The organism is Cytobacillus sp. EB106-05-05-XG126 (assembly GCF_058791715.1).
Genome location: NZ_JBYTDU010000003.1, coordinates 153,051 through 268,393, shown reverse-complemented (window position 1 = coordinate 268,393; position 115,343 = coordinate 153,051). Strand labels below are relative to the sequence as shown.

The window sequence follows — 115,343 nt, the reverse complement described above, 5'->3', positions numbered from 1 at the left end:
CATTTTTCTTTTTATCGGTCGGTTTCCCAATATATCGGTCAGTACGCGTCCTAAAAGCTTTCCAGCAGCAGGCCGATAGTAAAAACAAAAAAAACGAAGAGCATCACTCTCCGCTTTTCCATTTTTCACTTCTTTTTCATAAAAGCCAAAACATCCAAATCAATCTTTCCCGCTTCCTGCTCGCGGGCTTCGAAGTTTTCAGTATGAATAAAAGCAGTTAATGCTTTCAATAGCTGTTCATCATCCTGACCAGCCTTTAAATAATCGAGCCGAGTTAATTCCCGAACAAGCTCCTCTTTTACCTCACCTTCAATGGCCGCAACCCTTTCGTTCTTTGACGGTGCAAAATAGAGCTGCTGCAGATGATAAATCCGAATCAGCTCGGTAATCGGCTCCGGATGGTCATCAACCCGCAAGTCGATGTAGCGGTCGTTAAATCCTCCGTATCCGCCAGCTTCTTTCACTACAAGAAGGGCTGCGGATTGCTGGCCCCGGCTGTCACCGCCAGCTGCCTGGCCTGCATTCAAGGCGGCAAGCAGGCGCTCAGCCAGAGTGCCGTCTGTTGAGATAAACGTTTGGCCCATTACCTCAACCGTTTTTTCATCCACAAGGATATTCCCCTGCGCGGCAAAGTGATGTCCGGTCATCCCTCCAGCCCAATCATAGCAGCCTTCCCCTGTGAACGTTGCCGGGTTTCCCATGCTATCCAGCAGTCCGACCTGGCGGAGCTCTTTTTCGGGATCATCTTTAGTAATGATTTCAAGGGCTTCCTCGGCCGTTTTCCCCTCTTCCATCAATTGCAATGCACGCGGTCCATATGAAGTATTGGCGTATGACTGAGTCGCAACAGCTCCAATACCCACTTTTGCAAAGGGCACTACTGCACCAACCCCGAGAAATTTCGATTGAACCGCGATTCCCCATTCTTTTTCTTTCGGATCATATCCAATTATGGAAAATGTCATATAAACCCTCCTCTATCCTAAAACAAGTCCTCCGTATACAAGCGCTCCAGCGATAACATAAGCCGGATGGACTTTAAGCCTTTCCATTAAAAAGAAGCTAACCAGCCCGATGAAAAGGGTCTGCCAGATGCCGGCACCTTCGTATGCTGAGAAAAAGAAGTCATACGTCATAATGCCAAGCAGGACCGCGATAACCGGCCGGATATAAGTAGTCATGCGCTTGACGCGCGGCGATTCCTTATACTTCATAAGAAGTCCGAGCAAGGCAATCATCAGAATCAGCGATGGAGCTACAGTGGCGAAGACTCCCACGATGGCTCCAAGGATTCCTCCCTGTTCATAACCAATATAGCCGGCCATTTTCGTTGCAATCGGTCCCGGCAGAGCATTGCCCATTGCCAGCATTTCACTGAATTCATTTGTTGTGAGCCAGCCATAATGGTCAACCACTTCATTCTCAACCAGCGGAATGGATGCCGGTCCCCCGCCGTATCCAAGAATCCCCGGAATGAAGAATGCCAAGAAGATCTGAACGTAAATCATGCGAGATTCCTCTCCTTTTTTGCCTCATTTTTATCCGCTTTATCTTTTTTCAGGAGAGCCCCTGTCAGTAAAACAAAAATGATAATCGCAGGATGAATATTAACGAATTCAAGAAGAACTAAGCTTACGGCCACAAAAAGGAGCGTCCAGCCCCAGCCCAGAGATGATTTCGAGGACTTTTTAACAAAGTCCCAAGTGAGTGTTGCCAGCATCACAGCCACAACTGGAACGACTGCCTTTGTCATGCCAGCTACCCATGGCTGGTCTTTGAATGTATTTAATGCGGTAAGAAGAATAATCATAAGGACAATTGTTGGTACCATAGTTGCTGTAAGTGCAGTGACCATGCCCAGAATGCCGCCAACACGATAGCCGATATAACCGGCCATTTTTGTGGCAATCGGACCGGGAAGTGCGTTGCCCAGCGCCAGCACATCGCCGAATTCATCCGTATCCATCCATTTATATTTATCAACAACTTCTTTATGGACAAGCGGAATCGACGACGGGCCGCCGCCATATCCCAGAATGCCAACGCGGAAAAAAGCCATAAAGATGTCAGCCTGCTTCATGATGCCATCACCTCTTTTCAATTTGAACGTACTCCACTTTGGAAAAAGCAGATGAAGGAGCGGCCATTTTTTCCGCTCCCCAGTATCTTTTATATGGTTATTTTCCTCTTATATGCGTGCTGCTTCCTCACTTTTTATTACCAGGCGGCGATTGATCCGTCTGTTCGCGCTTCGGTTCCGCCCATAAGCACACCTGTTTTCGGGTCACGCCAGATAATCTGGCCGCGCCCGAATCCGCCGGTATCAACGGTTACCTCGATTTGGTGGCCTTTGCGCACTAAAGCCTGGGCAATATGATTAGGGAAGTGCGGCTCCACCTGGACCTTTTTCCCTTCAATCCACTGCCATCTTGGCGCATCAAGGGCAGCCTGCGGGTTCAAGTGGAAATCCACTGTATTCATGACCACCTGCATATGCCCCTGCGGTTGCATATAGCCTCCCATCACACCGAACGGCCCAACCGCTTCGCCGTCTTTTGTCAGGAATCCAGGGATAATCGTGTGGTACGTTTTCTTCCCTGGCTTCAGTGCATTATGGTGCTCCGGATCAAGTGAGAAGTCATGCCCACGATTCTGAAGGGCAATTCCCGTTCCCGGAACGACAAGCCCTGAGCCAAAGCCCATATAGTTGCTTTGGATGAAGGAAACCATATTGCCTTCGCTGTCTGCAGTCGCCAGATACACAGTACCTCCGCGCGGCGGCTGATATGGCTCAGGTGTTATGGCTTCCTCGCTAACCTCACTGCGGCGGGATTCACCGTACTCCTCTGAAAGCAATTCTTCAACTGTCACTTTCATTTCAGCCGGATCTGTAATAAATGCCTTGCCATCTGTGAAAGCTAACTTCATCGCTTCGATTTGTTTGTGATAGGTATCCGCTGTTTCTTTATCACCGAATTCAAAGCCTTTAGCAATGTTTAAACCAAGAAGAGCCACAAGCCCCTGGCCGTTCGGCGGGATTTCCCAAACATCATAGCCACGATAGTTTACTTTGATGGGGTCCACCCATTCCGCCTTGTAATCTGCAAGGTCTTCTTTTGATAAGAAAGCATTGTATTTTTGTGAAAAAGCATCAATTTTTTCAGCGATCTCCCCACGGTAAAAGCTTTCGCCGTCTGTTTCGCCAATGGCTCTTAAAGTGGCAGCATGTCCCTCAGAACGCCAGACCTCGCCAATTTCAGGAGCCCGTCCATCCGGAGCAAAGGTTTCAAACCAATGCTGGAATTCGTCGTCCGTTAAAATCTGTTTGAACTTTTTATACGCATACTGCCAGTACTTGCCGAGGATCGGTGTTAGAGGATAGCCTTTTTCCGCATAATCAATGGCAGGCTGAAGGACTTCTTTTAACGGAAGCCTGCCGAATCGCTTGGAAAGCTCAGCCCACGCGGATGGAGCACCAGGCACCGTAACCGGCATCCAGCCGTGTGTTGGCATTTTTTCAAAGCCTCTTTCCTTTAGAGCTTCTATGCTAATGGACTTTGGAGCAGGGCCGCTTGCATTCAAGCCATGCAGTTCCCCTTTCGTCCAGACGAGGGCAAATGCGTCGCCGCCGATTCCGTTGGATGTCGGTTCAACCACTGTAAGAGCAGCCGCTGTAGCGATCGCTGCATCTATGGCATTTCCGCCTTTTTTCATGATATCTAGTCCAGCCTGTGCCGCCAGCGGCTGAGACGTTGCGACCATGCCGTTGTTTGCCATGACGGTTGTTCGCTGGGATGGGTATGGGTGGTGTTGGAAATCAAAATTCATGGAGTTCACCTCTGTATTAAAGTGTTAAAATAGTTAATTCTGATTATAACAAATTATTTAAAAATTATGTTGGTATTTATTTCGGAAAACTAAACTATTTTGAAATATTGACAAAATAGTAAATATCCAATATGATGTACCTATAAATTGAATAGTTTCTCCTAAAGGGGAGTAGCTTTTACAGCAGAGTCGTCATTACGGAGCAGTTGCTCTCGGCTTTGTTGGCAATTTCAACAATTGTTAGCAAGACCTTTACCAATATGGTAGAGGTCTTTATTTATGGGCCTTTACCACCGCGGTAAAGGCCCTTTTTATATACGAGCCCGCACCGCAGAACGTTTGACTTTATAAAATGGAGGAATAGGTAGAAGGAAAATTACCTGAAACTTTATCATGATCAGCACGTAAAGTAGGAAACAGCAAAACTGTGGTGTGAGCGAGCAGCTCCCCCCTATATAAAATTAGAGGAGAGATCTTTGTTGATTTTACGAAAATATATGTCAATGCTTGGAATTGGTTCTGCGAAAATTGATCTGCAGCTGCCAAAGCTTCAATATTCACCTGGGGAAAATGTGAGCGGAATCTTCCTGATTGAAGGAGGAACCATTGAACAGCAGATTAAGCGGATTGAGTGTGATCTGGTCATGACATCGCCTGAGGATGAGAAGGAGGAAGTGATCGGGACAGCGACCATTCTGTCCACCAAAGTCATTGAATCAGAAGAAACCAACAAAATGGACTTTAACTTTAAGCTGCCTGAAGATATTCCCTGCTCTGCGCCTGACCGGATTTTTCAATTTAAAACAAGATTAATTTTTAACGAAGGCGTCAAAAGCGCCGATCTGGATAAAATCACGATTATTCGATAACCAATCCTAAGGAGGAAAAAACGAGTGTAACATATCCCCTCTTACCCTATATAAATTATAAAAAGAGGAGATTCATACCTAATTGAACACTTTGCAAAAGTGGCTAATTCTATTTACATTTTGAAGCATACTTGAAACAAGCTATCTATCAGCTGCCACACTTGAGGTGAAAAACCCGCCGCGCATTCAGGTGGCAGCTCCCATTCAGCGAATGAACTAGAAAAAGGTGAACGAAATGAAGTTTCTCAAACGCATCAAATTTGTATTTAAATTTTGGAAGTTTCTGCCCTTCCTGAAAGAATATTTTTTATCACCGGAAGTATCGGCTGGCAAAAAGCTGTTCCCAGTAGCGGCCGGACTTCTGTATATCCTTCTGCCGCTCGACCTTGTTCCAGACTTCCTGTCGATCTTCGGCTTTACGGATGATATTGTCATTACATCGTTTGTTCTTCAGCAGATGGTGAAGATGGCACCGGAGTCGTTGAAGGAGAAATATAAGGTGCTGGAGGAATGATGCTTTTGAAGCCTGTGTTATGCAGGCTTTTTTATTTTGCTATTTTTTAAGGAAGGTCTGACTTCAGACTTAAAACCTCCTCCTTTCTGCCGATATTATGTAAGGCGAAATATTACAACATGGAGGTCTACCTTGAAAAAACTACTACCCTTCCTGCTGGTGTTCAGCTTATTTTTGGCAGCCTGCTCTGCCTCTGAACAAAGCACAAACCAACATAAAGAATATAAAATTGGCATTCTCTTATCAGACACTGGACTTGGAGATGAGTCTTTTAACGACTCTGCATTTCGGGGCCTGGAGAAAGCCCGAGATGAGCTGGGCATTCTGTTTGATTACAAAGAAGCCCCGGACGGAAATTTTGAAAAGCCGCTTGAAGAGCTGGTCAAAGAAGATCATGACCTGATCATCGGTCTGGGTTTCACAGCACAGGAAGCACTTGAAAAAACGGCGGAGAAATATCCGGATAAGCAATTTTTGCTCATTGATGCTGTTTCCGAGCTTGATAATGTCGTCTCACTTACGTTTAAGGAGCATGAAGGCAGCTTCCTTGTCGGAATGCTCGCTGCCATGACAAGCAAAACAGGCAAGCTGGGATTTATCGGCGGTGTTGACGTGCCTGTCATCCACCATTTTGAAAATGGATTTGTACAAGGAGCAAAGCACTTCAATCCGAAAATTGAAGTGCTGACGGAATACGCCGGAAGTTTTGGAGATGCCGCTCTCGGCGGGAAAATTGCCGATAAGCAAATTGCTGCTGGTGCCGACTTTATTTACCCTGCTGCCGGATTCACCGGTTTTGGCACATTGAAAAAAGCCGAAGAAAAAGGCGTGCTTGCCGGCGGTGTCGATTCCGATCAGTATTTTGTTGCAGAAAAAGCCGTTGCCACCTCGATGGTCAAAAACATCGACATTGCTGTTTTTAACCTGGCGAAGGAATTGACGGAAAACGGAAAAATCGAAGCTTCATCTTATGTATGGGGACTGGCAGAAAACGGTGTCGGCCTTTCTGAGATCCGTGTAATTTCCTTAACAGAAGAACAGAATGCTGCATTGAAAAAAGCAACAGAAGACATAATCAATGGAAAAATCACAGTAAAAGCTGAATAAAGGAGTTCCAACATGACATTACGAAAACGCCTCATTATTGTCACGCTGATCCCGCTCGCACTCTCGGTCAGTATGATTGGCTTTATCATATACCAAACACTGAACATCCAAAGCTCCGCTAAAGATGATGTGCACCTTCTGCTGAAAGTGAAGGACCTGGAGCAAAGCCTGGTGGTGACAAGCCAATCACTTGCCAATTATACGTACAATTCAAGTGATGCCAACAAGGACCAGGCCCTAACCATGATGACAGAAGTTCAGGAAAACCTGGCTTCCCTCTCTTCGGTTGCCACAGTTCCAGAGCACAAAAAAATCATCGGCAGCATTGAAGGAAAGTATACAGAGCTATCGAACGTTTCCACTGAAGCCTTCAACAAGGGTAACAAAGCGGAAATCAAGCGTCAGAGCATACGTATTTCCGGCATTTTAAATGATATGCACCTTTTAAAGAAACGCACAAATGAATGGTATGAAGGCATCCTTCAGGAAACCAGCCAGAAAATCGCCTTTATCACGAATTCTTCCCTTATAGGAAGCGCACTGCTTATTCTTTTATCGGCTGTATTCTCATGGATGGCTGCCCGAGGAATTACAAAGCCAATCAATGCGATTGTGGAAAAAGCAGAGAAAATTTCAGAGGGTGATTTAACAGCAGACTTATCTCAGCTCATCTTTAAAGAGAACAGCCGCTATGAAGTGGATAAACTAACGGAAGCTTTTTCAAAAATGGTTGTGAACCTGAAAGGAACCGTGCAATCCATTGAAGAGGTCAGCCAGAATGTAAAAGGATTTGCTGAGGATGTGGCTTCCTATATGCACAGCTTAAATGAAAGCAGCAGCCAGGTGGCCGTTTCAACGGATGAATTGGCGAGAGGAAGCCAGGCCATTTCGGAAGATGTTCAGGCAACTGCCGAGTTAATGAGCGTGATGGGTGAGCAATTTTCAGCTGTCCACCAGTCGAGTGCCGAGAGTGCTGTGCAAAGTACACAGGCATTGGAATCAGTTCACCAAGGACGGGTGTCCTTAGAAAAACAAATGAAACTTGCGGACGAGATCTCCAGTTCGTCTAACCATATTAGAAGTTCAGTCAGTGAATTTGCCCAGTTCACCAAGGAAATTGAAGGGGCAGCTAACACAGTGAAAGATATTGCGGATCAAACCAATCTGCTGGCATTAAATGCGGCTATCGAAGCAGCCCGTGCCGGTGAAGCCGGTAAAGGATTTGCGGTTGTGGCAGAAGAAGTCCGAAAACTTGCTGATTCTTCTTCTAAAGCAACCGACCTGATTGCGTCAATGGTCAGCAATATTCAAAATGGGATCAGCCATATTTATAATGCCACCGAGCAGGGACATGCCCTTTCAAGAGAACAATCCCAATCGATGAGCGAGACGGAACTCGTCTTTGAAACCATCTCTGAACATGTATCCGGCATTCATAGCCATCTGGAAAAACTAGTTGATGATATGAAGAGCTCCAGTGATATGAGCCAGCAGGTCATTAGCGCTGTGGAAAACATTTCAGCGGTAACCGAAGAAACAGCTGCCGGGACTGAGGAAATCTCCGCTTCTACGGAGGAACAGCTTCGCGCATTTGAGCAGGTTATGGTGAAAGTGGAGCAGCTGAAGGAAATGACTGGTGTGATGGAGAGGGAATTGGAGAAGTTTACGGTTTAGGTGCGGGTTTTGGCAGTTTCGTTTTAGGCGAAGATGTGGACGTTGCAAATAGATCGGGAAAACCTGCAAATAGAAAAGCAATTTTCGCAAATAGAGCCTGATTTCTGCAAATAAAACGGCGGATTTGCAAATAGCCGGCCAATTCCTGCAAATAGCCCAATAGTGAACCCGCACCAAACGAAAACCCCGCCTCAGCAGCGGGGTTTTCACGTTTTATTATTGCGCTTCAATCAGACCATAGCGGCCGTCTTTACGCTTGTACACAACATTCGTTAAATTAGACTCTGCATTTGTGAACACATAGAAGCTGTGGCCCAGCATGTTCATTTGCAGGATCGCCTCTTCACTGTCCATCGGCTTCAAGTCGAAGCTCTTTTGGCGGACAACTTCAAGATCGTTATCCTCCTCATCCAGTTCAGGTGGCTCTGCCTCATTTTCCAGCGCTGCAAACACAGCAGTCAGATTGCCCTTTTCGCGGAACTTGCGGTTTACTTTTGTTTTATGTTTGCGGATTTGACGCTCCAATTTATCGGTAATCAGATCAATCGCTGCATACATATCATCATGATCTTCCTCTGCACGAAGAACCAGGTTCGGCATCGGAATCGTTACTTCCACTTTAGAACGGTTATTGTTATACGTTTTTAAGTTTACATGTACATTTGCATCAGGAGTTTCAGTAAAATACCTTTCTAACTTCGCAATTTTCTTCTCTACGTACTCTCTAATTGCTGGAGTTACCTCAATGTTTTCACCACGAATGTTGTAATTCATACGTGAACTCCTCCTTCTCATTATACAATGGCGACTTCCTCAGAACGCTTACAAAAACATTAGCGTCTGTAAAAGAATGCCTAGTCTTAAAAGTATATTAAGACTATGTATTTATATTTCTATTTTACCCCTAAAAACTCCTGCTAAAACTGGTAAAAAGATTGAGAATATTTGTCGAATTGGTGACTTATATAAAAAATGAGCAGCTGACTTCACTGCTCATCCTTTTATATCAATATGTCCGCCCAAATGGGGCTGGGCTGCGCGCTGGATGGCCTGTACCTGAGACCCGCTCATCATCTTATTAATGAATTCTGCATTTCCTGCTGCCTGGTCTATAGCTTTTTTCATGACTGAGATGGATGCCTGCTGCTGGACCTGGCCTTGGGATAAGACCATAGACATTAAGGGGATATCCATGTGAACACCTCCGGGACTGTGCACCATATTCAGGATTGGATATATGGATTTAACTCCTGCTGAATGTTATTATGCCACTGCGTAAATGCAGGATAGAGCTTTTTCGAGATGATCTCCTGTCTAATAGGAAGATCATCGAAGTTCTGAATAAGCAGTTCAGCCTGATCGGCGACTGCACTGATATCAGCGATAGCTTTAAGCATGGGCTGATTGTCTTGAACAAGCTGGCTAAGCTGCTCATGGGCTGAAGCAACTTGAGGAAATGCCTGAAAAATATCACCGAGAAGCCGCTCTCCCTCTGTTTTACTGAAATCGCTAAAGCTCTTGACGATATAATCAAATGCTTCATCTATGGTATATAAAAGATCGCTGTATTCCTTCATGAAAAGGTATTGCTCTTCGGTCAGAGTCAACAATGTTAGTCACCTATTTTCTTTTATCATAAAACATGCCGTCCGTCGCTATGGATTGATAGGGATTAGCATATTTGCCGGTTGATTCCTTTTTAACGCTCAAGTCTTTGATGTCTTTTTGGATAAACAGCTTTTCCCTTGTCATGAGCTGGTTGACTTTTGCATTAAGGCTGATGAGCCTGACTCCCAATTCCTTTTCGGCGTCTGAATATGGGGGTGCCATGCCAGCCATTGCCTGCTGGCGGTTTTCAAGCAAATATTCAACCTGACTAATTTTCGAATCACGGTTAAGCCCGGTATCTTCAAGTAATGCTATCAGCTTTTGTGTTGCATCATAGAAGGTTTGAATCGAACCCACTACACTGTACCGCCCTGCGAGAACTGCTTCTGGCGGTTCACCTGGATGACTTCCTTCCACGTATCCCGGAACTCGGTTACCAGGCCTTCTACCTCATCCAGTATGGAAGCATCATTTTTAATGTTAGCTTCCATTAATCTGCGATTCATGAAGTCGTATAAAGACATCATATTTTTAGAAACTTCGATGTCCATATTTAATGTAACCATCAGCTCCTGAATAATAGATTGAGCCTTTTGGATATTGGTATTTTTCATTTCAATATTCTTTTCTTCAATGGCTTTCTTCGCCTGATGAATAAACTTAAGGCACCCATTATACAGCATCAGTGTCAGCTCTCCAGGAGATGCAGTATTCACTGAGTTTTGCTGATAGGATTGGTATGGATTGCTTATTGCCATTTGTAACACTCCTTTTTCTTACATGCCGCCGCTAAATTGGTTCATAAGGAACATGGATTGCTCATTGGAACGCTGGATCGCTTTTTCCATGGCGGTGAATTGGCGCCAGTAGCGGTCTTCCACCTGCTTTAATTTATCTTCAAAGCTATCAATCCGCTTGCCTACATCATTCAGCTCCCTGCCGATGGTAAACTGCTGATTGGTCGAGAAGCTGTTTCCCGCTTTTGTCTTCAATTTATCCATCGCAGCGTTCACGGTATCATATAGCCTGTGGGCAATCCCTCTCTGCCCGTCTGTCTGTCCTTCCCCTCTAAAAAGATTCTCAACAGACACAGGATCATCTTCGATTGCCTTTTTCAGGGCGGCTTCATCAATTTCTAGCTTACCGCCTTCTAAATAATTGCTGGTCGTTTTAATGCCGATACTGGCCAGCTGATTATAAAGCGGAGAAACAAGATCATTCGATACAGGCTGGTAAAAGTTCATCCGCATCCCCGATAAAACAGACTGAAGCGTAGAATCCTTGCGCAAGAGACCGCTTTTAGCCCGCTCTTCCCACTGCTCCTGCTGCTTGTCCGAAAGCTGTTCACGCTGTTCATCCGTTAATGGAGTGTAGCTTCGATAGCGCTCTTCACCGGTCTTTTTCTGGATTTTATCGATCATTTCATTGTATTTATCTACAAATGCCTTAATATTATCAAACACTTTTGTAGAATCATTGCTGACATTGATGCTGACCGGCTGATCTTCAAACGTCTGCTTAAGAGTAAAGGTAACACCGTTCACTTCAAATGTGTTTGAGCTCCGATTCGTAGCCAATCCATTGATCACAAATTCAGCGTTTCTTCCTTCTTCTTTGACCGCAGCCCCTTTAAAGCGCAGAACATCATTCAGAAAGCTGCCGCTTGTCGTGATCTCAGCCCCGCCTTTATTAAAATCACCCGTCTCTGTGCGGGTCATCGTCATTTGGCCAGTAGCACTGTCAAAGAACATATTGACACCAGCACTTGAAGCATTAACTTTACTGATGACATTATTCAGAGACTCACTGCCTGAAATAAGGAAGGAATCATGACGCTCTCCTTTAGAGGTGGACGTATCGACTGAAAAAGCAGTGTATTTGTGGGCATATGCAATCTCCAGACTCATAGTTGTGTCAGATCCATCTGCCGGTTTTTGCATATCAGAATTAAATGTGATTTTCCCTGTTTCGTAGTTAAGGGTGCCTACCACTTTATTGGCATCATCGAGTATTTCTCTTTCTCCATTCACGATATTGCCCATTGAAAAAGTTTTCTCAGTGGACGTTCCAGACGCTGTTTCCTTTATCTTAATGCTTTTCACTTCGTTCAAGGCACCTTGTGCCAATTGAATGGAGGAAGTGCTGCTTGAAATAGCGTGTGAACCCGTCCGTTCAGTGGCCACATAATCAATCTTAATGACACTTCCCTTTGCAGGTTCCTTGCCGAATTGCATTGTTCCATCTTCTTTTACCAGCACTTCATTCTCTTTTAGAGGACGGTTCGCCGCAGTCAATTCTGCCTCACTCAGCGCATTAAACCCTACTCCATTAACCTTTACACTCCAGGAGCTAAGTTCACCTAAATCCACTTTGGACATATCTCCGAAGCTAATAGCAGCTGGATCGGTCACGTTTATACTTTTATTTAAAACGGCACCATTTTTCCAAGCACTACCGACAGTGTTTCCACCTGAATCTGTATGATTGCCTTTATACATAAAACTGCTTTCCTGTGCATAAAGGCTTTTGCTTGGGTCTATGGACTTCCCATCCTCAGAAATGCTGCCGCCGTTCACTCGAGTCTCAGCACTTGCCAGCTGTGTTACTTTTGAAATCGAGTAAGAAGACTGGCTGGCTGCACCGCTTGCTGTTGCAGTTACCATTGCTTCATTTGACGAAGTTGTCAGACGTGAGCGATAACGTGTAGTCAGCTTCATCTGCGTCAACTCACTTCTAAAGTCTAATAGCAATGAATTCATTGCACGGTAATCATCGCGCTGCCACTCTAATACTTGTTTCTTCTGCTTTAATTTATCAAGAGGCATTCGTTCTGCCTTCATTAGATCTGATACAAGCTGGTCAATATCCATCCCGCTCGCCAGACCTCCGATTCTAACCAATTAGAATTCCTCCTTTAAATCTTCTTATCTACCATTAACCCAACAAATTCCGTCATTGCTGCGTACATATCTAGCATTTTCTTTGATGGGATTTCCTTTACTACTTCCTGGGTAACATCATCGACTAATGTCACGTAATATTCATTTAGTTCATCATGGAGAACGAACTTTAATGAGGTGTGAGAAGCTTGTAGGAACTCGTTCATGCTGTCGACTACTTCTGTTAACTTTTCTTCCTTTATTTGACCGCTTAGTTTTGACTGAACAGACATTTCTTTAATTAATTCTTTAGTGTGGAATTCCCTTAAATTTTCATTTATATGTACTGACCTGGTTGTAAGAGAAATATTTTGTGATGATATGCGATCTATCATTATAGTCCCCTACCTATATTGAATAACTGCCTTAGTTTTTATATCGGTATGATCTTAGAATTATTAAGAAGATGTTTATTAGGCAAAGAAGTTTCTGTATTAGCTAGACATATAAAAAAGACCCTAGCAAAGCTAGAGTCCCTTTCAATTATTCTGCTATTAACGTAAAAGTTGTAAAACTCCTTGTGGTTGCTGATTCGCTTGAGCCAACATTGCTTGTGCTGCTTGAGAAAGAATAGAATTCTTAGTTTGAGTCATCATTTCTTTCGCCATATCAACATCACGAATACGAGACTCAGCAGCTGTTAAGTTTTCAGAAGAAGTATTTAAGTTATTGATTGTGTGCTCTAAACGGTTTTGGTATGCTCCAAGTTTTGAACGTTCAGAAGAAACACTTTCAATTGCTTGATCGATAACTTTTATTGCTGCTGATGCTTTGGTAGCAGATGTAACATCAAGAGCGTATTCAGTTGAACCTGAATTATCTGTTAATGCATCGGTATCAGCAATAGCGGCAAAAGATGCACCTGTTACTGCATCACTCGCATTAACTCCAGCTGCACCTGCCCCAGCAGTACCAGCTACACCCAAAGCAGTAGATCTCATGTCACGGATTTCAACACTAAAGTTCTGGCCTTGGTTGGCACCGATTTGTAAACTAGCTGAGTACCCAGATCCAGCGGCACTTTGATCAAACGTAATATTTTTTGCCCCTGCAGTTGTAAAATTGAAAGTACCTAAATCAGCTGTTACTGACTTTCCATCTGCTGTTGTAAATGTTTGAGAACCAGCACCCGATGCTACGGATCCACTAGTTACTGCTGAACCATCAATAGTAGCAGAATATCCCGCTGCTACAGGTGCGTTAATAGTTCCCGAATATGTGAATTGATCACCATCAGCAGTATTACTAATATCACTTAAGCTGATAGTTAAGCCATTCCATGTTAAATCGTTTGTTGAAGGTGTTACTGAATCACCATTAACTGTCCAAGTACTCCCGCTTCTCGCTACAGTTATAGTAGAAAGATCTCCTGAACCACTGTATGTTCCACTAATATTTGCAGTTGCAGTACCAGATCCATTTGAATGGGTCATACTCGTACTACTAATATTCGTGCCAGCTGAACCTGCATTGTAAGTTACAGCAATTGTATGGTTAGCACCAGTAAGTCCGCTTGAAGCAGTTACTGCAGCACTAGTGAAAGCAGCATCAGCATTAACATTTGATAGTGGAGAACCACTACCACCGTTTAATAATTTTTGCGTATTAAATTCTGTTGTATTACCAATACGATTGATTTCAGAAGTTAACTGATTCATTTCCTTCTGAATCTCTTTACGATCTGCAGTAGTATTTGTATCATTTCCGGCTTGAGTAGCTAATTCACGCATACGTTGTAAAATATCGTGAGTTTCATTTAAAGCACCTTCAGCAGTTTGAATTAAAGAAATACCGTCTTGAGAGTTCTTTGAAGCCTGGTCCAAACCACGTACTTGTGAACGCATTTTTTCAGAGATTGCTAAACCAGCAGCATCATCTCCTGCACGATTAATACGAAGACCTGAAGATAATTTTTCCATTGATTTAGATTGTGCAGTTGATGCAGTGTTCAACTGACGATACGTATTCAACGCAGCAATATTATGATTAATTCTCATTGTTTTATATCCTCCTTGAGTATATATCCCACATCCATGTGGTTTGTTTACCAACCAGCAGAAAAGTCGGCCGCCTTTTTGCTGTTCAGCTTTACAATGGTTATATCGACTTATTTTGACAGGTGTTTAATGGTTTGGAAAAAATTTTTTATTGCTTTTTAAAAAAGTTGCTTAAACTTTCAATTTCACCAGCATCTGTTTGAGTTGCGCTGCTGTTTTCCTGCTGAATAGATAGATATATTTCCTTCCTATGAATATCAACATTTTTCGGCGCACTGATGCCCAGCTTTATCTGGTCGCCTTCGATAGAGAGGATCGAGATTTCAATATCGTCACCAATCATGATCGATTCTTTCAGTCTCCTTGTGAGTACAAGCATTATCTCTCCCCCTGTTCTTGAGGTGTCATGATTTTATGCTTGGTTTGGTAAGGTGTTTGATTAAGTATAATTTGTTTGCCTATTCTTTTTGTTTGGTTAATAACCAAAGGGGCCTGCAGGTTAGCGGTTGTTTCCTCAAATGGATCCTTTACTGTCAAAATCGTAAAGGTAGCCACATCTTTATCTGATTGGATTTCTAACTTTTCTAATGCCTCTTCTGGCAGATCAAACTCGTACTGAGGAAATAGAACAAACGGATCTGTAATTATAAAAGCCACCTCAGTTGTTTTAACTGACTGCAGCACAAATAAGTCTGTCCCTTCTAGAGGGAAAATATAAAACCCCTTCTCATCTAAAAACCCCGGTATCCCAGATGGAAACGTAATAATATTTTCTCTGTTTATCTCTTGCTCACCATGAAATTTCGTTAAAATATTCATTTTTTCACCACTTTACTAAATTGTTAGATTAATAAAATCAACGTTTAGGCTATTTTTTTCAATAATCTCTGTGCTGACTTTACCTGGCGTATAGTTATGTACCGGCTTTCTGATTTCAACATCAATCTTTGGCTTTTGCGGCTGAGCTTCAATGTTGACCTTGCCTGGTTCATATTGGATTTTCACACTATTATGAGATGGCACCCAGCCAATATTAAACTGCTTCGTAGGACCTTCACTGTTTTCCTTGGCCTGATAGGCAATGGGATTGCCGCCGTTTTCAATTTTCATGAGTTCTGTTCCCTGTGCAGCTCTTCTCTCCAGCCCTTTCAGCCAATCCTGGTACCCGTTTTGGGCAAACTCTTCTATTCGTCTGCTGACACTTTTAAGGTCGACGTCCTCGCGTGCTTTTGTCTGGTCGATTGTCAGCTTACCGGGGATTGTTTCGATTTCCAGGATGGCTTTTGGCTGCTGGATGGATTGGACAGCAGGGGGCTGTTCAATTTCCTGCACCGGTTTTTCTATTTTTAATCCCATTTTGATAAAGCTGGATTCCAGCCTAATCTGCGGCACGTTCATGTTAGCACCTCTTTTATGAAAAAAAGCTATCTCCTAAGGATAGCTTTTCATTGATTATCTTAAAAAGTCGGTTAAGCTCGGCTGAATTATTCTTGCCCCAACGCTTAGTGCTGCACGATGGATGCTTTCCTGGGTTGTAAGCTCGATGATGGCCTTTTCCATATCGATGTCTTCATTATCGGAAAGGATTCTTGTTGAGAATACTTCCTGCTGGGAAAGGCGGTCCTCCATCAGCTCCACACGATTCTGTTTGGCGCCAATCAATGCGCGGGCAGACAAGAAGTTATCTATATTTTTATCAACAGTATCAAGCATATCTCCAACCGCTGGGTCATTCGTTTCTAGTGCAGCAATTAGCTTTTGGATATCTCCTTCATCGCTGAGCATGTCTCCAAACAACGCTTTTCCTTCCGTGTTGACAGGGATTTTGATGCCTGAGAAAACCTCTAGCTCGATGGTTCCGCTTTGAAAACCTGATTCAGATGGCCGTACATTTGTCTGATTGCCATTGAAAATAAACTTTCCACCCACTTGTGTATCTCCGAGATTCTGCAAATGCTCTTTAAGCTGCTTGACTTCTTCCGCAACCGCTTTACGCTGATCTTCTTCCAGCGTGCCGTTGCTTGCCTGGAGTGTCAACTCCCGGATTCTCTGCAAGGCAAGCACACCTTTATCTAAAGCATCGTCGGTACTATCCACCCAGCTTCTCACTTCCCCAATATTTCGGGTAAACTGCTGAATCCGGTTTAAGTCCGTACGATAATTCATCCCCATCATCGCAGCAACCGGATCGTCCGAAGGCTTGGTAAATTTCTTTTGTGTAGAAATTTGGTCCTGCAGCTTGTCCATCCTGCTGTAGCTATTACTTAAATTTCGAAGCATGTTATTTGATAGCATCGATTGTGTTACGCGCACTTTATTTCACCCTTTATCTGCCTACAACGCCCATGCCGTTGATGATTTTATCGAGCATTTCATCGACCACAGTGATATTGCGGGCCGAGGCATTGTACGCATGTTGGAATTTAATCATATTGGTCATTTCTTCATCTAATGAGACTGCACTGACGGATTGCCTGTTCCGGTCTACTGAATCTGCCAGGACGGCGGAGTTTTTTAAATCCTTTTTAGCACTCTGAGAGTCTACCCCTAACCGTCCGATAATTCCTGAATAATAGGAATCTAGGCTCCCGTTCAGCTTTGATTTTTCATCATCTGTCAATGATGTATAATCACTAAAGCTTTTCTTTCTTAAATCAGCCAGCAGCTGAGCATTTTTGTTATCACCTGATGCTCCGCCTTTTTCGGCTGCTGCAGCAATTTTAGATGAGTCATCAAGCAATGCTTGATTCACTTTCATGCTTTGTGCCGGGTTCTCTTCATCAAACTCAAAAAAGTCCAACCCGGAGATTGTATCTGCTCCAAGGGCATATCCATTCTTATGAATCTCATTGAATTCCTTGGCAAAAGCAGACGCCATTCTATTCAGCTTGTCCAGCATTTCAGGGTAGGCACCCTTTGCAGAACCACCTGCTTCATAACCATAGCTGTTAATTAAACCGGTCAATTCACCGGATAAAGTCTCAAATTGCGTAAAGGAAGTGGATCCAATCTTTAATCCTGTTACAAGTCCGCTGTCTTCGCTTTTTTCAAGCTCCAACTTGTTTGTGCCAACAATCCCACTCTCTTTTGTTACGGAAATAAGGTTAATTGGCGGATTATAGGATTTTCCATCCTTTTGGACAATCTCGATATTATAAAGGCCCGCTGCCATCGGTTTGGCATCTCCATATGTATTAGGGACGACACCGCTCACTTTCACGTTAACCAATTGCGAAAGACTATCTACCAATAAGTCCCGCTCATCATACAGATCATTTGGCATGTATCCGTGCGGCTCAACAGAGGCAATCTGTTTATTCAGATGATCAATTTGCGCGACGATCGCGTTGATTTCATCCACTTTCACGCCAATCTGATTGCCAATATCCTCTTGAACCCGCGACAGGGAGTTATGATAATAATTCAGCGTATCCGCAACCATCTGCCCGGTGGCTGCCACTACATCCCTGGCTCCCGTATTTTCAGTATGGCTTGATAGATCCTGAAGAGCATTCCAGAACTTTTCCAGCGTACTGTGCAATCCATTCTCAGATGGTTCATTTATGATTTCTTCCATCTTGGTGAGGGACTCGCTCATGGCACCATAATAGCCCATTTTGGTGTTTTCGGTTCTATATTGCAGATCCAGGAATGATTCTCTTATTCTCTGAACTGTTCCCGCCTCAACACCTGTACCCATTTGGCCGGGTATCTGCGGGCGGTTCATGCCAACGCCCGGATAAGGCTCAGTTTGCGCGAAATTAATGCGCTGCCTGGTGTATCCCGGCGTATTCGCATTTGAAATATTATGACCTGTTGTATATAAAGCACTTTGCTGGGTGAACATGCCGCGGCGGGCTGTTTCAAGTCCCATGAAAGTTGAACGCATGTTGGTTCCTCCGTTCTGCTACACCTTCGAGTTGAAAATTCCTGGATTCATCTTTTCAGATTTCTTTCTTGCTGGCGGACCGTAATTCATATTTTCAGGCTGAGGCCTTAATAGATTCATAGATACATTCACAAACTGAAGCGACTGATGAACAAGCTGCTGGTTTAGGAAGTTCTGCTCTTTCAGTTCGTACACCAGCTCAGCAAGTTCCTCCGTGATGGCCTCCAGCCTGAGACGATCAGGCTGTGTGAGGATATTTAAACAATCTGATACTGTTGGGCTTTCCAGCGTAGGTGCGATGTAATTTGCCGCTTTCTCCCGTTCTTTATCCAACCGGCTGATAGCTGCGATATGAGCCTGCTCATCCTTCAGCATCTGATTCAGGGCGTCCATGTCGCCGGTTTTAATAATATCTGTCTTTTTAACTGCGAGTTCATAAAGGCTTTTATGAAGCTTAAGCAGTTTCTCCATTGCTGCAGTAAGTGCTTCGGCTGACATGCCATCCCCTCCTCATTATTTTTTCGTATAAAAATTAGCGATGCTTTTTGCGACTTCTTTTGGATTGATTTTATAGGTGCCGTTCTCTACCTGAATTTTAAGCTCTTCCACCTTTGCTTTGCGGTTTTCGCTCAGCTGTGAAACCTGCTGCATTTCTTTTGCAGTGGTGCTGATTTCGATTTTATCGGATGCCATTCTGGCTGGTTTTCCTGCATTTTCAAGCTTGTTCAGTTGGCGTTTGTATGGGTTCACGCCTGAAGGACCAAAATTATTGATTTTCATGTGTACCCCTCACTTTCTTTTCCGGTCAATTTTACCCTAAGTTTATTATCGGCTAACGGGGCGGTTTGTTTAAATGTTATTTTAAGTTTGGAAAAAAATACATCGATAAGCCTATAGAAAAAGCTATGTGAATGGGACACATAGCTTAAAAACGCCTATTAATTTTTTCATTTACGGCAAAATAAGTGCCGTGTTTTTCCCGCTGGGCTGCTTCTTTTCTTCGTTCTTCATCAGCTGTAAACTGCTGAAGATCCTTCCTCAGCTCCACTGCACAGCTGCCGCACAGCTTGCCTTCCCGGATGCTTGTCCCGCATTTCTCGCAGGGATAACCCAGGTTAGGGAATTGTGCCAGCTTCAATCGGCCGGTTTTAATGAATTTTATGATGAGTTCTTCCTCAACTCCGGTTGCATCTACAACCTCCAGCAATTTTGCCGTCCGGTTCTCCCGCTTCCGGATAAACTGGTAAACCGTCTCATAGGCCCTCTCTTCTTCTTTCCAGCATTCCTGGCAAACGTCGCGGAATTGATTTTTCACATAAATCGCATCACATTTCGGGCAGTTGGATAACTCAGCCATATGATTTCTTCCTCTCTCAGTTTGTGATGAAATTATTATAGCTCGAAGAATAGGATAATTATAGAAAAATATTATTCGAAGTACTGCTGGCTGCTGGCTGTTTCTATGAATCGAGATTCGGGAACGGGGAGGTCTTGCTCGAGCTGACTTTGCAAAATATCAAGCATCACCGCCAATTCCGCTCTTGGTCCCTCTTCGATAATAAATTGAAATCCATAAATAGTCAGAGCATCTGATATTTCAGCTTTTCGGACAATCGTTCCGGTATAGGAAAGATCCTCCCCTGAAAGCTTGGTCTCAATTAATAGAATGATATCTTTCCTCACAGGGAGTTTCATCTTTGAAACAAATTTTACTCCGCCTGCACTCATATCTTCAATCAGGATCTTCGTGCTGCCCATTTTGACAGGCTTGCTGTTAAGCTCTAAGATGGTCATGTCCGCCTCCAGCGGATAGGGAAACTCGACCCGGACATACTTGCGCAAACCTTTAAACACATTGTCTTCTTTAATATTCCGCGGCTTCAGAGTGCCAATTAACAGATTCTGCTCAAAGGTGGAAGGCGGAATTGGCTTACTGAAAAGATAGCCCTGTATTTGGTCACACTCATTTTTTCTTAAGGAATAGAACTGTTCAAAGGTCTCAACGCCTTCTGCTACCACCTTCATATTCAGTCCATGGGCGAGCTGAATCAGATTGGCCGTAATGATGGCATCTTCTGCGTTTTTATCCATTGCCTGGATAAACGTTTTATCAATCTTTAAAACATCGAATTTATATTTCTTTAATTGAGTGATGGAAGAATAGCCGGTTCCAAAGTCGTCCAGCGCAATTTTCACTCCCATCTCACCCAATTCCTTAAGCACTGCTATCACGTTCTCTGAGTAATTGATCAGGGAAGACTCGGTCAATTCAATCTCAAGCAATGATGCGTCCAGACAATTCTCATCCAATGCTGCCTTTATCGTGGAAACAAAACAGCTTTTCAAAAAGCTCAGCGGAGAGATGTTCACGGATATCGGAACAATCGCCAGCCCGCTTTCCTTCCAGGAATGAATCTGCCTGCATACCTTTCTTATCACGTATTCGCCTATATCTACGATTAAACCGGTTTCTTCTGCAACGGGGATAAACTCCAGCGGTGAAACTCTGCCCCATTCCGGATGATTCCATCTTAATAAAGCTTCCGCACTTAGTATTCTCCGTGTTTTCGTATCAACTCTTGGCTGGTATTCAAGAAAAAATTCGTCATTCTGAAGTGCTTTCCGCATATCCTGTTCCAAAGTAAAAAGCTTATAGGATTCAATATCCATGGAGGGATGGTAAGCCTGGAATCTATTATTCCCTTTCTGCTTGGCATGGTATAGGGAAGATTCCGTATTTCTGACCAATTCATCAGCTGTGATTCCATTATCCGGATATAAACTAATGCCTATAGACGGGGTAATACTAAGCTCAAAGCTGTTGATATGGAATGGTTCAGAGAAGATTTGATTAATGGACTCCGCTATTTGCGCAGGATCCTCCTTCTCCTGGATAGGTTCCTTAATAACTGCGAATTGATCACCGGAAATTCTTGCTGAAAAACAGACTGAATTTAGCTTCTCCTTCATTCTTTGTGAAACAAGCCTTAGAAGTTCATCTCCTGATGAGTGTCCAAATGTATCATTAATCTGTTTTAAGCGCTGCAAGTCAAAAAACAAGATGGCAAATCCCTGGTGTTCATCGTCTTCAATAAGGGTTTGGAGTTTCTGATCAAAGTATCGGCGATTCGGCAGATCTGTCAAATGATCATAAAAAGCCATACGCCTCATTCTTTTTTCAAGCCATTTTTGTTCCGTTATATCTGTTACAAATCCATCAACCCGAATCAGCTCGCCTCTATCATTCAGGTGCGGGATGCTATGATGATTAACCCACCTTAACTCACCGGCCTTATGAATAATCCTATATTGATAGCGGATGCTATTCCCATTCAGAAGTTTCGCCCGCTCTTCCTCTACCACCTGCACATCATCCGGATGGATCACATTGTTCCACAGTTCGAAGTCAGCAATAAACTCCTCGGCAGTGTAGCCGAAAATCCCTTCCACCCCTCTCGAAAAATGAAGAACCTTTCTTTCCAGTAAATCTGCAGAATAAATGCCCACATCAAGATTTTCATATATCTGTCCAATTTTCCGCTCGTTTTCGTAAAGCTGTTCTTCCATGCGCCGCTTTTCAGTAATATCCTGAATCGTTGCGATGATTTTAGGCGACTCATTTTTATCTGCGAAATAATCTGCCCGATGGTGAATATACCGTTCTTCACCATCCTGCCTGATCATCCGGCATACCAGGTCAACACTGTCCTTTTCTTTGAGAAGCTTTTTAAACTGCTTTTCAAAGGCCGGGCGGTCATCCTGATGAAGATAGCTCAAATACATTTGATAGTCCGGGAAAAAATCTTTTTGAGGCTTTAGACCAAAAATCCGAAACAGCTGATCTGTCCAAAATCCTTTATCGGTTTCAACATCGTACTCCAGACTTCCAATGTTGGCGATCTTTTGGGCCTGGTTGAGGTTGTTTTTTATTTTAGTCAATTCCATTTGATGGATGTAATATTCAGTCATATCCTTTGGATTGATATCATCTTCCTGCGAGTTTAATTTGTTCACTTCCAAACATCCTTTCCAAACAAAATGGCAACTGAATTATGTCGCCATGGCAGATCCAATGCTTTAGATCAGCAGCTGGTGTCTTTCCCATCCGTAAAATTCGCCCTTGATTAGAATATTTTAACATAGGAGTATTTTCCCAATAAATGATCAATCCAAAATATTACTTTGTAATATATTCCATTATTTATCCTCTTGCCAATGTAAATGAACATACTGATGCAGCTCCTCGTTCCTTCAAAACCTTCGCTGCATGGTATAAAGTAGATCCAGTTGTATAAATATCGTCGATGAGGAGGATATTCTTGTCTTTAACCGCTGTCTCGGGAAATAACTCGAAGACCTGTGTTTGATGCATGCGCTCTTTTCGCGATTTTTTTGATTGTTTTTCCGAGTGGCTGCGCTGAAGAAGCTCTACAGGTGTAAAGCCTGCTTCCCGAATAAGGGCGGATGATTGATTGAATCCTCTTTCGTAAAGACGCTCAGGACTTAGCGGGATGGGAACGAGGAAGTCGAAATGAAGAGACTGAAGTCTTTCAATAATAAAAGGGGAGAATGCTTTAGCGAGGATATAATCACCGCGGAACTTATAGCGGGCAATTGTCTCTTTCAAAAAGTCATCATAACCGAAAATAGAGTGGTTTTTATCAAGCTGTCCTGACCAGACTGTGTCCTGGTTCCACCTTACGCAATCTTTGCATAGATTCCCTTTTCGAAATTGAGGATCTAGCGTGCTGAAGGGGCGGCTGCATTTATCACAAGTATCGCCTTTGATAACTGGGAGTTTGTCCGTGCAGGTCTGGCATAAATGATTCTCTTTTGGCCGCGACCAAAGAGTGGTCCAGCTGACAACAGACAGGATTTCTTCATGGCATATTAAACAGTTAATAGTCGATCAGTCCTTTCTTCTTGGCTTCGGTGTTCATTTTGAGGATTTGCTTTCGTGCTTTGACCATGCTTTCGGTTTTACCGTAATGGAAAAAAGCAATATCTCCGGTTGGAAATTGAGCACTTCTTCCAACCCGGCCGGCGATCTGGACTAGAGCGCTTTCTGTGAAAATGCGGTCTTCTGCGCCAAAAACGGCTACGTCAATATTAGGAAACGTTACGCCTCTTTCAAGGATGGTTGTTGTTAGGAGCATCGGGATTTCGTTATTGCGCATCATTTGGACTCTAGCTTTTCGCTCGGGGTCTTCAGCGTGCACAGTTTGAATTTTAGGATAGGATTTACGGAATATGGTGAGGACCTTCTCCATTTTGTCGATTTTGGGGAGGAAGAGCAGACACTGCTTCTGATTGTCACTTCTCTTTTTGATCCATTGGGTGACTGCAGGCGGGAGTTTGTCTTTTTGAAGCGACTTTTCCCAGTTACCGCACCATTTGAATGATGGTACTGGCAAGGGGTGGCGGTGATATCTGGCTGGGATGGTGACATAATCTCTTTTCCCTCTCCGGCATTCATTCTGCCATTTTTGGCTGGGAGTAGCTGTGAGATAAATCATCGAGGAATGTTCTTTGCGGGACTGGCGGACAGCATACTGAAGACTTTCGTCTGCCGTATAAGGAAAGGCATCTACTTCATCCAGAATGACTGTATCAAAAGCCTTGTAAAAGCGAAGAAGCTGGTGCGTGGTGGCAATGGTCAAGGGTGCTTGAAGATGGCGGTCTTCACTGCCGCCGTAGAGGACAGCCACCTGGATGCGTGGAAAGACTGCTTTGAGCCGTGGACCAAGCTCGAGCACAACATCTGTTCTCGGAGTGGCAATGCAGACTCTTTTTCCGAAAGCTAAGGCAGCATTGATGCCTTCAAATAGGACCTCCGTCTTTCCTGCACCGCATACAGCCCAGACGAGTAGTTCTCTATTTTCTATCACTGCCTGCTCCACTTGATCGGAGGCAAACTGCTGTCCGGGTGAAAGAGTGCCATCCCATTCTAAGGGGGGCTCGGTTAATTCACGGTCTGGCTCAGGTCCGCACCAGCCAATCAGAGGGGTGCATTCACTGACTCTGCCCATCATGATGCATTTCCTGCAGTACGTGCAGGCTTTCTCTCCGCAACGGGCACATGGAAAACCTGCGAACAGTGAACGATCTTGATTGCCGCATCTCGCACAAACTGTCTTGCTTTTGGTCTTAATTATCCCTTTTCGGTAAGTAATATAGCCATTTTCATAGTGCTGATGGATTTCTTTGAATGAATGCTGAAGGTTTTCTAGTAGAAGCTGTTTTCCGTAGAGGACTTGCTGGAGTTCTTTGTTAAATGGGTAGTTTTCGATGAGTGGCGGCTCCTGAATTGCTTCAATAGAGGATATCGGGAGACTTACTGGAGGAAAATCATTTATATAGGGGGTCATTTTAGGGGTAAATCTCAATTAGTTCACCTCTGACTACATAGTTTATCTGTCTATTTGCAAGTTTTGCGGTTCTATTTGCAAGTTTTCGGATCTATTTGCAGATTTAGGCTCGTTATTTGCAAATACATGCTATCTATTTGCAGGAGTCCTCAATCTAATTGCAAGTCCACATCACCCCTCTCAAAAAATCTGCGCCACTCCCCAGAATGGCGCAACTAAGACAAACATCACTTCTTCACCCAGCCAAATCCCATAGCGCCTTCACCCAGATGGGTTCCGATGACCGGACCAAAATAGCTGATCCTAAACTCAACATTCGGATACTGCGCCGCAAGCTCCGCTTTCCACTCACGCGCTTCTGCTTCACGATTGGCATGGATAATAACCGCCTGATAAGGCTCACCGCTTTTTACATCTTCCCAAAAAAGGTCAACCATCCGCTTCATCGCTTTCTTACGAGTGCGAATCTTTTCAAACGGAACAATTTTCTTATCTTCAAAATGAAGCAGCGGCTTAACCTGGAGCAGGCTGCCAATCAAGGCCTGTGCACTGGACAAACGTCCTCCACGCTGAAGATGCGAAAGGTTGTCTACCATGAAATAAGCACGTATGCTCTTTTTCATTTCCTCAAGCCGTTCCACGATTTCCTGTGGACTCTTACCGGCAGCAGCCAGTTCAGCGGCTTCCACCACATAAAACCCCTGCACCATACAGCTGATTTCGGAATCAAAGGGGAATACCTGAATATCGTCCACCATGCTCCCGGCAGTGACTGCCCCCTGAAACGTGCCGCTGATGCCGCTCGACAGATGAATTGAAATTACTGCATCATACTCTTTCGATAATGTCTCAAACAGCTCGGCAAACTCGCCCACCGGTGGCTGTGAAGTAGTCGGAAGCTCTTTATGCTTCACTTCTTCATAAAAATCCGCAGCCGTAATTTCCACTTCTTCCTGGTACGTCTCACCGCCAAAAATAACACTCAGCGGAATCATATGTATATTTAACTTTTCTCTTAAATTCTTAGGAATGTATGCTGTACTATCCGTTACAACAGCCGTTTTCATAAATAGAGGTACCATCCTTATCTTTTTTCTCTACTGTATGTTCCATTTTATATGATAGCGGGGGAAATTGCATTAAGTTATAGAATTGAGAAGCAAATAATCCTTTGCCCCTTTATACCTACTTTTAAGAACTGGTAATTTTTTACCTTAAAATCCATCCCTTGTGTATGATAAAATGCCTTTTGTGTCTTTAATTTGTAAAGGAGCTGTAACACATTGAGTAAAAGCACTTCTTCCACAAATACCACCACATCAAATAAATATAGCTTAGATACTCTTCATCAAATGCTTAATAATGAATTAAGTAAATATAAACATATTAAAGTTCCAAATATTGACCATTCTATAAGCGGACCCGAACTTGCTTCCTGGCTGATAGACAGTTTGCCTCCAAAAGAAATTGAGCAGCTTGTTTTTATAGTGAACCAAGCCAAAAAGAGATCTTCCAATACAAAAGCTATTTTTCAAACAGCTGCAGCAGCTCTTATAAAATAAACACGCATATGTGAGTGATACGTGTGTATTTTTGGTTAATATTTCAAAAAAAGTGTATAAATACCTTTAACTCACCTAGTCTTTCCGTTATCATTAGTATAAAGAGGTAATTACTTTTAAGAGATTAGAGGTAACCATATGGCGCAAGCAATCACAATTATTCTTTCTTCGTTTATAATTTTTTTATTAATTGAGGAGATTTCCCATCTTGCCTTTAGAAGGTATTTAAATGGTCCTTTTGTTTTCTTAGGAAATTTAATGAGATTATTGAGTAAAGTTAAAAATAAAAAAGAAAAAGCCCCTTCCAAAAAGGACTTTTTCTCTCAATAATATTATCGCACCTCTACCCAGCCGTTCTTAATCGCTACAACAACTGCCTGAGTACGGTCATTTACATTCATTTTTTGCAGGATATTGCTCACATGGTTCTTTACCGTTTTTTCGCTTATGTATAAAGCTTCCCCAATTCCACGGTTGCTTTTGCCGTCTGCAAGAAGCTGAAGCACTTCACATTCGCGGCGTGTCAGCAAGTGAAGAGGACGGCGGATTTCCACCTGTGAGTAAGATGTTGTTCCTGTGCCTTCTGCTGCAAGTCTGCGGTATTCATTTACCAGGTTGTGTGTCACCTTCGGATGTAAGTAAGACCCTCCATCAGCGACAACCTTTACAGCTTCGACTAATGCATCTGCATCCATTTCTTTTAAAAGGTATCCGCTAGCTCCTGTCTTAAGGGCGTGCGTTACATAATTCTCATCATCGTGGATGGAAAGAATGATTACCTTAGATTCTGGATATTTATTAATCAGCTGGCGGGTCGCCTCCACACCATTTGTATTTGGCATATTGATGTCCATGATGATCACATCTGGATCATACTCTTCGACAAGAGCCATGGCTTCACTGCCATCATCGCCTTCTGCCACTACACTAAAGCTCTTTTCGAAATCTAAAATGCGTTTTACCCCTTCTCTGAATAATTGATGGTCATCAATTATGACGATCTTTGTATTCAAATGCTTCGCCTCCCAAATCTCCAGTTCGTTTTTATCTATCTCTATTCTTAAGGTGTTTCCTATTTCAATGGCACCTGGATTATGACAATGGTTCCTTTGCCCGGTTTGGAATCTATGGACATCTGGCCTTCCAAAAGTTCCAGCCTTTCACCCATCCCCATAATTCCAAAAGAGCCCGGACGCTTCTCGCGTATATTGAAGCCTTTCCCATCGTCTTTGACGACTACTGCTACCCTAGTGCTGTTTATCTCTATTTTCACTTGAATTTCTTTAGCATCCGCATGCTTGAGAGCATTTGTCACAGACTCCTGAATCAAACGGAACAATGCGACTTCATATTGTGGCGGTAATCGCCTTTCTTCGCCAACATTTGCGAAATATATCTTTGTACTCCTGTGATACTCTTCGATCGTTGTTAAGTATTTTTTGAGGGTAGGTATTAAGCCCAGATCATCAAGTGCCATTGGACGCAAATCATAAATGATTCTTCGAACTTCATATAAAGCATTGCGGACCATTTTTTTCAGGTCTTTTATTTCAGTAATGGCTTCATCGGCGCCGCGCTCTTTGTATACCCGTTCAATTAAATCGGATCTCATCATGACATTCGCCATCATCTGGGCAGGTCCGTCATGGATCTCACGGGATACTCTTTTCCGCTCTTCTTCCTGTGCTTCGATGATCTTCAGTCCAAAATCCTGTTTGAGCTTCGCGTCTTCAATGATTTCTCCCATTTGTTTCAAATCACTTGTCAGATAGTTCATCACAACCGTAATTTGTGAAATAAGAACTTCCGATCTATCGATGGTGTCATTAACACCTACAAGCCGTCTTTCAATATCATCACGACGATCCCTCAGCTGTTTTTCAAGCTGACGGTTCATGGATAAATCCATTTGAAGCTGATGGGCTTTCTCATAGGCTTCACGGACTTCAGACTCAGAATAATCCTTAAAATGCATACTTACTTCAGAAAGGCGCTTTCTCGCAAAACGGGTTTGCACCTCCAGCCGATCCCCTTCTTCAATAACCTTAAGGACCATTTGTTTTACTTCCATCAATTCATCCGTCAGGGTCTCGTAATCTTTACGGCATTGCTCTCCTATACGGAATATTTCATCTTTACTTGTGCCTACTGTTTGAACCATTTTTTCAAGAATAAGATCCAGAGTCTTGGAATCGAATTTCTTAATACTCATTTACACTCCTCCAAGGGCGTAACCCTTCCGCTATGTACCTTTATTTTAGCGCTAAATGAGCTAAGATACTATCTTTCAAGTCTGAAAATTATACCAAGTTACCTAAAATTCGGTAAAAAGGCTTAGACTTGTGATTTCACCCTATGTCTTATATCCTATATAAAAGCAGGGTAAACATGACTACCAGGTAAAAAAATATGTATATTTATACCACTTAAAGATTAAAATCGGCACATTTTTTATTATAGCAGCATAAACATCAGAATTGCTTACATTATAACATGGGAAAAAATGTTCTATATTAAAGTTTCATTACATTCTGTTAAAAAATTGATGTTGGGAAACTTGTCGAATTATAATGAATTTAGCTGAATTTTTTTGTACAAAGAGTTAAGAAAGGAGCGGTTCTGTGCTGCCCTCTTATTATACAGTTAAGGGATACGGAGAAAATGAAATCGAAATAGAAAGATCCAGGTTTATTGCTCATGTCGCCAGAGCAGAAACAGCAGATGAGGCCCTGGAATTTATTCAGAAGATTAAGAAGATACATTCCAGCGCCACCCATAATTGTTCTGCCTACTTAATTGGAGAAAACGATCAGATCCAAAAGGCAAATGATGATGGAGAACCTAGCGGCACCGCTGGTGTGCCTATTCTGGAAGTGTTGAAGAAAAAAAAGCTGAAAGATACAGTTGTTGTCATAACCAGGTATTTCGGCGGAATAAAATTAGGAGCAGGCGGGTTGATCAGGGCTTATGGAAGGGCAACCTCAGAAGGATTGCAGGCGACCGGTATTGTTGAAAGAAAGCTCATGACAGTTATGAAGACAAAGCTTGATTATACCTTGCTTGGCAAAGTCGAAAATGAGCTGAGATCATCCATTTACGCGATAAAGGAAATTCATTATCTTGATACAGTCACAGTTGAAACATTTGTTGAAGAAGATCAAACGGGGGCTTTTACTGACTGGATGACCGAATTAACAAATGGGGCGGGTAAAATTACTTTAGGTGACAGCCTATACCTGGAAGAAGAGGTAATACAATAGCCTACCCAAAGTTTTGTTTTACTAAACTCCCTAAAAATTATAAAATAACATATGGCACTCTTTACTTTTAAATAAAGGAGCATACAGATGTCTCATGATAGACGTTCAATAGTTATCGAAAAAAGAAAATCCAAAAGGAAGAGAAGAATCTTTTTATTTATTTTCCTTCCTATTATCTTACTGACACTCAGCGCAACGGCTTATGGAACATTTTTATATAATAAAGCACAATCAGTTATGGAAGATTCATATAATCCTATAGATCGCACAACAAAAAGAGCATCGGCAGCCCAGCCGGATATTGATAATATCTCTGTGCTATTCATCGGTGTGGATGACAGCAGCAAAAGGTCTTTCAGCACATCTTCAAGATCTGATGCGCTTATGCTTGCTACTTTTAATAAGGATTCAAAATCAGTTAAATTGCTTAGTATTCCAAGAGACTCTTATGTTTACATTCCCGAATTGGGATATCAGGATAAAATTACTCACGCTCATGCAATCTCTGGCCCTGCCACTACAATTGAAACAGTGGAGGAACTGCTAGATATTCCAGTCGACTTTTATGTGAAAGTGAACTTCAATGCGTTCATCGATATAGTGGAAGCTTTGGATGGTATTAACGTAGATGTTCCTTACGCTTTTTCAGAACAGGACTCAAATGATACACCTAATGCCATAAGTTTAGAGCCAGGATACCAACTATTAAATGGGGAAGAAGCCCTGGCATTGGCCCGAACCAGAAAAAAGGATAGCGATATCCAGCGCGGCGAAAGACAGCAGGAAATCCTGAAAGCCATTGTAAACAGAGCTATTTCAGTTGGCTCTATTTCAAAGTATGCCAATGTTATAGAAGCAGTCGGAAAGAATATGGAGACTGATTTAACCTTTGATCAGATGAAGGCATTCCTGAACTATGCCACTGAAGGATCATCTATTAATATAGAATCATTGAATATCGCCGGACAGGATATGTACCTGCCGAACAGCAGCGGAAATCGCGTTTATTATTATGAATTAGATCAGACCAGCCTGGCAGAAATCCAGACCGAATTAAAAGGCCATTTAGATCTGAGCGATACAGAATTCGGACAAAATACAACGGATGAGGCTGAAAATCAAGTACCAAGTGATAGTCAGACAGACTACCAGGCAGAAGTCGAAAGTGAATATTAAAAAATGCAAAAACCTCTCAACTCCAATAAGAGTTGAGAGGTTTCTTTGTGATTTATCCTGGGGACAAAAAAATACAGCCTATAAATGCTGTATCAGTTTTAATTGATGATATTTTGATTTTTTAAAAAGACTGGAATTATAAGGTGATGTAGAGGCCGAGCATAGGATCGTGTTATAAGTCAAAAACCAAAACTGATGCCAACTAATCTTCATTTTCTTGACCATGTTATCACTCCTTAAGTTCCTTTATATAAAAAATAACATGGATTTGTTAAGCGAATATTATGTAAATGTTAAGAAAATTTTCGGATTTTTTTACATAAGTCCATTTGCACAAGCATAAAAATAAGCAACCTAATAAGGTTGCTTATTTTTATTTATCTATTTTTGGCAGAGGAAGCAACTCTGCTTTTCAGCCTTTTTAACAGCGGCTGATAATCCTTCCCCACTAATCCAATCACTTCCGCAAATAACTCAATTAAAAGCGCGATGACCGTGATGAATAATAGGGCCCCCCACACTTTTGCCTGAGAAAAGATGATCGCTGCAAGGCCGAAGAAAACCGAAATCGCATAAATCATCAATACCGTTTGCCTGTGTGTAAATCCTAAGTTCAATAAACAGTGATGCAGGTGGGATTTATCTGGTGCTGATAAAGGCTTTTTATTCACAATTCGTCTGATGATCGCAAAAAATGTATCTGATAGCGGCACACCCAAAATCAGAATCGGGATGATAAACGAAATCACTGTGACATTCTTGAAGCCCAATAGGGACAGCACACCAATGATATACCCTAAAAAAAGAGCTCCGGTATCACCCATGAATATCTTTGCCGGGTGAAAGTTGTAGAAGAGAAAGCCCAGTGTACTAACCAATACAAGGGTTGAAACAGCGATAACATAGGTATTCCCCATGATGATCGCCATACTTGAAATGGTGATCAGTGCAATCGATGATACCCCCGCCGCCAAACCATCTAAACCATCAATCAGGTTGATTGCGTTCGTCACACCGACAATCCACAAGACTGTAATCGGAATGGCAAAATAACCAAATTCAATTTCCCCGCCAAAAGGAGTATTGATGGAATTAACATCCACTCCTCCCCACAAAACAACAATTAAGGCAGCTGCAATCTGTACAAGCAGCTTAATTCTCGCAGAAAGCTCATACTTATCATCCAATGCACCGAGAATAACAATCAGCAAACTGCCCGCCAGAATGGGAATATGGTACTCCTTGTCAGGCTGAAAAATGAGCATTCCAAGCAAAAAACTGATATATATCGCAAGCCCGCCTAATCGGGGCATTACTTTTTGATGAACTTTTCTATGGTTAGGCCGATCTGTAGCTCCTATTTTCAACGCCAATTTTTTTACAAAAGGGGTCATAATAACAGAGCATAAAAAACATAATACTAAGGTCAAGTAAAACATGAAGACCCTCCTTATGAGTATAATGCCCCCATTTCACTTTCGGAATCAGGCATATTTTTCCTAACAAATGTATGTATATACCGAGCCTAATTATATCATACATCTGTATCAAATAGCTTTTTTATTTTGACCTGGCTTCCAGGCATATTACAATTTTTTTTGTAAATTCCCTTCATCCTGATTCCTTATTTCGATATGAACTATGCATTCCTTTAATAAGACGTTCAAGGCGCCATAATAGTTACATGCTTTTAGCGTTTTTTCAGTGACCCCTCACCAATTTTATTCCCCCTCACCTCCTTTTCGAAATATTGAATAGCTTTTTGAGCCGTACTGCCAGCTTCCCGCTGAAGGTGCCCGATTGTTTCCTCAAGATGAGCAGATTCCGCACCTTTGTTTTGCAAAGCGGCTCTTATCGCTTGTGAAAGAGATGATCCATTCCAGCTTTCGTCCATCACATGTCCTGCTACAGGCTGGCCGGCAATCTCGGCAAATGCTTCAATTTTCGGATCATAAGATATAGCAATGAAAGGAGTATAGGTGATCGAAGAAAAGATCAGGGCATGCAGCCTCATTCCAACCAGCACCTCTGACTTTCCGATGATGGCTATTTTTTCTTCAATGGAGGCATCATAAGGAGCAATATAGCTTTTCTCCTTCATTTTTTCAGCCGTTTCTTTAGAAGCCTTTTCATCGTGCTTACCGTGCATAGGAACAAAAACAATCTGCTTTCCTTCCTGTGCTAATGTATCTAAAGCCTCTGCCATCTTGTGTTTATAGTCTGCCGAAGACGGCCAATCTCTGACGGATACCGTAACAACAGAACCTGTAAAGGCCTGCTTCTCCCACCAGGTGCTGAACTGCTCTGCAAGCTTAAGCCCTAATACAGGATCGGGCACAATTTCAATTGGATTTTGGACTCCTATTCTTTCGAGCAGTTTTTTGGATGCCTGGTCGCGTACTGTTATCTCCGTTTTTCTTAATACGTTCTTTACAACAGCCCTGCTGAAAGGATGGTGGAGCGGACCAATTCCTTGTGCATAGATAAATACCGGTTTTCTGATAAGGTTAGCAAATTGAATCACACCTGAGTAATAAGGAATTGACCTAAGTTTCGTCTCATCCTGCAGCAGACTGCCCCCTCCGCTTATCAAGCCGTCAGAAGCAATTAAGGCTTTGCATATTGCTAACATGCTCCAGCGGTCCACTGCCTTGACATTGTATGTTTTCTCTGTAAATGGCGGGTTATTCGATAGTACAGTTATTTCAATTCCCGGTTCATTATCCCGTAAAGCCTGGATGATCGAATAAAGAATCGCCTCATCCCCTACATTATCGAAACCATAATAACCTGAAAGAACTACCTTCATTGATTAACACCTCAGTTTCCATTTCTTCTCGTAAATGGACCGGCCCTGTTTATATAAAAAGATAAATATCAGGCCGATCACTAACCCTAATGCAAGGCTGTAAAAAGTCCTCAGAAGTGAAATATAGAGAGGTATATGCAAATGGGTAAAGGTGTTAACAATAGATAAATACCCGATTACACCTGGAATAAGCAAATACAAGCCAATCTTTTGATTTAGCGGATAGATGTACAGCGCAAGTACAAAGAACGGGAAGCCAATCAGGAATTCCTTCGTTCTCGGCCTTACATACAACACCTCTTCCAGCCATTGGCGAAAAGCCAGCTCAATGGAGGATACGCTCCCCGCATTTCCTGTCCGGCTTATATAGTACAAGCCGATAATGCCTATTAAACCTATAACAGCTAAATGCCAATATTGAACCTTCATGTTCAGAATGCCCTTGAGGTCCCGTAAAAGCGCATAAATCATGACAAATAGGATTGGAACGATGTAGGTCAGCTTAACCCCGCGGAACGCTTCAATCTTTACCAAATACTCATTGCCATTTAAAAGCGAAGTAATAATGATAATGCCCGTAAAGCTGATTAGAGCCGCCCGGCCATATGGCAGGAATATCCCTTTTCTATTTCTAATAGGGATGACAGCAAAAATCGGCGTAATAACGGCAACCAGTAAAGCAAGCCCCTGCAGCAGGATCTGGGCCTTCAGCAAAAAGGCTGCTGCTGCAATCAAAATAGTGCCTGCAAGCGATGCATAGAATAAAGCCCGCCTGGAAAAAATCGCTTGTACAGCAAGGGAGATGAAAAGGACAGCAGCGATTAAAGCAGACAATTGACTCCAGAAAGGTACAGATATTTGATCAAACATTTGGGCTTTACCAGGTTTATAATGGACTGGCATTTGGCTATTTATCGCCTGAATAAACTCTTCAGTGTTCAAAAGTGCTTCCCCAGGGTCTGCCCCCCCCTCCATTCTAATGAACAGGGAGCGGATATTCCTTTCCTTTACGGCCCGAACAGCCCTATCAACGCCTTCCTCCATGCTTGGGACTTTATTCAAGTCAATGCTGTGCAGCCGGATTATATCAAAATCTATCGCTCTTGCCATCGTACCGATTCCAAGCTGATCGGCAAATTCAATGGCATAAACGGCTATATTCTCATCTTTAAGTTTTTGTGCAAAGCTTTTGATCTTTTCTGCATCCGGATAGCCGATGACTTCATCACCGGAAAACAAAAGGCGATTTGATTTCTCATCTGAAAGATCAAGCAGCTGGTTAAATACATATGCATTTTCTTCATTCAAAGAATTAGGCATTCTAAAAACGACTGAAAGATCTGCTTTCTTAATTTCATCTATAATTTCTTCCGTATAGCCAATAGGTGTTTCATTGAATTGGGCACTGTTCAGTGCAGGAAAGTGAATAAAATCCTTGTTGGCCATTCTAACTGTTTCTTCTGCCTGAAAAACATCCCTAAGCCTGCCTGTCAGCTCGTTTTCATTTTGGATATGTATATAAGCTCCTTCATTAGAAACCCGGTCAGCAGCATCTTCCAATTCACTATTCAGGATGGACATTTCCTGGATTCGCCCGCCGGTCAGGACGTTAATATCCCCTCTGTCCTCCAGGCTATTTAAAGTTTCAGGCTGAATACTGACAGCGTGCAGCCCAGCACTTTTCAAATCCTGCAATACATCCTCCAATTGCAGACTGGGATCTATAGACACCAGTGTTTGAATATCCTGAAACGGAATAATCGTTTCATAATTCCGATTATTCCATTCAGCCTGGTGCCTTTGCATAAGGCCAGGCAGCGTTAAAAGAAGAGATAGAATCAATAAACCCAGAACTGCATTTTTCAATCTCGACATCCTTTCAGAGAAGCTCCGAATGCTAATTTGTTCCTTTTGACTTCCATTTGTTTAATAAAGGCAAAGAGGCGATTTCTGCTTTATCAATACCCCTTGTAATAATTAAAAGGATAAAATAGGTGAAGGCACCTGCTAGAACGGCAGCTCCGGAAAATAGCAAAGCATTCATTCTGCTCCAGTGGTCAATATCAGCATAAAAAACCAAAAGACTAATGAGCCCGCCCATAATAATGGAAGAAATCACGACAGCGGAATCCTTCCATTTCCACACATCGAACGGAACAGCCTTCTTAATAAAAATAGTATTGGCAATGAAAATGACCACATATACGGCCAGTGTCGAATAGGCTGCCCCGATTAGGCCAAACAGGCCGACCAGGATGATGTTAGCTGCTGCTTTAAGAACCACACCGCAAACGATGATATAGGCAGCCTGCTTGGCCAGATTAATTCCCTGCAAAATCCCTGTACCCAATACAGTTAACGAAGTAAATACAGAACTAAAGCCGATGACCGCCAGCACAGCACTTCCTTCCAAGTCTTTAAAGAGAGCCAAATTTAAAGGAAGACTTAATGCCAGCAGCCCAAATGCTGCGGGCCATGACACAAGATGCGTCAGACGGTGTGTTTTTTCCAGGATTCCCCTTGCCTTTTGATGGTTCTTTTCCGCCAGCGTCTCTGTTAATAGAGGGATAAGCGGAAGCACGATCGAGCTTGAGAATACAGTAGCGATTTGAACAAGCGACAGTCCCCGCCCGTAAATTCCATACATGTAGGTAATATTTTGGGCAATATCTGCCTTCTTTAGACTATATGGAATGGTCACAGAATCCACGAAATTCAAAAGCGCCATCGTGATGGCCCCGATACAGATCGGCAGGGAAATATAGAGTATCGTTTTTCCTGTTTTCAGAAAATCGCTGTATGTATAGCGAAACCCTTCTGATAGGGGCTTTAAAGAAGAACGGGCAAACAAAATCCGCAAATATACAGCGGAAGCAGCAGCCCCTAAAATGGAGCCAGCCATAATGCCCGCTGACACCGCCTCATCGGAATAATTTCTTTCAACGAGCACATAAGCAATGATCAGGATAAATGCCACCCGGATAAATTGCTCCAGCACCTGCGAAACGGCTGTTGGCCTAATATCCTGAAAGCCTTGAAAGTAGCCTCTGTACACAGCCATATACGGTGCCACAAGAAGAGTGGCCGAAACAACAATTAATGCCAGCCGGGTGCTTGCGCCGCCCAGGATCGCCGCTATCGGTGCAGAAAAGCTATATATAAGCGTAAAACTGGTCAGCCCAAACAAAAAGGCCAAAATCACTGCAGTGACATATATCTTATAGATCTTCTCATGATCTCCATGTACATTGGCTTCAGATATCAATTTGGAAATAGCAATCGGAATTCCGGCAACTGAAAGAATCAGAGCCACCATGTAGACAGGATAGACTAAGCTAAAAATACCCAGCACTTCATCTCCGGCAATATTCTGAAGCGGAATTCTAAAAATGCTGCCAAGTATCTTTGATGCCAGCGTGGCTATGGATAAGATTAAAGTGCTTTTAATAAACGTTTGCTTCATGCTAGCTTCTTGCTTTCTGTGCTAAAATCTTGAAGGCGAATCTCGGGAGTGCCATCATCCGTCCAAAACGGCTTGGCTGCTTTAACAGCCTGTAAAACCATTCCAGATTCATCCTTTGCCAGATTTCCGGCGCTCTTTTCACGGTTCCGGCAATGACATCAAAGCTGCCCCCGACACCGACAAACACACCTTTGTCAAATTGTTGAATATTTTCAGCAATCCAATTTTCCTGCCTTGGAACGCCCAGAGCCACAAAAATGAGATCCGGCCGCTTTTCAGCAATTTCCTGCTGAATATGACTGCTTTTCCAATCAAAAAACCCATTATGGGAACCGACTATTTTCAGCTGAGGAAATTGTTTTCCAATATTCTTTTCAGCCTTTTCCAGCGTTTCCTGCCTGGCCCCCAGCAGATACACACGGTGCTGGTGCCGGTCGGCTAAATGAAGCAAGTCCATCATCACATCATAGCCTGCCACTCTCTCAGGCAGCGGTTTATTTAACAGCTTTGCCGCTTTTACCACACCAATCCCATCTGCCGTTACATAGGTTGCCTGTTCCACCACCTTCATATATGACGGTTCTTCATTGGCTTTCATTACAATTTCAGGATTTGCCGTTATCACAAAGGCTTTTTGTTCTGCATTTATATGATGGTGCAATTGATCAACAAATTGAGAGCGGGTTGCATGAACAAAAGGAACACCCAAAATGTCCACATGTTCTAGTTTCATAAGAAAACTCCTTGTCAACTTAAATTTTCTCCATTAATATACCACAAAAGATGAATGGCCAATAATTTGTACAAATAGATTTTATTGACAAGGATGAGATTAACAAATACTCCATTGCAGCGAGGTTACAAAAAGAATTTCATTCATCTAGTGAAAAACATACTCCCCCTTAAGTAAATTATGAAACCTCCAAACCTTTTATCTCTCAAGGAGTAACTTTAACTAGAATATTTGATAAATAATGTGAAGTAAACAAGTGAGGAAGAAGTTTACGATTTTTAACAGGAGTGAAATATCAATATAAAAATATTTACAAATGGGGGGATTTTGTTTCCTGATTGGGTATATGTTCTGTTCATTTTTAAAAAAATGAGCATGGGGCAGTAGCTCTCCCCATGCTCTAATAAAAAGACTTAGTTATATTCAACAATCTCGAAATGCAATATTGGATTGTCCAATTTCTCGTATAAGTTTTTCAGACTTGGAACCTGCTTCACTGCCCATCCCATATCCGTTGCATATTGCGGAAACCAACCTCTATCGTCGGTGTATTTATGGTTCCATCTCATTTTATATAGTGTATTTTGCCCTCTGTCAAAATAACTGTTTGAGATAAATTGAGCTCCCCCGATGATTGCCGCTTCAGGAGAGAACCACTCGGCAGTATAGGCATAAAACGCACCTAGTCGATCAGGATCAATGTCTTTCGCACCAATTCCAAACATATTATAGGTCTTTTTAATTTCCGTTAAGCTTGACCTATTGCTGCTTGTCACTAAGACAAGTTCACCTTTACTATTTTTTCCCACTTCAATACCATTTGCCAAAGGAGAAGTTCCATGGCCAGTTTCCAGCAGTGCATGAGATATTAAATATATCTCATTAACAGAATGTGTTTTTCCAGCCTCAATAAAAGCCTGACCCTGGTTATCTAATATCCCTTTACCAGAGAGCACTTTATTTAATTCAGCGGCTGAAACGCCAACACTCTTATCAAGAAGCAAGTGCTGAAAACGGTCATTTTGAGATGGGTCAAGATATTTAAGGAAATCTGCTGTTTTCGCATTTCTCCATTCAGCATTATATTGGACCTCATACCATTCATTGCTGCCGCTTACGGTTGTGCCGGTTAGCGTTCTTATAAGTACATACTCAGAGCCTGCTGATGCAGTTCCGTAGATATGACTGCTTGTACTAGCAGATTCCCTTATATTGGAACCACTCGCAACAACAGCAACATTCGTAACCTTTACCAATGAGCTATGAACATATAATGTTTTCCCGCTATAGCTGATTTTGTACCAGGTTGCGCTCCCGCTGACAACGGTCCCCTTAACAGTTCCTAAAATAGTAAATGTGGTTCCTTCTTTATAGGTTCCGTATACATTGCCGCTATCAAGGCTTGGCGAAGTTCTAAATCTTACACCATCCGATGTAGTAGCACCCTTTTCTTCAATATTAGCCAAGCTACTATGAATAAATCCATTAGCACCCCGATATAAGTCTGTTTGCGGTGGCGGATTTAATTGTAATTGCTTGTTAACCGCTTCATTAAGCGTAAGGCCATACTGTGTATAAGTGACGATATTGGAAGGCTCATTCCTGACATCATTCACATTGATGTAACCTGTATGTGCCTTTCCGTTAACATAGACTGTGGCTTTATGCCAGGAAGAAGAAAAAGTTTGTACTTTTAATTCTGAACCAATCGCATATGATTTTAGGACACTGGCACTTCTTGAAGCCAGGGAATAAACATTCACTGGACTTACAGCACCCCAAACCGTTAATTTAACAGGGGACTCAGTGCTCTCCTCTAAATCACTTACTTTAATGTATCCAGTTTCAGGACTTCCATTAACATAAACAGTTGCTGTATTCCAGCCTGCCGTATAATGGCGGTATTTAAGAATAGAACCTTGCTTATAGCTTTTTAGCACAGCTGCACTACCTGATGCTTTAGCATACACATTAGTCGGGCTCGCTAAACCAACACCTTCGTAGACCTTGTCGGAAATATTGATTGCCCCAACATCCGCAACATTGATGTAGATCGTTTTTGCTTCTCCATTAATATATGCTTTACTTTGGTACCAGCCTGAGTTATAGCTATAATATTTCAGAACAGAGCCTTCAGAATAGGTTTTCACCACATCTGAGTTAATGGATGGCTCTAAATAAACAGCTGTCGGGCTCTTTAGTGCGATTCCTTCCAGAAGCTCTCCCTTATTTTCCTCAGGATTTCCTACATCGTTGACACTGATATAGCAAATAACAGCTTCTCCGTTTACGTATACTTTGCTTTGATACCAGTCAGAGTTGTACACATAGTACTTCAGCACAGTGCCTTGTGTATATGCCTTCAAAACCTCCGAGGCTGACGATGGTTCTGCGTAGACATTGGTCGGATTCTTCAATGCTGTTCCTTCCAGAAGTTCACCCTTTTCCTCTTCAGGATTTTTTAAATCATCTGCACTAATATAGCAGGTAACAGCCGTACCATTTACATACACCTTGCTTTGATACCAGTCTGAGTTATAGGCATAATACTTAAGAACAGTGCCTTCTGGATACGATTTAAGCACCTGAGCGCTTTTCGACGGTTCTGAATAAACATTCGTGGGGCTATTTAGCGCCGTTCCTTCCAAAAGCTCACCCTTGGTTTCTTCAGGATTCCCAACATCATTTACACTGATATAGCAAGTCACTGCTTCACCATTTACGTACACTTTACTTTGATACCAATCAGCATTATAGGCATAATACTTAAGAGTCTGGCCCTCTGTATATGTTTTAAGAACCTGAGAGCTTGATGTCGGTTCTGAATATACATTAATCGAACTCTTTAAGACTTGACCTTCAAGCAGTTCAGCCTGCTTCTGTTCCGGGTTCCCTGCATCACTTTTCTTGATATAACAAGTGAGAGCCTGTCCATTCACATAGACCTTGCTTTGGTACCAGTTCGAGTTATAAGAATAGTATTTTAATACAGTTCCCTGAGCATAGGACTTAAGAACTTTTGATGTTTCTGATGGTTCAGCATACACATTTGTTGGGCTTTTTAACCCCTCTCCTTCTAAAAGCTCAGATGAAAGAGTCTGAAAGGATGCCACTGCTGCAGTTCTGGCAACTGGTTCTTCTTCCTTCATGTCTGTGCTTAAGCCATCAGCCACTTGCTCCTCTTCTGCTGTCAGAACTTCGTCGAGGCTGCTATCAGCTGCAGTTTCCTCGGAATCTTCTAAAATAGTACTTTCCGTTTCAGATGGGGTACTTTCAGCTGAAGCTGCGTCTTCCTTTTCTTCTGTACTTAAATTCAATTCTTCAGAGCTAGAACCCGATTCTTCTGAGTCAAGAACTGATTCTTCAGTGCCAGGATCCGATTCCTCTGAATCAGCAGTTCGCTCCTTAAGAAATTGTTCAGCCTCTGATTGATCTACTAAACTGTTATTCTTTACAAAACCGACCCATGTTTCATTTGTACCTTCTATCACATAGACAATTTCGGTAAATTCTGTTCCTCTTTCAAGTACAGTGACCTCTGTTTCATCAGGAATCGTTATAAGCACTTTGCTTTCTTCAGTATTTTCTTCCCATAGGTCAACCGCATCACCTGGTCGATCTCCAATTACGAGAGATTTTTCATCGACTGCATCCATCACTTCTTGAGTTTCTGGAGTCCCTATTTCTTCAGCAGCAATTTGCGAAGAAAACCCTTGTAAAGGCAGTACCAGAATAAGAAGAGAAACACCAAATTTTTTACATATATTCAATTGCAAAGGTCCCTCCAAAAGTAATTTACTCTCATCCAGAGGCTAAAAATGCACCCCTTAATAAAAAAGTATAGATAACTCCAAAATCCAAAGGCTAAAAAAGAAAAATTAAAAATTTGTTCGAAACAACCAATCCCTTCCAACTGCTCCAGTAAAACTATGTACCATTTTAACTAGTTATTTAGTAAGAGCATTTTTATTCAACTATTACACTATCAAATTTTGACAAATTTCTCTATAGTTTTTTCATTTGGATTTATTTGGATAAATAAAAAAACCAGCTGAAATTCAGCTGGTTAGGACGCCGCTTTGTTTTTTCATGACATTTTCGCGGAACTTTTTTTGTTCTGCTTTCGACATGGATTTATACATATCGAGGAACTCTTCGTATTGAGGGATGACCTCTTTAATTGGGCCGTAATCTTTAATTTCTCCATATTCCAGCCACAAAGCCTTTTCACAAAACTCTTTGATTTGCCTAATGGAGTGGCTGACAAAAAAGATCGTTTTTCCTTTTTCCTTAAACTCCATCATCTTTTGTTTTGATTTTTGCGCGAATGCCTGGTCACCAACGGATAGAGCTTCATCAATCACCAGAATGTCTGGGTTAACGGTAACGGATATGGCAAACCCAAGGCGGGATTTCATTCCGCTGGAGTACTTTTTTACTGGCTGATCGACAAATTTCCCTATATCCGCGAATTCAATGATCTCATCTTCCATTTCCTTGATTTCCTTTTTAGTAAATCCAAGCATTAAACATTTAAGTTCAATATTCTCACGGCCAGTTAACTGGTTATTTAACCCGGATGCAATAGCGATCAGTGCAGTTTGTCCAATAGTCTCAACTTTCCCGGAAGTAGGAGGGATTACGCCTGCAATAATATTCGAAAGAGTTGATTTACCAGAACCATTTACCCCTACAATGCCAATTACATCACCTTTTTCGGCAGTGAAGCTGATGTTTTGCAGTGCATAGAAGTCTTCCCCATAGCCATTTGGCAGGATAATATCAAGTAATTTTTCAGAAGACTTCTTATGCATCTTATATTTTTTGTATACGTTCTCTATTATTACTGTTTTAGTCACAGGTAAGTCACATCCACTTTATAGATAGTCAATAAAATGATTTCTGAATTTAACATGCAGGACAGAGCCGATTAATAATAATACTAATACAACTCCCCAGAAATATAGTGAGTATTGCGGGTTCTCAAGGATATACCATCCCGTCCCTAACATGGCGGATCTGTATCCCTCTACAATGTAGAAAAGCGGATTAATCATCATCAATTTCAGTATATAACCAGTAGGATGCCACAATAAAGGTGTTAAATACAGCAGCATTCTTACTATAGCTTGAACAATCATCTGAACGTCACGGACAATCGTAGCTAAAGTAGAAGTAATCAGTGAAATAGCAATTAATAACATTAAGGCAGCAAACATAAAATAAGGCAGCTGGATAAAAAATATAGATAGACGGTATCCAGCAAATTGAAGAATTAATGTTATAACGCCGACTAACATTAGATGTGAATATAATTTTGACACGATCACATAAGTTGGGATAACACTCATGGGAAAGCTCATTTTAGATATAAAATTGATCCGGGTATAAATTGATTTGGATGCCTGAAGGATTGCTGGATTTACAAAGAACCAAACCACCATTCCCGTTATCATCCAATAGACAAATGGAACATTTCCAATCGGCTCCCCTTGCCGTATTCCCTCACCAAAAACAAACCAATAAATACTTAACTGAATCATAGGGTTAATAATTTCCCATAAGATGCCCAAATAGTTATTCGTATTAGCACTTTTCATTTCAAACAAAGATAATCTTTTAATCAGGTAAAGGCTAGTAATTTGCTCCTTAACCACCAAAAACAATGACTTCATGTTACGGATCCTTCCTAGTCTTTTTAGAGCCTTGATAATAAAATAGGCTTTAACAAAGCAGATGCTTCGAAGTAACTCTAAACTCCGAAGCACCCATTTATTTTAACATAGATTCACTTGATTTCATAATTAGTTAGTAAGAAGCCTTTTCGGTTTGATATACCTTGGATGGCTTATTCTCAAACAAATAGTCAACAAGGTTTGCACTTGACGAACCAACAGAATACTTATTCCACCTTTTGGAATAAGTTTCGATTTCTGCAAGATTGAACCTATTTTTCTCAATGGTATCAATAATTTCTTTCGTTCCTGTCACAACAGGCCCTGGCAGCATTGTTTCATACTGGTCCCATAAGCCTCTTTCTTTCTTATATTTTTCTAAATCATACGCGAAGAAAATCATCGGTTTCCCTAATATGGAAAAGTCGTATGGGATTGATGAGTAATCAGTAATTAAAATATCAGTCATTAACAGCAATTCATTTATAGTAAATTCCTCTGTTGAGAAATTGTATACAAATCCAGGATAGACTTGAGAATAATCAACAGTGTTTTTGACAGCAGGGTGAAGCCTTAGCAAAAGGACAAATTCTTCCCCCAGTTGATTTTGCATCTTTTCAAGTTCAAGCTTGAGCTTAAAGTCCTCAAGCTCATTATCTCTATAAGTTGGCGCATAGAGTATTTTTTTCTTGGTTTTTAGCATTGGGTACTTTAAATAAAAATTTGAAATAACGTCCCTCTGGTGCTTTTTATCAAAAAAGAAATCTGTCCTCGGTATGCCAGTTCTTAAAATTTTTTCATTCGAAAGATTAAAGGCGTCTTTAAAAAAAGTGGCCATAACATCCGATCCTACAATCACTCGATCAAACTTCTCATAAACCTTTAAGAAGCGCTGCTGCGCTTTATGTCCACGGGTTTTGATCGATTCATCCTGAAGTCCAAACTTCTTTATTGCTCCGGATGCGTGCCAAAGCTGAATACACTCAACTTCGGGCTTGAAATTTGTTTCTGCAAGAAAGCCAAAATAATTATCTACAAAAATATATTTTGAAGTAGCGAGGTGGTAGATTGACTTTAACTGATCCAGAACATTAATCGTCTCAAACGGAATTAAAGTCACATCCTGGTATGAGCTGAAATGCAGGCTGCTCTTGCCCTTGTAGAGTACAACTGTTTCTGCCCCTATATTTCGGCGTCTCATCTCTTCATAAACATATTTGCTATTGTCACCAAAGGTGATAACAAACGTTACCTTTTCCTTTAGCGGGAGGATGTTAAAAATAGTAAAAACCAGCTTGAACACGAAAAGATAGATTGTTATTGCAATCTCTCTAACCATTTTTCACAACATTTAAATCTTCTTTTATCTGTGATGTTGAAATGCCAATAGTTCTAGGCAGGTAGACAACTTCACAGTAGTCTTTTAGGAAGTCAAAATGACCTTTCCAATCATCACCCATTACAAAAATATCAATCTCATTGTCTATTACATCCTGGATTTTTTGTTCCCAATTGTTTTCGGGAATCACTTTATCTACATATCTGATTGACTCAAGAATCATCTTACGATTATCAAAACTATGATATGCTTTTTTATTTTTTATTTTATTAAACTCATCCGTTGAAATCGCAACTGTTAAATGGTCACCAAGATCCTTTGCTCGCTTAAGCAAATTAATGTGACCCCAATGGAGCAGATCAAATGTGCCATATGTTAAAACTTTCTTCAATTTAGTTCATCTCCTTACCAAGTTATACGAAACCGGGTAACCTGCTTTAGACACTAGTATTTACAAGACGTTAAAAAACTTAATATAAAATTTACATAATACATTATATAACCCACAGAGCTTTATTTCAAACTAATGCCGGAAATTGTCATTACCATGTAACCCATTTTTAACAAAAAGACCCCTTATAAGGGTCTTAAATCTACTTCACTCTTTATTTATCATTAAGAATAACTTCTTGAATCACTCTTTTTGCAGCTTCACCGTTTTCAAGATAACAGAATTCCTGATAAAAGCTTTCAAATGTTTCCGGCAAATCACTGCCCGGCAATTCTTTAATATGACCGATCACCTCTTCTGTTGTTACAGCAAAAGGTCCTGGAGCTTTTTCTTCGAACTCGAAATAGAAGCCACGGAGGTGATCACGGTAATTGTCAATGTCATAAACAAAGAAGATAATGGGCCTTTTAAGATTGGCATAATCAAAAAATACAGATGAATAGTCAGTAATTAACAAATCAGCGACTAAATAGAGCTCCCTTATATCCTCATAATTGGAAAAATCAAATGCAAATCCTTCAAAAGGTGATAAATCCAGATTATCTGCAATGAGGTAATGCATCCTTAATAAAATAATATATTCTTCACCAAGCTCTTCCCTCATTTTATGAAGGTCTAATGTCAGATCAAATTTATACTGGCCTTTTCCATAAAACTGATCATCCCTCCAGGTAGGGGCATATAAAATGACCTTCTTATCCATTGGAAGGTTAAATTTCTTCTTTAGTGAAATGATTGTTTCTTCATCATTATGAGTATAAAGGGCATCATTTCTTGGATAGCCTGATTCAATCATGGCTTTATCGAATTGGAAGGCCCTTTTGAATATCTCTGTCGAATACCGATTAGGAGAAATCAGGTAATCCCAGTTCCTTGATTCCGTATAGAAATTCTTTTTGTACTTTTCTGTATCCGTTCCTGGCATATAAACTTCCTCGATATCGGCAGCAAGCTTTTTCAAAGGTGTTCCGTGCCAGGTCTGGAGATAAACCGTATGGTTAGGTTTAGGAATCCAAAGAGGAAGCCTGCTATTGCTTATCCAGTATCTGGCCCTCGCCATGACAAAAAGCCACTTTACTGAAAACCTTTTTACATAATTTAACCCTTTTCCTTCAAAGTTGTAAATGTACTTAGGATCTACACTCCAATACATTTCATATTCTGGATGATTTTGTTCGAGATATTCATAAATAGCTCTGGGATTACAGCTATATTGCTTACCCAGAAAGCTCTCAAATATAATTAGATTTTTCTTTGCTGGCAGAAAGCCAACGAGCTCAAACATTTTTTTATATAAAGATTTTACCTTATTGCTTCTTTTTATTCTTACTAAACTGTTCTTCAGAAATCCCATGTTTTCCCCCTCATTTAGACTTTGTCGAAACTTGTTGTCTACGCATTATTATAAAGATATACCATTGGGAATTCAATGAGTAAGAAAATTCAGCCCTACTTAACGATTGGGATATCTTATCCGCCTCAATAGTCGAACTGAAATCAAAAAAAGCCAGGCACAGACAAAACTCTGCACCCAGCCGTTCAGACGATTACCGTTGGCGTTTTAAGATCTCCTCCATAATCCGGTCATTATTATGGCCATCCACTACTGAAAAGATCAGGTCTCTTCGATCTGCAATATCCTCTCGCTCTTTAAAGTCCCTAAGAACGACTTCCTCTACCTTATCAATAAGATCTTCCGTTGTAGATACGATATCCCCCAGGAAGGTTTCTTCAATAGGCCTTAATATGCCAGTAGCGAAAAATTGATCTTGATCAAAGTGGTAATAGATAACGGGTTTGGCTAAATAGGTAAAATCAAAAGACACGGAAGAAAAGTCCGTAATCATTAAGCTATTCTCTTTAATAAGATCCTGGACGTTTTTCTCTCCAAGCTTTACGAGACGAATTCTTTCATGATCAATGTCTACATTATGAATAATATAATCCTGCATGCGGTAATGCGGATAGAAATTCAATTTCAGATCATATTCCTCAAGTATTGATTTCAGTCTATCTGATTGGATAAAACTAATATACTTCTTATAATAGCTGGAATGAATGAGCTTCTCTTCATTTACAATCCATTCACGCCATGTTGGGATTAAGAGGATTTCCCTTTTCGGGAAGTGGTTTTGCTGCAATTTATCAAATCTAGCCAGCCCAGTGACCACTACCTCATCTTCATCATACCCGAACTTCTTTACGACTAATGATTTTTCAGCTTCGGATGAAACAATAAATAAATCAAAAGGGTACTTATAGTATCCTTTATTATAAGGTACATTTTTACGCCCTAAGACGCCATGCTGCAGAAAAATCTTTTGGGCTTCCCGGTAGCTCTTCAGCTTTATCCCTTTAAATGGCAGAATATAGTCTAAATCATGTGTTCCGATAAACTTGGTTGCTTTGATGCTTTTTTCAATATGCTCCTTACTGCCGATCAATAAGGTATTTCCTAATCTTTCTGCTTTTTCCCTATCAGGTGAATCTGAGTTAATGGCATAGTAAATTTCCAGCTCAGGAAACTTCTCTCTGCAGTACTCAAAAAAGCGCAGTCCATTATCCTGAGCAGTATCAGGACGCTCCCCTATTAACCAGATATCCTCTTGCGTATTTTCTATGGCTGCTTTTTGAATTTGGTCGTAGGACTGTGCATCATATTTGAAGCTCTCAAATTTGAAGTTTCCCTTTGGGGTTAATGTAAGATTATACTCGATTACATCGCCACTTGTGAGCGTGGATGAAAAACCAATCAGTACATCATCTTTATAATACTCAAACTTTTTTAACCCGATTTTCACTTTCCTGTTTAAATGTTCCCCTTCAAATAGAAGGTAAAAATCTATAATCTCTTTAAAATTATTGACCAATGCCTGCAGCTCATGAATAGGTATTTCAACCTTAAACCTTTTATCCTCACTGATTGACAAAGGATAATTCAAATGGTCTTCTGTACTTCGATTCATCAGCATCAAGGAGACGGTATAATCATTTAACCTCTTATTTGCATCCTCCGCCAAGTACGCAATCCCTTTTAAATTAAAATGTCCTTCTGAAACATGAAACTCATTGACATATTTCGTTAACTTCGACTGGGAATAAATAAATGAAAGTCTTTTGTACTTTGTTCGGTAAAAGGCACAATAATATCGATCCTGCTCTCCATAAGAAGTCACTTTTGTGTTGTTCTCGGATACCGCATGACGGTTTGCTCTAATTCTAAAATTATAATAAGCCTCTTGCTTTTTTATGGAAAAATAAGTATCCCATCTTCTGGGACGATCAATATGATCCAGGTTAAGGTCTTGAGGGTTAATAGTACACTCTAACTGTATAGTGTTATTTTCATTTATAAAGGTAACAGGGAAATTAAAATATTCATTGGTATCCCTTTGCCTGAACCGGATATATAGCTCTTTCTGTTTAATATCGTAATCCCCAAATAGCTGGTACTTGTTGAATGTCATCAAAACATGAAATGTACCATCCACTTCTTTTATGTTTAGTTTTTGAGGCTCAACTGTATCGTAAGAAGTTTTCGCATAAATTTTCCCATTAAATGTCGAAACAGAAATATTTACAGCTTCTTTATAACTAGGTATATGAATTTGTCTTTGAAATTGCGATTCCATATCCCTTTTCACATAGCAAGGAAAATACCTGACTGAATCCTGCAGTGTAAATTTTACATACAAATTCCAATAGCCTTTAGGAAGCATGGTATCTTTATCAACAGGAATACTGGCAGTAAAGTGATTTCCTTCAATTGTTAGAGGAGCTTCAACGACTACACCCTTTTTATTTTTCAGCGTGAAGAAATACTTTCCGTTCGTAAAGTGTTCCGAAAATGAATCATGATAAATTTCACCTGAAACCTTTAACTTTCCATTCTCAAAGTACAAATCATGAATAAAATTGGGTATATCGAAAACAGTAGTCAGCTCTTCATAGCTGCCCACCCTGAAAAAGATGCGTTCGTGCCGATCTCTCCTAATAAAGAACATGTTTTTAGTGTTTTCAAAAAAGAAAACGGAGTTATTTTCATCATAATTCTTGATAAAACGAACATGATATTGCTTGTTGTCCGTTTTAATAAAAAGAAAAAGCTTTCGTTTTGATTCTGCCAGCGTTAACTTCTGCTTTTGCAATTCAAAATGATACACATATGTCTTATCAAGCGTATCTGCCAATTTCCCTTCCTGGGAAAACACAGCTTCATTTTTACTGTTAGCAAATATAATTGAAACAGCCTGATCTTTCTTCACTAATGATTTTTTTACTTTAATACTAAAATAGACCATCTCATCATTTTCATGAATCCGAACTAATTCACCATAAGAGAAGAGATTATTAATTATGTATTCCTTTGTTGTTTTCATCATTTTCTGTCTGGCTTTTTTTATAAATGTTACGATATCTATTTCAAAAACCTTCTTTCTCTGCCTATGATGTAAAATCCTTCATTTATAAAAATACATTTTTTTCATGCAAAAACCCCGTTTAAACATTCAGACTCTTCATATACAAATCATAGTAAAATAATTTACAAATCAAATCAAATTAGTCTAACACTCTCCGGCCATTTTGTCATTTCCTTCATCAAATACCAACCCTCAATTAGTATACAAAAAATACTTATCCTAATATATAGGATAAGTATTTTTCTTGTAAATATTTATGCAGATGTTCTTAATGAGCGAACCTCCACCACTTTTGGTGCTTTTTTCTTTTTTACTTTCCCAATAATAAACTCGCCCATTGGAACCAGGGATATTAATTTAATGATTGCTAAAGATAATAGCAATGTAACGAAGAATAATGCGAATACCCTTGTACTTGTATGTTCAAAATAATTGGCAACATATGGTGCCGTAAACCTTAGGATCTGCCAATGAAGCAAGTAGATTCCAAACGAATAATTACTTATCAAGTTAATGATTTTAGATTTAGGAATAACTTGACCCCATGCCAGAACAACAGCAGATACTGACAGTACCAGCGGGAATAAGTCGAGTCTCCTTGAATTGACAATCGTAATGCCTGATTCATATGATAAATAAACCATAAAAAGCGAAACAGCCAGATAAACGAGTGTTAACCAGCGGAACTTATAAAGCTTCTCTGCAATAACCTTATAATGTTTACCAATAATAAACGCTGCAGTAAAATAGCCGAACCAGGCAAGGAACGGAAGCTTCAGCATATGGCTATATCCCTCCATAAAAGCTGGGGGATTGTTTATTACGGTAGAATACCACATCATAACTCCAATGCTTATAGGGAAAAGCCAGGTCAAAGAGATCTTAAACTTGGTTACAATATAATGAAGAAGATAGAACTGAAAAATGACGATGATGAACCAGCCAACAAATTTGCCGGTAACAATGTTATCGAAAATTTTGAGGTCTAACATTACATTTGGATTAAAATGTTTTGCAACTAATGCATCGATTACACCAAAGAAGAGAAACGGGGCGAGAATCCATTTGAACCTTCCGCTCCAGAAACCTTTAGGCAAACCATCAGGATACCGATTAGCAAGTATAATAACCGAAAGGACAATAAATGTCGGAGTTGCATACGTTAAAAATACTCTAAATAATTGGTAATGTTCAATTTGCGGGTAGCCAACTACTCTTGCAGTCTGGGTCGTACTATGCAAAAAAACAATGCTTAGACAAGCAACAACTCTTAGTAAATTCCATTCTTTAATCATAGTTACCCCTCTTAATTAGATTTTTTGACCATTAACCTATAAAACTATAAATTATTTGTATAATTGTGTCAAAGTTTATATAACACATTTCTGGATATTTCTTCATTTTCCGACATTATTAGTATACTAGTTTTTTGTTCAAATAAAAATGCCCCTTTAGCAAAAAGGAGCATTTTTATTTGAATTATGTTTTATTGATTGAAATACCTTTCCAGCCCTTTCCAAATACCTGTGGCTGCTTTCTTCTGATAAGATTCCGAAGAAACAATCGCTAGTTCTGTCGGATTAGACAAAAAGCCTAACTCAACTAAAATCGCAGGGTTACGGTTTTCACGTATCACGTGAAAGTCCCCTGTGTGAACACCGCGATTATATAAACCTGTTTCCTCAATGACTTCCTCTTGAATATACGCTGCAAGCTCTTGTTCATCAGCATTAGCAGCCCAGTAATAGGTATCGATGCCATGTGCACTTGGATTAGGGTTGGAGTTGTAATGAATGCTAATAAAAGCATCTGCATTATAATAATGACTGATATCTACCCGCTCAGAAAGGGCCAGGAAAGTATCACTTGAACGCGTCATGACCACATTTGCACCTGCTGCTTTTAAAATTGATTCAAGCTGTTTGGCGGTCTGAAGGTTTAATGTCTTTTCGACCTGCAGTGCTCCAGGATCAAAATCGCCATGGCCTGGATCAATAACAATGACCTTTCCCCTTAAACCTCTTTGCATGTCGGTTTTTTTGATATAGCCAGTCAGCCTCTTCCCATTTACATAAACAGTTGCTTCATACCATTTAGACGTAAAGGTTTTAACCCTTAAGGATGAACCTTTTGAATATGACTTTAAAATGGATGAGGCTGTAGAAGCTTCTGAATAGACATTTACGCCTGTAGGTGCCTGTGCAATGCGGGTTATCAATGTTTGTTCGGAAGCAGCTGTTTCCACATCGCCTTTATAAATATAACCTGTCTTTCGTTGTCCATTGACATAGACAGTGCTAATATACCAGTTATCTGTAAATGTTTTAAAGCGTAAAATAGAGCCTCTTGGATAGCTTTTTAGGGCTGAAGAGGACTTAGAGACCCTGGAATAGACATAAAGTCTGCTTTCATTTACAATCCCCTTCAAATCTTCCTGGGGAGCATCAGCGTCAATAACATCACTTTTCTGAATATACCCCTTCGTAGGTTCCCCATTTACATAAACGGTCGTCTGATACCAATTATCAGTGAACGTTCGATATTTAATGGTTGACCCTTCTGAATAACTTTTTAGTACACTGGAAGAATTTGAAACTTTTCCAAACACATTCAGCCTGCTATGCTTTACAATCCCTTCAAGCAGCTTCTGTGGTTCATCAGCGCCTATCACATCGTTCTTGTGAATATACCCGGAAACAGACTTGCCGTTTACATAGACCGTTGTTTGATACCAATTAGCCGTATAGGCCTTATATTTTACGGTTGTTCCTTCAGAATAACTCTTCAAAGCTGTTGAAGAAGTTGAAGGCTTTGCATAGACACTAAGCTTTTTGTGTACCGCAATTCCTGTTAAAACGGTTGGATCCAATGAATCAAGGTTAATGACATCATTTTTAAAAATATATCCGGTCCGAGCCTTCCCATTTACATAGACTGTTGCTACATACCATTGGGAAGTAAAGGTCTTGTAGCGCAGCACTGCCCCTTCGGCATAACTTTTAAGCACACTTGAGGAAGTTGAAGCCTTTGAATAAACATTAAGGCTTATGTTCCTTACAACTCCCTTCAGATTTGTCTGCGGATCAACAGGCACCTCGATATCGCTTTTTTTTATGTAGCCAGAAACAGCTTTACCATTAATGTAAACAGTTGTGGCATACCAATCAGTACCCGTTGATCGAAACTTTAGCAAAGACCCTTGTGCATAGCTTTTTAAGATAGATGCCCCATCTTTATCATCCGAGTAAATATGGGTAGGGTCCTTTAGGGCAATCCCTGAAATAATAGTAGACTCTTCAACAGATGCAGCTTCCAGTGACATGGTTGAAACTTCCTGAGATGAAGAAATCTGTTCAGAATCATCAGCGGATTCTTTGGACTCACTGGATGCCTCCAGTTCTCCTGATTCTTCTGCTTCTTGAGTTGCTTTGTTTACGGCGTCAGTTTCTTGATCAGCATGAACCCCATCTTCTTCAGCAGGACTCTCTGTTTGCTCGATAAGATCACCGTCTTTTTCAGATGTTGAGCTATCTTCTTCAACTGCCATTTTCTCGTCATCACTCGTATGACTCTCTTTCATTTGAAGAAACTCATTCTTTACATACCCGGTTAGAATCTCACCGGTCTCTGATTCTAAATAACTGATTTTTGAGTAATCAGGACCTTCACTCAAAACCGTTATTTCTGATCCATTTGGAATAGTTAAGAGAATCTCACTGTCTTCCGTTTCTTCTTTATAGATCGTGATCTCTTCCTGACTCTCCGAAACTACAAATGCATGTCCTGCGTCAGACTGTTCAAACGCAGCATTTACATAGCCAGGGATCACAGAGGTTAATAAAGTAAGAGCAACAATAAACGAAAAAATCCTTTTCTGTACTGCCATAATTTCCTCCTAAACAAAATAAAATTACATTTTCCTCAAATTTCAACAAAATACCCTAAATTAACCTAGGAATATATTAACATATTATACAGAATAAAATTCTCAGAAATTTTTTCCTTTTATTGTTACAACCTTTTAGGAGACAAAATAAAAAAAAATACAGGCATCCCAGGAAAAGGAAACACCTGTATCTTAATAACTGCTATTACTTCAGAAAATACTGATTAAGTCCTTCATAAATTCCCCTTGCAGCTTTTCGCTGATAATCAGCTGTTCCCACATGTCTCTCTTCATTGGGATTAGAAAGAAATCCTAATTCAAGCAATACAGAAGGCTGCCTGTTTGTCCTTAACACATGGTAATTTCCATATTTCGCCCCAAGATTTCTCATGCCTGTCTGAATCAGTAAGCCATTATGAATGGATTGAGCAAGGCGTCCATCTTTGGAGTTATTATAGTAAAAGGTGATTATTCCGGAACTGGTGCTTGAATAGGCATTGTAATGGATGCTGATAAAAGCATCTGCTTTCTGTGCATGGCTAATATTTACCCGCTGATTGAGACTCAAATATTGATCATTGGAACGAGTCATAACCACTTTTGCCCCTGACTTTTGGAGCAGGGTTTTTAACTCCTGGGCTGTCTTTAAGTTGAGCGTTTTTTCTTTGTGGATTTTTCCGCTCGTACCATTATCATAACCACCATGTCCCGCATCAATGACGATAACCTTTCCTTTCAGACCTGAATTAGGAGATGCCACCAGCCAGCCTGCAACCCAGCCTTCTTTGCCTTTACTTGTTTTTACTTTGATCCAGCCCTTGCTCTCACCTGTTTTGACAAGAGAAGTGCCAGCCTTTTCCAAAGCGATAATCCCAAAGTTAGTGCCCGGACCTTTCCGGATATTGCTGTTCTCCTTTAAGGTAATTCTTGTTTCTTTCACCGTGACGGCTTCCTTATCATCTGCCGGCTTTTTTTTATCAATATAAGAAGAGGAAACCCATCCCTTCAATCCTTTAGCCGCAGTTATAGAAGACCAATTACCTTTCTGGCTATGTACTTCAACTGCCTCTCCTTTTAAGACCTTACCCACAACTTTAGAAGATGTGGCTGCGCTGGCACGCACATTTAATATATCAGCAGTAACATAGAAGGTACCTAAGCTTTTAGGAGGAGCAGCTTGCTTCTTCTTTGATACATAGGAAGCTGAGACCCATCCCCTGCTCTTTTTGCTTGGGATATACACTTTAAGCCAGCTTCCATCCTTCCCCTCTACCGTTATTGCTGTATTTACAGGTACTTTTGTTATGATGGAACCATTAGGGACCTTTCTGACATTTAAGCTAGTGGCTGTTACATAACCTGTCCAAGTAACAGGCGTTAGATAAGTTGAAGAAACCCACCCTGTTGTTTTGCCAGTTGTAATTTTGGACCATCCTTTTTGCTGTGCACTTACCGTAACGACCTGGCCTTTTTTCAGCTTTCCTATAACAGAGGAAGAAACTGTGGCCTTAGCACGGACATTCAGAATGGTGGCCGTTACCTTTCCCTCAAATGAATATGCTGCTTTCACTGACTGATTATACTGAGGAACAAAATGAAACAACAAGACCAAAACAAAGAAGACTTTTACCAATGATGACTTCACTCATTACCCACCTTTTTTGTCGAATATTTTCCAAAAACCCATCTATTAAACTATAATACATGAAAAAGGAAAAATTCAGGGTCTTTTTTACTAAAATTCGGTGATTTAATCATTTTTTTATTACATTGGGCCTACATCATCCATTCCTTTTCTGCCAAATAATAGGGCAATGATTCTAAGATTTTTATATCCATTTCAGATGAATTTTGATATTCTATAAAGATAGGATTACAAAACTTGTAAAAACGTGGAGGATTTAATAGATGAGAGCAGAAAAAAGAAAGAAAAAGCCGAAATGGCTGAAGGTGATCGGAATACTATTTTTGGTTTTATTAATTGCCGGCGGCAGTTATGCTTTTATGGTATATAAATCTCTTACAGATGCTGTGGAAACAATGCACCAGCCAATTGACCGGGAAAAATCAGATAAACGTCCTGAAAAAATTACACTGGATAAAAGAGAGCCGTTCTCTGTATTGATGCTCGGTGTGGATGAGCGCTCAGGCGATAAAGGCCGCTCGGATACAATGATTGTGCTTACCGTTAATCCAAATAATAAATCCATTAAGATGCTGAGCATTCCTCGTGATACCCGAACAGAGATTGTAGGTAAAGGATTTGAGGATAAGATTAACCATGCTTATGCATTTGGTAATGAAGAGATGTCCATGGCCACTGTTGAAAACTTCCTGGATATTCCGCTGGATTACTATATTAAAGTGAATATGGAAGGGTTTAAGGATATAGTGGATGCTGTAGGCGGCATTACAGTTAATAGCTCACTAGCATTTAATCAAGGCGGCCATAAGTTTGCTGAAGGAGCCAACAATCTCAATGGTGACGCTGCTCTGGCATATGTCCAAATGAGAAAGCAAGACCCCAATGGAGACTTTGGGCGCCAGGATCGCCAGCGCCAAATTATCCAAGGTGTTATTAAAAAGGGAATAAGCGTGAACTCCCTGACAAACTTTGATGATATTTTTGGAGCACTTGGCAAGAACGTGCGCACCAATATGACATTTGCCGAAATGAAGGATATTCAAAAGAACTATCGGGATGCTGCGGGAAATATTGAACAGATGACCATATCCGGCAATGGGCAGACAATAAGTAATATCTGGTACCTGATTGTTTCAAGCGATGAGCAGCAAAGAGTACAAAATGAATTAAAGGCACATCTTGAATTGAAATAAATCAATTCTTTATTACGATAGAAACAGGGACAAAGCTTATTCTTTGACACCAAATTCAGCAATATCTATAATGATCATCGTATTGCCATATGCACATTTGGAGATTGCATGGACATATCCCCTTCCATTTTGGAAGGGGATTTTCTTATTAATATTCACACACCTAAAAATAGAAAAAGGCGAAGCGGCCTATGCTTCACCTTCTGTGATTAAAACCGATCTTTATGCTTCTCAAACACTTTCTTCACTTTCTCCACAACCACTTTAGAACCGCCCTTATCTTCCACTCCTTCAATCATCATAGCCATTAGGAGTTTTGGAGATTCAGGGTTGTATGCAACAAAGAGGCCATTTTCCTGCCCTTTTTCTTCCGCACTGCGTTTTAATTCGGCTGTTCCCGTTTTCCCTGCAAGCGGATAGTCTTTCATGTTTGCAGAACGTGCAGTTCCGGATGGATCCTGTACCACTTTGATCATGGCAGATTCAACCGTTTTGGCGTTTTCTTCACTTATGATGTTTTCCTTCCACACCTGGTTCTTTTCTTCCTCCTCCATCAACACAGGTTTAATTAGTGAACCTTTGTTAATGAATGGTGTATACGATGCGGCGAGGTGGAGGATATTCATTTCTACCTCAGCCTGGCCATAACCTGAATCGGCGAGTTTAATTTCACTGTCCAGACTTCCGATTTGGGATGGCTCCATAGGGAATTCGTACGGCATTTCTTCTTCAAATCCAAATTTCTTTAGGCCGGCTGAAAACTTATCTTTCCCTAAGTCCAATGCTTCCTTCGCAAAATATATATTGTCGGAGTACATCATCGCTTTTTCAAAATTGACTGGAGCATTTGGATCCTTTACCCTGGTGACTTGATAACTGCCCCATGATTTGCTTTTTTGCCACTTCAAACCTTTTACATTAATGGTTTCGTCAAGTGTCAGCGTTCCTTCAGACAATCCAACTGCTCCAGTGATTGGCTTCATGACAGAACCTGGTGCGTATGTTTGTTTGAAACGATTCATAAGAGGCATATCCTTATTTTCCTCAAGCGCCTTCCATTCCTCCCCCGAGAATCCGAGCGATGCCTGGTTTGGGTCAAAGCTTGGGCTGCTGACTAATGCAAGGGTTTCACCTGTGACAGGGTCAATAGCGGCTGCTGTCCCAGGACTTCCTTCCATTTCGTTGTATAAATCCCTTTGAAGCGTAATATCGATAGTCAGCTGGATATTTTCCCCGTTTTTTACAGGCTTTTCAGCCAGCACAACTTCTGAGCCGTCCTTTTTCTTGATGCCGATTTTTACTCCGTTCGTACCTTTCAAACGTTCTTCAAGAACCTGTTCGAGCCCTCTCTTACCGATAAGGTCAGTGCTGGAATAGCCTTTTCCCTCCTGCTTTTTCAGTTCATCAGCGCTGATTGGCCCTACATAGCCGATCAAATGGGCGGATGCCTCTCCAAATGGATAAATTCTGCCTTTTACATCCTGCTTCAATACACCTTTCAGGGCAAATACCTTATCAAGCGTATCTTTATCATCAGGAGATACCTTCTTTAAAGGCACAAAGTAACCTGGCTGCACCCAGCTGGCATTTAGAGTTTTATTAATCTGCTCCTCTGAAATATCCAGTGCCTCTGATAGCCCTTTAATGGTTTGCTCCTTTTGGCCTTCCATCTGCTCAGGAACGACCCCGATCTCGTAAAGAGTTCCATTTAGGGCAAGCGGATCTCCCGTCCGGTCCACAATATCGCCTCTTTGCGAAGGCACAGCAGAGTAAGTAATTTTATCTTCTGGTCCCAGCTCCGGGAAAATATATGTCGTATCCCAGGCTACAAACCAATTTTCCTCATCCTCTTTCTCCTCTTTCACTAGATTGGCATCATGAGTGAATTCAATCTTTCCAGCAGCACTATCCATGCTTGCCGAGAATGGAAGAGCTGCCTTTTCTTCTTTCTTATACTCCTTCTCCATATCTGGTTTATATGTAACCTTTAAATTGCTGATTTCCAAATCCTTGTACACTTTTTCGTAACGATTAACATACTCTTTTTTACTGATGGATTTTTTGGCGTCAACAGACAGGAACTCATACATCTTCTCAAACTCCTGTTTGTTCCAATGCTCCACATACTGTTTAAAGCGGTCCTGCGGCTTAATTTCCTTATTGCATCCACCCAAGAAGGCCAAAATGAATAAAGAAATAAATAGAAAAAACACCCTTTTCATGCAAATCCCTCCTTCCAACATATTACCATTTTCTCCGCTTTTGTTACCACTGAAATGGTACCAGTTTTTCAATCAAACGTTTGATTGATTTTTAATTACAATGAAAATGAAGCAATAAAAAAACCCAGATAACAAATCTGGGCACACCCTCTCCTATCTATCATTCCACTGGTATAAATTTGGCAGCTAACGTAAGTTCGATTTCATCACCTTCATCAGCGTAAAATACGTATTCGATTACCCCAATCTCGGAATCACCAAGAATGATATTAACTTTAGAACCGCTATTAACGAAAAAATTCCCGAAGCCGCTTTGAGCAACCACTTTATAACGTCCCACTGGCAAATCCTTGCCAACAGTGAAGAAACCGGCAGACAGAACTTTGGGCTCTTGTTTCTTTTCAACGATTTTACCTTCAGCAGCAGCCAGCTCTGCTTTTTTCGTTTTGATTTCTTCAGTTAAGTCCCTCAACTCTTTACTGCTCTTTTCCACTTGCTTTTGCAGCTCTTTCATTTCTTCTTCTGCGCGGCTTTTATTTTCTATAATTTGAAGGGCGTCATTCTTTTCCTTCTCCATCTCCTGAAGCTCTTCTTGAATATCTGCCACTTCTTTTGTATGGCTTTCCGACTTGTTTTTTAACTCTCCTAATAAGACTTCCCGCTCTTCAATCTCTTTCACCAATTCATCAAGACTAGCCTTTTTGCCATGTAAATCAACTTTCGCTGTATAAGAGCCAATAAAGTAGAATACTCCACAAAGCATAACAACACCTGCCACAGCAATCCAAAACCAAATACTTCCCAAAATCTTTCTGCTGCTATCATTCTCCAAAACTTCTCCCCCATTCATCAGTTCATGGCGCTATATAAAATATATGAAGGGCCAATTCCATTAATGAGAGAGATCATTTGAAAACAATGAAAAACAGCCGCCCCAAAAAGGATGGCTGTTTGCTATGTATTATACTTTGCTGGCTAAGATGGTGACCATTGCACTAAGAAGAACGGTAAAGAACAGTAAGGACACATAAAGCACCTTTTTCTTTATCCTTTTTTTTCTTTTAATTTCCTCGGGTGTAATCCACATAGACTTTGACATCAAAAAATTAGCTCCTTTACATTTGATGGCAGCTGGCTGGCCTTACCATCGAGATAGAGGCCCCTTTAGCTTTGCGTCATTACCTTTCAGTAATTTTGCCCTTTAGTATTATCGGCTGCCTTTTTGTTTGTTTTAGACATTATTTGTCACTCGCAAAAAGTTCGAAAATTTAGGCAACAAAACTCTAATACCCACCTCAAAGAACTTTAAACCTTAAATCAAAAATTTTGTCGGTTTTTCCCGATAACATAATGAACAATTTCGTTCGTTATTAAGGTATAATAGGGTTAATATCAAAAATTACGGGAGCTGATTAACATGCCATTAGTACATATGAAAGAAATTTATACCCCTTTAAAGCTGGTGGGAATAAAGTTTTTTAAAAGCAAGGAAGGCAGCACTTATATAAAAGTTTTAAATTACCGGCGCAAAAAGCTATTCATCTAAGTAATGAAGCGTCTCTGCCCTTTTCATAGACAAGTGGATAACTGCCGCTAGAATCAGGGCAAGAACAATCCCGAAAGAATCAAAAGCCACATCAAATACTCTTCCATCTCTTGCAAAAAAAAGCTGAAGAATTTCAGTTGTGACTGCAAAAGAAAAAGCTGATACGCCAGAATAAAGCAAATTTCCCTTCAGCGAAAATAGCACAACCGTTAGAATAAAGAAGACAAAAGCATGCCCCAGCTTTCGAAGCAGGAATGCCAAAGATGGGCTTTCAGGCATCGCATGGAACAGATCGGCAAAAGATGGATTACCGTTCCAGTTAAAATGAAGAATCCCATGCTCTAAAAAGTTCTCTAAACTCGCTGAGCAAGTACTTATGAAAATAACCGTACACCAAAATAATAAAAAAACATATCTGATCAATCTCCCCACCTCCTCCTTCCATACATTCTTGCCTTCGCGAGGGGTTGTATACAGAATTGGAACTTTAATAGTATAGGTAAGTACAAAAGACGGGCAAAGCCCGTCTTTTGCTATTTTTCAGCTGCCATGTTTGAATAACAAAAGCCCTGCGAAGACGATCCTCTTCACAGGGCTTTGCGGTAAATTCTTATACTTTTATTCTTCTCTGAGTGTAAATAAATAATATTGAAGCTGCCAGCAATGTCAGTAGACCCATGGCTAATAAATTATAATGGTTCGTTGCAGTATTAGGCAGCTTACTTCCACTTGCTGCTTTCTTTTCTTTACCTGCAGCAGTTTTCACTTTATCAGCTAGGTTTGGATCTGACTTGCCGCCTGAAGCTGGCGTTTTTCCTGGAACAGGGGTATTATCAGAATCTCCATCCTCTTCAGGGTCTTCTCCAGGGTCTTCTCCAGGCTGTTCTTCACGATCTGTAACTACATTTTCGGATGCCTGAGCAATAACCATTCCTTCATCATTCAGAGCTTCAACCATGATGCGATAGCTCGTATCGGGTAATAATTCTTCAAAAAGATAGCTGCTGCTTTCAGAATCCAGGGAATCCATATACTCACCATCTAAGTAGACATCATAGCCGGAAATCTCTTCGTCTCCTTCGTATGTCCAGAAAGCTTCAATCGAGTCTTTATCTGTTTTCATATCGGTAAAGTAGAAGTCATCACTTGCTGTCCATACATATTCCCAGGCATAATCAACGGGTTCCTCTCCAGCATAGGCTTCCAAGGTAATCTCATATGGTGTTCCTGGCTCCAGTCCTTCAAAGGTATAGCTTGTTTTAGAGGAATCCACTTCATCAGCCAACTCTCCGTTTAAATAGATACGGTAGCTACTGATGTCTTCTTCCCCTTCATATACCCAAGATGTTTCAATCGAAGTGCTGGTTGTATCTATCCAATCGAAATATAAATGTCCTTCTTCACTGTAATTTCCGTATTCAACATACACACCTTTTGCTTCAAGCTCTTCAATCACACGCATGGCTTGTGATCCTTCAGATAGGTCGAGCAGGTCATTGTTATAGAGACTTACATATTCCAGATGCGGCAGCTCCAGCAGGACCGTAATATCCGTAATTGGAAGCTCATTCGCACTAAGCATAACCAAATCCTTCAAATGAGACAGAGGGCTTAAGTCTTCAATATTGTTGCCATCGATACTCAAGAACTGCAGTGCGCCTAATGAATTAGCCCACTTAAGGTCCGTGATGTCCGTATAAGCGACATTTAGAGCCATAAGATTGAGGCTGCCGAGAGCAGACAGATCTGATAACGGATTATAGCTGACTTCTAGAATTTGAAGATTACGGAGACTTTCGATTCCCTTTAAATCCGTCAGTTGATTATTATCCAAAATCAGAAATTCCAGTTTAGTCAGATTTGAAAAGTCAGGTATTGCTGTTATTCCATTTGAAGACAAGAAAAGGTAATTTAAATTTACAAGCTGATTCAATGGTGAATAATCCTTCATATTCGTGTTTGATAAAAAAAGAGTGGTCAAGTTTTTCAAAGAAGTCAGCGGCTTCAAGCTTGAAATTGGATTATCAGCCAAATCAAGATCGCTCAGCTTAACGAGACTGCTAATCGGAGTAAGATCGCTGATCTCGTTCCCCCATAAAGAGAGAGATTCAAGATTCACAGCCTTTTCAATACCTGACAAATCTTTTATAGAAGCTGCTCCAATATAGAGATGGGTAAGATCAAGCATATCACTCTCTTGTACATCCCTGACTATTCCAAGCGTTTCCTTAATGGCCTTTTCCAAGTTCTTATCTTTGAATGTAATGACTTTGCCCGAAGGCGGCTTCTTGCTCGTTACATCCAATGCTGCTCTTCCAATCAGCTTTCCATTTTCATAAGCTTTAACCTTAAAAGTGTATGTGGTATCAGGTTTAAGATTTTCAATGATTTTTGAAGTGGTATCCCCTGATAGCTCTTCTTCTTTCCCATCAAATATGAACACATATTGATCCGGATAAGAATAGTCCTCCTCGTCCTCTGTCCAATATCCCCATTCAAGTCCAATTCTTGACTCGTTCACAAACGTTGGGTAAATTTCGAGATTCACATTTTCCTGCAAATCATGATAGACTTCAACACCTTTGGCTTCTAAAGCCTCTATTACCGCAAGGGATGGAGCATGTTCTTCTATTTGCAGATTTCCATATAGATAAACAACCTGCAATTTTGCCAGATCTTTTAAGAAAGTAAAGTCATTAATATCGGTGTAGGATAAATCAAGATTGGCTACATTTAACAAGTTGGATAAAGCGCTTGCTTCCGTAATCGGATTGTCTCCAATATCCAGGATAATCAGTTTTTTCAAGCCGGATAGTGGAGTTAAGTCCTGAATCTGGTTGCCGTAAATCACCAAGTGATCCAGGTTAACGGCATCTTCAAGTCCCTCTAGTGACTCAATGTTCATATTGGGTGCAGCAAGAGATGTTAAACGTTCAAGGTCACTTTTATATAGTTCGCGTTTCAGCCCTAACTCCTCCTGAATGGCAAGAAGCAGGTTCTCATCAGCGATGGCTGTCTTTTCACCCTGGGGGGCAGAGAGTGTTGTAAAAGAATGCACCTGACTAGCAAGCACCTTGCCGCCTTTTAGGGCTTCGACTTTAATTTCATAAGAAGCTGAGGCATTAAGTCCTGATAAATGATATTCATATACCCCGCCGTCTAACGTTTTTTCCAGTTTTCCATTCACATATAATTTGTACTCTTCAACCGTATCGAGATTATACATACCCCATGAAATTTGCGCGGATGATTCAGTGATCCGGTAAGCTGTCAGTAAAAACGAGGAGGCTTCCTCAAGAGTTTCAACTGTGACTCCCTTCGAAACCAGTGACTCAAGAACGGATGAAGTTCCTAAATCCAGGTCCAGATAACCCGCTTCCACCTTTTCCAATTGCGGCAATAATAAAAGTACATCAATATTGGAAACAGGCAAAGACATTAATTTCACGGAAGTCAGTTTGCTTAGTTCCTCCAGAACAGAAATGTCTGAAACAGAAACGTTTTCAATTTTTAGCGTCTTTAAATTCACTGCATGTTCGAGCCCTTTCAGGCTGGTAATATCACCAAAGCTATTATTAATCTCAAGGGAGGCAACGCCAGTAAGATCATCCTTTAAGATAGCACCCTCTGCTTTCCCAATTGCAAATCGAATCAGTTTCTCTAAATTAGCATCTTCAAAAGAAACCTCTTCCTCTTCAGCTGGCACTTCAGCTTTTTCCTGCTCACCGTTAGCTTCATCTGAATTTCCTGTTTTTTCTTCACTTGCGCCAGTATTGGAAGGCTGCTCAGAAGCTGGCTGAGAATCATCGGCATCCTTTTCAGTCAGGTCTTCATCACTTTTCTTCACCTCAGTGACTTTGACCTCCTTCGAGTCACTCACATCCTGATCTTCTGCCTTTTTTACTGCATATGTATATGTCTGATCTGATTGAATATCAGCATCTATATACTCATATTCTTTTATTACCTTTCCATCCAGGTTTGAAGTTGATTGTAATTTTGCACTAATGGATGTTTCCTGGGAGTTTTTGATGATAAAGAATGTTTCCTCGGCATCTGTCTCAGACAGGGTTTTCCACTTTAGAATGACCTGCCCTTCTTGATAGATTGGATCCATCAGGTCAATGGCAGTCGAAGGATTCTTGCTTTCTTCTGCGTTGGCAGCCGGACTGAAAAAGGAGAAAATCATGGTTAAGACAACTGCTAAATGTAACCACTTTCTTTTAGGCATTCTCACTGCTCCCTTTATTGTAAAATTTTACTATCTCTATTTATATATGAAATATATACTATATATAGGCAGTTGTATATCGCGATAATTGTCGTAAAAAATATATTTTTTAAGGGTGATAGAGTTGAAATATGCGGTCCTATTTTTACTGCTCGCAGGATCTGTTCTAACAGGCTATTCATTATGGCAGATACGTGATTCACATGTTCAGACAGAGGAAAAAAAAGAAGAAGCAATGGAGATTTTAGAAGCTTCAAAGGCAGAACCGATCAGTTTGGATTTTCAGCCGAACGAGACAATTGGCCTGCTCACCGTTCCAAAGCTGCAAAAGGAAATCCCCATTATCGAAGGAACGGATGAGGAGCAGCTTGCAGCCGGTGTGGGGCATTACCCCGGAACGGCATTTCCCACCCAAAAGGATCAGATTGTGCTGTCCGGACATCGTGATACAGTCTTCCGGCAATTTGATCAATTGGAGTTAGGAGATATCTTCACTGTAAAACTCCCTTATGGAGAGTTTTCCTATGAAATTTATGATACGAAAATAGTCGATGCAGATGACCGCACAATTATAAGAAGCACAGCTCCCGATGAGATCCTGACTGTAACAACCTGCTATCCCTTCAGCTACCTTGGTGACGCTCCAGAAAGATTTATTTTTTATGCGAAACCGATAGATTAATAAGCAATCACAAGGATAACACCTGATAAAATGGGTGTTCTTTTTGTATTCTCTGCACCTTTTCTCATTTATCGCCACGCATGTGAATAGGATAATAAGTATACAACCTCTATGTGGAAAAGGAGCGTTATTCATGGGATTCAAAAGACACCAGCAGAATACAATCCTTAAGATCATCATCGGATTGATTGTGGCGGCTATAATTCTGTTTGCTTCCAAATTACTTTTCTCATCATCCGAAAAGCAAGCCACAGAGATTGCGGAAAAATTTTACTCCTACGAACAGGATGGAGAATTCTCCTCATCATGGGAACTCTTTCACCCCAGTATGAAACAGAAATTCACAAAAGGACACTATATCCAGGACCGCGCCCACGTTTTTATGAATCATTTTGGTGTAGATACTTTTACATATACTCTAGGCAAACCCGAAAAGCTTAAATCCTGGAGAATGTCCAAGGAGGACACTGCCATCAAGGAAGTTTATAAGCTTACTGTCATCCAAACATTCAAAGGGAAATATGGTAATTTTGATATCGAACAGGACATCTTTGTGGGGAAAGAAAAAGATGAATGGGCGATTCTGTGGGATTATAATAAGTGACAATAACAACGAGGCATTAAGCTAAGATCTAACCCCTAAACTCAATTACTTCTACAAAACTAATCGGTCTCGATTGTGCTCTTTTTTACTGCATGGCAGCTGTTCTTTTGGACACTTTAAATAGATTGTTGAGGCATTCTTTCTTGATTCTTTCGTGGCAGATGAAGTCATGGCGGATTTCTTTTTCCAGCTTTGATACGATTTCTTTAATATGTTTTTCTTTATTTTTTAATTTTTTATTCGTAAGATACGTATCAATTTTTTGTTCAAAATATTCTACTGTTCCAAATAAGGGTCTCATAGATGCTCACCTCTTTCTTTATAAGCTTATTAAATCATTTCCCTAATAAACGACAGCCAAACTGGAAATATTCAGAATTTTTACCATCCAAACACTTAGTTTTTAAAAGCAAAGTTCCCAGATATGAACAGGGAAAAAACAAGAAAAGAGATGGATCCAAACTGACCATCTCTTTGCAGAATAAATCATTTATCTTTTCGATAAAACTTCTTCCTCATATTTATTTATTTCATCAAGCCATGTCTCTTTGACTGGCACGCCCATTGATTCACAGTAATAGTCCCACACTGCTCCAAATGGGTATGTCTTAAATTCTTCCATAATTGCCAGGCGTTCCGTAAATTGACTCTTTTCTTGAAGATCTTTAAGGTAATCAACAGGAGTCAGCAGCGCATACAATAAAGCCTTGACCATATTGCGGGTCCCAATGACCCAGGCGGCTACCCGGTTAATACTCGCGTCAAAGAAATCGAGTCCAATCTTCACTTTATCCAGAGCATCACAGCGTACCAGCTCCAAGGCAATTTCACGCAGCTCATCATCCAATGTTACGACATGGTCACTATCCCAGCGTACAGGCCGCGAAACATGTAACGCCAGCTGATCCGCATATAGAAGCATGGAAGATATTTTATTGGACACTGTCTCAGTTGGATGAAAGTGACCTGTGTCAAGAAGACAGAGTTTATCATTTTTCAGGGCATATCCCAGATAAAATTCATGGGAGCCAACAACATAGGACTCCGAACCGATGCCAAACAATTTGCTCTCGATTGCATCGATATTAAATGCAGGTTCTATTTCTTCTGCAAAAATTTTATCCAATGACTCTTTCAATCTCACTCTTGGTGTCATCCGGTCGCTCGGAATGTCCTTATATCCGTCAGGTATCCAGATATTTGTCAGACACGGAGTTCCCAGTTCCCTGCCAAAGTACTCGCCAATTTTACGGCTGGAGATGCAGTGATTAATCCAGAATTCTCTAATTTCCTCGTTCGGGTGGGATAGTGTTAATCCATCTGCTGCTTTTTCATGGGAGAATAATGTAGGATTGAAATCCAAGCCAAGGCCAAGTTTCTTAGCCCAATCCACCCAATTTTGAAAATACCTTGGCTCCAATTGGTCGCGTTCAATTACTTTTCCATCTGTTTCTGCGTAGATAGCATGCAAGTTTACACGATGTTTCCCCGGTATTAGGGAAAGAGCCTTTTCCAAGTCATTTCTTAATTGCTCGGGAGAGACAGCCTTTCCCGGATAATTCCCTGTCACATCAATGCCTCCGGAAAGTTCATTCTGTTTTGTCTCAAACCCCCGGATATCATCTCCCTGCCAGCAGTGGACGGAAATAGGAATGACTTTTAAGACTTCAAGAACTTTATCTGTATTGATTCCCCATTTTTCGTACGCCAGTTTTGCATTTTCGTAGTTCTCCTGTATCTTCATAAGGCACACTCCTCATTGACTTCTGACCCTGCAGGGGTGAATCCCTTCAAATCAAAAGACCTTTTAATTATGGTTCTCGCCTCTTTTAGGTCCCCAATTTCACCCAGCGATATGAGCTGGGCAGCCAGATTTCCGATGGCTGTTGCTTCAGAGGGGCCGGCGATCACCACTTTGCCGGTCTTGTCCGCAATAAGCTGGTTCAAGTATTCATTCTGGCAGCCTCCGCCGATTACGTTAATGGTCTTAAACTCCTGTTCGAAGATCTCTTCAATTTCAAGAATGGCATTTTGATAGCTTTCTGCTAAACTGACAAAAATACATTTAGCAATCTCACCAGGTGTTTCTGGTACAGGCAGGTTCTTTTCCGTACAATAATCCTGGATTTCCGCAATCATATGATCCGGCTTCAAAAATCTGCCATCGTCTACATTAATAATGGTATGAAAATCTGCTGCCTCACGGGCCAGCGCAACTAGTTCACTAAAAGAATATTGGTCCTTGTAATTTCTCTTCACTTCCTGGATCATCCAAAGCCCCATAATATTCTTTAGGAACCGATAACGGTAATCCACGCCGCCTTCATTTGTATAATTATATTGGCGGGCTTTAGGAACACAGATCGGAAAGCGGTTCTCAACACCAATTAGGGACCAGGTTCCGGAGCTGATATATATGGTATTTTCCACTTCAGGCACAGCCACTACAGCTGATCCCGTATCATGGGTCGCTGGCAATATAACTTCAAGATCAAACCCAAATTCTGCAGCAAGCTCTTTCTTTAATTTCCCAAGAACTGTGCCTGGAGGCATGATTTCCTGGAATATCTCCTTATTAATTCCAAGCTTTCCGATGATGCCAGCGTCCCAATTTTTTGAAAAGGCATTGACCAGCTGCGTGGTGGTTGCGTTGGTATATTCATTTGATTTTTTTCCGGTTAATAAATAGTTGAAATAATCCGGAATCATAAGAAATGTTTTAGCTCTTGTTAACACTTCCGGCCTAGCTCTTTTCAACGCCTCAAGCTGATAAATCGTATTAAAGGTAAGAAATTGGATTCCCGTCTCTAAGTAAAGCTGATCCTTTTCGATCAATTTAAATACTTCTTCCATCATGCCTGCCGTCCTTGGATCCCGATAGGATACAGCTTCAGTTAAGGGCTGGTCATATTTATCCAATAGCACAAAGTCTATCGCCCAAGTATCAATGCCAATGCTGTCCGGCTTCAAGCCCCGTTTCCTGCATTCATGCATTCCCTTTTTTATTTCCATGAATAAAGTATCAACATCCCAGCAGAATTGATCCTGATTTTTGATGATTTTATTCTCAAAACGGTATATTTCTTCTAATTTCAGTACACCTTCCTCAAGGTGTCCGGCAATCAATCTTCCGCTGGACGCACCAATATCGACAGCCAGGCTGAGTTTGCCCATGCGAAACACCCTCCTTTGGAAACGTTTACTTTAAAGTGAAATAAAACTGGCAGAACGATTTGTCCAGCCAGCATGTATTAATATTATTTAGTCAATTGAAGGATTCCTGGTTTAGGGATTACTCCAAAAGCCTCAGCTAATACGGAAAGCTGGTCATCGGTTATAACCTGTTTCACTCCTCCACGGTGGGAATGAATCAGCATGTAGATCTGCGCGGCTTTCTCAGCAGTCTCGATTAAGCCAAATGCATCGTCAATGGAGCTTCCTGTTCCAAAAATGCCATGATGCGGCCATACGACTAAACGGTACTCACTCATCTTCTTTGCTGTTTCTTTCCCAATCTCCGTCGTGCCTGGTATCATCCAAGGAAGGAGCCCCACACCATCCGGGAATACAATTATGCATTCTGATTCCATCTGCCAGAGTGATTTTGTAAACGCTGCTTCATCCAATTCATGAGTAAAAGTCATGGCAACAACATTGGTTGCGTGGTTATGCATGATCACCCTGTGAGTATTATCATGCTTGAGTCTGACGATATGGCTCATGAAATGAGACGGAAGTTCGCTCGTTGGTTTTCCGCCATTGGCAAATCCCCAAATGATATCCAGTTCATTACCACCATCCGCTACTTGGATAATTCCCAGCAGTTCTTCAGGATTATCAATAATATTTTTGAAGTAGCTTCCTGAAGCGGTTACTAGAAAGTACTTACCGGCAAGCTCCGGGACCGGAAAATCCAGGCTGATTGTACGGATCGCGCTCCCTTTTTCTATATATGGCGCCACTTCTTCTTCATCTAGGATTACACTAACATTCCCTCCGTTGCGTTCATCCCACCCTAATCTCCACATATTTTGTGTTGCCTGCATCATCTGCTTTAAAAATGGAGCTTCCAGCATATTTCTTTTCGCATTAACAATACTCATTTCTAATGCTCCTTTATATTATGAAATTAGTGACCTATCATTTTTTAAACCAACGAAAAGTGTTATCAATATTCTTAATTTTTCTATTTATATTATACTTTTTTCTCAAAAATAAAACAACACAAACAAAAGTAATTGTGTTGTTTTATTTTTGTTTTTTAAATATACGCAATACGGACAGTGAGCTGAAGTTCTTCCAATCTTGCCTTAACGCCGGGATTAATCTCTGAATCAGTAATGATCTGACGAGCTTTGCTTAAAGGTGCAATTTTAGAAAATCCCTTTACGCCAAACTTGCTGGAATCAACCATGACAATCACCTGATCTGACTGCTCGGCCATTTTCTTCTTAAGGAGAGCCTGCTCTTCATTTGAATCACTTAATCCATTCTCCAAATGCAGCCCTTTACATGACATAAAACATTTATTGACGTGGTACATATCAAGTGACCTCTCTGCTAACGGACCTAGATAAGACATAGATTTTGTGTTCAGCCTCCCCCCTGTGGATATGACTTCAATCTTGTCTTTTTTGCTCAGTTCTATAGAAACTTTTATGGAGTTCGTAATAACTGTGAGGGGAATATTTGGAAGGGCTTTTGCCATGTACCAAGCTGTCGTGCTTGCATCGAGGATAATCCGGTCCCCGCTTTCAACCAGCTCTGCTGCTGCATTGGCAATGGCTTTTTTTTCACTTACATTTGTAATTTCGCGTTCTGATACATCCGGGTCTTCCTCCTGAATACTGACAGCCCCGCCGTGGCTTCTTTTGAGTTTATTTTCTTTTTCCAGTTTCTCCAGGTCTCTGCGGATCGTCTCTTCTGTAACATTGAAAGACTCACTTAATTCACTGACCCGAATACTTTTACGAATATTAACAATCTCGACGATCTTCTGTTGCCTTTCAGCTACTAACACTTTATAATCCTGCCCCTTTTTCAATGAGTTTTTGTTTGTTTTTGTTTGTTTTTGTTTTCAATACTATAACACACTCACCATTACGTTCTCAATGTATAATAAAGGAGCTGTACAGGTTTATGAGAAGCACGTAAAAAGGGGGAATCCAATATCATTGGATTCCCCGCTTCTTTCAATTAATTAGAAATCATAGTCTCCAGCATTTTCAGCTGTAAAGTCTGTTGGAGGTCCCATGATAATTGTTTTGTTATCATCCCAAACTTCAATTTTCCCAACAGCCGGCACATCCTGGCCATTTTCAGGATTCTTGCCTTCTGCCAGATCTTTAGCAAGAGCAACTGTTAAGTAACCTAATTTGTCCGGCTCCCAAAGAATCGCTAAATCTAATGATCCATCCTCAAGGAATGGCTTAGAATCATTTGGAAGAGCCGTTCCAACTACTGCAATCTTATCTTGAAGCCCTTTTTCCTGAACTGCCTGTGCTGCACCAATTGGAGCAATAGTAGAGAAAGCCATAATCCCCTTTAAATCAGGATATGCTTTAATTAAATCAAGCGTCTTTTGGTATGCAACAGGCTGCTTCTCATCAGTAGGAATAATATCTGTTACCAGTTTGATATTTGGGTAGTTCTCTTCAAGCTCTTTTTTGGCACCATCGATCCAAGAATTTAAGTTAGCTGCAGAAAGACCGCCAGTCAAGATGGCAATTTCGCCTTCCTCTGTTCCCATTTGCTCAACTAGAGACTTCGCGATATGGCGTCCGTAACCCTCATCATCGATTTGGTGAACTGATAATTCTACTACTGATTGATCCGCTGGAGTATCCCAGTCCATTACCGTGATGCCTTGTTCTTTAGCTTTCTTTAAAACAGGTGTTAATGATGCCGGGTCATTCGGAGCAACAGCGATAACATCAACATTTTGGCTGATCAAATCTTCAATAACTTTAACCTGCTGAGCAGCATCCGCTTCAGTAGGGCCGGTATAAATAACTTCAACGCCTAACTCCTCACCGGCTTTTACTGCTCCCTTTTCAGAAGCATTGAAATAAGGGATACCTACAAGTTTAGGAACAACAGCAATCGTCAGCTTGTCGTCTCCGCCGCTCTTTTTGTCTGATCCTTCACTTTTGGATCCTGCACTCTCTTGTGATACACAGCCAGCCAGAAGTCCTAGAGCTAAAACCATTGACAGCAACGATACCAAAAATCTTTTCATTCGTTTTTCCCCCTTTAATAGTCTTGCATTTATATGGTTATCCGACTATGTCAGATGACACCCGCTCGTTTTAAGCTGCAGCAGCTTCCTGCTGCCTTTTTTGTTTCTTTTCATCCGCTTTGGCTTTAAGAAAGTTAATGACAAGAACAAGAATGAGAATCGCTCCAGTAATAACGCCCACTATCGCCCTTGGGACTCCCATTAAATTCAATCCATTGGATAGAACCTGGAATATGATAACTGCGTATACTGTGCCAATAACTTTTCCATATCCGCCCTGGATGTTTGTTCCACCAAGTACTGCGGCCGCCACACTTTGAAGGAGATAGGAAGAACCCAAGTCCACTTTCGCCGTATTGTACCTGGAGGTCATGATAATGGATGCAAGCGTCGCCATAAAAGCGGCAAAAAGATAGACTTTCATTAGGACTCGGCTGTTATTAATTCCTGAGAAAAGGGTGGCCACCGGGTTGCTTCCAACCATATAAACACTTCTTCCCCAGCCAGTCTTTGTCAGGAGAACCCCGGTTAATATGGCTACAATGATAAAGATCAGCATCGATAAGGGGATAATCCCCATATAATATCCATTCCCGATCAAGCTGTAAGACTCACTAAAGCCAGATATCGATCTGCCCTTTGTTATACTCAAAATAACCCCTTCAAATAAAACCATTGTGCCCAGTGTTACGAGAATAGGTGAAACGCCTATCTTTGAAACGATGAAGCCATTCAAAGAACCACATGCCAGTCCAACTGCAATACCCACGAGGATAGCCACAAGTATGGAGTATCCGTTCATTTGCATCATGGCAATTGTTACACCGGAAAGTGCTGCTACATAGGTAATAGAGAGATCGATTCCCCCAGTGATAATGACGACCATCATCCCCAAAGCAATCAGGCCGAATTCAGGCAGCTGAAACATCATGTTATTAATATTGTTCGATGATAAAAACCCCGGTGCCATTATTGTCATTAAGACAATTAGCCCAACAGCTATAATTCCTAAGACATGTTCTTTTGATAGCGATTTCATTTTATTCCCTCCTCTCTATGCTTCCACTTCGATACGCGCCATCTTATTCTTAGCCCTTTTATATTGAATATGGTCGAATGAAACAGCCAATAGAATGACGACACCTATAACAACCTGCTGCCAGAAAGTATCGATTCTGGCCAGGATCAATCCGTTTTCCATAATTGCCAGCAGCAATACTCCAAGGAAAGTGCCAACAACGGAGCCTCTTCCTCCCATAATATTGGCGCCGCCAAGCACTACGGCTGCGATTACAGTCAATTCAAAGCCAAGCATTCCATTCGGATCCACAGCTTTTGTGTATGAAAGCTGGGCAATAGCTGCAATACCTGCCAGAAATCCCATATAAGAGAAAACAAATATTTGCACTTTATCAAAATTGATCCCAACCCGGACAGCAGATTCTTTATTTCCGCCAATCGCCAAAACCTCACGGCCAATCACTGTATATTTCAGAACAAACCAGGTGAAAACGGCAATAAGTATAAAGATAATAGTCAAAATCGAAACACCAAACACATTAAAGTTAGCAAACTTCAAAAATATGCTTGGGAAGCTGCTGCTGTTCAGATACTGGCCATTAGTGATATACAGGACGATCCCATTAATCATGCTCATCGTACCAAGCGTAACGACGATTGCAGGTATCTGAATCCTTGAGACCAGGAAGCCATTAATAGCGCCAAAGAAGACGCCAATCAAAGGTGCAATAATAAATAATAGTAAAATAGCAACTGGACTATCCGGCATTAAAACCAGCAGTTTTCCAATAATGACCCAAACTGCGCTTGTCACAGCTGCAACTGAAACATCAATGCCGCCGGTAATAATAATGAGTGTCATCCCTACAGCCAGGATGCCGAGTACCGCATTTCCTTTCAAAATATCAAGGATATTCCCAGGGCTTAAAAATGCCGGGCTCATGATGGTCAGGATCACGCAAAGTAATATGACAATGGCCGCAATGCTCATTTCTTTAGACTTCAGTATAGAGTTCATTACATTTGCACCTCCTGATTTGGAACAAATGATGCCTGCTCTTTATTCCTGTTCGCATTTCCTGATCCAAGCAATGCCAAGTTCATAATGGATTCCTGGGTCGCTTCTTCAATACCCATTTCTCCCGCAACCCGCCCATGCCTCATGACAAGCACACGGTCACTGACCGCCAGCACTTCAGGAAGCTCAGAAGAGATCACTATTACACCCATTCCTTCAGAAGCCAGTTTGCGGAGAAGTTTATGGATTTCAGTTTTTGCTCCAATATCAATTCCATTTGTCGGCTCATCAATAATCAGTATGTCAGGCTTGGTCGATAGCCACTTCGATATAACAACCTTTTGCTGATTCCCTCCGGATAGGTCACCTGCTGCCCTTTCAGGCAGTGACGGGCGCACATCCAGGGTTTTTACGTAATCATTGGCCAATTCAATTTCTTTTTTACGGTTGATTAACCCCAATTTGTTTCTTAGTGTTTTTAAGATCGGCAATGAAATATTGTTGATAATCGATTGATCGAGAATCAGCCCCTGTGTCTTCCGGCTCTCGGGAATATAAGCAATTCCTTTTTTCATTGCATCTTCACTTGATTTAATGGAAACAGCTTTACCATTAATTTTAATCGTTCCTTGATAAGGCTTATTAACTCCAAAAATAGCTTGGGCAAGTTCGGTTCTCCCTGAACCAACCAATCCTGTAATCCCCAGCACTTCACCTTTATTCAGTTCAAAGGATATATCTTTGAAATTCCCATCCTTTGAAAGATTCTCTACTTCAAAAATCGTTTCGCCGGCTATATTTCTGGATTGGTTCTTTTCATACAGGACGGTTCTTCCAACCATTAAGTTAATTAACCGGTCTTCATCTAATTCGCTGCTTTCGTAAGTTCCCACATACTTCCCATCCCTCAGGACTGTAAACCGGTCAGAAACTGTAAATAGCTCCTTTAGTTTGTGGCTGACGAAAATAATGGAGATCCCTCTGCTTTTCAAGTCATTAATTACTTTATACAGCTTTTCTACCTCCCCGCTTGATAGGGAAGAAGTAGGCTCATCCATGACAATTAATTTGGACTCAAAAGCCAGGGCTCTCGCAATTTCAATCAATTGCTGCTGGGCAATGCTGAGCTTTTCCACAGGGAGATGAATATCAATTTCGACATCAAGCTCTTTCAAGGCCTTCCTCGCGATGTTTTCAGCTGACTTCCAATTAATTTTCTTCCAGGGCCTGCTTGTACTGTCTCTTCCTATATAAATATTTTCAGCGACTGATAGATTTGGGAATAAACTTAGGTCCTGATAAATGATTGAAATGCCTTTTAATGTGGCGTCTATTGGTTTATTGATTTCCGCTTTTTTCCCTTCAAAATAAAACTCTGCCCCAGAATCAGGCTGATAAATACCAGATAGAATCTTAATTAAAGTTGACTTTCCGGCTCCATTTTCCCCAATTAACGCATGCACCTCGCCAGGTTTGACTTCCAAGGTTACGTCATCGAGCGCCTTAACTCCAGGAAACGTTTTGCTGATATGGGTCATTTTCAATAGATAGTCAGACATGATAATCCTCCTTTCATCTGGCAGGTCAAGCAGAAGATGTTTTCCGGTTCTCCGTCATATAGTGGCTGATTTTCCTTTCCTTACAGAACTGATTCACTTCATCCAGTGTAGGAATTCCCACCTGCGCTCCCAGCTTGGTAACTTTCATCGCCCCTACAATGGTTGCGAATTCCGCAGCGGAAACAAGATCCTCACCATCTGCAATAGCACAAGCCAGTGCACCTGCAAATGAATCACCGGCACCAACTGTGTCTACCGCCTTAACAGGGATTGATTCTATATAGGTAGATCTGCCATCTTCATATACAAGGGATCCTTTATCGGCCATTTTAATTATTGATTGTTTTACACCCATGTGCTCAAAGTATTTCGCTGCTTTGTTCGCTGTATCTATGTCGGTCACATCAATGCCCGTCAGCTGTTTGGTTTCCTGTCGATTCGGAATAATCAAATCGGCATATTCCAGGGCGCGCACTGTGATTCCCTCTGCTGGTGCAGGATCCAATATGACGAACATTCCCTTTTTCCTTGCTTCAATCATAGATTGAATTACAGCTTTCTCAGGGACTTCCATTTGGACCAAAAGCACTTTGCTATCATTGATCTCACTGAAAGCTTCTTCTATATCCTGAACAGATAACTCATCATTGGCGCCTTTTAACACAAGCATGGTATTCTCTGCTGTCTTATCAATGGTTATAATGGCACAGCCAGTCGAAGTTTCCTTCACTCGTTTGATATTAGAAATATTTACTTTACTGGCTTTTAGGGAATCCAATAAAATATCGCCATAGGTATCCTGACCAATGCTGCCTACCATATTTACGGTTTTCCCCAGCCTTGCGCATGCTGTAGCCTGGTTGGCACCCTTACCTCCAGGCAGCAGCTCCATCTTCTTTCCAAAAATGGTTTCTCCGCGATTCGGATAGTGGTCTGTTAATGCCACAATATCTATGTTGATGCTTCCAACAACTGTAATTTCAGCCAATTAAGCCACCTCACATTCCTGATTTAATTCCAGCTTTCTGTTCACTTAAAAAGGCGCGAAGCTTCTTTACTGCATCCTCCAGACTGATGTCGTTCCTAAATAGACAGGAAGTGCCGAGAACCAGCATATTTGCACCATTCCCAATTACATCGGGAATGGTATGGTAGCCAATATTCCCATCTGCCTGAATATCCACCTTATAGCCTTCTTTTTCAATTAACTCTCTAATTCTGCTAATCTTTTTATTCATCAGCGGAACAAATTTCTGTCCTGCAAATCCCGGGTTTACGGTCATGACTGTAATATAGTCAATGACATCAAGTACATATTCAATCTCTGAAACCGGAGTAGACGGGTTCAAAGCCACACCAGCTTTTAAACCTTTATCTTTAATCTTCTGTAAAGTCCTCTGCAGATGGCCAGTTGCCTCTGTATGTACGGAGATCATATCTGCTCCAGCATCAATGAATAAATCAAGATGGTCCTCAGGTTTTTCTATCATTAAATGCACATCAAAAGGCTTCTTCGTATACTCTCTTATTTTTCTGATCAAATCAGGTCCCATGGTAAAATTGGGAACGAATTTTCCATCCATAACATCCAAGTGATAGAAATCTACACCAGCCTGATCCAGACGGGTTACTGATTCCTGGAGATTTCCCATATCCGCACACATAAGGGAAGGTCCAATTAATGTCATTTCGTTACCTCCTTCTGCCCTGCAGCAAGATTTCTTTGAATTGCAAGCAGTGCTTTCACCGGTGAATTTTTCTGTGCAAACTCATAATGGAGACCGTCATAAACTTCAAAAATCTGATGATAGATTGTCTGGTTTTCAGGAATTGGCCTATAGACTTCATTATCATAGTGAATCATTTTTGGGATGGCCTCGTTAATGGAATCCCATCCGCCCTGTTCCTTTCCTGCTGCAACTGCAGCAAGAACGGCTGCTCCCATCGCACATGTATGAGGCACCGATACCACATGCACGTTTTTGCCGGTAATATCTGCAAACAATTGCATTAGCAGCTTATTCTTTTCAGCCAGGCCGCCACAAGCATAAAGTTCATCAATGCTGATACCGCTTTCATCGAACACCTGAAGGATTTTTCTTGCACCGAAAGCCAGGGACTCAAGCAGTGCACGATAGATATGTTCCGGCTTGGTGCTGAGAGTTAATCCCAGGATGGTTCCTGAAAGGTTTGGATCCTTTAATAGACGATTTCCATTCCACCAATCCAGTGCGACAAGTCCGTGTTCTCCCGGCATAAGTCCTGAAGCCTTTTTTTCCATCAGCTGATACAGGGATAACCCAGCGGCTTCCGCCTCTTTTGAAAGATAATCAGGCACACAATGATTGATGAACCATGCCAAAGAATCTCCGCCTGCACTTTGCCCTGCCTCGTATGCATAATAGCCGGGGAGGATCCCATCCTCTACTACTCCGCTTATTCCTGGAACAAAGCGCTCTTCTTCATCTATGCACATATGGCAAATTGAGGTGCCCATAGCCATAACCATTTTCTTAGGAGCATCAACTCCTGCTCCTATAACTGCTGCATGGGCATCAATAATTCCGACTGCTACCGCTGTGTTTTCCGTTAAACCCAGTTCCTCAGCCATTTTAATTGTTAAAAAACCCGCCCTTGATCCGACTGGATAAATTTTTGCTGATAACTTTTCCTTTACAGCCTTTTCAAAATCAGGATGAAGCGTTTTCAAAAACTCGTTTGATGGGTAGCCTTCCTTCTTGCTCCAGCTGCCTTTATATCCCGCCATACAGGAACTTCTTATATCTGCACCAATAAGCTGCATCGTAATCCAATCCCCTGCTTCTATAAACCGATCGGCAGCTTCATAAATTTCAGGAGCTTCATTTAAAACTTGGAGCATTTTAGGAAACATCCATTCCTCTGACAATTCACCGCCATAGCGCTGAAGAAATGACTCGTTTCTCTCAGTACCGCGGCTATTAATAAGAGCGGCCTCTTTGTCTGCAGCATGATGCTTCCAGAGCTTCACCCAGCTATGTGGGTTTTCCTTATAATCCGGACATAAACAAAGCGGAATCCCACTTCCATCGACAGGCAGTATCGTGCTGGCAGTAAAGTCCACGCCCAGCCCTATTACTTCTTCTTTATTTATCTTCGAATCTGCCAAGCAATTTGTCACAGTTTCCCGTAAAGTATGTAAATAATCATTTGGGTTTTGCAATGCCCATTGCGGCTGAAGCTTTATATCAGTTCCGGGCAAGCTGTCTGTGATCACGCCATGCGGATATGGGGAGACTGCGGATGCGACGATTGAACCATTTTGAACATTCACCAGAATAGCTCTTGCGGACTCTGTTCCGAAATCTATCCCAAATACATATTTAGTACCCAAAATTGCCCACCACCTTATTTGATTTTTATTATAATTTAGACATTTTTGTTTTTCAACATTTTTTTATTAATATTTTTAAAAAACAGACATTTACAAAAAAAATTACTTTGTTTACCCATGCTTGTAAACGATTTTATAAAGATACAGAGATTTATCAATATATATGACCCATATTGATCATAAATAAAGGGTTATTATTAAGATTCCCCAGCCCTTTGATTTGGCTTTTCAAAAAAAAAAGCACAGATCCAAATTGGATCTGTGCTTTAATCAGCAACAATTGTATTAATACCCAGGTTTCTGATATTCCTTACATCATTTACTGCCATTTTATCATCTGTAATTAAGTAATCAACATTCTTTAAATTTTCAATGCTGACCAAGGACTTCGCCCCATATTTACTGTAATCCGCTAATAAAAACAGCTGATCAGAGATCGAGATAAAATGCTTTTTAATTTGGGCCTGCATTTCATGGACTTCACTTATGCCCCTCTTCGCATCAAACCCTGTACAGGAAAAGAAAAACTTATCCAAATGGTAATCCTCTATAACTTTTTGTGTTGATACTCCAACAAATGACAATGAGTCCTCCAGCAAATATCCACCAACCGTTATGACTGTAATTCCCTTTTGATTGGCCAGCTCTAAAGTGACAGCAATTGAATTGGTGATAACCGTTATTTCTTTATCTTTTATAAACTTTGCCATCTGCAAAGCGGTTGTACTGGAATCAATTCCGATGATATCTCCATCTTCTATGAAAGAAGCAGCTTTTAACGCAATAGCGCGCTTTTCTTCAATATTGGTCTGTTCCCTTTTCAAAGCCGGTATCTCGGAGCCTGATTTTTTAAGGGATACTGCACCACCGTGGACTCTTGAAAGAAATCCTTCTTTTTCAAGCCTCTCTAAGTCCCTGCGGATCGTTTCCTCCGTAACCCCAAAACGCTTACTCATATCCGCAACCCGAACCATTCCAAGCTCATCTACGAGTGTAATCAACTGTGCCTGTCTTTCATTTCCTATCCAAGGTGTGTCTGATTGGAATGAAGAGACCATATTTCATCACCTATTTCTTTTATTCTTATTTATTATTGTAGCATAACCACATAAAACGGACAATATTTCTTTGTTTTTTGTGGTGTTAATATTTGTTTCTGGTTTGTTTATTTCAAAACACTTCCACTTAACTCCATTATTTATACTTTCAATTCTCTTGTACTATATATATATTTTACTTTTTTTTAACTCCATTTACTATTAAAACGTTTACAAAAATTTGATGAAACATCCAATTATAAGTTTCGACATAGTGTTGTGTAATTTCCCAGGAAAGGATATTTTCCTGCAATTAAATAAATGCATTCGTTGGATTTGGACCGCTTTTTCAATCGAGAAAACAGCACGCATGGAGAATGATGTCGATTGGCTTAATATCAGCTTTGACTATTATTGCTTCTCTCACATAGCTTATTACTTTATAAACTAGGTGGTTTTCATATGCAAATCAAAACGGTTTTCACAAAAGGAGATAGAGAAATTGGTGAAGACGCAATGGCAGTTGATCCTCAACAGTATATGGGGTAATTGGGGCAACTGGCCATGGCGGTTTGCCAGGATCACTGGCATCCGGGCTGATAAAAGAAGCTCTTGAAAAAGAAACGCACTTACCGCAGAAGGATATGGTACTAGAAGGAAATATCAGACTGAGGGAAGCAACAGAGAATGCAAATGGAAAATGGAGGGCAGCCTCTCTTTGCCCAAATCCCTAGACATAAAAGGAGCTCCTGTGGACTTGCAGCCATTCACATCTATAAAAATGAAGATGGAACAGCCACTTCAATTGATTAGGCATCAGCTGGTGATTGCATGCTATTTTCTGCAGTTTAAGAATCACTCCATCCGGCAGGTCACCTTTAACCATAGCTCGAGGATGAAGCCATCATGCTCATGCTAAAAGAATGGGCAATTATTTAAATGGCATTTCCAGAATAGAGGACGTTTCAATTGAAGAGCTGAAATAAAATCATCAGCTCTTCAGGAGAATGTGTTGAAATGGCTCCTGGCGAACCGGAATAAGCTGAAACACTCCTGAGGGGTATGGGATTATAGACGGTGCCCGGGAAGCTGCAGATTTTCTGGAATATGGACATAGCCCGCTTTTAGCTGTGAATAAGACCCTTTTGCTGTCGGATGGTTTAAAGCTGCATTCCCGCCGAGAGTCGGACATAGAATAGACCTTGCCTACAACAGCAAAATGGCATTTGATAATGGGCTGGATGAATTGGAGAAAACTATTCTGCAGCTGGAAGAATCTGATCCTGCCTGCTTATATTATCCAAGGTTAAAACAGCATGAGGATCAATCAGTGATATATAGGATTGTAAACAAGGTAAGGCCGTCCGATTGATCGGGGGCTTTGCTTACTTATCTATTCCTAACCTTTAAATAATACCCTTTTTCCTCCCGGTTATATGCAACACAATTGACTAACGTTTTGTATTTATATTTGGTGTAGTAAACATTTATTTCTTTGAGATCTCTATGTATCGTTTTTTCACTTACTTTAAAATGTTCTGCTGCCTCTTTCTTTTTTATTATTTCCCCGCTATTCAACATTTCAAAAAGAGATAGAACACGTATCGTTTTAGTACTTGCTTCTTCAATCACCTCTTTTACTCCCTTCATCAATTATATTAAGGAAAATAATAACATATGGATAGTACTTTTGTAATACATTTAACCCTATTTTTATCTTTTAAACCTTACTAATATGTGAATCCTCATACTACATAGGCCTTCCGATGGTTAATTCCCCATAATATAGAACTAGCGAATGATTCTTCCTGTCGAAATACCCGATTTAACCCCTATACATTGTTATAGTTGTGGATTGCAACATTAAAATCGAAAGCTTTGCAAATGATAAAAGCGAGTCCTGCACATCTATGTGGACAAGCATTTTCTGTATTTATCGAATTTTACAGGTCTATCCACTCCGATTTACAAAAGCAAAATAAACTTTAATACTTTCCAAAAGTTTGGTTAATGATTGGTTAATACATGTTTTTTATACTGTGGTAAAGCTCTCCAAAATACCCCATCGAGGAGTGAAAAAATTGAACAAATCCCTAAAAAAAGCAGTCATTCTTGTGATTGCATCCATCAGTTTATCCTCAGTTCTATTTGCAGGCATGCCGGCTAAAACTAAATCTGCTGAACAGAATAAAGTGGCAGCAGTAAAAGAAACACTGCCTCTAGGTCTACCCTCTTTAAACGAATCCAGAACCACCGAAAGCCTTGCCCCAGGGGTTACATACACAAAAATTATCCGGGGGGAAGTATCTGAAAAGGATTATTTCACAGTTGATATGGACTTTACCGAAACACGAAAACAGGCTAAAGATTTAGCAAAAAAGCTTGTATCGGCAGGGTATAATCCCCGCATCGACCGTATCGCCAACCGGGCCATGGATGACAAGAAAAAAGGGCCTCTTGGTTACCTTGTCAGGGTTGGAGAGTTTCAGAATGAAGAAGCTGCTAAAGAACTCCAGCAAGAATTATCCGGCATGGGCTACACAGGACTGCGCACAGTTTATAGCGGCGAAAACTCTAACCAGACTACCGGCCCCTGGACAGTCAATGTACTAGAGGTAGATCCGGACTCTTTTAACGGAAGCATTTTACCTGAGCTAGGAAATAATAAGGTTCCTGGAAAAGAAACCCTCAGTGAAATGGCTGGACGCAATGACGCGCTGGCTGGAATTAATGGAGGATACTTTGTAGTAGGAAACAAGGATGGTACACCTGGCGATCTTGCCGGCATTTCAGTTATGGACGGAAAGCTGATAAGTGAAGCGGTTAACGGGAGCTCAAGCCTTATACTTCCTTCTGCAAGCATGGACGCCCGCATTGCTTCAGTTTCTTCCTCCCAAACTGCTGTCTCGTCTGACCGTGCAGTGCGGGAAGTGGATGGATTAAACCGGAAACCGGGATTGATCCGGAGCTGCGGAGGTACAGGAGCAGATACTCCAACCGAGAAACCAAGGCATGATTTTACTTGCAGAGACGGAAGTGAACTCATTCACTTCACACCGGACTTTGGAAATCAAACGGAAGCTGGAGATGGGATAGAAGCAGTCTTGAATGCGTCTGGTGACGTGATCGAACTTCGAAGACAGCCAGGAGGAGAAATTCCAAGCGACGGGTCTGTTCTGGCTGGAACAGGAGAGGCAGCCCAGTGGCTTGAGGCCCATGCTCAAGCCGGCATGAAGATTCAGGTAAAGAATGAGGTAAGAGCAGATGAAGAACCAATACCACTCGAAGAGGCAGCGGGTATTATTAACGGTGGACCACGATTATTAGAAGAGGGGAAAATTTTCATTAATGCAGCAGCAGAAGGCTTCCACCTGGAAGACAACCCGGAATTCTATTATCGGTTTGGGGAAAAACGTCATCCCAGAACACTTGCCGGGATAAAAGCAGACGGAACCCTTCTATTTGTAACAATTGATGGCCGGGCTCCAGGCATAAGTGTTGGTGCAAGCTTTGAAGAGAGCGCCAGGATCATGAAGTCACTGGGTGCGGTCCATGCGCTTAACCTTGACGGAGGCGGATCCACTTCCATGACCGTTCGAGATACACTGGTGACAAAACCTTCTGACTCAACAGGAGAACGGCCGATCGCGGATGCTATTCTATTGCTTCCGTAGGATAGAGCCATTTTTTAATCAAACGTTTGATTTATTGAGTCTATACACATGTCCTAACTTTTTTGCCTTAAAAAAATATAAACTACAGATAAAACCTTGCTTCAAAAAAGCAAGGTTTATTCTTTTTCATACTTTTTTCAGGGCTGATAAACTTCAAAAAACAATAAAAATAAGCTGGCACGTTTAGTATATAGACACCAGCTTGCAGCTTAAGATTATTTTCTATAAATCCCTCGGAGGTTTCTTCTTTTTAGTCTTTGTATGCTAGCCACTGTGAAAGCTTTCCTAACAAAGTACTTCCAATTATTAAATCGACTTTCCAATAAGCAAAAATACCAAGTATTTGATTAAGCAACCCAAGATTCCAAAAGTAAAAAGGGTAAATAAAATTACCTACTCCAAATAGTATTAATACCGCCGAAGCAATGAAGCTACCTTTAGCTATTTTTAAAAGTAAGAGTTTACCCGACTTCTCTTTTTCTACAAAGTTCTCTTTTGCAATCTTCTTTTTATTAATCCAATCGATCCAACTCTCTAGTAACCAAACTATAGACCAGCTTAACAAGGGTATTTTAATAATATATCCGTAAGCAATTAGTATAATTGAGTCTATACTTTCATCAACCATCATATTAATTAATAAAACTAAGGTAATTGCAATAAAGAATAATATGCCCATCGTTGTTAGAATCTTCGATACAAATCTAATTGGCCAAACGTTCTTAGTAAGAAGGGTATAAAAAACAAATAATGAATATAATGAAGCGAATAACCATTCCGCATGAAATACTGCTGACAACAGAAATGTAATAACCACCCACATTACAATTGTTGTTTCTGGATCATTTATATTGTTAACCCTGTTTCTCCTTGGACGTCTTCCTTGATGCCCTTTACGGATTATACTTTTAAAGCGGGGTATCTTAGTCTTACCTCTTGATCTCTTGGTACCTCCACCACTGTACATCCCACCGTTATATCCATCGTACGATTCATCATCCATTTCATACTCTCTCCAATTCTAGTTGTATTTTCACCGAGTAATTTTAAAACTTTTTTCCTGCATTTACAACATTTTATTCCAACTAAACTACTATTTAAACAAACCAATCTCAATTAAAGGTGGATTTAATAACTATTAATGTTTAATATTTACACTATATAATAATCCATTTATAATAGGCTAAAAGAACTAATAGGAGATAATTAAATGGCTGAGTTTTTTGCAATTATTTCAGGGATAGTTATTACCGGTGTCTTTATCTCAAATCTGGATTCAGCAGAAGATATAGAACCAAGCAGAGGGTTGATTAAGTTTGCCTTTAAATCTATATATGGCTTGTTTACTGATACAAAAAGGACTTTAATAAAACTTGGTCTGCTTTTTGGTTCATTAATAATATTAGCTATAAGCGGCCTATCCATTATCATGAATTTATAGTGTAAAGTAAACCAAAAAGGGAGAATCGCACCAAGCGAATCTCCTTTTTTAATTTATAGAAAGCTTCCTTTTATGTTAGGTCAACTATTTACCTCACCTATTTACCTAACTCACTCTTTCCTCTGAGAGGCTCAATTCAAACTTCTGTACAAAATTGCAGGTAGTACACGCCCGTCCGATCGATTGTCTGGTAACAGGATCCCGATAGTACGTTTCATAAAATCCGCAAATCGTGCATTCTAGTTCATGGATAATTTCCCAGTGGCCTAATACAGCTTCCAGTAACAATTCGAAATGCAACTCTCCCACTCCCATTTCCCTTTTTGTTTTTTATATCAAATGTGGCGTGCGAAAGTTCCCGAATCCTGTAAAGTCTAATGGAGCATCTTTACGACATAGCATCATTTGAGTATCGGGTAAGGGTTAGGAAATTAGGCTCCTACACTTTGGAGAATACTGAGTTTTACACGTTTCGATATTTTCATTTAGTTTTCGGGAAATAACATGCATGGAATGTCGTTATTTTAGGAGTTTTAGTAAAACAATTAATTCTATTAAAATAGACTGATCAAGTTCAAGTTTAATTCCTTGGAGCCCAGATAGTTATATGAAAAATATAATTTTCTTCCTAACTGAGCAGAGATTATTCAAAAAACCATCTTAAGGCCACTTTCAACTGGAATTTGGTTTGATATATTTTTGTATTATCTATGACATATTCATTTAACGAATTTTGGTTATAATTAACCTATCTAAAAGATCAAATTTTTTTGCGAGCAATCGCACTGGCGGGATCTTTTTTAATGAAGTTCGGGTCATCAGGATTATACAAAATAATTGAGCGCTTTACGCTATACTTCGTAAATGGACCATCTTCTATACAATAAAGATGGCACAGCTAATGTAAACGTCTTTAAGGTTTTAAAAATATCATCTTAGAAGAACATCAATATTCCTTAATTAAAAGAATATGATTGGTTAGTATAATGACGTCATGTTTAGTAATTATCAGGACAAATTTAATAATTCTTGAGAATACCTAAAAAGGATTGGTTTTGGGTGAAATTGGTGTAAATAGACTAACGAAAGAAGATGAAAATTTGAACCAAACACGCATAAAGTGGATTTTGTTACTCGTAATTGTAATGTGGGGAAGCAATTTCGTCATTACAAAAATATTGCTTGAAAGTTTCCCTTTTTGGACCTTATTATTCTTTCGGAACCTTTTTGCCGCTATTGCGTTGATTTGGGTTGTTCGAAAATTCCTTTTTATTATGCCAAAAAATAAGAAGGTGTGGGGTTATGTTTTAGGTGCCTCTGTTATTGGTGTTGTTATTAACAATGCTTTCTTTCAATTTGGACTAAAATATACGTTAGCCACTAATGCCTCACTCATCATGGGATTAACACCTTTAGCAACTGCCTTGATTTCGTATTTGGTCTTTAGTGTACCTTTACACAGGAAGCAAATGCTTGGTATTAGTCTTGGCTTTTTTGGCGTTTCGCTAGTAGTATTGGAAGGGGAAATCACAAACTTAATTAATTTATCTTTTAACATTGGTGATTTGTATATCGTTGGAGCCTTATTAACTTTTAGTGTTAGCTTCATATTTATAAAAAAAGCAACTGACATAAAGTTTCCACCGGCAATCATCAGTTTGTACGCCTACTCACTTTCTTCAATCTGTTACTTCCCCATGGTGATCTGGGAACAAACGATGAAAGGTTGGAGTGAGCTGCCTACGAGTTTATTACTCTGGGTAATGCTGATCTATGTCGGTGTATTTCCTACAGGGATAGGAAATATGCTGTGGAATCGAGGAATTAGCATCCTTGGTCCCGGTCAATGCGCCATTTTTATGAACGGAATTCCCCTAGTTGCAGCCATTACATCATTATTGGTATTAGATGAGCCTATCTTAGCTTTACAAATTATAGGGTTTCTCTTCATTGGTTCTGGGGTGATCTTAGGATCTCAACATAGTGGGCAAATAGCTGTTAAGAAAGAAGAGAAAGAAACTACCAGCGTTACCATGTAATATATGATAATCTTGAATATACTGGAATAAGTTAAAAGTAGAGTTCAAAAACAAATAAGTATTCACTGGAATGGGTCACTACCATCCAATTTATGAGTCTAAAAGGGAGAAAGTAAGTAAAACGAAAAACCTTGCTGTATATAAGCAAGGTGTTTTTTTTATGAAAAAATCTCAAACTTTTACTACTTCACCGTACCCGGGGTCAGGCACGCTTTTTTCCCCTTTCCAGCCTTAACTAATTGATTTTCGAAAAAACATAAGTGTTACCTTGGTTACTGATACATTTTACTTTGTCCTGAATCTCTACTTCTTCAGTCACCATTGCCGTTACTCTTACACCCCCTTCAAGGTCGATTAACGCAACCGTGTACGGGGTTAAATGGGCGAATTCAGAAGAGGAGATACAGATTCTCGTATGAGAGTATACGTTTCCCTCTCCGTTTATTTCTTTTTCATGAAATTCAGTATGCTTACAGACAGAACATATCCACTTGCGCTGTATATATTTTTTTTTGCATTCAGCACACTCAAAAACCTTTACATTTGTCATCAAAGATTCACCCTTTCAAATAGGTGAACCGTTGAATATGCACCTGTTCCACCTAAATTTTGAGCCAGACCAATCCTCGCATTATCCACTTGATTGCAGCTGGCACCCCGTAGCTGGGCCACTATCTGATAAATTTGCGCAAGTCCAGTAGCACCAATTGGATGCCCTTTTGAAAGAAGGCCGCCACTTGTATTAACAGGCACTTTCCCTCCGTGTTTTGTTAGGCCCTTTTGAATTGCCTCCCAGCCTGTTCTCTTTTCAAAAAAGCCTAATTCTTCAATTGCAATCACCTCTGTCATCGAAAAGCAATCATGCAGCTCAACAACATCAATATCATTTGGCCCCAGTCCCGCCTTCTCATAGGCACGGTTCGCAGATTCTCTGATGGCAGGCAGACTCAGCAGATCCTCCATCTCCTGCATTTGCGTGGTTCCCGAAGCCTGTGCTGATGCCCGGACAATGACTCCATTCTCCCCTCTGGAAAGAACAATTGCTGCAGCGCCGTCTGTTGTTGGAGAGCAGTCGAATAACCCTAATGGTTCAGTAATCATTTTAGCTCCCATAATTTCCTCTAAGCTCGTTGCTTTTCGGAACTGGGCGACTGGATTATTCATGGCATATTGCCGATTTTTTAGGGCAACCATTGCAAGATGCTCTTTCATTGCCCCCGTTTCATAAAAATAACGGTTGGCGAGCGTCCCAAAAAATCCGGGAAAAGTCAGGCCCGCGTGCTTTTCATTTGAATCATTGTCCATTGCGGCATTAATCGCTTTTGTTGTTACTTCCGTTGCAGAGTCTTTCATCTTTTCAACACCAGCAATAAGGACATTCTTATATTCTCCGCTTTGGATCATCAGGTAAGCTTGACGAAAAGCAATTCCGCCCGACGCGCATGCTCCCTCTACTTTTACAGTTGGAATGGGACCCAGCCCCAGATCATTAGCCACAATAGCTCCTAATATTTCCTGATTGACCAGGGAGCCCGCCATGAAATTCCCAATATAAACAGCATCTAATTTAGGAAAACCTGCTTCTTTGATCGCGTCAAGACAAGCGTCCATAAGTAGGGTTTTTAAGGAAACGTTTTCGTGTTTTCCGAACTTTGTAATTCCTGCTCCAGCCACTTTCACCTTAGTCATTACACAGCACTCCCATTCGGTTGCTTTAGCTCTCTTTTTAATATCTTTGCGCAGCTGCTTATTCTTACTTCTTCAAATTTCAAAAAAATAAATTAAGTACTTAAAAAACTAGCTCAGCAGCGCCAAGCTAGCTTTTAAAATTCTTCACTGCGAACGAGACTATTACTCTCTAAATTGAGATAGATTTATCCGCCCGCGCGTTTTCATCAATATCCTGGTAACTGGAGACCTTTCTTGTATCATTTGTAAATAAAATCAAAATAAGAGAAATCGTCACACCTGCCATCATGAATCCTCCAAAAACCCATGGGGATGGGCCATACGTTTCTGCCATAGTTGTCCAAACCATTGGCCCGAAGCCGACAATGGCAGCTGCAATCTGATAGCCGACCGACAACCCAGTGTAACGGACTTTGGCAGGGAATAGTTCTGAGAATAATGTTCCTTGAGTGGAAAAAATAGCGGCCCAGATGACACCCAACATGGCGGCCTGGAAGAAGTAAAGCCATGCCGGACTTTCACCGACCATGGTGAAATAAGGGATCGCTAATAAAAACATAAGAATTAACCCAGCTGTGTAGATTGTTTTCCTACCAATGAAATCAGATAGGTAACCCACCACAGGAATGGTAATAATCATCGTCGCACAGCCAATGGTCAAAGCAGTTAGAGCTGTATCCCTGGAATACCCTAAATACATAGTCGAGAATACAAGAACGAAGGACATGAGAAATACATTAAAGAATCCATCGCCAAGCTTTAGGCCAATGACCTGAAGGACTGTTTTCCAATTGGAACGGAACGTCTCAAAGAATGGGACTTTGGCAAGATCGCCGCTTTCCTTTTGCTGCTGAAAGGCTGGTGTTTCATCGATTCCATTTCGGATCCATAATGCCAGGGCAATTAGCACAATACTCATAAGAAACGGTATTCTCCAGCCCCATGCCAGAAACTGAGCATCAGTCGTTAAGGAGCTGATTAAGGTTAAACTGAAGGATCCAGCCACGAGCCCTAATGGAACACCTAATTGAGGAATGGACCCGTAGAGTCCGCGTACTCCTTTTGGAGCATATTCAGTGGCCAGCAACACAGCTCCTCCCCATTCACCGCCAAGGGCAATGCCCTGGATTAGACGGAGCAGAACCAATAGAATTGGTGCGACAATCCCAATTTGTGCATATGTAGGCAGAAGTCCGATAAGAAAAGAGCTTCCTCCCATCCCAATCAGAGTAAGCATTAAGGCGGCCTTCCGTCCAATTTTGTCACCCATGTGGCCAAAAATGATACTTCCGATTGGCCTTGCTGCATAACCAGCTCCAAATGTCGCAAACGCAATCAGCAGTGAAATGGCAGGATCATGATTAGGAAAAAATAGAGATGAAAACACTAGACCTGTTGCCGTCCCGTATAGATAAAAGTCATACCATTCAATGATTGAACCAACAAGACTTGCCATCAATATGCGGCTTTTTTTCATAGAACCTACTCCTTTTTAAAGTATCTATTATGATCCTAAAATTTTTTTATGGTGTATGATTCAATTGCTGTAAATGCTGTTTTCTGATGATATGCTTTTGTATTTTACCTACAGAGGTACGTGGAAAGTCTTCAACAAAATGAATGGAATCTGGAACTTTGAATTTCGCAAGCCGATCACGGCAGTAGGAAAGTAATTCGTCACTCGTTACTTCAAAGCCAGCCTTTGTAATGATATACGCAATAATGGCCTCATCGCGGATGTCGTCCGGCACCCCGATAACAGCAGATTCATAGACAGCCGGATGATCAGCCAGAACACTTTCCACCTCATTGGCTGCTACATTTTCCCCAGCGCGCTTGATCATATCCTTAATGCGATCGACAAAATAAAAATACCCGTCTTCTCCCAGCCTTGCATTGTCTCCTGTATAAAGCCAGCCATCTCTTAATGCTTCCGCCGTTGCTATAGGATTTTTAAAGTAATCTTTCATTAAAGTCCGGCCGGGTACTCCTTTAACTGTAATTTGGCCAACCTGCCCTTCAGGAACTTCATTCCCATCCTCATCCGTTATTTTTACTTCATAGCCAAGAGTCGGCTTGCCAATACTCCTATTTTTCCGGACACCATCAATGGGGTTCATTAATGGAACACCGATCGTTTCTGTCATTCCATACATTTGTAGCAGCGGAACATTATATTGGTTCTCGAATCTTTCCACCTGATCCTCTGCCACACTTTGGGCATACCAGATGACCCTCATCGAATTCTTGCCATCAGCAGGATCGTATGTCTGCGCCAGGATCATCCTAATCGGTGCTGCAAATAGGGATCCTACTGTTGCACCGAGATTGATTGCCTGTTTGAAGTAGCGGGATGCACTGAACTTTTCTGTAATGGCCATACTCGCCCCAACGGTTAAAGCTGACATTGCAGAGTAATACTGAGCATTTCCATGGAACAGCGGCAGAACGATTAAATGTCTGTCCTCAGGAGTTAGACGGATGGACTTAGACATAACTTCCCCTGCAAACAGATAGTTCGCATGGGTCACCTGAACGCCCTTTGGCTTGGAGGTTGTGCCGGAAGTATAAAGCATAGCGGCTACATCCCCTGCATTTAAAGGAACATTAGGGACTAAAGCTTCTGCACCTTCCATCAAATACTCTAAACTATGCTTCCTGTATCCCTCTCCTTCAGATCTGGCAAGGAGAATTTCCTGAAGGTTAGGGAGCCTGTCACGGATTTTAGTGAATTTCTCCAGGTACTCTTCTTCCGTAATCAATAATACGGATTCAGAATGATTGATCACATATTCCATTTCATCCGATGTGGATAAGATATTGGTTGGAACCATGATTGCACCAATATTCGCAAGCGCAAACCACGAGGTCATAAATTCAAGGGTGTTAGGCAGGTGCAGGGTAACACGCTTTCCTTTTGTTACCCCAAGCTTGAGAAAGGACTGACTTAACCGATTTACTCCATCTGCAAACTGGCGATAGGTTAATTCATGCACTTGTTGTTTAAGATCTTCGAAGAGGATAAACGTCTTATCTGGGTACATTTCGACTTTTTCGCTTAACAATTCACGCAAGGTCTTATGACCGACAATGTCCAAACCGTATGCCTCCTTTGGTTTCATAATTAAAGCGTTTACATTTTTCTCAGCCAAGTTTAAAATGAATTTCAAAGACTATGGTTTTTGACTGTAGTCTTTGAAATTCATTTTAGTTTAATTGTGATAGGTGAGTCAATTAATTTTTAGAAAATTAATTTAATTCAGATATAATTAACTAAGTAATATAAAAGGAGAATCCAGATGCCAGGATTAACGCAAAGACAATTAAAAGCCCAGGAAACAAAGAAAAAAATCCTTGATACCGCCTTGGCATTATTCGGTGAGAAGGGGTTTGACCATGTCACTGTGGATGAAATAGCTGCAAAAAGCGGAACATCTAAAGGTGCTTTCTATGTCCATTTCAATTCTAAATATGATATTTTCCTTGAAAAGTTCAAAGAAATCGATGAGTTTTATGCTGACTTTATGGTAACACTGCCAATTGAAATGAAATCATATGAGAAAATTTCGCTGCTGGTTAAATCGCAAATGGTTTACTTGAGAGATAGCTTAGGGAAAGACCTGCTCAGAACCGTTTATGTCAGTGCTTTAATCCCTAATAAGTCTGATTACTTCTCGAATATGGAAAGACAGCTCTATAAGATTGTTTACAAATTAGTGGAGGAAGGACAGGTTGCTGGGGAGATAAAAGCAGAACGGTCTCCCAGTGAATTAACCATGTTAATCACGCGCTGTATGCGGGGAACTTTATATGATTGGCAATTATTTGAGCAGTTTCAACTTGTTTCAGAGGGGGAGAAATTTATTCAAGCAATTTTAGAAGGGATTCAGGAGGAGGTTTAATAGAAAAATAAGCTTAGAGGATATGTATTAAATACACAGAGGAAGCGAAGAAAATAGACCTTGCTTCCTCTAACAGTATGTCTTAATCATGCTATGAAACTGGATTCTGTTAACGGCTATTAGCTTTTATCCCAGTACCAGCTTTCCTCTCCGCCAACCTGTTCAGCTTCACTGCCTCCCATATACTTCGATCTGTAATGCGCATACTTCCTTCCAAATCGGATATAGTACGAGCGAGACGAATTACTTTAATTTGGGTGCGGTTGCTCCAGTTTCTCTTATTGGAGAACTGTTGCAGTGTACGATATTGATCTGGTGTTAAAGGACTTGTTTTCAGTAGGGTGTCATAGGAGACTCCGCTATTGCAGATTTCTCTTCCATATCGCTTGTACTGCCTTTTCCTTGCTTCCTCAACTCTCTTTCTTATAGTTGAAGATGATTCTTCACTTCCGGTTTGTACAGATTTTAAATGGACAGGCAGCAATGATAAATTAATATCAAATCGGTCTCTTAATGGACCTGACAGCTTATTTTGATAGGCAATAATTTGTTTGGATGTACAGGTGCAGTAGTGGGAATTCGAGCCGGCATAACCGCACGGACAAGGATTCATGGCACCTATCAGAATAAAAGAGGCTGGATATGTTACGGTTGCCTGTGTACGGCTAATGCTTACTTTGCCACTCTCTAAGGGCTGACGGAGCATATCAAGTGTTTTCTTTGTGAACTCCGCTATTTCATCGAGAAACATCACACCTCGATGAGCAAGAGAAACTTCTCCCGGTCTTGGGTATTGGCCTCCTCCAACAATCGAGACCCCTGAAGCTGAATGGTGAGGATTTCGGAAGGGCGGCATTTCTGTATGTTCCCATAAACTTCCGCTTAGCTGATACAAACTGGTCATTTCTAACTGAGCTTCTTTAGACAAAGGAGGCATAATAGATGGAAACGTTTCTGCTAATAGACTTTTGCCGCAGCCGGGAGGACCGGTCATAAAAACATGGTGTTCACCCGCAACTGCTACCTCTAAAGCATATTTTGCATAAGAATGACCTACTATTTTCTTAAAATCAGCAGAATGTGATTGGTATTCTACTACTTTTGCTTTTCGAAACAATGGTATTATCCCTTGCCCATTAAGGTGGAGGATAACCCTTCCAAGGAAGATACATATACAATCTCCAAATCTTTAAATTCCAAAGCAGGTAGCCTTTCATCAAAAGGCATGTACAGCTTTTTAAAGCCCAGTTTTTTGGCTGCCAAAACAGCCGGGAGCATCCCTTCCACAGGCTGCACCCTGCCATCCAAGGAAAGCGAACCGATGAAGCCGGTATGTTCCGGAATGATAGGTTTGAGCTCTTTCAAACTGACCAATATACTTATGGCCATGGCAAGATCAAACAGCGGCCCATTTTTCTTAAGCTCTGCCGGTGATAAATGAATAATGAATTTTTGGCTGGAAAGAGAATATCCTTGTGAGTGAAGCGCAGCGGGTACCCGCTCTTTTGACTCCTTCACCGATGCATCCGGAAAACCCACTATAACAATGGAATCCACTCCAATCATAGCTTTCACTTCCACATGGACAAGATATCCTTCCATTCCTCTTAGACCAATACTAGCTACTCTGGCACACATTGCCGCCCCTCCCCAATCAATTAAACGTTTTTCTCTACAAACAGTTTATAGTGATTCTCAACCGGTTCTCTGAAATAAGATAAGGTTTTACTGTGGCTAACGTGAGGATTTAACTTAAGAAGATTAATATAAGAGGAATAACTGCTCCACCTGTAATCCTCCAGGTTCATGACCATTTTGGCCTCCAATGGATTTCGATGGACCGGCTGACTTCCAGAAAATAAGCATCAGTCTCAATGAGCCTTGCGCCATAACGGCCCTGAAAAACATGCCCATCTGTTCTCAACCGCTGATTTAAATAAACAGCATAGCGGGAGTGCATTTCTTTCATGAATATGGTAATGAAGAGTTTCCAGCTGAAGGTGTAAGTGGTTAGTCATGAGGCAATAGGAGTGTAAAACAAAAGGCATCATACTGCGGACATCTTCCAAAATAGACAAGTATGTTTGAAAATCAATATGATCATGAAAAATAGCTGCCCTGCGATTTCCTCTGGCAACAATATGATACATTGCACCAGGATACCAAACCCGAGGCTGTCTCGGCATAAATTAACCCCCTTTAAAACGAAAGGAACATATGTTCTATATCTAAATAATAAACCTAATCTAATTATTCGTCAATATCCTACACAAAAAGACTAGCTCAGCAATGCTAAGCTAGTCTTTAACACTTCACCGTATGTGGGGTCAGGCACCGTTTTTTCTAAACTTTACTGCTTCATTCCTTTTTTTTGATACATTTCTTTATAATATTTGTCATAGTCACCTGATATAACTTCCAGCATCCACTCCCTGTTATCCAAGTACCATTGAATTGTTTGCTTAATCCCCTCTTCAAACGTATAGGTTGGTGACCAGCCTAATTCACTCATTATCTTACGATTGTCAATTGAGTAGCGACGATCGTGACCGAGACGATCTTCAACGTGAGTAATTAAATCTTTGCTTTTATTTAAAATTTCAAGAATAAAATTAACGATTTCTATATTCTCTTTTTCATTATTACCACCAATGTTATATACTTCTCCAGCTATACCCTTTCGAAGAACAGTATCAATGCCACGACAATGGTCTTCAACGTGCAGCCAATCTCGAACTTGTTTACCGTCACCATAAATAGGGAGTAACTGTCCTGTTAAAGTATTGTTAATCATTAGAGGAATTAACTTTTCAGGGAATTGATACGGCCCATAATTGTTTGAACATCGTGTAATATTAATAGGTAATCCATAAGTTTCATGATAAGCACGAACAATCATATCAGCTGATGCTTTTGATGCTGAGTATGGACTATTAGGTGCGAGTGGCGTCTCTTCAGTAAAATAGCCTTCCTTCCCTAGGGTTCCGTAAACTTCATCTGTTGACACTTGAATAAACTTAACCCCTTCTTTAAATTTACGACTGTTTTTATCTTCAGGATCAACTTTCCAATGTGTTTTTGCGACATCCAACAGGGATTGTGTACCAAGGATATTTGTCTTTAAAAAAATCTCTGGATCAGCAATACTACGATCAACGTGTGATTCCGCTGCAAAATTGATTAAAATTTGTATGTTATGCTTTTTGAATAAGCAATCTAAAAGTTCACGATCTCTTATATCACCTTTAACGAAATAATAGTGTTTATTATCTTCAATATCAGCTAAATTATTTAAGTTTCCAGCATAAGTCAATAAATCTAAATTTATAATAGTATCATTATAATGCTTAAGCATATATTTAACGAAGTTAGAACCAATAAAACCCGCTCCACCTGTGACTAAAATATTCATGAGTTTATTTTCACCTCTTTTGTTGTTACAGAATCTGCAATCTCCTTTAAATACTGACCATATTCCGTTTTGTGTAAAGGTTTAGCTAGCTTATTTAACTGCATATGATTAATATACCCCTTACGGAAAGCAATTTCCTCTATACAAGCAATATATAGACCTTGACGTTTTTGAACTGCTTCAACAAAATTCGATGCTTCAAGGAGTGATTCATGTGTTCCTGTATCTAGCCATGCTAATCCACGACCAGCAAGCTCAACGTTTAGTATCCCTCTTTCTAGGTAATAATTAATGACAGAAGTGATTTCCTTCTCCCCTCTAGCAGATGGCTTTACTTCTTTGGCTACATTTATAACATTATTATCAAAGAAATATAATCCTGGAACAGCATAAGAAGATTTTGGCTTCTCAGGCTTTTCTTCTATCGAAATTGCCTTTGAACTTTCATCAACCTCGACTACACCGTAAGCCCGTGGATCTTTTACGAAACAACCAAAAATTGTTGCTCCTTCTTTCATCTTTGCAATATCTACTAGGCGGTTTCCAAAGTTTGAACCATAGAAAATATTATCTCCTAATACCAGTGCAACTGGAGAATCACCTATAAATTGCTCACCAATAATAAATGCCTCTGCAAGACCATTTGGATTATCCTGAATTGCATATTCAAAGGACATACCTAGTTCATCACCATATCCTAGCAGTTCCTTAAACACTTCAACGTCTCTAGGTGTGGAAATTATTAAGACCTCTTTTATCCCCGCTAACATTAGAACCGATAATGGGTAGTAAATCATAGGTTTATCATAAACGGGGAGGATTTGTTTAGATACAGCCTTTGTTAAAGGATAAAGTCGAGTTCCTGATCCTCCTGCAAGTATAATCCCTTTCATTATTATGTCCCCCTTACTAGGATAATCTTCTTCATTTATATCGAACTTATAAATTTATCATACGAAGTTTAAGATGGTTAATATTTTTAATATTTACCTAACAACCGACCTAATTAGTCAAAACCTTAACCACTGGAATTCAAAGATTTATTATGACGCATTTTTTTGAATTTTCTATTCAATAGATTTCTACCAAACTGTTTAATCATAATTAAATTTTAAATTACCAAAAATAAAGTAATTGATGGGTTGCTTTAATAAACCTTATTGATAATTTTTGTTAACTAATCCTTTTTCTGCGGTTAATACCTTTTGAATAACAATAAACAATATTAAATAGCTAACTGTACTTATTGTTGCATACAATATAATTGTTTGTATTGATGTGAAATTTAACATGTTCGCAATTACAAAGGCAAGTATGATTACCACTAATCGAAAAATATTCATCACCAAGCCAATATTTTGTTTTTCTACAACTTCTAGAATACGACCCACAGGTAAAATTACAAAATGAACATAAGAAACAAAAGCTAAAATACGAGCATAAATTCCTGCTTCGTACCAACTTTGTCCAAAAACAAAACTAAATAGCAAAGGTCCAAATAAAACAAATATAAATAATGGTACTAACCCAATTAAAGCTAGTTTACTAGATAGTTTTATGGACAAGGTTTTTATTTTATCAGGATTACTTTTGCCAATACTAGCTACCTCAGCATAGAAAACTTGTGAAACAGATGTTGCTAATAAACTGATAGGTAAACTCACTATTGAATTTGCTAAACCGTATAAACCAGCTGCAGAAGTTCCAAATAATGACGTTAGGATAATAATAGGTGCCTGACTACCTGCTGTATAAACATAGTTACTTGGGGCTGAGTACAATGGAAAGTTAATATATCGAACTGATAATGTTTTTATATCTGTCCAGTTAATTGCTTTTACAAACTCTCTTCTATTCTTTATTAAAGGTGAAGAAAGTCGATATATTCCTCCACTTTGTCCAATTATATGACCAAGAATCAAGCCTGATGGCCCTAAAGCTAATAACCCCAAACTAATTTTACTTATGTTTCCAGATATACTCTGAGTTACTTTTGTTCTTGTCACAGTTTTAAAATCTTTAGCTCGCAATGACCAATGTAAAATTATATTATAAATCCCTACAAACATAACACCTAGAGGAATTAAGTACATATAGTTAATTAAAGACTTACTATTTAATAAACTTATAATCTGTTCTCCCCAAAACATAAGTAAAAACGACAAAGCTGTGATAAAACTTAATAATATGAAAAACGCTCCTGCAATTAAATTATAAGCTGAATAGTCATCTTTAGCGATGGGAATGGCTTTTTGGTAGTCTAAAGATGCCCCAATACTTAAAAGCGTCAAAAGTGACACATAAACAGACAAGGTTCCATACTCTTGTGGTGAATAAATTCTTGTGATAACTGGAGACAGCAAAATCGTTAGTATCTGAGCAAATGCAGTGCCACTTACCACCATAACTATATTTCTAACGAATTTATTTTCTAAGAGTTTATTTATTCTCTTCATGCTTCTGCCCCTACTCTTGTAGCAAAAATCCTTGATTTTCTACTATTATGGTTTCAAAAAAATTTCTTAATAAACTCTATTACTTTAAAGATATACTCATTACTAATACCGTAATACATTGGTAACCTCAATAAACGTTCGCTTTCGGTGGTCGTATACTTATCCTCGCCTACAAACTCTCCGTACTTTAATCCAGCTTCAGCAGTGTGGAGAGGTATATAATGAAATGCTGTTTGAATTTCATTTTCTTTTAAATACTGAATAAGATTTGATCTCTCTTTAATATCATTACATTTAATGTAAAACATATGAGCATTATGTTTACAATTCTCTGGAATGATTGGTAGGTGGATATAACCTTTCTCCGCTAGCTCCTTAAGGCCATTATAATAAAGTTCCCAACTATTAAGACGATTACTATTAATTTCATCAGCACCTTCTAACTGTGCAAATAAATATGCTGCATTTAGTTCACTAGGCAGATATGAACTTCCAACATCTACCCATGTATATTTATCTACTTGTCCGCGTATGAACCTGCTTCTATTAGTTCCTTTTTCTCGAATAATCTCTGCTCTTTCCATGAACTTTTCGTTTTGAATAAGGAGTGCCCCACCTTCACCCATCGAGTAGTTTTTCGTTTCATGAAAACTAAAGCAACCAAGGTCACTTATGGTTCCTAAAGCTTTTCCTTTATAGGTTGCCATTACACCTTGGGCGGCATCCTCAATCACATACAAATTATGTCGCTTAGCGACCTCCATTATTGTATCCATTTCACAGGCTACACCTGCATAATGAACAGGAATAATTGCTTTTGTCTTGTCTGTAATAGCCTCTTCGATTAAGGTTTCATCAATATTCATTGTATCCGGACGAATATCAACAAAAATAATTTTTGCCCCACGGAGTACAAAAGCATTTACCGTGGATACAAAAGTGAATGATGGCGCAATTATTTCATCACCTGGTTGGATATTAATTAGGATAGCAGCCATTTCTAATGCATGCGTGCAAGAAGTAGTCAAAAGAGCTTTCGGTGTATGAAAATTCGATTCCATCCATTCGTGACAACGCTTAGTGAACAAGCCGTCGCCACTTAATTTTTTATTATTTAATATCGCTTCTTCAATATAATGAGTTTCTTTTCCTAGAAACGGTGGCATGTTAAAAGGTATCATTTCAATTCTCCCTTTATAAAATAGTACCAATGATCAATGCTAGCAACATAATAGCCATTTTTAATGTAAGCATTAATCGCACTTAAATTTGTCCCTTGTGTGGATACTTTGATACCATTAGCTGAATTATTTACTGCTATGTTATCCACATAATTTAATAAAATTTGTGAAATGCCAAGTCCCCTATAACGAGGAAACACTCCAAGCAAACCGATAACTACACATCTATTTCTCATTCTATATGTTACAAAACCAGCTAATTGACCACCAATGAAATAACCAATACATTCATCATCCATTTTGCCGAATGTGCTATTTACTAACCATGTATAGTAAAATTCATTTACTTTCTTTTGAGGAAATATGTTATATCTAGTATTTTCTCCATATAATTCAGAGAAACTGTCTTCAAAAGGTCTTAAATCTGAGGACGAAAGAGACCTGAAATTAGAATTGATAATATCAATTTTATGGAATTTTTCTTTTAAAAATGTAACTTTATTTTCGTAAAATTTAAATTTATTCAATTCTAATTCATGTATAAAGGATAAATCGCTAACACTAGGAAGGGCTTGGATTAATAAAGGGGAATCACCTAACAACTCAATGTCCAATGTTTCTATTTCATCAATATGAAACACGTTAACTCCCCAAAAATCTGAATCCCATTGTAACTTTTCCATTTAATAGATTCTCCTTATATATTTCTTGTAGTAACCTTAGGCACTAAAAATTTTTTCCCAATCTCTTATCAACTTATCCTTTGAAAACTGTTCCTTCAAAATTTTATAGTTCAATTCTTGATCTTTCTTTAACATTGGATCGAAAATATCATCGAAATTACCATTTGCATTAAAAACTTTCAATCCATGGTCTTTGCAGAAACCCCATGTTGTGATATCTTCCCGAATGTATACCTTTTTTCTCAAGCTAAGTAATGTTGTTATATTACCTATAGCTTGTTGTCTTCGATGATTAAAAATTGCTATATCTATTTTACTTAGTAATTCTAAATACTCTTTAAAAGGTAAGAAAGCAGTTAAAGGAATAAACTTGTCCCCAAATAATCTTTTCCCCTCTTTTATTACCTTGTCTTTATAATTTATATTTCCATATGAAAGTGGACATATAATTTTTATTTCTTCATCTTTGTAAGTATATAAGCTTTGTAAGACTTCGACAGTGTTATTAGATGGGTCTGCAGAATTACCTACCTGAATGTATATGCTATTATCTATACTGTTTACTTTAGAAACATCAAGTTCTTTAAAAAGATTACTAGGATAAATAAATGAATAATAATATTTCCCTTTTGTTCCATACCACGATTTTGCCAGCTCATAGTCCCCTTTAATATGTGTTATAAAACCTCCCATCCTTTTTATTACAAACCCTCTTACCCACTCATAAATATTAGATCTAAATTTATTTGATTTAAATTTGTAGTAATATAGGTCGGATCCCCAGATCACCCAGAAGCATTTTTTTAATAACCAAGGTTGTATAAAAAGTAATACAACCAAAATAGGAGACATTAATGCATGAAGAATAATTTTATCTGCAGTATACAGCCCAATTAATAAATTTAAAGATATTTTATTTTTTACAAAAGTGACGTTATCTCTTTGAATTTTATTAATCCTGTTATCTTTCCCCATAATAATAAAGTTGTTCTCAAAGCCTTCAAAGTTACTATTAATAAAATCGATAAAGGGCTCAGAAAATTTTTCGTTTGTATTTTTAAATATATGCATAATCGTCATTTTTCCTTTTCCTATCTAAAAAGATTTCAACTCAATTTCTTTGAAAATAACGTCTATGGTATTACGCTAACCAGCTACTTAAATAAAAGATCCTCAAAAACATTAAGAGTTAATAACAATTTTTGCACAAAGTAATATCTTATGAAAATAGTCATATTGCTTGTGTCCTGTTGCAAAAATCTATATCTATTCTTTAGATTTCTTACTATTAATGTGTATTTTTCATTTCCTGCCTGCGGTTTCTTTCATATACACCAATCGAAACTCCCATAACTATCCATGGTATTAATCCAATTCTTATTTCTCTGAAAAAGAAATATCCCAATGAAAAAACCTGATAACTCAATAATCCAACAAACGATGCTACCAACAAACAAACTACCTCAGGTCTATGTGTCTTACGTATATTTCTTATAAAGTACCATAATAAATAGATAACCAGGGAATACTGTAGTATAAAACCTAAAGCACCATACAAGACAAAAATATTCACAGGCTCTATTTCAATAAAAAATTCTATACCACTATAATTCTGAAACACTCTAGAAATGCCAAAAATATACTGTCTAAAATCGGTTAATAAGTTCAAAGCAAAGTTTATTTGATCTGTACGAGCTCCACCGTTAGTTTCAAATAAATCATTCCATCTATATATTTGCTGTAATATAATTGGATTATTATTAATATATAAAAAATATATTACTCCCAAGACCAAAAATAACGCTAAAAGAAATTTTAGTGTAGGCTTAAAGCCTTTTCTTTGCTGATATATTTTTACAAAGTAGAAAGCGAATAATGAGAATAATAAAGCTACTATCCCAGCTCTGGATTGACTTGCTAATATATTTACAATAGCAGTTCCCATTAGAAATAGAGTTAGCCACTTAAATTTTTTATAAAAACTATAAACTGAATATGCAAATATAAACATAAAAGTTGCAATTCCACCATTAGCTGTAGCCATTTGAGCGACTCCATGCACTCTTCTTAAGTGCAATTCCCGATTAAGTTGAGCAAACTGCTCAACTCCTTCTCTAAATTTATACAGACTTAAAAAAAGTGACTGCCCAGGCCAAGGAATCCATTGCAAGATTCCAATCAACATCGCTATATTGAATATAATTAGAAAATATTTTATTAATTTATCTATTTTTACTTTAGTATGGTAAATCCAAGTAATAAATGTGATTATACAAGCAAATCTCACAACATATTGCATAACATCACTTGGAAATATTATTTTATTAAAAGCTGTTAAAGTTCCAATAACTGTTGATAAAAAAATCTCTATTATTATAAGGAAGGAAAGTACTAAGATAGGTTTAATAATATTGGGAATGGTGATCATTCCCAATATTATTAATGCAGAGATAAAAAGCCCTATTGGAGCTAGTAAATATAGAATTGGCGTGTCAAACCCAAACAAATTTATAATAGGAAAAATACTCATTAATAGTATTGTAAAAATAAAGATTTCTTGGAGATTTATTTTTTTCACAAACATCAATGTCATCCTTTAAAGGAGTTATTTTCAACTTAAATATAACAAAATCTAAAAATGGATTAAATTTTAATATCTATTAATTTTAACTACTTCGTATATAGTTCTAGATACTTCTTTGAAATGCTATCCCAGGTAAATGTTTTGGATCTATAATAGCAATTATTTGATATCTCATTAAATGAAGCTAAAATTTTCTTAATGGATTCTACTATCATACAATGATTATTAGGATTTACAGAAAAGCCTACTTCTCCCTCATCAAAGAATCCATCTATGCCTTGACCTTTTGAATAAATTACAGGCATCCCTTTAGACATTGCTTCTATATAAACCAATCCAAAAGTTTCTTTAAATGAGGGCATTATAAAAATATCACTATTATCCATTATTGAGGAAATTTCTTCCTTATCATTTAAATACCCATGAAACATTACACTTTTCCCCATATTTAATTTTGCACATAACTGTCTACATTCAGTTTCAGCCGGACCATTTCCAATAACATTTAACTTGACTTGGATTCCCTGAATTTGAAGTTTGCTGCTGGCAGAAAGTACAGTTTGAAGGTTTTTGTTTTTATTAATTGCTCCCATAAATAATAATGTAACTTCCCTAGTATTCCCCTTTGCTTTTTTGGCATGTGCATTTTTATGCCAGTATTCCTCAACTCCATTGGGAATTACAAAACATTTACTCTCAATTCTCGAAACAATTCTATGAGGCAAAAGTGATAGAAGTTTTTGTTTATAAGAATATGAAATAAAAACAATTGCCTTAGCATTTAATAGTATCTTATACATAAGTCTTCTTAAATGAATACCATATTTATAAAAAGTATTTATATCTGTGTTCCTTACATTTACTAAATAATTAATTCCGTACTTTTTATACAGTTTATATGCTGTTCCTCCATCACTAAATACAGTGTGCGCATGAATAAAATCAATTTCCTTATTTATTAATATTGATTTCTCTATTTCTCTCGTTTGCTTATTAACTTTATTGTAAAAAAGAAATTTATCATATTTTTTTAATATATTTCTATAGTAATAATTTATTGTATTGTGCTCAGATTCCAACTGATTATTTCCTATATAACTCTTATTTTTTACAGGGATAAATACTTCCTGGTTTATCCCTTCAAATGAAAGTTGTTTTATTAAATTTTTATATAATTTATTACCTATATAATAGGAACAAATGTGTAATACTCTCATCTAAGCATCATCCTAAAATTAATCTACAATCTATAAACTCCAATAAACATATCCTCTTGGTTCACATTCTTTTCTAGACATCAATCCCTTAATGTCAACCAATACCTTATTTTCATCAACGTAAACAGTATCTAAAAAATCTAAATCGTAGTTTTCTTTAAACTCATTATGATTAACAGCAAATGTTACACAATTTAAATTCCTCAATTCTTCTTTCTCTACTAGATTTATTCTATAAGCCTCCCAGACATCTTCTTTATCTGCAACTGGGTCATGTACTAAAACATCTACTCCAAACTCTTCTAGCTCTTTAATAATATCAATTATTTTTGTGTTTCTAACATCTGAACAGTTTTCTTTAAATGTAATTCCTAAAATGGCAACTTTTGCTCCCTTAATAGGTTGCTCTGCTTTAATCAAACTTTTAATAATATTTTGCGCAACATATACTCCCATATCATCATTAATTTTTCTTCCCGATAAAATAATTTGAGAATGATACCCCAGTTGCTCTGCTTTGTACGTAAAATAATATGGATCAACACCTATACAATGTCCTCCAACTAGACCGGGAGTAAACTTTAGAAAATTCCACTTTGTCCCTGCAGCCTCTAGAACTGCCTTTGTATCAATTCCCATCCTATTGAAAACCATAGATAATTCATTCATAAAGGCAATATTAATATCTCTTTGTGAATTTTCTATTACCTTTGACGCTTCTGCAACTTTTATTGATTCCGCCTTATGAATCCCAGCTTCAATGATTGATTCATATACTTTTGATATTACTTCAAGAGCAACTTCATCAGAACCTGATACCACTTTCGTGATTTTAGTTAATGTATTAATTTTATCTCCTGGATTAATCCGCTCAGGAGAGTATCCAACTTTAAAATCTATGCCAAACTTTAAACCTGATTCTTCTTCAAGTATTGGAATGCATACTTCTTCAGTTGTCCCAGGATAAACTGTAGATTCATATACAACAATTGAACCCTTTGTAAGATTTCTCCCAACAGTTCTGCTTGCTCCAATTACCGGAGATAAATCAGGTGTTTTATCACTATTTATAGGAGTAGGTACTGCTACTACATGGAATTTACAATCCCTTAGTTTAACCTCTTCATTTGTAAATAACATACTAGTATTTTTAACAGCATCATCTCCTACCTCATCTGTTATATCAATACCTGATAAATACTTGTCTAATTTTCTTGTATTCACATCGAATCCTATTAGCTCGTATTTCTTAGCAAGTTCAATCGCTAATGGAAGACCAACATAACCTAGACCAATAACCGATATTTTGTCTTCTTTATTTATTAACTTTTTATATAAATTCATTAGAAAATTACTCTCCTTTTACATGCTTTATTATGTCAATTAATTTATTAGTCAGTCTTCCAAAATCAAATTCATAGGCGGCTAGACGAGCATTATTACCCATTAATTGTTGCTTCTCTTTATTAGTACTAGCTAAAATTACTGACTTTGCAATGTCATCTGCAGTTTGTTTTGTTGCACTTATCCCACAATTAAATTTTTCACAAATACTGAATCCCGTTGTGTAGGTTTGTACAATACATTTTCCTGCAGCTAAATATTCGAAAAACTTATTCTGACTTTGGCCGTATTTATCAAGTGAAGTACTCGAGTTATGAAGAATATTGATGTCAGCCTTTTTAAGAATAGAAGGTACAAACTTCTTTTCTACTCGACCCTTAAAAACAACATTACCAATCCCTTCTTCTTCACACCTTCTTTTCAGAATTTCACTTTCATCACCAGCACCATAGATTAAAAATCTTATATTATCTATTCCTTTAGTTTGAATAATTTTTGCAGCATCTAATAATAGCCCTAGATTATTAACTTTCCTAATAGAACCAGCGTATACTACATTCGTATAATATTTGTTGTTTAAATCGCTATCCTGAATTTGGTGTTTTTCGCTATTTTTATCAAATGTATCTATTACAACTCCATTACTAATGTGTTTAACTTTTGAAAGATCAATCTCATCTTCCCAACCTTGATCTCTTATATAATCTTTTCCACCTTCCCAACTCATTACAATTGAGTTGGCTTTTTTATAAATCCATTTTTCTCCCCTATATAATAGTTTCGCAAGAAGACTATTTCTTTTTAATACACCGTAGGCCACTAAGCTTTCAGGCCATAAGTCTCTTACCTCACATATACATGGCACCCCTAACTTCTTGGCAATTTTAATTCCTGCAACCAAAGTAAGTGGATGAACACTTGAAGCTATTATTACATCGGGTTTCCCATATAATCTTTCTATTTCCCTTGCTGTAGGAAAAAGATTTTTATAAAAAGATAACATGTTTTTTATTCGTTCTATTCCATTATTTTTATATAAAGTAGTTTTGACAAATATAAAAGGGATACCGTCTTCCTTTTTAATTACATAATTTCTCGAGGCAATATCTATAACCTCTTTACTATTATGGCGTGTATTAGCACAAAAAATAAAAGGATCATAATCTTTCTTAATTAGATTTTCAGCAAACCAGTAATGCCGTCCACCTTTGTTATAAAAACTATTAGTGGCATAGTGATTCATAATCCATACCCTTTTTTTAAGCATTTTTTGTTACTCCTGATCTACCTATAATTTTGATCTCATTATACTTCATCATATAAATACCTTCTTCATATGAACCTATCGCCTCTTGATTTACAACCCCACTTATATTATTTATAATCATTTCAGGAACATCTACTCCACACTCATATGCATGCGGATATCCACCACCAAAACGGGGGTTTACTTCAGAGATATAGTAATCACCATTTACTTCAAAAACATCAACATCAATAATTCCCATAAATCCAGCTTTTTTAACAAAACTATAAATTAAATTAAAAAGTTCTTCGTCTTTAATTGAGACTGCCTTATCTGTTTCTCCTGCCCTCATCTTAATCTTTTCTTTGGCAAAGATTGCTACTGGCTCTTCTGAAATAAGATCAATATAAACATCGACACCGTATTCAATTCCGTCCATATATTCTTGAATCATTAAATTGTCAAACCGACTAAATAACATTTCAACTTCTTCTTTTGCTGTGACCTTACTAATATTGATACTAGCACTACCTTTTACTGGTTTTACAAACACTGGATAGTTAATAATACCAGCCTCAACATCCTTATAAAATCTGTCTTTATCTATATAGCTTTTTACAGTTTTATATCCATTCTGCACTAAGAATTCAAACATCTTATACTTATCAAAGCACATTTCAACAACATTAAATTCAGGTACTATTGGTACAGTTCCAATGTCTAAAAAAGCTTGTTTATTTTCTGAAAGAAGACTAAGTTCCGGGTCTATCAATGATAAGACGGCTTTTACATTGTTTTCTTTGCAAATAGAAAGAATGACACTTAGATATTCCTCATTATCCATTTTCGGAACAATAAAGTGTTTATCTGCTTCATAAAGTGCAGGTGCTAAGTTACTACAATCTGCCGCAAATACATAACCTTTCCCAGTTAATTCTTTTTTGAAGTATTGCACAATTTTATTTCTTGTCCCACAACTTAAAATTAATATGTTAAAATCGCTATTCATTTACAAGTTCCTCCAGATCATCGAAAAACAAAGGTGTACCACCAGTATGGATAAATAAAACATTTTTATTACTTATTCGATACTTAATCAAATACTCTTTCATGCCCCAATAACCTTTTCCTGTATAAGTAGTATCCATAGGGATGCCGTCCTTTATAAAGACTTCCTTTATGGTTCTTAATATCTTTTCATTATATGAACCATACCCATCAAGAACATAATCGTCTACAAAAGCAATTAAATCGCTGGTTGCTGATTTTCTACCTAATTCATTAAAATAAGTATTTACACTATCAAGAATAACCTTACTACCATATGGGTTTCTTCTGGCATTACTTATTCCGATAATTTCTCTATTATCCTCATACAATAACTTCGCACATACAAGCCCTGCTTGTGTGGTTCCTGTACCAGATGTATGGAAGATAAAATCAAAATAAATACCACAAGATCTTTCATAAGCCAATATTTCTTCATAAGCCATCACGTAAGCATGTGTTCCGATGTCGCCATGTCCCCCACCCTGTATAAAATAGGGTTTGAAACCTTGTGATTTTAACTCATCTAATTTTCTTTCAATCGTATCGCTCACTTCAGAAACAAGACACCTTGTAACTATTGCACCAAACAAATCAATCATTTTACTATTATAGGTTGGTTGATTAGTTTCATTAGGTGAAATTATATAACATGGGAGGCCCTTTGAAGCTGCAATATTAGCTATTATTCTACAGTGATTTGAGCTACTACTACCATAAGTTACTACGCAATCAAAAGCTCCTTTTTCCATATCATTAAAGAATAACGCAGCCTTCCTTGCTTTATTCCCTCCAAATGAAAATGGCAAGAGATCATCACGCTTTATATAAAAAGTGTTGTTATTTAGATTTTCACTAATTCTTTGAATTGGTGTTGGTTGAAAGTCATTTAATGTCACCTAATATTCATCCTTAAAAGATCTATTCCATAGATATATCTGTCTATTTTTTTTTCTTCATGAATCAAATCATTCTTCAATAAACCTTCTTTTTCAAATCCAACTTTTTCAAAAAGTTTTTGAGCTGCAATATTATCAAATTCAGTATATAAGTAAATTTTATGAAGCCCAAAGTCCTTATAAGCTAGTTGGAATAATAACTCTGTTGCTTTAACTGCGACACCTTTACCTTTGTACTTTTCTTCACCGATACAAATGTATAATTCTGCTTTTCTATTTTTATTATCAAGATTTAATAGTCCAATTAAACCAATAGGTTTACCTTCGAAAGTGATAGTTAAATCAACCCTATCTTTTCTTTCTTCAAGTGTTTTGAACCACAATAATGTCTTGTCTTCTCTTAAAGGTAAATCATAGTGAAGGTATTTATTATTATTTACATCATTAATCCAACTAACCTTATAAGGGACATCTTTCTCTTGAAATTTACGAAGAGCAACATTCATAATTTTGTATCCTCTCTTTTATATACTGCTAGATTTTTTATAGTCTTGATTATTTGTATGAGTATAAATACTTTCGCTTTTGAACATTTTTAGTATTGTCTTATATAAAATCTTAATATCCAACCAAATACTAAAATTTTCAACATACTCTATATCAATTGGAATCCTATCGTCCCAACTAACTGAATTTCTTACTGTAACTTGGGTTAAGCCAGTCATACCTGGTTTCATATCAAATCTCATTTTTTGAAAGTCACTGTACTCATTATATTTATATGGATGATGTGGTACTGGTGGCCGAGGTCCTACCAAACTCATTTCACCAACTAAAACATTTAACAGTTGAGGTAGTTCATCTAGACTTGTTGCCCGAAGTAGCTTACCAATTTTCGTAATTCTGTTATCATTGTCAGTTTTCACAAACAGCCCAGTTCCGATCTTTTCTGCATTAACAACCATTGTTCTAAACTTTAATATCTTAAATATCCTTCCATGTTTTCCTAATCTCTCTTGCCTAAAGAAAACAGGTCCTTTTGAGGTTATTTTAATAGAAATTGCAATAAATAAAAGTATTGGGGAGATTACTATAATACCTACTAAACTGCCAAAAACATCAAATAATCTTTTCAAAAGTAAATTCAAACTCTTCATTATTTAATCCACAACCCTTTAATAGTATCTGCAATTCTCTCTAAATCCCACTCTGTCATCTTTGTATCAGACGGTAAACAGACTCCATTCTCAAACAAACTTTCTGACACATTAGTTCCAACATAATCATACTTCTCAAAATAGGGTTGCATATGCATAGGCTTCCAAACAGGTCGAGATTCAATATTCTCTTTTTCTAGGGCTTCCATAATATCAATTGGCCTAACTTTTCCATTTAAAGTTATACTGCTTAACCAATAATTCGGATTATCGAATTCATTTTCAGGCATAACTCCTATACCTTCGAGCCCGCCAAGCTCTTTTTTATAAAACTCATATATATATTTTTTCTTTTCAACTCTTTGTTCCAAAACCTTAAGCTGTCCTCTCCCAATTCCTGCAACAACATTACTCATGCGATAATTAAACCCTAGTTCACTATGTTGATAATGTCTTGATTGGTCTCTACTTTGTGTGGCCCAGAATCTTACTTTATCAACTTTTTCTTCATTGTTTGAAACTAGCATTCCGCCACCGGAAGTAGTTATAATCTTGTTACCGTTAAAAGAGAAGATTCCGTAATCACCAAAAGTTCCTGTGTGTTGCCCTTTGTAATATGTGCCTAAAGACTCAGCAGCATCCTCGATCAGAACTACGTTGTGCTTCTTACAAAGTCCTACTATTCTATCCATATCAGCAGATAGACCATAAAGGTGAACTACAATCACTGCTTTAACATCAGGGTATTTCTCAAAAGCTTCTTCTAATGCCTTCGGACACATATTCCATGTCTCATAATTACTATCTATAAAAACAGGTTCCGCATTTTGGTAAATAATCGGATTAGCAGTGGCAGAGAAAGTAAGTGACGGGCAAAAAACGATATCTCCCTCGCCTACTCCAGCTGCTCTTAATGCTAAATGGATTGCAGCAGTTCCAGACGAAAGTGCTGCAGCAGCCCTGCTTCCAACTTTAGCGGCTAGTTCTCTTTCAAACTCATCAACATTTTTACCAAGGGGAGCTATCCAATTTGTATCGAATGCTTCCTTTACATATTGCATTTCATAGCCTTCATCGCTCATGTGTGGCGAAGAAAGGAAAATTCTTTCTCCCATATCATAGACTTCCTTCCTACTGCTTAATAACTAATGATGATTTGTTCGTATCCAAGACCATTGAAGCACCAGATACCAATTCCTAATATAAGCCCTTTCTCATATCTTGTTTGATATATGAGCAAGAGCCTATTCTAACAAAATATATTTATCCTAAACATTTTGCTCATTTAGAATATGAGAATATTTTATTCTTCCTCTTATTAGCCAAATTCAAAACAAATTCACTAATTTCATTTGTAGACATCCCATCAAACCTATCAATCAAGTAATGAACCTCATCCTCTTGCTCAAGCACTGCCTTCCCAATAAAAATCTTCGGAAACACCGCTTCCTTATGAACCTCATTCTCCCCAAGCAATTCCTCATACATCTTCTCCCCAGGGCGAATCCCAGAGAACCGAATACCAATTTCCTCTTCCGAATAACCAGAAAGGGTTATCAAGTTCTTAGCCAAATCCACAATCTTAACCGGCTCACCCATATCCAGTACAAAAACCTCTCCACCGCGAGCCAACGCACCCGCTTGCATCACAAGCCGCGAAGCCTCCGGTATCGTCATAAAATACCTAGTCATATCCGGATGCGTAACCGTTACCGGCCCGCCAGCCTGAATCTGCTTCTTAAACAACGGAATAACACTTCCGCGGCTGCCAAGCACATTCCCAAACCGAACAGCCACAAACTTTGTAGTACTATGCTTATCCAATTCTTGAATAACCATCTCCGCAATCCGCTTCGTCGATCCCATCACATTCGTAGGGTTAACCGCCTTATCAGAAGAAACCAGCACAAACGTCCCAACACCAAAGGTGTCAGCAGCTTCCGCCACATTCTTCGTCCCAAGCACATTGTTCTTCACTGCCTCTTTAGGGTTGTACTCCATTAAAGGAACATGCTTATGAGCAGCCGCATGATACACAACATCAGGTTTATGATTCTCCATCACTTCAAAAATGCGAGTCCGATCCTGAATATCCGCAATCACTGGCACAATCTCTAATTCATTCTTATGTTTATTCCGAAGCTCCATATCAATCAGATAGATCGAGTTCTCTCCATGCCCTAACAGAAGAAGCTTCTTTGGCTGGAACTTGCATACCTGCCGGCAGATTTCCGAGCCAATCGATCCGCCTGCACCAGTGACTAGAACCGTTCTTCCAGTCAGCTTTTCCGAAATACTTTCAATATCCAGCTTAACAGGCTCACGGCCCAAGAGGTCCTCTACCTCAACATCACGGAACTGATTAACTGATACATTGCCCAGCATGACATCCTCAATCATCGGCATGATGACTGTCTTTGCTTTCGTACCAGAACATTCCTCAAAAATCCGCTGCATTTCTTCCTTGCTAAGGGAAGGAATCGCAATAACAATTTTATCAATATTAAGCGTTTCAACTGAATCGGCAATATGCTTGGAATCTCCTACTACCGGCAGACCAAGTATATGTAATTTATACTTTTTCGGGTCATCATCAATAAACGCAACTGGTTTAATTTCTGTATCGCCGTTTTTCAATAGCTGCCTTGCCAGCATCGTTCCTGCAGCACCCGCGCCGATAATGAGTGCGCGTTTTTGTTCAACCGTACCTTTAATATATCGATCCCGGTACACCCTCCATGAAAAACGTGACCCGCCGATTAATAACACATGCATCATCCAGGCAAGCATCAGGGCTCTAAAGTAAATATCCCCAATTAACAGCAGCTGAATAATACCTGTTGTCATGATCGAAAGACTAACAGCCTTTACAATCGCAACAAGTTCTCCCACACTCGCATATTCCCAGGCTTTGTTATAAAGCCTGTACATGGATGCATACAAATGATGGCTGAAAAGAAGTGTAATCGCACTCACCAGCAAAAATTCCGATTCGAGCCAGGCAAGCGTCGGGTGAAGTGTCATTACACTTACATAAATAGCTGATAAAACAATCAATGAATCCAATAGCACCAAAAAGGTCAGTCTCTTTTGATACGTCAATTAAATATCCCCTTCCATTTAAGGACTTTACATCTATCACAAATACCCACCAGAGTAATTTTTCCCAAAAATAAATACCTAATGGAAATACATGTGTCATGACACCTATACTTTCATTAAGTATTTATCTGCTATTAGACATTTGGGCATCTAACCCGTCCTCACCTAATGCTAATTGGCCACAGGGGCTAAGGAGAATGAATCTCCCACAGCATTATCGAGTGTCTCCATTGATAAAGGCAAGGAGACATCGCCATCATTTGGTATTTTATAATACTTTTCGACTATACCAAGTATAAAATTGAACCCGCCCAAAAATTAGGAAGGGTCATTTTTTTGTGAGTTAGAATAATCCTAAAAACTTTTTCCGCTGAACCCGCTCTGGAATCTCTTTCATCACATTCATATTCTCAACCAATAGTGCTGCATTTTCAGTAAATAGATACACCATATCTACCCCATATTTTGCTTCAATGCTGTCGTATGCCTCAGCCATCTTAAATGGCCGGGTTTTATGATTATGAGCATCCGATGCAACAAAATGAGTTAAATTCGATTCAATTAATTGATGTGTAAAACTCTTAATCTTTTTCCCGAAATGTCCTGTCACACTCGCAGCAGTTACCTGGCTGAGCGCTCCATTTTTAATCAGCTGATACAGCAGCTCAGGGCGTTCGATAAATCCTGCATTTCTTTCCGGATGAACGATGATCGGTATTAACCCCTTCATCTGCACATCATATAGAAGCTTCTCCGTATAACCAGGCACATAACCAGATGGCAATTCGATAAACACATACTTTGTTTCTGACAAGGTCAAAATCCCGCCATTTTCGTAGTCTTCGATCAACTCACCACGGATAGCCGGCTCTTGTCCCGGCAGTATCTTTAAGTTAATTCCTTCTTTTTGAAGTTCTTCATTTACTTCTCTGACACTTTTGATTATTTCTGCTTTGCTATTTTCATATTTTCCATTCTTATGATGAGGGGTTGCGATGATGGTGTCGATTCCTTCTTCGACAGCCTTTTTTGCCATTGATAATGTTTCACTCATATGCTTGGCTCCATCATCTACCCCAGGCAAGATATGACAATGTATGTCAATCATCGCAATCCCTCTTTCCATCATTATGTCAATTAACCAGATCTTCTCTAATAATAGCACCTATTTCCCTATAGGATAACCGGTGTATTTTGCAGAATTTTGTCGAATCTAGTTATTTCCCACCATAGTAGTAGTAGTATTGCGAATCCTGCAGTTTCTTATGATTTAGCACAGCTCCCAGAAGCTTTGCTTTTGCAGCCTGCAGCAGCTCTTTTGCTTTCCCGGCTGCTTCCATCTCGGTTTCTCCGCTATAAACTACTAAAATAGTGCCGTCTACATGATTGGACAATATTTGTGCATCCGCTACAGCCAGAATGGGCGGTGTATCGAATAGAATGACATCATATACTTTATAGGCATCTTGAATGAATTCATCCATGGCCTTCGATCCAAGCAGCTCAGCAGGATTTGGCGGAATCGGGCCGCTTGCTAATACATACAAATTGGGCTCCTTTGTAGGAGAAACGGCATCTTCTAAAGAAGAACTTTTCGTCAAAACATTTGTCAGCCCATTCATATTGCTGACATCAAAGGTATAATGGGCAGTTGGCTTGCGCAAGTCAGCGTCGACCAGCAATACCTTCTTGCCCTGATTGGCAAAGACAACAGCCAGATTAGAAACAGTGGTAGATTTCCCTTCTCCAGGACCTGATGAAGTCACTAAAATAGAGCGTATCTCTTTGTCTACAGATGAAAATTGGATATTCGTCCTGACCGTTCGATATTGTTCAGAAACAGGGGATTTAGGGCTTAGCATTGTAATCAGACTTCTTTTATTGGTATTGACTTTTCCTTTTCTCCTATTAAACAACACTCTCACCGCCCGCCCTTTTTCTCGCTGCTCTGTTGCTTATTTCTCTTTGAACCTTTGCCGTATCAATAATGGATATCACACCAAGTACCGGAAGATCCAGATTTCTTTCTATATCTTGTTCATCCTTGACCGTGTTATCGAAATACTCGAGCAGGAACGCCAGTCCTACACCAGCCATTAATCCGACTACCATGGCAATCGCAATGTTCAGGTATGGGTTTGGCTTTACTGGTGAAGAATTTACTTCCGCCTTTGCCAGGATACTGACATTATCGACATTCATAATTTCTTTGATTTCTTTTTGGAATACACTTACCGTGGTATTGGCAATATCAGCCGCCATTTTCGGATCCGCATCCTGAACAGTTATTGCTACTACTTGGGATTCTGTCTGGCTCCCTACTGTAATTTTTGA

Annotated in this window: 101 protein-coding genes, 3 pseudogenes and 1 riboswitch (1 of these 105 only partly in view); of the genes and pseudogenes, 15 read left to right on the top strand and 89 right to left on the bottom strand. The window is 39.7% G+C overall.

The genetic code is table 11. From position 1 onward, the window contains the following. Positions 1 to 125: 125 nt before the first annotated feature. From AC3WTL_RS14325 to AC3WTL_RS14310, 4 genes are all read right to left on the bottom strand, one after another. A complete protein-coding gene (locus AC3WTL_RS14325) occupies positions 126 to 965 on the bottom strand; it encodes a DUF1028 domain-containing protein (protein ID WP_222498898.1) in 840 nt (279 codons plus the stop codon). Between the two features lie 12 nt (positions 966 to 977). Beyond that, on the bottom strand, positions 978 to 1,508 hold the full coding sequence (locus tag AC3WTL_RS14320) for a chromate transporter (RefSeq protein WP_163144171.1): 531 nt from the start codon (positions 1,506 to 1,508) through the stop codon (positions 978 to 980). Beyond that, on the bottom strand, positions 1,505 to 2,080 hold the full coding sequence (locus AC3WTL_RS14315; RefSeq protein WP_222499207.1) for a chromate transporter: 576 nt from the start codon (positions 2,078 to 2,080) through the stop codon (positions 1,505 to 1,507). Before AC3WTL_RS14315 ends, AC3WTL_RS14320 begins: the two co-directional genes overlap by 4 nt. 137 nt (positions 2,081 to 2,217) lie before the next feature. Beyond that, complete coding sequence (locus AC3WTL_RS14310) at positions 2,218 to 3,828, bottom strand: gamma-glutamyltransferase family protein (RefSeq protein WP_222498896.1); 1,611 nt, start codon at positions 3,826 to 3,828, stop codon at positions 2,218 to 2,220. 479 nt (positions 3,829 to 4,307) lie between these two features. On the opposite strand from AC3WTL_RS14310, the gene AC3WTL_RS14305 reads away from it, so the two are divergent. From AC3WTL_RS14305 to AC3WTL_RS14290, 4 genes are all read left to right on the top strand, one after another. Then, positions 4,308 to 4,697: a sporulation protein gene (locus AC3WTL_RS14305; protein ID WP_222498894.1), complete on the top strand. Its 390-nt coding sequence runs from the start codon at positions 4,308 to 4,310 to the stop codon at positions 4,695 to 4,697. A 235-nt stretch (positions 4,698 to 4,932) separates the two neighbouring features. Next, entirely contained in the window at positions 4,933 to 5,211 is a 279-nt protein-coding gene (locus AC3WTL_RS14300; RefSeq protein WP_222498892.1) for a YkvA family protein, read from the top strand. Positions 5,212 to 5,343: 132 nt separating this feature from the next. Beyond that, entirely contained in the window at positions 5,344 to 6,318 is a 975-nt protein-coding gene (locus AC3WTL_RS14295; protein WP_492369627.1) for a BMP family lipoprotein, read from the top strand. Between the two features lie 12 nt (positions 6,319 to 6,330). Next, positions 6,331 to 7,992 carry a methyl-accepting chemotaxis protein gene (locus AC3WTL_RS14290; protein WP_492369626.1) on the top strand — a complete coding sequence of 554 codons (1,662 nt, stop codon included), beginning with the start codon at positions 6,331 to 6,333 and terminating at the stop codon, positions 7,990 to 7,992. Here the strand turns inward: AC3WTL_RS14290 and AC3WTL_RS14285 are convergent. The 22 genes and pseudogenes from AC3WTL_RS14285 to AC3WTL_RS14180 all read right to left on the bottom strand — a co-directional run bounded on the left by AC3WTL_RS14285 (position 7,982) and on the right by AC3WTL_RS14180 (position 25,860). After that, positions 7,982 to 8,152, bottom strand: coding sequence for a hypothetical protein (locus tag AC3WTL_RS14285; protein ID WP_492369625.1), 171 nt, complete (start codon positions 8,150 to 8,152; stop codon positions 7,982 to 7,984). The two genes, AC3WTL_RS14290 and AC3WTL_RS14285, sit on opposite strands and share 11 nt — an antisense overlap. Positions 8,153 to 8,208: 56 nt before the next feature. Then, positions 8,209 to 8,766 carry a ribosome hibernation-promoting factor, HPF/YfiA family gene (hpf, locus tag AC3WTL_RS14280; protein WP_048009852.1) on the bottom strand — a complete coding sequence of 186 codons (558 nt, stop codon included), beginning with the start codon at positions 8,764 to 8,766 and terminating at the stop codon, positions 8,209 to 8,211. A 219-nt stretch (positions 8,767 to 8,985) separates the two neighbouring features. Beyond that, positions 8,986 to 9,186 carry a YjfB family protein gene (locus AC3WTL_RS14275; protein WP_492369624.1) on the bottom strand — a complete coding sequence of 67 codons (201 nt, stop codon included), beginning with the start codon at positions 9,184 to 9,186 and terminating at the stop codon, positions 8,986 to 8,988. Positions 9,187 to 9,215: 29 nt separating this feature from the next. After that, positions 9,216 to 9,599: a DUF8042 domain-containing protein gene (locus tag AC3WTL_RS14270; RefSeq protein WP_261391400.1), complete on the bottom strand. Its 384-nt coding sequence runs from the start codon at positions 9,597 to 9,599 to the stop codon at positions 9,216 to 9,218. A gap of 13 nt (positions 9,600 to 9,612) precedes the next feature. Further along, complete coding sequence (fliT, locus tag AC3WTL_RS14265; protein ID WP_492369623.1) at positions 9,613 to 9,957, bottom strand: flagellar protein FliT; 345 nt, start codon at positions 9,955 to 9,957, stop codon at positions 9,613 to 9,615. After that, positions 9,957 to 10,358: a flagellar export chaperone FliS gene (gene fliS / locus AC3WTL_RS14260; protein WP_262174861.1), complete on the bottom strand. Its 402-nt coding sequence runs from the start codon at positions 10,356 to 10,358 to the stop codon at positions 9,957 to 9,959. The genes fliT and fliS overlap by 1 nt, the downstream gene beginning before the upstream one ends. Positions 10,359 to 10,376: 18 nt before the next feature. Then, the gene (gene fliD, locus AC3WTL_RS14255) at positions 10,377 to 12,500 is read right to left on the bottom strand and encodes a flagellar filament capping protein FliD (protein ID WP_492369622.1); all 2,124 of its coding nucleotides are present in this window, start codon (positions 12,498 to 12,500) and stop codon (positions 10,377 to 10,379) included. 14 nt (positions 12,501 to 12,514) lie between these two features. Continuing rightward, positions 12,515 to 12,877 carry a flagellar protein FlaG gene (gene flaG, locus AC3WTL_RS14250; protein ID WP_492369656.1) on the bottom strand — a complete coding sequence of 121 codons (363 nt, stop codon included), beginning with the start codon at positions 12,875 to 12,877 and terminating at the stop codon, positions 12,515 to 12,517. A 156-nt stretch (positions 12,878 to 13,033) separates the two neighbouring features. Then, positions 13,034 to 14,536, bottom strand: coding sequence for a flagellin N-terminal helical domain-containing protein (locus AC3WTL_RS14245; protein ID WP_492369621.1), 1,503 nt, complete (start codon positions 14,534 to 14,536; stop codon positions 13,034 to 13,036). Positions 14,537 to 14,684: 148 nt separating this feature from the next. After that, the gene (csrA, locus tag AC3WTL_RS14240; protein ID WP_492369620.1) at positions 14,685 to 14,915 is read right to left on the bottom strand and encodes a carbon storage regulator CsrA; all 231 of its coding nucleotides are present in this window, start codon (positions 14,913 to 14,915) and stop codon (positions 14,685 to 14,687) included. Continuing rightward, positions 14,915 to 15,355: a flagellar assembly protein FliW gene (gene fliW, locus AC3WTL_RS14235; RefSeq protein WP_492369619.1), complete on the bottom strand. Its 441-nt coding sequence runs from the start codon at positions 15,353 to 15,355 to the stop codon at positions 14,915 to 14,917. Before fliW ends, csrA begins: the two co-directional genes overlap by 1 nt. Before the next feature lie 15 nt (positions 15,356 to 15,370). Then, on the bottom strand, positions 15,371 to 15,934 hold the full coding sequence (locus tag AC3WTL_RS14230; protein ID WP_492369618.1) for a DUF6470 family protein: 564 nt from the start codon (positions 15,932 to 15,934) through the stop codon (positions 15,371 to 15,373). A gap of 54 nt (positions 15,935 to 15,988) precedes the next feature. Then, positions 15,989 to 16,849 carry a flagellar hook-associated protein FlgL gene (gene flgL, locus AC3WTL_RS14225; RefSeq protein WP_492369617.1) on the bottom strand — a complete coding sequence of 287 codons (861 nt, stop codon included), beginning with the start codon at positions 16,847 to 16,849 and terminating at the stop codon, positions 15,989 to 15,991. A 13-nt stretch (positions 16,850 to 16,862) separates the two neighbouring features. Beyond that, positions 16,863 to 18,425, bottom strand: coding sequence for a flagellar hook-associated protein FlgK (flgK, locus tag AC3WTL_RS14220; RefSeq protein ID WP_492369616.1), 1,563 nt, complete (start codon positions 18,423 to 18,425; stop codon positions 16,863 to 16,865). 18 nt (positions 18,426 to 18,443) lie between these two features. Beyond that, positions 18,444 to 18,923, bottom strand: a complete 480-nt coding sequence (locus AC3WTL_RS14215) for a flagellar protein FlgN (RefSeq protein ID WP_492369615.1) — start codon at positions 18,921 to 18,923, stop codon at positions 18,444 to 18,446. 15 nt (positions 18,924 to 18,938) lie between these two features. Then, positions 18,939 to 19,205 (bottom strand): flagellar biosynthesis anti-sigma factor FlgM, encoded by a 267-nt coding sequence (flgM, locus tag AC3WTL_RS14210; RefSeq protein ID WP_492369614.1) that lies wholly within the window; start codon positions 19,203 to 19,205, stop codon positions 18,939 to 18,941. 145 nt (positions 19,206 to 19,350) lie between these two features. Next, positions 19,351 to 19,782 carry a TIGR03826 family flagellar region protein gene (locus AC3WTL_RS14205; RefSeq protein ID WP_174751963.1) on the bottom strand — a complete coding sequence of 144 codons (432 nt, stop codon included), beginning with the start codon at positions 19,780 to 19,782 and terminating at the stop codon, positions 19,351 to 19,353. A 71-nt stretch (positions 19,783 to 19,853) separates the two neighbouring features. Next, the gene (locus AC3WTL_RS14200; RefSeq protein ID WP_492369613.1) at positions 19,854 to 22,439 is read right to left on the bottom strand and encodes an EAL domain-containing protein; all 2,586 of its coding nucleotides are present in this window, start codon (positions 22,437 to 22,439) and stop codon (positions 19,854 to 19,856) included. 187 nt (positions 22,440 to 22,626) lie between these two features. Then, complete coding sequence (locus tag AC3WTL_RS14195; RefSeq protein WP_492369612.1) at positions 22,627 to 23,052, bottom strand: ComF family protein; 426 nt, start codon at positions 23,050 to 23,052, stop codon at positions 22,627 to 22,629. Positions 23,053 to 23,136: 84 nt separating this feature from the next. Then, positions 23,137 to 23,316 (bottom strand): annotated as a pseudogene (locus tag AC3WTL_RS14190) (double zinc ribbon domain-containing protein); the annotation flags it as partial. Between the two features lie 7 nt (positions 23,317 to 23,323). Further along, the gene (locus AC3WTL_RS14185; RefSeq protein ID WP_492369655.1) at positions 23,324 to 24,793 is read right to left on the bottom strand and encodes an ATP-dependent helicase ComFA; all 1,470 of its coding nucleotides are present in this window, start codon (positions 24,791 to 24,793) and stop codon (positions 23,324 to 23,326) included. A gap of 227 nt (positions 24,794 to 25,020) precedes the next feature. Next, positions 25,021 to 25,860 (bottom strand): DegV family protein, encoded by an 840-nt coding sequence (locus AC3WTL_RS14180; protein WP_492369611.1) that lies wholly within the window; start codon positions 25,858 to 25,860, stop codon positions 25,021 to 25,023. A gap of 216 nt (positions 25,861 to 26,076) precedes the next feature. Here AC3WTL_RS14180 and AC3WTL_RS14175 point away from each other — a divergent pair, with 216 nt between their 5' ends. Both AC3WTL_RS14175 and AC3WTL_RS14170 read left to right on the top strand, forming a co-directional pair. Then, a complete protein-coding gene (locus tag AC3WTL_RS14175; RefSeq protein WP_250801185.1) occupies positions 26,077 to 26,355 on the top strand; it encodes a hypothetical protein in 279 nt (92 codons plus the stop codon). A gap of 138 nt (positions 26,356 to 26,493) precedes the next feature. Continuing rightward, positions 26,494 to 26,685 (top strand): hypothetical protein, encoded by a 192-nt coding sequence (locus tag AC3WTL_RS14170; protein WP_095243406.1) that lies wholly within the window; start codon positions 26,494 to 26,496, stop codon positions 26,683 to 26,685. A gap of 2 nt (positions 26,686 to 26,687) precedes the next feature. Here the strand turns inward: AC3WTL_RS14170 and AC3WTL_RS14165 are convergent, their stop codons facing one another. Both AC3WTL_RS14165 and AC3WTL_RS14160 read right to left on the bottom strand, forming a co-directional pair. Beyond that, entirely contained in the window at positions 26,688 to 27,368 is a 681-nt protein-coding gene (locus tag AC3WTL_RS14165; protein WP_163144113.1) for a response regulator, read from the bottom strand. A 59-nt stretch (positions 27,369 to 27,427) separates the two neighbouring features. Continuing rightward, positions 27,428 to 28,567: a sensor histidine kinase gene (locus tag AC3WTL_RS14160; RefSeq protein WP_248349686.1), complete on the bottom strand. Its 1,140-nt coding sequence runs from the start codon at positions 28,565 to 28,567 to the stop codon at positions 27,428 to 27,430. Positions 28,568 to 28,976: 409 nt separating this feature from the next. Between AC3WTL_RS14160 and AC3WTL_RS14155 the strand changes: the two genes are divergently transcribed. Both AC3WTL_RS14155 and AC3WTL_RS14150 read left to right on the top strand, forming a co-directional pair. Further along, on the top strand, positions 28,977 to 29,615 hold the full coding sequence (locus AC3WTL_RS14155; protein ID WP_222498844.1) for a YigZ family protein: 639 nt from the start codon (positions 28,977 to 28,979) through the stop codon (positions 29,613 to 29,615). Positions 29,616 to 29,702: 87 nt separating this feature from the next. Next, positions 29,703 to 30,791: an LCP family protein gene (locus AC3WTL_RS14150; protein ID WP_492369610.1), complete on the top strand. Its 1,089-nt coding sequence runs from the start codon at positions 29,703 to 29,705 to the stop codon at positions 30,789 to 30,791. 377 nt (positions 30,792 to 31,168) lie between these two features. Here AC3WTL_RS14150 and AC3WTL_RS14145 read toward each other — a convergent pair whose 3' ends face one another. The 15 genes and pseudogenes from AC3WTL_RS14145 to AC3WTL_RS14075 all read right to left on the bottom strand — a co-directional run bounded on the left by AC3WTL_RS14145 (position 31,169) and on the right by AC3WTL_RS14075 (position 55,213). Further along, the gene (locus AC3WTL_RS14145) at positions 31,169 to 32,230 is read right to left on the bottom strand and encodes an MraY family glycosyltransferase (protein WP_048009875.1); all 1,062 of its coding nucleotides are present in this window, start codon (positions 32,228 to 32,230) and stop codon (positions 31,169 to 31,171) included. Between the two features lie 251 nt (positions 32,231 to 32,481). Then, positions 32,482 to 33,600 (bottom strand): polysaccharide pyruvyl transferase CsaB, encoded by a 1,119-nt coding sequence (csaB, locus tag AC3WTL_RS14140; protein WP_222498838.1) that lies wholly within the window; start codon positions 33,598 to 33,600, stop codon positions 32,482 to 32,484. Positions 33,601 to 33,603: 3 nt separating this feature from the next. Then, positions 33,604 to 35,466, bottom strand: a complete 1,863-nt coding sequence (locus AC3WTL_RS14135) for a DUF5693 family protein (protein ID WP_492369609.1) — start codon at positions 35,464 to 35,466, stop codon at positions 33,604 to 33,606. Positions 35,467 to 35,497: 31 nt separating this feature from the next. Continuing rightward, positions 35,498 to 37,063, bottom strand: coding sequence for a putative polysaccharide biosynthesis protein (locus AC3WTL_RS14130; protein ID WP_222498834.1), 1,566 nt, complete (start codon positions 37,061 to 37,063; stop codon positions 35,498 to 35,500). 1 nt (position 37,064) lies between these two features. Beyond that, positions 37,065 to 37,796, bottom strand: coding sequence for a WecB/TagA/CpsF family glycosyltransferase (locus tag AC3WTL_RS14125; RefSeq protein WP_197247220.1), 732 nt, complete (start codon positions 37,794 to 37,796; stop codon positions 37,065 to 37,067). A 413-nt stretch (positions 37,797 to 38,209) separates the two neighbouring features. After that, positions 38,210 to 41,566 (bottom strand): SH3 domain-containing protein, encoded by a 3,357-nt coding sequence (locus AC3WTL_RS14120; RefSeq protein WP_492369608.1) that lies wholly within the window; start codon positions 41,564 to 41,566, stop codon positions 38,210 to 38,212. A 303-nt stretch (positions 41,567 to 41,869) separates the two neighbouring features. Further along, positions 41,870 to 42,655 (bottom strand): annotated as a pseudogene (gene tagH, locus AC3WTL_RS14115) (teichoic acids export ABC transporter ATP-binding subunit TagH); the annotation flags it as partial. A gap of 18 nt (positions 42,656 to 42,673) precedes the next feature. After that, entirely contained in the window at positions 42,674 to 43,471 is a 798-nt protein-coding gene (locus tag AC3WTL_RS14110) for an ABC transporter permease (protein WP_222498828.1), read from the bottom strand. Between the two features lie 133 nt (positions 43,472 to 43,604). Further along, on the bottom strand, positions 43,605 to 44,810 hold the full coding sequence (locus tag AC3WTL_RS14105; RefSeq protein ID WP_492369607.1) for a CDP-glycerol glycerophosphotransferase family protein: 1,206 nt from the start codon (positions 44,808 to 44,810) through the stop codon (positions 43,605 to 43,607). Continuing rightward, positions 44,803 to 45,201: a glycerol-3-phosphate cytidylyltransferase gene (gene tagD, locus AC3WTL_RS14100; RefSeq protein WP_222498824.1), complete on the bottom strand. Its 399-nt coding sequence runs from the start codon at positions 45,199 to 45,201 to the stop codon at positions 44,803 to 44,805. The genes AC3WTL_RS14105 and tagD overlap by 8 nt, the downstream gene beginning before the upstream one ends. A 214-nt stretch (positions 45,202 to 45,415) precedes the next feature. Continuing rightward, a pseudogene (locus tag AC3WTL_RS14095) lies at positions 45,416 to 46,612 on the bottom strand (CDP-glycerol glycerophosphotransferase family protein); the annotation flags it as partial. Positions 46,613 to 46,808: 196 nt separating this feature from the next. Continuing rightward, positions 46,809 to 49,643 carry a CDP-glycerol glycerophosphotransferase family protein gene (locus AC3WTL_RS14090; protein WP_492369606.1) on the bottom strand — a complete coding sequence of 945 codons (2,835 nt, stop codon included), beginning with the start codon at positions 49,641 to 49,643 and terminating at the stop codon, positions 46,809 to 46,811. Positions 49,644 to 49,936: 293 nt separating this feature from the next. Continuing rightward, positions 49,937 to 50,977 carry an acyltransferase family protein gene (locus AC3WTL_RS14085; RefSeq protein ID WP_248349698.1) on the bottom strand — a complete coding sequence of 347 codons (1,041 nt, stop codon included), beginning with the start codon at positions 50,975 to 50,977 and terminating at the stop codon, positions 49,937 to 49,939. A 191-nt stretch (positions 50,978 to 51,168) separates the two neighbouring features. Further along, positions 51,169 to 53,568 carry an N-acetylmuramoyl-L-alanine amidase gene (locus AC3WTL_RS14080; protein ID WP_492369605.1) on the bottom strand — a complete coding sequence of 800 codons (2,400 nt, stop codon included), beginning with the start codon at positions 53,566 to 53,568 and terminating at the stop codon, positions 51,169 to 51,171. 205 nt (positions 53,569 to 53,773) lie between these two features. Continuing rightward, positions 53,774 to 55,213 carry an N-acetylmuramoyl-L-alanine amidase family protein gene (locus AC3WTL_RS14075; RefSeq protein WP_492369604.1) on the bottom strand — a complete coding sequence of 480 codons (1,440 nt, stop codon included), beginning with the start codon at positions 55,211 to 55,213 and terminating at the stop codon, positions 53,774 to 53,776. Positions 55,214 to 55,476: 263 nt separating this feature from the next. On the opposite strand from AC3WTL_RS14075, the gene tagU reads away from it, so the two are divergent. Continuing rightward, a complete protein-coding gene (gene tagU, locus AC3WTL_RS14070) occupies positions 55,477 to 56,406 on the top strand; it encodes a polyisoprenyl-teichoic acid--peptidoglycan teichoic acid transferase TagU (protein ID WP_197247838.1) in 930 nt (309 codons plus the stop codon). Between the two features lie 209 nt (positions 56,407 to 56,615). On the opposite strand, the gene AC3WTL_RS14065 is transcribed toward tagU, so the two are convergent. The 4 genes from AC3WTL_RS14065 to AC3WTL_RS14050 form a co-directional block, all read right to left on the bottom strand. Continuing rightward, positions 56,616 to 58,628, bottom strand: coding sequence for a penicillin-binding transpeptidase domain-containing protein (locus tag AC3WTL_RS14065; protein WP_492369603.1), 2,013 nt, complete (start codon positions 58,626 to 58,628; stop codon positions 56,616 to 56,618). Between the two features lie 160 nt (positions 58,629 to 58,788). Beyond that, the gene (locus AC3WTL_RS14060) at positions 58,789 to 59,460 is read right to left on the bottom strand and encodes a hypothetical protein (RefSeq protein WP_492369602.1); all 672 of its coding nucleotides are present in this window, start codon (positions 59,458 to 59,460) and stop codon (positions 58,789 to 58,791) included. 291 nt (positions 59,461 to 59,751) lie between these two features. Then, positions 59,752 to 59,837, bottom strand: a riboswitch (cyclic di-GMP riboswitch). A gap of 325 nt (positions 59,838 to 60,162) precedes the next feature. After that, entirely contained in the window at positions 60,163 to 60,597 is a 435-nt protein-coding gene (locus AC3WTL_RS14055) for a VanZ family protein (RefSeq protein WP_492369601.1), read from the bottom strand. Between the two features lie 187 nt (positions 60,598 to 60,784). Next, positions 60,785 to 64,405 carry a leucine-rich repeat domain-containing protein gene (locus AC3WTL_RS14050; RefSeq protein ID WP_492369600.1) on the bottom strand — a complete coding sequence of 1,207 codons (3,621 nt, stop codon included), beginning with the start codon at positions 64,403 to 64,405 and terminating at the stop codon, positions 60,785 to 60,787. 115 nt (positions 64,406 to 64,520) lie between these two features. On the opposite strand from AC3WTL_RS14050, the gene srtD reads away from it, so the two are divergent. Together srtD and AC3WTL_RS14040 are read left to right on the top strand one after the other, a co-directional pair. Further along, on the top strand, positions 64,521 to 65,087 hold the full coding sequence (srtD, locus tag AC3WTL_RS14045; RefSeq protein WP_492369599.1) for a class D sortase, LPxTATN-specific: 567 nt from the start codon (positions 64,521 to 64,523) through the stop codon (positions 65,085 to 65,087). Positions 65,088 to 65,220: 133 nt separating this feature from the next. Next, positions 65,221 to 65,691 (top strand): hypothetical protein, encoded by a 471-nt coding sequence (locus AC3WTL_RS14040; protein ID WP_197247849.1) that lies wholly within the window; start codon positions 65,221 to 65,223, stop codon positions 65,689 to 65,691. An 85-nt stretch (positions 65,692 to 65,776) separates the two neighbouring features. Here AC3WTL_RS14040 and AC3WTL_RS14035 read toward each other — a convergent pair whose 3' ends face one another. From AC3WTL_RS14035 to AC3WTL_RS13970, 14 genes are all read right to left on the bottom strand, one after another. After that, the gene (locus AC3WTL_RS14035) at positions 65,777 to 65,992 is read right to left on the bottom strand and encodes a hypothetical protein (protein ID WP_222498802.1); all 216 of its coding nucleotides are present in this window, start codon (positions 65,990 to 65,992) and stop codon (positions 65,777 to 65,779) included. A gap of 189 nt (positions 65,993 to 66,181) precedes the next feature. Then, complete coding sequence (gene rhaA, locus AC3WTL_RS14030) at positions 66,182 to 67,435, bottom strand: L-rhamnose isomerase (protein ID WP_492369598.1); 1,254 nt, start codon at positions 67,433 to 67,435, stop codon at positions 66,182 to 66,184. Further along, complete coding sequence (gene rhaB / locus AC3WTL_RS14025) at positions 67,432 to 68,865, bottom strand: rhamnulokinase (protein ID WP_492369597.1); 1,434 nt, start codon at positions 68,863 to 68,865, stop codon at positions 67,432 to 67,434. The genes rhaA and rhaB overlap by 4 nt, the downstream gene beginning before the upstream one ends. An 83-nt stretch (positions 68,866 to 68,948) precedes the next feature. Beyond that, entirely contained in the window at positions 68,949 to 69,794 is an 846-nt protein-coding gene (gene rhaD / locus AC3WTL_RS14020; RefSeq protein WP_492369596.1) for a rhamnulose-1-phosphate aldolase, read from the bottom strand. Between the two features lie 158 nt (positions 69,795 to 69,952). Next, positions 69,953 to 70,711 carry a DeoR/GlpR family DNA-binding transcription regulator gene (locus AC3WTL_RS14015; RefSeq protein WP_492369595.1) on the bottom strand — a complete coding sequence of 253 codons (759 nt, stop codon included), beginning with the start codon at positions 70,709 to 70,711 and terminating at the stop codon, positions 69,953 to 69,955. A gap of 180 nt (positions 70,712 to 70,891) precedes the next feature. Further along, positions 70,892 to 71,929 (bottom strand): autoinducer 2 ABC transporter substrate-binding protein, encoded by a 1,038-nt coding sequence (locus tag AC3WTL_RS14010; RefSeq protein ID WP_492369594.1) that lies wholly within the window; start codon positions 71,927 to 71,929, stop codon positions 70,892 to 70,894. Between the two features lie 70 nt (positions 71,930 to 71,999). Then, complete coding sequence (locus AC3WTL_RS14005) at positions 72,000 to 72,968, bottom strand: ABC transporter permease (RefSeq protein ID WP_252220031.1); 969 nt, start codon at positions 72,966 to 72,968, stop codon at positions 72,000 to 72,002. A gap of 15 nt (positions 72,969 to 72,983) precedes the next feature. Then, the gene (locus AC3WTL_RS14000; protein ID WP_248349711.1) at positions 72,984 to 73,967 is read right to left on the bottom strand and encodes an ABC transporter permease; all 984 of its coding nucleotides are present in this window, start codon (positions 73,965 to 73,967) and stop codon (positions 72,984 to 72,986) included. Further along, positions 73,967 to 75,526 carry a sugar ABC transporter ATP-binding protein gene (locus tag AC3WTL_RS13995; protein ID WP_252220034.1) on the bottom strand — a complete coding sequence of 520 codons (1,560 nt, stop codon included), beginning with the start codon at positions 75,524 to 75,526 and terminating at the stop codon, positions 73,967 to 73,969. The genes AC3WTL_RS14000 and AC3WTL_RS13995 overlap by 1 nt, the downstream gene beginning before the upstream one ends. Positions 75,527 to 75,551: 25 nt before the next feature. Beyond that, entirely contained in the window at positions 75,552 to 76,514 is a 963-nt protein-coding gene (gene rbsK / locus AC3WTL_RS13990; protein WP_252220036.1) for a ribokinase, read from the bottom strand. Positions 76,515 to 76,524: 10 nt separating this feature from the next. Continuing rightward, positions 76,525 to 77,214 carry a ribulose-phosphate 3-epimerase gene (gene rpe, locus AC3WTL_RS13985; RefSeq protein ID WP_258751277.1) on the bottom strand — a complete coding sequence of 230 codons (690 nt, stop codon included), beginning with the start codon at positions 77,212 to 77,214 and terminating at the stop codon, positions 76,525 to 76,527. Then, positions 77,211 to 78,899, bottom strand: coding sequence for a ribulokinase (locus AC3WTL_RS13980; RefSeq protein WP_492369593.1), 1,689 nt, complete (start codon positions 78,897 to 78,899; stop codon positions 77,211 to 77,213). The genes rpe and AC3WTL_RS13980 overlap by 4 nt, the downstream gene beginning before the upstream one ends. A gap of 266 nt (positions 78,900 to 79,165) precedes the next feature. Further along, positions 79,166 to 79,957 (bottom strand): DeoR/GlpR family DNA-binding transcription regulator, encoded by a 792-nt coding sequence (locus AC3WTL_RS13975; RefSeq protein WP_252220045.1) that lies wholly within the window; start codon positions 79,955 to 79,957, stop codon positions 79,166 to 79,168. Between the two features lie 1,368 nt (positions 79,958 to 81,325). Further along, positions 81,326 to 81,568, bottom strand: coding sequence for a DeoR family transcriptional regulator (locus AC3WTL_RS13970; protein ID WP_222498800.1), 243 nt, complete (start codon positions 81,566 to 81,568; stop codon positions 81,326 to 81,328). A 449-nt stretch (positions 81,569 to 82,017) separates the two neighbouring features. On the opposite strand from AC3WTL_RS13970, the gene AC3WTL_RS13965 reads away from it, so the two are divergent. Further along, on the top strand, positions 82,018 to 83,610 hold the full coding sequence (locus tag AC3WTL_RS13965; protein WP_492369592.1) for a phosphodiester glycosidase family protein: 1,593 nt from the start codon (positions 82,018 to 82,020) through the stop codon (positions 83,608 to 83,610). 250 nt (positions 83,611 to 83,860) lie between these two features. On the opposite strand, the gene AC3WTL_RS13960 is transcribed toward AC3WTL_RS13965, so the two are convergent. Beyond that, positions 83,861 to 84,613, bottom strand: coding sequence for a hypothetical protein (locus AC3WTL_RS13960; RefSeq protein ID WP_248349746.1), 753 nt, complete (start codon positions 84,611 to 84,613; stop codon positions 83,861 to 83,863). 207 nt (positions 84,614 to 84,820) lie between these two features. On the opposite strand from AC3WTL_RS13960, the gene AC3WTL_RS13955 reads away from it, so the two are divergent. Continuing rightward, complete coding sequence (locus AC3WTL_RS13955) at positions 84,821 to 85,051, top strand: hypothetical protein (protein ID WP_492369591.1); 231 nt, start codon at positions 84,821 to 84,823, stop codon at positions 85,049 to 85,051. A 105-nt stretch (positions 85,052 to 85,156) separates the two neighbouring features. Here the strand turns inward: AC3WTL_RS13955 and AC3WTL_RS13950 are convergent, their stop codons facing one another. Next, positions 85,157 to 85,351 (bottom strand): acyltransferase, encoded by a 195-nt coding sequence (locus AC3WTL_RS13950; protein ID WP_492369590.1) that lies wholly within the window; start codon positions 85,349 to 85,351, stop codon positions 85,157 to 85,159. Positions 85,352 to 86,106: 755 nt separating this feature from the next. On the opposite strand from AC3WTL_RS13950, the gene AC3WTL_RS13945 reads away from it, so the two are divergent. Beyond that, positions 86,107 to 87,090: a DMT family transporter gene (locus tag AC3WTL_RS13945; RefSeq protein WP_492369589.1), complete on the top strand. Its 984-nt coding sequence runs from the start codon at positions 86,107 to 86,109 to the stop codon at positions 87,088 to 87,090. A 235-nt stretch (positions 87,091 to 87,325) separates the two neighbouring features. Here the strand turns inward: AC3WTL_RS13945 and AC3WTL_RS13940 are convergent, their stop codons facing one another. The 4 genes from AC3WTL_RS13940 to AC3WTL_RS13925 form a co-directional block, all read right to left on the bottom strand. Then, positions 87,326 to 87,640 carry a Zn-ribbon domain-containing OB-fold protein gene (locus AC3WTL_RS13940; RefSeq protein WP_492369588.1) on the bottom strand — a complete coding sequence of 105 codons (315 nt, stop codon included), beginning with the start codon at positions 87,638 to 87,640 and terminating at the stop codon, positions 87,326 to 87,328. Beyond that, positions 87,640 to 88,779: a thiolase C-terminal domain-containing protein gene (locus tag AC3WTL_RS13935; RefSeq protein WP_492369587.1), complete on the bottom strand. Its 1,140-nt coding sequence runs from the start codon at positions 88,777 to 88,779 to the stop codon at positions 87,640 to 87,642. Before AC3WTL_RS13935 ends, AC3WTL_RS13940 begins: the two co-directional genes overlap by 1 nt. Positions 88,780 to 88,948: 169 nt before the next feature. Beyond that, complete coding sequence (locus AC3WTL_RS13930) at positions 88,949 to 90,256, bottom strand: MFS transporter (protein ID WP_492369586.1); 1,308 nt, start codon at positions 90,254 to 90,256, stop codon at positions 88,949 to 88,951. A 46-nt stretch (positions 90,257 to 90,302) separates the two neighbouring features. After that, entirely contained in the window at positions 90,303 to 91,877 is a 1,575-nt protein-coding gene (locus AC3WTL_RS13925) for an AMP-binding protein (protein WP_492369585.1), read from the bottom strand. A 201-nt stretch (positions 91,878 to 92,078) separates the two neighbouring features. Between AC3WTL_RS13925 and AC3WTL_RS13920 the strand changes: the two genes are divergently transcribed. Beyond that, positions 92,079 to 92,681 (top strand): TetR/AcrR family transcriptional regulator, encoded by a 603-nt coding sequence (locus tag AC3WTL_RS13920; RefSeq protein ID WP_492369584.1) that lies wholly within the window; start codon positions 92,079 to 92,081, stop codon positions 92,679 to 92,681. 109 nt (positions 92,682 to 92,790) lie between these two features. Here the strand turns inward: AC3WTL_RS13920 and AC3WTL_RS13915 are convergent, their stop codons facing one another. The 22 genes from AC3WTL_RS13915 to AC3WTL_RS13810 all read right to left on the bottom strand — a co-directional run. Next, positions 92,791 to 93,798 (bottom strand): YifB family Mg chelatase-like AAA ATPase, encoded by a 1,008-nt coding sequence (locus AC3WTL_RS13915; RefSeq protein WP_492369583.1) that lies wholly within the window; start codon positions 93,796 to 93,798, stop codon positions 92,791 to 92,793. A gap of 5 nt (positions 93,799 to 93,803) precedes the next feature. Further along, positions 93,804 to 94,319: a magnesium chelatase domain-containing protein gene (locus AC3WTL_RS13910; RefSeq protein WP_492369582.1), complete on the bottom strand. Its 516-nt coding sequence runs from the start codon at positions 94,317 to 94,319 to the stop codon at positions 93,804 to 93,806. A 233-nt stretch (positions 94,320 to 94,552) separates the two neighbouring features. Then, complete coding sequence (locus AC3WTL_RS13905) at positions 94,553 to 94,867, bottom strand: transposase (protein WP_492369581.1); 315 nt, start codon at positions 94,865 to 94,867, stop codon at positions 94,553 to 94,555. A gap of 164 nt (positions 94,868 to 95,031) precedes the next feature. Beyond that, positions 95,032 to 96,093 carry a dTDP-glucose 4,6-dehydratase gene (rfbB, locus tag AC3WTL_RS13900; RefSeq protein WP_492369580.1) on the bottom strand — a complete coding sequence of 354 codons (1,062 nt, stop codon included), beginning with the start codon at positions 96,091 to 96,093 and terminating at the stop codon, positions 95,032 to 95,034. Continuing rightward, positions 96,090 to 96,986 carry a glucose-1-phosphate thymidylyltransferase RfbA gene (gene rfbA / locus AC3WTL_RS13895; RefSeq protein ID WP_492369579.1) on the bottom strand — a complete coding sequence of 299 codons (897 nt, stop codon included), beginning with the start codon at positions 96,984 to 96,986 and terminating at the stop codon, positions 96,090 to 96,092. Before rfbA ends, rfbB begins: the two co-directional genes overlap by 4 nt. 264 nt (positions 96,987 to 97,250) lie before the next feature. Further along, complete coding sequence (locus AC3WTL_RS13890) at positions 97,251 to 98,549, bottom strand: oligosaccharide flippase family protein (protein WP_492369578.1); 1,299 nt, start codon at positions 98,547 to 98,549, stop codon at positions 97,251 to 97,253. Between the two features lie 53 nt (positions 98,550 to 98,602). Next, positions 98,603 to 99,730, bottom strand: coding sequence for a dTDP-4-amino-4,6-dideoxygalactose transaminase (gene rffA, locus AC3WTL_RS13885; protein WP_492369577.1), 1,128 nt, complete (start codon positions 99,728 to 99,730; stop codon positions 98,603 to 98,605). Beyond that, positions 99,727 to 100,413, bottom strand: a complete 687-nt coding sequence (locus tag AC3WTL_RS13880) for a GNAT family N-acetyltransferase (protein WP_492369576.1) — start codon at positions 100,411 to 100,413, stop codon at positions 99,727 to 99,729. Before AC3WTL_RS13880 ends, rffA begins: the two co-directional genes overlap by 4 nt. Positions 100,414 to 100,449: 36 nt before the next feature. After that, complete coding sequence (locus tag AC3WTL_RS13875) at positions 100,450 to 101,493, bottom strand: TDP-N-acetylfucosamine:lipid II N-acetylfucosaminyltransferase family protein (protein ID WP_492369575.1); 1,044 nt, start codon at positions 101,491 to 101,493, stop codon at positions 100,450 to 100,452. Between the two features lie 208 nt (positions 101,494 to 101,701). Next, positions 101,702 to 102,997 carry an O-antigen ligase family protein gene (locus AC3WTL_RS13870; protein WP_492369574.1) on the bottom strand — a complete coding sequence of 432 codons (1,296 nt, stop codon included), beginning with the start codon at positions 102,995 to 102,997 and terminating at the stop codon, positions 101,702 to 101,704. Positions 102,998 to 103,083: 86 nt separating this feature from the next. Continuing rightward, positions 103,084 to 104,214, bottom strand: coding sequence for a glycosyltransferase family 4 protein (locus AC3WTL_RS13865; RefSeq protein ID WP_492369573.1), 1,131 nt, complete (start codon positions 104,212 to 104,214; stop codon positions 103,084 to 103,086). Between the two features lie 30 nt (positions 104,215 to 104,244). Next, on the bottom strand, positions 104,245 to 105,558 hold the full coding sequence (locus tag AC3WTL_RS13860) for a nucleotide sugar dehydrogenase (protein WP_492369572.1): 1,314 nt from the start codon (positions 105,556 to 105,558) through the stop codon (positions 104,245 to 104,247). Positions 105,559 to 105,565: 7 nt separating this feature from the next. After that, the gene (locus tag AC3WTL_RS13855; protein WP_492369571.1) at positions 105,566 to 106,825 is read right to left on the bottom strand and encodes a glycosyltransferase family 4 protein; all 1,260 of its coding nucleotides are present in this window, start codon (positions 106,823 to 106,825) and stop codon (positions 105,566 to 105,568) included. Continuing rightward, complete coding sequence (locus AC3WTL_RS13850) at positions 106,818 to 107,813, bottom strand: ATP-grasp domain-containing protein (protein ID WP_492369570.1); 996 nt, start codon at positions 107,811 to 107,813, stop codon at positions 106,818 to 106,820. The genes AC3WTL_RS13855 and AC3WTL_RS13850 overlap by 8 nt, the downstream gene beginning before the upstream one ends. Beyond that, positions 107,806 to 108,750 carry a 1-aminocyclopropane-1-carboxylate deaminase/D-cysteine desulfhydrase gene (locus AC3WTL_RS13845; protein ID WP_492369569.1) on the bottom strand — a complete coding sequence of 315 codons (945 nt, stop codon included), beginning with the start codon at positions 108,748 to 108,750 and terminating at the stop codon, positions 107,806 to 107,808. Before AC3WTL_RS13845 ends, AC3WTL_RS13850 begins: the two co-directional genes overlap by 8 nt. Beyond that, a complete protein-coding gene (locus tag AC3WTL_RS13840) occupies positions 108,747 to 109,256 on the bottom strand; it encodes a GNAT family N-acetyltransferase (RefSeq protein ID WP_492369568.1) in 510 nt (169 codons plus the stop codon). The genes AC3WTL_RS13845 and AC3WTL_RS13840 overlap by 4 nt, the downstream gene beginning before the upstream one ends. A gap of 18 nt (positions 109,257 to 109,274) precedes the next feature. After that, positions 109,275 to 109,907: a sugar transferase gene (locus tag AC3WTL_RS13835; protein WP_492369567.1), complete on the bottom strand. Its 633-nt coding sequence runs from the start codon at positions 109,905 to 109,907 to the stop codon at positions 109,275 to 109,277. After that, positions 109,907 to 111,022, bottom strand: a complete 1,116-nt coding sequence (locus AC3WTL_RS13830; protein WP_492369566.1) for a DegT/DnrJ/EryC1/StrS family aminotransferase — start codon at positions 111,020 to 111,022, stop codon at positions 109,907 to 109,909. Before AC3WTL_RS13830 ends, AC3WTL_RS13835 begins: the two co-directional genes overlap by 1 nt. Before the next feature lie 166 nt (positions 111,023 to 111,188). Then, the gene (locus AC3WTL_RS13825) at positions 111,189 to 113,009 is read right to left on the bottom strand and encodes a polysaccharide biosynthesis protein (RefSeq protein WP_492369565.1); all 1,821 of its coding nucleotides are present in this window, start codon (positions 113,007 to 113,009) and stop codon (positions 111,189 to 111,191) included. 343 nt (positions 113,010 to 113,352) lie between these two features. Then, complete coding sequence (locus AC3WTL_RS13820) at positions 113,353 to 114,117, bottom strand: tyrosine-protein phosphatase (protein WP_492369564.1); 765 nt, start codon at positions 114,115 to 114,117, stop codon at positions 113,353 to 113,355. A 109-nt stretch (positions 114,118 to 114,226) separates the two neighbouring features. Further along, positions 114,227 to 114,871: a CpsD/CapB family tyrosine-protein kinase gene (locus tag AC3WTL_RS13815; RefSeq protein WP_492369654.1), complete on the bottom strand. Its 645-nt coding sequence runs from the start codon at positions 114,869 to 114,871 to the stop codon at positions 114,227 to 114,229. A 46-nt stretch (positions 114,872 to 114,917) separates the two neighbouring features. After that, positions 114,918 to 115,343, bottom strand: the 3' portion of a protein-coding gene (locus AC3WTL_RS13810) for a YveK family protein (protein ID WP_492369563.1). The gene runs 312 nt beyond the window's last position; 426 of the gene's 738 nt are visible here — the last part of the coding sequence; its start codon lies beyond the right edge, outside the window; the stop codon is at positions 114,918 to 114,920.

Excerpts from the sequence above, each read along its gene's own strand:
- AC3WTL_RS13960 (WP_248349746.1), bottom strand. The coding sequence starts at position 84,613 with ATGGATGATGAATCGTACGATGGATATAACGGTGGGATGTACAGTGGT.
- AC3WTL_RS14040 (WP_197247849.1), top strand. The coding sequence starts at position 65,221 with ATGGGATTCAAAAGACACCAGCAGAATACAATCCTTAAGATCATCATC.
- AC3WTL_RS13890 (WP_492369578.1), bottom strand. The coding sequence starts at position 98,549 with ATGAAGAGAATAAATAAACTCTTAGAAAATAAATTCGTTAGAAATATA.
- AC3WTL_RS14290 (WP_492369626.1), top strand. The coding sequence starts at position 6,331 with ATGACATTACGAAAACGCCTCATTATTGTCACGCTGATCCCGCTCGCA.
- csaB (WP_222498838.1), bottom strand. The coding sequence starts at position 33,600 with ATGAAGGTAGTTCTTTCAGGTTATTATGGTTTCGATAATGTAGGGGAT.
- AC3WTL_RS14090 (WP_492369606.1), bottom strand. The coding sequence starts at position 49,643 with ATGATGAAAACAACAAAGGAATACATAATTAATAATCTCTTCTCTTAT.
- AC3WTL_RS14105 (WP_492369607.1), bottom strand. The coding sequence starts at position 44,810 with ATGGTTAGAGAGATTGCAATAACAATCTATCTTTTCGTGTTCAAGCTG.
- AC3WTL_RS13940 (WP_492369588.1), bottom strand. The coding sequence starts at position 87,640 with ATGACAAATGTAAAGGTTTTTGAGTGTGCTGAATGCAAAAAAAAATAT.
- AC3WTL_RS14180 (WP_492369611.1), bottom strand. The coding sequence starts at position 25,860 with ATGAAAACGGCTGTTGTAACGGATAGTACAGCATACATTCCTAAGAAT.
- AC3WTL_RS13910 (WP_492369582.1), bottom strand. The coding sequence starts at position 94,319 with ATGTGTGCCAGAGTAGCTAGTATTGGTCTAAGAGGAATGGAAGGATAT.
- rhaB (WP_492369597.1), bottom strand. The coding sequence starts at position 68,865 with ATGGGCAAACTCAGCCTGGCTGTCGATATTGGTGCGTCCAGCGGAAGA.
- AC3WTL_RS13875 (WP_492369575.1), bottom strand. The coding sequence starts at position 101,493 with ATGACGATTATGCATATATTTAAAAATACAAACGAAAAATTTTCTGAG.
- AC3WTL_RS14215 (WP_492369615.1), bottom strand. The coding sequence starts at position 18,923 with ATGTCAGCCGAAGCACTTACTGCAGCAATGGAGAAACTGCTTAAGCTT.
- AC3WTL_RS14170 (WP_095243406.1), top strand. The coding sequence starts at position 26,494 with ATGGCGCAAGCAATCACAATTATTCTTTCTTCGTTTATAATTTTTTTA.
- AC3WTL_RS13820 (WP_492369564.1), bottom strand. The coding sequence starts at position 114,117 with ATGATTGACATACATTGTCATATCTTGCCTGGGGTAGATGATGGAGCC.
- AC3WTL_RS14005 (WP_252220031.1), bottom strand. The coding sequence starts at position 72,968 with ATGAAATCGCTATCAAAAGAACATGTCTTAGGAATTATAGCTGTTGGG.
- AC3WTL_RS13850 (WP_492369570.1), bottom strand. The coding sequence starts at position 107,813 with ATGAATAGCGATTTTAACATATTAATTTTAAGTTGTGGGACAAGAAAT.
- flgK (WP_492369616.1), bottom strand. The coding sequence starts at position 18,425 with ATGCGTTCAACTTTCATGGGACTTGAAACAGCCCGCCGCGGCATGTTC.
- AC3WTL_RS14160 (WP_248349686.1), bottom strand. The coding sequence starts at position 28,567 with ATGAGTATTAAGAAATTCGATTCCAAGACTCTGGATCTTATTCTTGAA.
- AC3WTL_RS14035 (WP_222498802.1), bottom strand. The coding sequence starts at position 65,992 with ATGAGACCCTTATTTGGAACAGTAGAATATTTTGAACAAAAAATTGAT.
- AC3WTL_RS13880 (WP_492369576.1), bottom strand. The coding sequence starts at position 100,413 with ATGGAAAAGTTACAATGGGATTCAGATTTTTGGGGAGTTAACGTGTTT.
- AC3WTL_RS14000 (WP_248349711.1), bottom strand. The coding sequence starts at position 73,967 with ATGAACTCTATACTGAAGTCTAAAGAAATGAGCATTGCGGCCATTGTC.
- AC3WTL_RS13975 (WP_252220045.1), bottom strand. The coding sequence starts at position 79,957 with ATGGTCTCTTCATTCCAATCAGACACACCTTGGATAGGAAATGAAAGA.
- AC3WTL_RS14125 (WP_197247220.1), bottom strand. The coding sequence starts at position 37,796 with ATGAAACTAGAACATGTGGACATTTTGGGTGTTCCTTTTGTTCATGCA.
- AC3WTL_RS14275 (WP_492369624.1), bottom strand. The coding sequence starts at position 9,186 with ATGGATATCCCCTTAATGTCTATGGTCTTATCCCAAGGCCAGGTCCAG.
- fliW (WP_492369619.1), bottom strand. The coding sequence starts at position 15,355 with ATGAATATTTTAACGAAATTTCATGGTGAGCAAGAGATAAACAGAGAA.
- AC3WTL_RS14310 (WP_222498896.1), bottom strand. The coding sequence starts at position 3,828 with ATGAATTTTGATTTCCAACACCACCCATACCCATCCCAGCGAACAACC.
- AC3WTL_RS13855 (WP_492369571.1), bottom strand. The coding sequence starts at position 106,825 with ATGCTTAAAAAAAGGGTATGGATTATGAATCACTATGCCACTAATAGT.
- AC3WTL_RS14130 (WP_222498834.1), bottom strand. The coding sequence starts at position 37,063 with ATGAAGCAAACGTTTATTAAAAGCACTTTAATCTTATCCATAGCCACG.
- AC3WTL_RS14110 (WP_222498828.1), bottom strand. The coding sequence starts at position 43,471 with ATGAAGTCATTGTTTTTGGTGGTTAAGGAGCAAATTACTAGCCTTTAC.
- AC3WTL_RS14145 (WP_048009875.1), bottom strand. The coding sequence starts at position 32,230 with ATGTTTTACTTGACCTTAGTATTATGTTTTTTATGCTCTGTTATTATG.
- rffA (WP_492369577.1), bottom strand. The coding sequence starts at position 99,730 with ATGATACCTTTTAACATGCCACCGTTTCTAGGAAAAGAAACTCATTAT.
- AC3WTL_RS13865 (WP_492369573.1), bottom strand. The coding sequence starts at position 104,214 with ATGAGAGTATTACACATTTGTTCCTATTATATAGGTAATAAATTATAT.
- AC3WTL_RS13905 (WP_492369581.1), bottom strand. The coding sequence starts at position 94,867 with ATGCCGAGACAGCCTCGGGTTTGGTATCCTGGTGCAATGTATCATATT.
- AC3WTL_RS14325 (WP_222498898.1), bottom strand. The coding sequence starts at position 965 with ATGACATTTTCCATAATTGGATATGATCCGAAAGAAAAAGAATGGGGA.
- rfbB (WP_492369580.1), bottom strand. The coding sequence starts at position 96,093 with ATGAATATTTTAGTCACAGGTGGAGCGGGTTTTATTGGTTCTAACTTC.
- AC3WTL_RS14230 (WP_492369618.1), bottom strand. The coding sequence starts at position 15,934 with ATGAACGTGCCGCAGATTAGGCTGGAATCCAGCTTTATCAAAATGGGA.
- csrA (WP_492369620.1), bottom strand. The coding sequence starts at position 14,915 with ATGCTTGTACTCACAAGGAGACTGAAAGAATCGATCATGATTGGTGAC.
- rhaA (WP_492369598.1), bottom strand. The coding sequence starts at position 67,435 with ATGAAGATACAGGAGAACTACGAAAATGCAAAACTGGCGTACGAAAAA.
- AC3WTL_RS14080 (WP_492369605.1), bottom strand. The coding sequence starts at position 53,568 with ATGGCAGTACAGAAAAGGATTTTTTCGTTTATTGTTGCTCTTACTTTA.
- hpf (WP_048009852.1), bottom strand. The coding sequence starts at position 8,766 with ATGAATTACAACATTCGTGGTGAAAACATTGAGGTAACTCCAGCAATT.
- AC3WTL_RS14320 (WP_163144171.1), bottom strand. The coding sequence starts at position 1,508 with ATGATTTACGTTCAGATCTTCTTGGCATTCTTCATTCCGGGGATTCTT.
- AC3WTL_RS13955 (WP_492369591.1), top strand. The coding sequence starts at position 84,821 with ATGGCTGAGTTTTTTGCAATTATTTCAGGGATAGTTATTACCGGTGTC.
- AC3WTL_RS13815 (WP_492369654.1), bottom strand. The coding sequence starts at position 114,871 with ATGCTAAGCCCTAAATCCCCTGTTTCTGAACAATATCGAACGGTCAGG.
- AC3WTL_RS13835 (WP_492369567.1), bottom strand. The coding sequence starts at position 109,907 with ATGAAGAGTTTGAATTTACTTTTGAAAAGATTATTTGATGTTTTTGGC.
- AC3WTL_RS13840 (WP_492369568.1), bottom strand. The coding sequence starts at position 109,256 with ATGAATGTTGCTCTTCGTAAATTTCAAGAGAAAGATGTCCCTTATAAG.
- AC3WTL_RS13830 (WP_492369566.1), bottom strand. The coding sequence starts at position 111,022 with ATGGGAGAAAGAATTTTCCTTTCTTCGCCACACATGAGCGATGAAGGC.
- tagU (WP_197247838.1), top strand. The coding sequence starts at position 55,477 with ATGAGAGCAGAAAAAAGAAAGAAAAAGCCGAAATGGCTGAAGGTGATC.
- AC3WTL_RS14010 (WP_492369594.1), bottom strand. The coding sequence starts at position 71,929 with ATGAAAAGATTTTTGGTATCGTTGCTGTCAATGGTTTTAGCTCTAGGA.
- AC3WTL_RS14085 (WP_248349698.1), bottom strand. The coding sequence starts at position 50,977 with ATGATTAAAGAATGGAATTTACTAAGAGTTGTTGCTTGTCTAAGCATT.
- AC3WTL_RS13930 (WP_492369586.1), bottom strand. The coding sequence starts at position 90,256 with ATGAAAAAAAGCCGCATATTGATGGCAAGTCTTGTTGGTTCAATCATT.
- AC3WTL_RS13920 (WP_492369584.1), top strand. The coding sequence starts at position 92,079 with ATGCCAGGATTAACGCAAAGACAATTAAAAGCCCAGGAAACAAAGAAA.
- AC3WTL_RS13935 (WP_492369587.1), bottom strand. The coding sequence starts at position 88,779 with ATGACTAAGGTGAAAGTGGCTGGAGCAGGAATTACAAAGTTCGGAAAA.
- rpe (WP_258751277.1), bottom strand. The coding sequence starts at position 77,214 with ATGACATTAATTGGACCTTCCCTTATGTGTGCGGATATGGGAAATCTC.
- rfbA (WP_492369579.1), bottom strand. The coding sequence starts at position 96,986 with ATGAAAGGGATTATACTTGCAGGAGGATCAGGAACTCGACTTTATCCT.
- AC3WTL_RS13995 (WP_252220034.1), bottom strand. The coding sequence starts at position 75,526 with ATGTCTGACTATCTATTGAAAATGACCCATATCAGCAAAACGTTTCCT.
- AC3WTL_RS13870 (WP_492369574.1), bottom strand. The coding sequence starts at position 102,997 with ATGTTTGTGAAAAAAATAAATCTCCAAGAAATCTTTATTTTTACAATA.
- fliS (WP_262174861.1), bottom strand. The coding sequence starts at position 10,358 with ATGGCAATAAGCAATCCATACCAATCCTATCAGCAAAACTCAGTGAAT.
- AC3WTL_RS14205 (WP_174751963.1), bottom strand. The coding sequence starts at position 19,782 with ATGGCTGAGTTATCCAACTGCCCGAAATGTGATGCGATTTATGTGAAA.
- AC3WTL_RS13860 (WP_492369572.1), bottom strand. The coding sequence starts at position 105,558 with ATGAATTTATATAAAAAGTTAATAAATAAAGAAGACAAAATATCGGTT.
- AC3WTL_RS14150 (WP_492369610.1), top strand. The coding sequence starts at position 29,703 with ATGTCTCATGATAGACGTTCAATAGTTATCGAAAAAAGAAAATCCAAA.
- flgM (WP_492369614.1), bottom strand. The coding sequence starts at position 19,205 with ATGAAAATCAATAATTTTGGTCCTTCAGGCGTGAACCCATACAAACGC.
- AC3WTL_RS14315 (WP_222499207.1), bottom strand. The coding sequence starts at position 2,080 with ATGAAGCAGGCTGACATCTTTATGGCTTTTTTCCGCGTTGGCATTCTG.
- AC3WTL_RS14185 (WP_492369655.1), bottom strand. The coding sequence starts at position 24,793 with ATGACCCCCTATATAAATGATTTTCCTCCAGTAAGTCTCCCGATATCC.
- AC3WTL_RS14065 (WP_492369603.1), bottom strand. The coding sequence starts at position 58,628 with ATGAAAAGGGTGTTTTTTCTATTTATTTCTTTATTCATTTTGGCCTTC.
- AC3WTL_RS14245 (WP_492369621.1), bottom strand. The coding sequence starts at position 14,536 with ATGAGAATTAATCATAATATTGCTGCGTTGAATACGTATCGTCAGTTG.
- AC3WTL_RS14050 (WP_492369600.1), bottom strand. The coding sequence starts at position 64,405 with ATGCCTAAAAGAAAGTGGTTACATTTAGCAGTTGTCTTAACCATGATT.
- rhaD (WP_492369596.1), bottom strand. The coding sequence starts at position 69,794 with ATGAGTATTGTTAATGCGAAAAGAAATATGCTGGAAGCTCCATTTTTA.
- AC3WTL_RS14300 (WP_222498892.1), top strand. The coding sequence starts at position 4,933 with ATGAAGTTTCTCAAACGCATCAAATTTGTATTTAAATTTTGGAAGTTT.